The sequence below is a fragment of the Serratia sp. CY29653 genome (genome assembly GCF_052169255.1).
GTDB classification, from domain to species: Bacteria; Pseudomonadota; Gammaproteobacteria; order Enterobacterales; family Enterobacteriaceae; genus Serratia; species Serratia sarumanii.
In genome coordinates this window covers 1-113974 of the sequence record NZ_JBJNLC010000006.1, presented here as the reverse complement: position 1 = coordinate 113974, position 113974 = coordinate 1, and the positions used below count along the sequence as shown (strand labels likewise).

Below are 113974 nucleotides of genomic sequence, written 5' to 3'. Positions count from 1 at the left end.
AACATCGCATTGCGTTTATGCGTGCTGACGGTGCGAATATCACGGCACATCGTTAACGCCACGCTGGTCACGCTTTTACCGGAAAACAACTGGGTCAGCACATCCAGTTCCTTCGCCGTCAAAGGCTTGTCGGCTGTCGCCTCATGCAATTGACGCTGACGCACCCGATGGCTGAAACTGCTGCAGCCCGCCAAGACCTGTTGGACGCAATGAGTCAACGCAATGGCCGGCTCTTGCTTCAACATCAGGCCGCGGATGCCGGATGCGATCAGTTGCCGCAGCAGCCTGGGCTCATCCAATGCCGTACAAATAATTATCGCGGTGTCCGGCGAGCTTTCACGCACATCGGCAATCAGCCTGAAGCCGTCCAATACCAATTCTGATTTGCCGCACAAATCCATCACCAGTAAACGATGCGTGTGCTGAGTGAATAAGGCTCTCAGCGCCACCAGGTTCGTCACCTGTCGAACGTTGTCGGGCTGTAGACCGCAGGACTCAATCAATCGGTTTCTCATCCCCAACGCCGTGAGGGGGCAAGGCTCCATGATAGCCACGGCCCCCGTCGCCGCATTGCCGGCCGCCAAGGTTGTTCCATAGGGATAATTAATATTCATATCATCACCTTAAATCTGTCGTTAACCTTCCATCTAGGGCAGCCCTTTGTCTACTGATAGACGAAAGTGACCTGCAGAGCCCCTTCTATCGAACCGGGCGTTGAACCGCCATTGACGCTGAATGCCCGCGCCCGCAAATTGAATTTGGCTTCATTCGTCGCCCGATTAACTAACTGGGCCATACTCTTGCCATTGCCCAGGTTTGCCCCCTGGCTATTTTGCAATTCAATTTGCACTCGGCGAGAACTGCCGGTGCTTTTGTACAAGCTGGCACCTTCATCCGCAGCCGTTCCGCTGAAGGTCGCGACGACCGACGTGGTGGTGCTTGGGCAGTTTTTTAGCGTCAAAGGGAACTCCACCCACGGGCTAAAGGCACCGGAGGTCGCCAGTACGGCGGCAGAAATATCGTCCCCCAGATTGACCGAAACCGTGCCGTTCGCGCCGTCGATTTCACAGGGTGCCGCTTTGATGTTGCCGGTAATCACTATTTTTGATACGGCATGCGCCGACGGCATCGCCAGGAGAAACAGGCCCGCCAGCGCCAATTTACAGCCAATACCGCTAAAAACCTTCCCCATAATCTGCTCCTTCTCGTTTAACGCCGGGCCCCCGGCGTGCTACCGTTGAAAAATCCGTTATTGAATTTCTGCCTGAATGGTCGCCGTTGCATTGAACTGCCCCACGGCAGGAGGTCGGCCGGTGGTGTTGATCGGATATACGCTGATCCGTGAGCTGCCACTCTGGTTGGGATATTGGAAGTTATCGATCGGCAAGCGCCCGCTCTGAGGCCGAATAACATTGCCCTGCATATCCTTAATCATCACGCCAATGTCGCGATTGCTGGTCTTCAGAGCCTCGGGCATGCTGCCGTCCGCCTCACCGCGAAATGACAGGCTGACCTTGACGCCGGCGGAAATATTGCGGCAAGCCAGCGTCAGCGTTCTCTCTTCTGGCGTGACGCCGGACGCCATCGCCCCCTTGGTTTGAATATTCGACGTCAAGATATCGCCAAAATCGATCGTGACCGTTTGCGGACTGATTTCACAGCTCTGCGGCACGGTGACGGTGCCGCTCATGGAGATAGTGGAGACCGGCACATCGCTTTTCACCCCGCTCACCACAGAGACGTAGGTGTCTACCAGGCGGGTGCTGGGGATTGTGGTCACGCCAACGAAAGGGCGGCGGAAATACAGGTGAATTCGCCCGCGAGCACCGCTGTTGTAGGGCGTGCTGGCACAGGATTCGTCATCACCATCCATATCGGTCTTAAAGTTAGACTCATTGGTGAACGGTGCGGCAATAAACGCGTTGCGATACCCCGCAACGAAAACTTCGCTGGCCACGCCCAGGTATTCATTCAACGCGTAATACGTTAATCCCCCGCTGCTGAATACCGGCTCGCTCAGCAGCATTTTGGCGGTGACATAAGACGCCGTACGCGTCTGACATTCGCACTTCACCCGATAAGAACCGGGCAAATTCCAGTTGCCGCCGTCAGCATTCTTAATAATCCGCCCCACCACGTTTTGCGACGGGTCGGTTAAAACCGGGGAAAAAAGGAATGAAAACCCATGGGTCCCCGAAATAGGAACACACTGCCCGAAAGCCGCCTGCACCTGTGGTGCGCCCAACGTTGCGCACGCCAATAGCCCACCGACGATGATCCCTCGTTGAATCGATATTCCTGTCGCCATCATATGCACCTTATAAACACTGCCCGTTAACGAGGCGAATCCCACCGCTCTCGGGCTGATTAGCCAATTGATAGTTGGCCTGACATTGCTGAGCCGCGTCATTGCCCCACTTAACCCGCAACCGCCCGCTATCCGGCAGGCCAGCCAGATAAACCTGGCCGCCATCACCGACGATGGCTGCATTGTCAGAGGGGCTGTTGAGAGTGCTGACGGTGGCGCCGAACGGCACCGGAGCGCCGCTGCGCGTCAGCAAGGTCAGCAACACGCGGGCACCGACGTCCGGATTAAAGCGGGCGCGCACCACGGCGCCGCGAGTTGGGATCACCGTTTGGCTACTCAGCGTCATGTCGACGTCCTCTGCGAAAGATTCACCGTCCAATCCGACGATATTGCGCCGGTAAGGCGTCAGGTAAGGCACAACCGCATAGCCGCGCCAGTCGGTGCTGACTCCGGTCTGGTTCAGGACATTCACCCCTGAAGCACCAGGCGCCTGCACCAACGCCACCGTATCGCCCAGCGGTTGGGAAAGCGTGATGCCGTTTTGGTGCACCAGAACGCCGCCCTGCACGCCGTAGTTCACCTGCCGGCGATGGCGATCGTAGCCGTACCCCAGGTTCAACTCGGCGAGAGAGCCTTTATAATCCGCCTGAATATTGCCGTTCGCCCCCACATCCCTGCCGGTATAGCCCTGGCTGATGCTGTAGTTCAGGTTGTTTCCCGGCAACGCCGTACCGCTCAACCCAAGGTTGTTGCTGGTGGCACCATTGCGACTGGCGTTCATACTGTAGGTGGCGTAGCTGCCCGGTAGCCATTTGCTGAGCGGTACGCTGACGTTGAAAGCCACGATATGGTCACGAATACTGCTGCGATTGCCGTTACTGTCATAACCGTTCTGGTTGAACGTGTAATTCAGCCCGTAACTGACCGCTTCCCAGCTGTTGTTGTAGCTGAGGCTGACAGACTGCGAACGGCGATTGTTATCCCAGTAGTCTTCGTTAAACAGGCTGAGCGACAGCGTTCCTCCCCGCTCCCACAGGCTTTGGCTCATCGTCAGCTCGGCGCGGCTCTTCTTGTGATCGCTATAGACGGCGCTGTTGCCGCCATAGCTCTCCAGCGCCTCCTGCAGGCTATAAAAGCCGCGCGTAGAGTAGCGGTAACTGGCCAAACTAAAGTTGGTGCCGGTTTCAATGAAGTTTTTACCGTAACGCAGACGCCATGATTGCCCCTGTTCCTTCGGCCGGGTTTCCTGCTTGGTCCAGGCTTGGGTGACATCGGCAGACAGCGCGCCTACCGCCCCCATGTTCTGCCCCCATCCCAGCGCCAAAGACTGATATTTACTGGCCGCCTGCACGCCGCCATACAACGTGGCCCCCCAAGGCAAACCGTAGATCCCGGTTGCCTGGCTGAACGGGCGTTCATCAACGCCGCCGCTGTATGACCGGTATTTCCCGCTGGTCAGGCTGTATTTAAACCGCCCTTCGCGCTGCAATACCGGCACCACGGCGTACGGCACCACAAAATGCTGCTCCTGGCCGTCTGCCTCACGCACGTTTACATTCAGGTCGCCGCTGCCACCCGTGGGATACAGATCGGAAATTTCAAACGCCCCCGGCGGCACATAGCTTTGATAAATCACGTAGCCGTTTTGCCGGATTATGATTTGCGCATTCGTGCGTGCGATCCCGCGCACTACCGGCGAGTACCCTTTCATGCTGTCCGGCAGGATATCGTCCTCAGAGGCCAACTGCCCGCCGCGGAACTGCACGCTATCGAACACATCGCTGGATGTTGTGCTGTCACCCAGGGTCAGGCGGCTTTGCAACGCAACGATATCGCGCTGCAGGTAGGTATTGATTGAGCGCCAGGAAGAAGAGCCACCGGAGTAATGATTCCAGATCGAATAGTTACGCAGGCGCCAGGCGCCCCAGTTGATGCCCGAGCGCAGATTGAGGTAATAGTTATTGTTGTTTTGCCGTTCGCTGGCGCGCATCTGACTATTGGCGCCGCTGAAATTGTAATTGACCAACAGCGCCGGTATGCCGGAATCCCATTTATCCGGGGAAACGTAGTCGCGCGCATTCAAGCGCAGCGCCGCCTGCGGGATGCTCAAATTCAGCCTCAACTGATTGAACAGGAATGTCGAAGAGGCTTGTGGAATGGCCAGCGCCAAATTGACGCAACTCTCCCCAGGCACCATCGCCGGAAACATGGCAACCCTCACGCCCAATTCAGCCAATTTCTCAGTACTGAAACAAGGTTGCAGCGTTTGTTTACCGCCGGCCCCTGGCATAAGCCGGAACTCGACGTCAAGGCTGTCTATCTGTTCGCCGTTTAGGTAAAGATCGACCCGATAGTTCCCGGGCGCCTGGCTGCTGTTCTCCTCAAATACGGAGAGATCGGCGCCGCGCAGAGCCGGATTATCGATTTCCAGCAACGCCGGGTTGAAATAATCGCGCGCATAAGCCGTGCCGATCGGGCTCAGCAGCGCCACCTGGCAAGATATCAGGCCGGCAAGAACCGATCGCGCCCCTGGTAAACCAATGCAATTCGGGTTATTCATCCTTTTAACTCCCTGTCCCGATTGGCTCGGCCCGACGAAAAGCCAGGTAAGCCGAACACCTGCTCCAGCGTTATTCCGGAGCAAAAAAACACGTACCGCAGCCCGGTTATAATGTGCTGGTGAAGGTCTGGCCGGTGCCGCCATAGTCATTGATGATTTGCCAGCTCAGACCGCCTCCTGCGCCATTCGCCGTCGGCAACGGGAAACTGGCGCTTGCCTGCGGCGCTACCATGGTGTTGCCGGTAATGGCGCGGCCATTCAGCTTCAAATTGAAAAAGGTGAGGTAGTAGGGTGAAGGGTTGGTCACCTGCAGACGATCGCCACTGCGCCGCCACGTCACTTTACCGGCCGCCTCCTCCAGATTGCCGGTGAGCCCCTGCGGGCGATAAATCAACTTGATACGGGTCTTGATGGCGATTTGCAGGGTATTTTCTTTCTTTTCCACCGAGGGGATCGCCTTCACATTCAGCCAATACAGCGACTCTCTGTCCGTCGGTAAATTGCCGCCCGCACGTACCACGCGCAGCAGGTTATTTTGGCCGCCATCCAAACGAAATAGCGGCGGTGTAATGATAAAAGGCGCTTTCGCGCTATCGCCTTCTTGCGCATCGACCCAGGATTGGATCAGATAAGGCATCGCATCCGGATTACTGATATTCAGAGCAGACTCTTTTTTGCCGCCGTCGTAGATCAGGCGCGTTCCCCCCACTACTACACCGGCCCGTACCGGAGTCCAAAGCGTCATCAGCAACGCCGCCGTCAGCACAAAGTATCCCGCTTTCATTCTCTTTCTTCCCGTTTCCATCACCGATGAATAAGAGCCAGAGAACACGCTCTCTGGCTCATTTTTCTAACTGTTCCGCCGCCGTAACGGCATGGCCTTACTGATAAACGATGGTGAAGTTGGCCGTAGCGTTGGCGCTACCGACGGAAACGTTGTCATAAGCGAAATAGCGCGCAACAAAGCCCAGAACGTTGTCTTTGTTCTCTGCCAGGGTATAGACGCGGGAATCGTTGCCGATATTTAACACGTTGCTGCCGTCGTCCAGCAGTTGCACGCCAATGCCGCCCGCGACCCCGGCGGTGCCGGCGCCGGTCAGTTGCAGCAGCCCGGACTGCCCCTGCACCTGAGTGCCGTCAAAACGCACGGTGGCGCCGGTGACGGTGGCCGGGCAATTTTTCAGCACCAGATTGAACGCCTTGGCGCCGGCGGTTTTGGACAGGGTGAACGCATCTTTGGCGATCTTGCCCAGAGCGACCTGCTTGTTTTTGGAATCCGCATCGACGGTGCAAGACTGATCGGTGATGGTGCCAGTAATATTCAGCGCGCCGTCGGCGGCAAATGCAGAAGTGGTAAATGCGGACGCGGTCAATATAGCTACAGCCAACAGATTCTTTTTCATCCTACTTTCCTTAAAATTATGCAAAATGTGCATGGGTTTATTTCCGACATATCCTTAATGTCATTCCTTTTATTTAGTTCCATGAATGGGAAACGTCTTAAGCCAAGTTGATTGATGGATTCTGGCTTATTCACCCAAACGATTCATTTTGAACTAAAGTGACTCCTTTGGATTTTTAAACCAATAAACAGACATTTGTCAGAATTTAAAACCAACCAATTGATGAATAACTGATAAATCAGACTAAAAAACCGAGGTGATAACGCAGTGATTTAAACTCGTGGGGTTTTGAGTAGGATTTTACTTAGATTTTCAGGGATGACACAGCATGCACAAAAAACACAACACATTGTTTTTAAATGATATTTATCTTTATCCTGGAAAGAAGGCATGGGAATATTGACATTGTTTTTACGCGTCCTTACAGTATGTTTCAGTTTAGTTCAAAGTGACTCCTTAACGTTATTAACTTAAATCACACTTACCAAATTTCCTTGAAGCGCTGCGCATTGCTGGCGGTATAAATCACCGTATTCTGGATATTTCGGTGCCCGAGGTAATCCTGAATTAAACGGGTGTCGACACCGCGATCCGCCAATGCAAATCCGCAGCCATGCCGCAGCATGTGCGGGTGCGCATTGACCTCCAATTTAGCCACCTTGCTGTAATGGCGAATCAACCCGTAAATACGTTGACGCGACAGGCGGCCGCCGCGATTGGAAAGAAACAGCCACTCCTGATCGGCCCAGCGGTGCCGCTGACGTTTATCCAACCAGCGCCGCAAACATTGTCTTTCGCGCAGATAAAGCGGATGCACGGTGGAAAAACCATTTTTCAACCGATGCACATAGATATTACCGCCTTCCAGATCGATATCCGACAAACGCCATCCCCCTATTTCACTGGCGCGGCACCCATGAATAAAACACATATAAATCAAACAATAATCGCGTTCTGGATTCTTTCCATGCAGCGTGACCTCAAGCAGTCTCTCCACTTCAGAAGGCGTCAGATGTTTACGATTAGACATACAACCTCATTACTTTGATAGGAAAAATGTGGCTGTCATTTTCCTTTTACATCACCACAATGGACACTCAGGGCAGCCCCTGACATATGGATAGGTTCCTGCATCCAGCGCGGAGTATAGCGGATTTGCCGAATGCGAACAGCGCGACAACCGTTATTCTCGCGGCCATCAATCGCCCCTGAGAATCGCTATCGTGAATAATCTGTGCAGCATTCCGGCCGTATCATAAATAATGAGGCCGCACTGCCCCTATTTTCTTTAGCTTGCATTATCACTTACAAGCGCGATGTAGAGTGAGATTGATAAATTAACCGGCAAAACAAAGAATATTCCTAAAAAATATCGCCACATAATTAACACTCATCATTCATAACGCCGCCAAGGGTTGAATAAAAAAACGCCATCACTGGCTCATATTAACCTGACGGATAAGCATTAATATTTATGGATATCGATAACTGAGTGAAGCAGGATGCGAAAAGGATGAAATGGACGTTACAACAGACGAAAAACCCAGGCCAGACCCTAGCAAGCGATCGCCTGGGGGGATGAAATTATTGACGGGTTATCAGGTGGCACAATTCGCCGAGGGTCAATTCAGGATGCTCGATAAGCATTTCCGCAGTGAGCGTAATGCCGAATTCTCGCCGAACCAACAACATCAGCTCCATATAATCCAGGCTGTCCAGCCCAAGCTGCTGTAGCGGCATATCCGCCGACAGCAGCGTTCTCTCCAGCCCTCGGGCTTCATGCAACATGCCGCAAATCGTCTCATATAACCTATGATATTTTTCCATGCGTTCTACCGTTATTCATAGTGATTGCCAAATACCAGCGCCGCATTGGCGCCGCCGAAACCGAAACTGAGGCTCATGACATTACGCAGACGACCATGCCGATGTCCTTCGCGAATATAATCGAGATCGCATGCGGGATCGGTTTCGTGCAAATGGCAGGTTGCCGGCATCATTTGCTGCTGTAACGCTTGCAGACAGACGATCGCCTCAAAGCTGCCGGATGCACCAAGCAGGTGCCCGGTATAAGATTTCGTGCTGGAAATCGGTGTGCGATAGGCATCGCGCCCCAGCGCCGCCTTGATCACCTCGGTTTCGTTCACGTCGTTTTGCAACGTAGACGTGCCATGCGCATTGATATAGTCGATTTCATGGCTGCCGAGCCCCGCCTGCTCCAAAGCCCGTCGTAGGGTTTTCACCTTGGCCTGAGGATCCTTCGACGGCGCGGTAAGATCAAAAGCGTCTGAAAAGTTGCCGTATCCTTTGATTTCGCCCAAAATCGTCGCACCGCGCGCTAAAGCCGCTTCCCGTTCCTCAAGGCATAATACGGCGGCCCCTTCCGCCAGGACGAAACCGTTGCGTTCCCGGCTAAACGGGCAACTGGCTTTGGTGATATCCTTTTGCTCCCGGCTCAACAAACGCAACGCATCCATATTCCAGATCGCGCCGTTGCCGCGCAGCGACTCCGAGGCACCGGCCAGCATCATTGAAGCGCGGCCGCAGCGTATCACCTCAAACGCATCGCCAATCGCGATGCCGCCGGTCGCGCAGGCCGCCGCCGGCGAGCCTTGATAGCCCCGTAGCAACCAATGCTGGCCGCATATGGCGGTCGCGATATTCGGCATCGCATGAAAACAGCCAAACAGCTGCCCCAGCCCGGATTGCAGATAGTCCGCATTGTTTTGCATGATCTCATCCTGGCCGCCCCAGCCGCTGCCGATAATCGCTCCGCACTCCAACGACGAATAAAAGTGCGCGGGCCCAACAAAACTGGATGAAAACGCCATTTCGATCGCCTCCGCGGCGGCGGCAAGCGCCAGTCTGGCGAATCTGGGCAAGCGGCGGCTTACCCGCGCGGCAACGCCCTCCAACGGCGGTTCGGCCTCCAGCAAAGCAAAAAAGCGCGCGTGGATCCCCGCCGCCGATTTATCGTGATAACGATAGGCCAGACGGCTGGCCATGATAGCCTGCCAGCTTTGCTGCGCGTTGCCCCCCAGCGCGGTGACGGCACCGTAACCGGTAACCACTACGCGTCTTGTTTTCTCCATGCTTATTCTCCTTGCCCGGATGCGAAAGCCTCGTTGCCGCCCAGCGCCAGCCAGAGTTGCATCGTGGCGTTCAGATAGCGGAATTGCAGTGCCGACAGCGAATTCTCGCTGGCCAACACCGCCTCTTGCGCATCCAGCAGCGTTTGCAGCGCAACGGAACCAGCCTGATATTGATGTCGCGCCAACGCCACGGCTTGTCGACTCATCGCCAGATGCCACCGCTGATTGCCGATTTGCCGCTGTGCTTCCAGGCGTTGTCGCATGGCGTTGTCCACATCGGCCAGCGCACGGTAGACCGCATCGCGAAATTGAATCTCCGCCCGCTGCGCCTGCAACGCCGCTTTGTCGCTGGAAAAGCGCATATTGCGCCATTCGATAAACGGCAGCGTCAACGTGGCGCCCAGCGAGCGCGAAGGTTCACTGAACCACTGGCGGAAAAGTCCGCTGCCGGCATCCAACCCGGCCTCCAGGCTCAGCGCCGGATAAAAACTCAATCTTGCCGCCTCGGCACCGGCCAGCGCCGCTCTCAGACGGCGTTCTGCCGCCTGCACATCCGGCCGGCGCGCAATCACCCACGCCGGCTGACGCTGCGCGACAGCCACCTCTTCAAGCGGCAACGAACGCCGTTCGCTATAGCGCAGCAGCGGCGATCGCCCGAACAACAGTGCCAACGAGTTACGCGCATCTTCCCGCTGCCGCTCCAGCTCATGCAGCTGATTCTCTCGCGCCAACAAGCTTTGCTCCGCCTGCAACAGCTCGAATCGGCCAACGTCGCCAGCGGTGTGACGTGCCGCCACCAGCCGCAAAGTTTCACGCGCGATCGCCAGCGCCTGTTGCTGATGGAGGACTTGCTGATTCAAGTCGGCAATCTGCCAGTACCCGCGCGCGGTAGCACCGATCAAGGTCAACGCGGTATTGCGCCGATCCAACTCCGAGGCGACGGCCAGCCATTCGGCCTGTTCGCGAATGCGCGCCAGCTTGCCCCATAAATCCAGTTCATAGCTCAGAGAAAGCCCTGCACGGTAGCTTTCCTGCGGCGTAGACGCGCCCCGCAACGCTCGGGTATTGCGGCCGCTCAGGCTGGCGGTGAAATCCGGCGTCAAGTTGCCCTCCGTTAATCCGGCCTCCAACATGGCCTCGCGCCACTGCAATCCGGCCAGCGCCAAATCCTGATTCGCGATCAGCACGCCATCGATCAGCGAGGAGAGTTGCGGATCATTGAAGTTTTCCCACCAGGCGACGCCCGCCCGCAGCGAACCGGAACGCTCATCGACCACGCGCCACTGCTGCGGCAGCGACGGTGGCGCCGTGGCGTCGATCGGCCGCCCTCCGCAGGCGCTCAGCGACAGCATCACCAGCCCGTAAACCCAAAGTCGGCTCATTCTCGCGCCAGCGCCTCCACCGGCTGCAGGCGCGCGGCGGTGCGAGCCGGAAAGAACCCGAACCCGACACCGATCAACGCTGAAAATCCACAGGCCAGGAGCAACGGCGGCCAGGTAAAGATCATCGTCACCTGCGGCGCCAATCCGCTCAGAACCCCTTTGACCAGCGCGGCGCAGGCGATCCCCAACACGCCTCCCAAGCTGCAGATCACCACCGCCTCAATCAAAAACTGCCGCATAATGTCCTTCTCGGCGGCGCCCACCGCCATTCGAATACCGATCTCATGGGTCCGTTCCGTCACCGAGACCAGCATGATGTTCATCACCCCCACACCGCCCACCAGCAGCGAGATGGCGGCAATCGCGGTAATCAACAGTTGCATGGAGCCTGAGGCGCGCTGAATGGATTGCGTCAGCTGATCGTCGGTCAACGTGAAGAAATCACGCCGCCCGTGTTCTACGATCAAACGCCGGGTCGCATCCCGTCCTGCCTCTTCCAGCGTCAGTTTTTCATTCACTCGCATCACAATGGATTCCAGCGGCATATCGCCGGCGATGCGGCCGGTCAGGGAGGTATAGGGCAGCCAGGCAAGCGGTTGAGAGCCGGCGTATTGAGCGCCGCGGCGCTGCGCGACGCCGATCACCCGATAAGGCACGCCCGCGATCAGCACTACCGCGCCCAACGGATCTTGCCGGGAAGCAAACAGCGCCTGTTTCAGCAAGGGATCAATCACCGCTACCGGTGCGCGCTCACTCAGATCCTGCGCGGTAAACAGGCCGCCGGAAAGCAGGCGAATGCCCTGCGTGCGGAAATACCCTTCGCCGACGCCCATCACGGCAAGCGGCACCTGTTTGCCTTCGCGAACGGCCAGCAGTTGGGTGCCGATCACCGGCGAAACGCTGTCGACGTAAGGCAGCGCAGCCAATAATGCGGCATCCCGCTCGCTCAGCGAGCGCGCAAGGTCGGGCCGCGGTTTCTCCCACCCGAGGCCTGGGCGAATCTCCAGCGTGCTGGTGCCAAGCTGGCTGATTTCCTTGAGAATATTACGCCGCGTGCCTTCTCCGATGGCGATGGCGGAGACCACCGCCGCAATGCCAATAATGATGCCGAGCATCGATAGCAGTGCCCGGACCCGGTGCCCCAGCAATGCCCGCCAGGCCATGCCGACGGCCTCTTTCAACGCCGCTGGCGGCGCCATGCGTTTCAGCGGCGCCGCCAGCGGTCGCTCGAACGTAGAAAGATGTCGGGAGGCTTCATGGCGACGATCCGCCACGATCTCGCCGTCGCCGATCTCAATGATCCGCCGCGCCTGTTCGGCGATCCGCCGATCGTGTGTCACGATGACGACGGTATGCCCGATAGCGTTCAGTTCGTGCAAAATGGTCATTAACGCCTGACCGCTGGCGCTATCCAGCGCACCTGTCGGTTCGTCGGCCAAAATAATTTCCGCGCCGTTCATCAGGGCGCGAGCAATACTGACCCGCTGCTGTTGCCCACCGGAAAGCTGCGCCGGACGATGACCGCCGCGCTGCGCCAACCCGAGCCGGGCCAGCAAATGCGCTGCCCGCAGGCGGCGTTCGGCGGCCGGCATGGCGGTATACAACGCCGGGATCGCCACATTCTCACCGGCGGTCAGATAGGGCATCAGGTGATAGCGCTGGAAGATAAAGCCGATATGCCGGCTGCGAAGCTGCGCCAGGCGATCGGCGTCGGCTTGCCCAATAGCCACTCCGTTGATGTGCACGTCGCCCTGAGAAGGTTTGTCCAGACAGCCGATGATGTTCATCAACGTCGATTTTCCGGAACCGGAAGCGCCGACGATAGCGACCATTTCCCCCCGTTGAATGCTCAGGGAAATGCGCTTGAGGACCGCAATTTTCTGCTCCCCCGCCTGAAACTCGCGCGAGACGTTATCCAACGCAATGATGGGAGCGGTGTTAACTGACATCAGCGCCCTCCTCCACATCAGGCTGTTGCTCCAGCAGCACCTGCTCTCCTGCGTTCAGCCCTTCCAACACTTCGGCATAGCGGCGATCGCGGGTACCGATACGCACGCGGCGCACCACCGTTTGCCCGCCTTCCAGCACCTTGACCTGATAGCTTCCTTCATCCAATGCCGCGCCCAGCGCAGCCATCGGTACCCGCACCACCCCCTGTGCGCGTTCGGTCATGATGAATACCTGCGCCGTCATCGAGGTGCGCAATCGACGCTCGCCGTTGGCAACGGCAAACACGCCGTTGTAATACACCGCCGCCGTTTGCTGGCTTGAATTCCTGCCCAGCGGGTCGGTTTCCAGCGCCTCCGCCGGCGCCTGCTGTATCGCGCCCATCGCTCCCTCATAGCGGCGGCTGGGATCGGCGGCGACGTAAAACCACAGCGGCTGCCCCGTCTTCACCTGCAAGATGTCATTTTCCGATATGCGGGTATGCACCATCATCGTATCCACGTCTGCCATCACCAAAATGGTCGGCGCGCTTTGCGACGAGACGATGGTTTGCCCTTCCTGGGTGACAATGCCCAGCACCTCGCCGTCGATAGGGGCGGTAATACGGGTAAAAGCCAGATTGGCCCTGGCGGTTTCCTGCGCCACTTCGGCCTGGACGATCTGCGACTCGTTCACTTTCAACTGCGCCAGTTGCGCGTCGTGCTGCGCCTGCGCTTTTTCCAAATCGCTGGCCACGCCGGCGCGGTCTCGCGCCAGCGCTCTTTGCCGCTTCAGCTCCAGCTGGTACTGCTTCAGCTGTGCCTGGCTCGCCAGTTTCTGCGCCTGCGCGCTGCGTAATTCAGCCTGTGACTTGCGCAGTTCGTTAAGCTGCAGCGTCGGATCGATCTCGGCCAACAGCTGCCCCTGGATCACCCTGTCACCCTGTTTGACATACAGTTTTTTCAACTGCCCGTTGACCTGCGCGCCCACGTTCACCTGCCGAAGCGGTTTCAGAATCCCGGTCGCCAACACGCTTTTTTCGATGTCCCCGCGCTCGACGCGCGCCGTTTGCGGTGGTTGCGTGTCAGGGGGCCGATTCAGCAACGACAGCCCGCCAAGCAACGCTGCCAAAACGACCATCGCCAACGCCACTCGCCGCCAGCGTCTCTTTCCGGGCACCTCACTCCACCTCTGCACAATCATTCATCCTGGCGTCGTCGGTGGATTCAGGCACCAGCCGCCCCTGCGACATGCGCAAGACCCGATCGAATAACGGCAACAGCCGCGGATTATGGGTGACCGTCACCAGGGTTTTACGGTTTTCACGGCAATGCGCCACCAGAGCCGACATCACCGCCGCCGCAGTCTTTTCATCCAGATTCGCCGTCGGTTCGTCCAGCACCAACACCGGGCAACGGCTGTACATGGCGCGCGCCAGCAACAGACGCTGCCGCTGCCCCAGCGACAGCCCGGCATGGCTCTCCCGCACCAGGGCGTTCACGCCCCCCGGCAGCTGCGCCACCGCGTCCGCCAGCCCCAAACTGCGCAACGCCTGTTCCACCTGCCGTTGCTGGCCCGGCGCCGACGGCGCGAACAGCGTGATGTTCTGCAACACCGAGGCGTTGAACAGAATGTCCTCCTGGCTTTGCAGGAAGAACAGCCGCTGCGCGGCGGCACTTGCCAGTACGCGCCCATCCAGCGTCAGCTCCCCCTGCTGCGGCGTCAGCAGGCAGGCGAGCACCTTCAGCAACGTGCTCTTGCCCGCGCCGGAACCGCCGCAAATGGCGATGCACTCGCCACGCTCCAGCGTCAGCGACAAATCGCACAACACCGGTTGACCAGCGTCGTAAGCGAAGGCCACCCCCCGATACGCCAACCGCGCGTCAAAATGGCTCACGCTTTCGTCCGCAGACTGGGCCCGAGCAGATACCGCAGGAAACAGATCCCGCGCGCGTTCATCGATGACGTGCAGCTGGTTTTTCTGCAAAACGGCAAAAAAGATCTTGCTGCTGTACGAAGTAAAGATTTCGCGCAAAAAGCTGTAGGCGAAGAATGCCCCCAGACTGAGCTCGCCCTCCTTGAGCAGCGGCAACGCCAGCAGCATGAACAACACCATCTCCAGACTGCCGATCAGCTGGTAAATGCTGCCTTTTATCTGTTCATAGATCTTTTGCTGCTGCAGGCAATTGAACAGCGAGCGGGCATGTTCGGCGAACCCTTCCTGCCGCTGGCCGGCCAGGCCGGCTGATTTGATGGTCGAAAACCCCTGGATGGTTTCCAGGATGAAGTCATTTTGCACCGCGCCTCGCACCTGCAGCTGCTGGGTGTAATGCCGATCGCGGTAGATGGCCCATACGCTGACCGCCCCCATCAGCAGTACGCCGACAACCGGCACCAGCGCCAGCATCGGGCTCAGGTAGCACATCACCGCCAACGCGATGGCGCCGATGATCCAGTCGGTGCGCAGGCCGTTGTCCAGTTCGATTTTCTGGCCGGCGGCCATCTGCCAGTTGGTGAAGCGGCTGAAGATCTCGCCGGGGGCGCGCTTGCTGAAGAAATTGAGTGAGTTTTCCAGCAGGCGAGAAAAACCGGCGGCGCCGTGCAACAACACGAAATTTTTGATGAAGCGTTCGGTGAGGGTGCGCGCAATCAGCGCCAACGCCGTGGACGCCACAAACGCCAGCAGATAATAGGCGTAGGGGAACGCGACCTCGCCGGCCATGGCGAACACCTGATTGATCGCGCTGGCGACCATCATCGGCATGATGAACAGCGTCAGTGAGATAAAAAACGTCATCGCCGCCAGGCGATAGATGCCGGCGATGCCGGCGGTATCCTTCAGGCTTAAGCTGGCGAAAGCGCTGCGGCGGTGGCTGCGCCGGGCCGGGACGGTGGCTGGCAAATCATCGCGATCCAGCACCAACGCATAACCGCTGATTTCCGCTTTCAGGGCGGCATACGGCAGCAGCTGCTGCCCCAACGCCGGGTTCATTACGCACACGTACCCCCCCTGGCGATACGCCAATAACACATAGTGGCCCGCGCCGTAATGCAAAATGGCCGGTAACGGCAGCGCCGCCAGATCCCGGTGCTCGAACGCCACCGGATAAGCCGGTAGCGCCAGCTCTCCCAAAATGGCGCACAGCGTCGCCAGCGAAGTGCCGTGCTGCGAAGCGGGATAACGCTCCCGCAGCTCCGTCAACGGTGCGCGAATGCCCTGAGTTTCCGCCAGCATGGCGATGCAGGCCAGCCCGCACTCATTGATTTCGCTCTGCAAGACCGGCGTAGGAAGGGTATTTTCCATACGTTGTGATATCCCTGACTTATTCGTTAATAAAAAATAAAGAGTGCGAATGCCATAGCAGCCAATCATCCGCATGCCGCCGGAGGGTTCGCTCGACGATCGCCGGCATGGCGCGGCCGACCCGATCTGCGGCGACCGGCTCTTCAATGTGAATGCGGATGCCGCGATCGAAATAAAGCGAATAGAACACCACCTGAGCCCGCAACGCCCGGGACAGCCGAACGATGCCGCTGTGCAAATGCGCCGGCCGGCCGAACAGATGGCAGGCCAGTTTGGCCGCCACATCCTGATTGCTGTGCAGGGTGTAATCCGGCGTGATGTCGGGGAAGAGGATGATGTTGCGCCGATGTTCCGCCGCTTCCAGCATCGCCTGCGACAGGGTGCCGGCGATGTGCCGCGGATCGTCGTGAATCGAGCAATAGTCGAGCCGCTGCCGCCATTCGTCTTCCAGCGATCGCCGCGCAAACGCCTGCACATCGCCGGAAACGATCACCGTGGCCCGCCCGGGATAAACGCCCGCGCCGACCAGCGTCGCCAACACGTCGGAGACCGTATGCATCGGCGCCAGCAGCACCGGCACGCCCGCGCGATGCAGCGGTTCCACGACCTGATCAAGCTGCGCGGAACAGTGCGCCAAATGGCTCATCAACGCCGCATTGCGGGCAGAGACCGCCGCCATGTCCAGCCACTGCCGCCGCTGCATCAGCCAGGCGAAGTCCAGCTTGCCTTCACCCAACAGGCTTTGGCGGTTCGCCAGCGCTACCGCATGCCGGTGGCGAAAGCGGCGCTGCGGCCTGCTTCCCCTCAACCGCCGGCGCACCGCCAGCCACAGGCGATAGTCCACGCGCCGCAGCAGGGCACACGTCAGGCGGTTGCCCATCCCGGCACCGGCAGCCGATAAGCGGGCCATCGCGTCCAGGCCGTTGCGCCAGGCCAAATACCCTCGAACCGCGAGCAGGCGCATCAGGGGGCCAGCGGTTTATCGTGCTGCAACAGCGACAGCAGCTGCCGGCTGAAAGCGGAAAACTCGCGATCTTGCAGCGCCAGCCATTTGCGATTGACGATAAAACTGGGGGTCGCGTTGATCTGGTAATAGCGGCTTACCGCCGTCATATGCGCCAACAACGCCTTGACCCGCTCTGACTCTCTGGCCTGCCGATAGGCAGCCTCATCGATACCGTTGGCCGTCAGCCAGGCGCTAAGCTGCTTGTCGTCCACCAGGTTGAGGTTTTCTTTGATAATGGCGCGATAAGCGGCGGGGCGATGCTGTGCTTCGATCCCCATGATCGTCAGCGTGGCGAACAGGGGCGCAAAGGCCGCCATGCCGGCTTGACTGTCATCGCTGAGGTGCAAGCGCACCAATTTGGCGCCCGCCGGCAAACGTTTTTCCAGCTCTGCCACGCCGCTTTCGTTGACTTCACAATAGTGGCAGGCGTAAGAGAAGACTTCGACAATGGTATTATCGTCTTGCAACGGGCTTTGTTCGATTTTTTCCGGGGAGATAAAACTGAGGCTTTCCGCCTCCGCCGGTTGCATGACGTAATGTTGAAAATAAAATGCGGTCAAAAAAGAAGAGGCAAAAATAATAACGAGCGTGTAGCCGATAAAAAGCAAGGGACGTTTATACATAACGGACGCATCCTGCGCATATATTAATATTCACCCGGCAGAGTGAATACATGAAAAAGAGTTAATGCCGTAAATAATGAGAACGTAAGACGACTTTTTCGCCGGTATCAGGCGGGACAGCGCGAACGCTGCCCGCCTGCCCACCGCTAATCTAAATGCAGGGGGTCAACCCGCATCAGCTTGGCGTGGTTGGGTTAGACGGGCAGCTTGCTACCGGCGCCGGGTAATAAGACTTCTGTACGCCACCGAATTTGTTCGCACAGGTTTTCACCAGCTGACAGGTGCGGTTGTTGCCGCTGCCCACCCAGGTAAATTCCTTGGTACAAACAAAAGTACCGCCGACGATGTTTTCCGCTTCTGACAGATTGATTTTTTTCATTACAATATCCTTATTTATATTAAAACATAAACACACTACCCATTACCCTGTCGGCAGACAGAGCAATCCTTCAATACGTTTCAAAACTATTTAACCAATAACAATGAGAGCGCTTCGGGAAAAAGCATAGCCATCCCAAACGAGCAGATCAATACAATTATTTACACTGCAAGTTAAAGTTAATCGAATAAGTAACGCTCGATTACAGGACTATTCCAATTTAAATTGGACTAAAAACAAGAAAAGTAGACTAAACCCGGTTACAGAAAGAAAAATAAAAAAGGATAATTCTCAGTAAAATGAAAAAACAAATAAGAAAAATTCAGATCTGACCAGTTGGTGACGACGTGCGACACGCTGAAAAGATTGCTTCCTGCCGCGCCGGATTTACACTGGGACAAAAGGACTCTCACTCTACAGGATGCCCATGCTCGCCACCCACGAATACGCCAACGACCTGATTCTGTTCGCCCTGATCGTCGACTGCGGCTCGTTCAGCAAGGCCGCGGAGAGCGCCGGCATCACCAGCTCGGTGGTCAGTAAACGCATCGGGCGGCTGGAAAAATCGCTGGGCGCCCGTCTGCTGTACCGCACCACGCGCAGCCTGACGCTGACCGAAAGCGGCCAGGCGCTCTACCAGCAGGCCAAAGAGATTGGCGCCAAAGTGCAGGAAGCACTGTACGCCGTCAGCGAAAAGAGCGAAGAGTTGACCGGCACCATTCGCATGTCGGTGCCGACCATTTCGGGCGAGCTGCTGCTGAGCGAGAGCGTGGCGGAATTTTGCGCTCTGCATCCCAGCCTGAAAGTCGAGATGCGGCTGGAAAACCGCTTTGCCGATCTGGTGGAAGAAGGCATCGATCTGGCGATCCGCACCGGCACCATGCCGGATTCAAGCCTGATTGCCCGGCCGATCTTCGATTCCCGCTGGGTGATCGTCTGCTCGCCGGGGTATTTGGAAAGCCACCCGGAACCGCGCTGCGCCGAAGACCTGCTCGGCCACAACTGTCTGACCTACACCTATCAGGAGAGCGGCACCGCCAACTGGCTGATGAAACGGCCGGGGCGCAACGACATCTACGAGCTGCAGGTTAACGGCAACCTGTCGGCCAACAATGCGCGGGCGATCCGCAAAGCGGTGATCGGCGGCCACGGCATCGCCATGGTGCCACGCTGCATGGTGTATGAAGATTTGCAGGACGGCAAACTGACGGAGATCCTGGCCGGCCACTGCGGCAAGGTATTGGGCATTTACGCCGTCTATCCTTACACCCGCAATCTGCCGTTAAAAACCCGTCTGCTGATCGAGCATATCATCGGTTCCTACCAAAATATCAGCCACTATTTTTGAATTTTCCTCGCTGATTATTTCCCCGCGGCCGCAAAAGGCCGCGGAGATTACGGCATTTTTGGACATAATCTATTGAACATTACCGCTTAATTAATGTGAGCCCACGCATTCATCACACAATAATACTTTCTATCAATCTGATTTTTAAGCAGTTAATTCACCCCCTTCTACCGGCCAATTTTCCACCGCCGGCGCCGTTCGCCGATGTTAAAAAAATACCGCATGGCATCGTCGTCGACGTTGTGATTAGAATGAAAATGTTGCGCTAATTAACCTTTCAGCTACATATCTCTGCCCATAAAAATAATAACCCTGAGGATCTTATGCCCCTGTTTTTCAGTATTGCGCCCATCGTCCTGCTGATTTGGATGATGACCAAAAGGAATGGCGTGCCCTCTTATCTCGCCCTGCCGCTGACGGCCGCCGTGGTCTACGCCGTACAGCTCCTGTGGTTCGATGCCTCGCTGCGGCTGCTGCATGCCAATATCATCACCGCGCTGGTATCGACGCTGACGCCGATCACCATCATCGCCGGCGCCATCCTGCTCAACAAACTGATGCAGGTAAGCGGCGCGGAAAACGTAGTGCGCCGCTGGCTGGAAACCATCAGCCCCAATCCCGTGGCCCAGCTGATGATTATCGGCTGGGCGTTCGCCTTTATGATTGAGGGCGCCAGCGGCTTCGGCACCCCGGCCGCCATCGCCGCACCGATTCTGGTCGGGCTGGGCTTCAACCCGCTGCGCGTCGCCCTGCTGACGCTGGTGATGAACTCGGTGCCGGTCTCCTTCGGCGCCGTGGGCACCCCCACCTGGTTCGGCTTTGCCAACCTCGGCCTGTCGGACGCCAGCCTGCTGGAGATCGGCCGGCAGACCGCGCTGATCCATTTTGTCGCCGGCTTCGTCATTCCTCTGCTGGCGCTGCGCTTTATCGTTTCCTGGCAGGATATCCGCCGCAACCTGCCGTTTATCCTGCTCAGCGTGCTGAGCTGCACCCTGCCCTATCTGCTGCTGGCCCAGGTGAACTATGAATTCCCGGCGCTGGTCGGCGGTGCCATCGGCCTGGCGCTGTCGGTGCTGCTGGCGCGCGGCGGCATCGGCCTCGCCCGCAGCGGCAAACCGCAGAGCGCCGGGCAGGCGGTGCCGTTCATGCAGGTGGTCAAGGCCATGACCCCAACCCTGCTGCTGATTGCTATCCTGATAGTGACGCGCGTCCACCAGCTGGGCCTTAAAGCCTTGCTCAACAACACCGCGCTGCTGTGGCAGGAAAACCTCGGCTGGCTCGGGGAGCTGCGCATCAGCCGGGCGCTGATCGTCGAACTGCAGCAGGTGCTGGGCACCTCCGCCGCCGCCGGCTACAAAACGCTGTATGTCCCGGCGCTGATCCCGTTCCTGCTGGTGGTGCTGCTGTGCATTCCGCTGTTCCGTCTGAATGGCGGCCAGGTGCGGCAAATGTTCAGCGAAACCGGCGGGCGTATCACGCGGCCCTTTATCGCCCTGTTCGGCGCGCTGGTGATGGTCAATCTAATGATGCAGGGCGGCGACAACGCGCCGGTGATCCTGATCGGTAAAGCGCTGGCGGCGCTGACCGGCGAGAGCTGGCTGCTGTTCTCTTCGTTCCTCGGCGCGCTGGGATCGTTCTTCTCCGGTTCCAATACCGTTTCGAACCTGACGTTCGGCGGCATTCAGCAATCGATCGCCCAGAGCAGCGGCCTTGACGTCAACCTGACGCTGGCCTTGCAGTCCGTCGGCGGCGCCATGGGCAACATGGTGTGCCTGAACAACATTATCGCCGTCTGTTCGATCCTCGGGATCGGCAACGCCGAAGGCAAAATCATCAGAAAGACCGTACTACCGATGCTGGCGTACGGCGGGATTGCGGCCGGTATGGCGGCGATCCTCACGCTCTGACTGACCACTCGTTATCGCAAGCAAGACAAGAAGGTAAACACTATGATCATCTCCGCGTCAACCGACTACCGGGCCGCCGCCCAGGCCAAACTGCCGCCGTTTCTGTTTCACTACATCGACGGCGGGGCCTACGCGGAGCATACGCTGAAGCGCAATACCGCGGATCTGGCCGATATTGCCCTGCGCCAGCGCGTGCTGCGCAATATGTCCGAACTCAGCCTGCAGACCACGCTGTTCGGCGAGCAGCTGGCGATGCCGGTGGCGCTGGGGCCGGTGGGGCTGACCGGCATGTACGCCCGCCGCGGCGAAGTACAGGCCGCGCGCGCCGCGGCTAAAAAAGGGATTCCGTTCACGCTGTCCACCGTGTCGGTCTGCCCGATCGAAGAGGTGGCGCCGGCGATCCATCGGCCGATGTGGTTCCAGCTCTACGTGCTGAAAGATCGCGGCTTTATGCGCAATGCGCTGGAGCGCGCCAAGGCCGCCGGCGTGAAAACGCTGGTGTTCACCGTCGACATGCCGGTGCCCGGCGCCCGTTATCGCGATGCCCACTCGGGGATGAGCGGCCCTAATGCCGCCCTGCGCCGCGTGCTGCAGGCGTTTGCGTATCCGCAGTGGGCCTGGGATGTCGGCCTGCTCGGCAAGCCGCACGATCTGGGCAACGTCTCGGCCTACCGCGGTAAACCGACCAGCCTGGAAGACTACATCGGCTGGCTGGGCGCCAACTTCGATCCGTCGATTTCCTGGAAAGATCTGGAGTGGATCCGTGAATTCTGGGACGGCCCGATGATCATCAAAGGCATTCTCGATCCGGAAGACGCCAAAGACGCGGTGCGCTTCGGCGCCGACGGCATCATCGTCTCCAACCACGGCGGCCGCCAGCTGGACGGCGTGCTGTCGACCGCGCGCGCCATGCCGGCGATCGCCGACGCGGTGAAAGGCGACATTACCCTGCTGGCCGACTCCGGCATCCGCAGCGGCCTGGACGTGGTGCGCATGATCGCGCTGGGCGCCGACAGCGTGCTGCTGGGGCGCGCCTTCGTCTATGCGCTGGCGGCGGCCGGTGAAGCCGGGGTGGCTAACTTGCTGGATCTGATCGACAAGGAAATGCGCGTCGCCATGACGCTCACCGGCGCGAAAACCATTGCGGAAATCAACGCCGGATCGCTGGTCAGAAACGCCTGAATCAAAGCGGCTGCACGCCTTCCGGGTAGGCGTTATAGCTCATCTTGCTGATGAAGGCCCCGGCCGGTGACACCAACACCCGGCCGGCGGCGTCCAGCCCGAGGAAGGTGCCGGTGCAGCGCCCGGAAATAAAGTCGAAGAAGAACACCGAGCACACCGGGATGATCTTTTCCCGGAAGGTGAACAGGAACATCTCGTCCTCAAACTTGTAGTAGGTGGCGTAGTCCATGTCGCCGTGACCGAATTGTTCGCCGCGCAGGTTTTGCCAGGCGTAGCGCTCGGTGTTGACATAGAAATGTTCGTAATAGTGGTTGGGGCTGTAGACGTTCAGCGTGCGATAGCCGATAAGCTCGCGGGTCAGATGCGGCGCGACGCCACCCGGCGTGGCGCCGACAATCCGGCCGACGTGGAAGCTTTGCTTGAGGCGGGACCCCTTTTCCACCGCCTGTTCCGGCAACAGCGTGCTGCGCACCAGCAGCGCCCGGCCGCTGTCACGATTGAGTACCAGCGTCAGGCACTCGTTGCCCGGCGACTGCAGCGGAATATTGAAGAAATAGCGCGCAGCGGAGGTTTGCACCTCTTCGTAAGCGTCCTCGCCGCTCTCCCCGCCCCAGGCCCACAGCACCCGCTGCCGATCGGCGCTGAAGCGCAGCGTGATTTCCCCGCTGCTTTCAAAAGCGATCTGCAGCGTTTTGCCGCGCCAATCCTGAGTGCCCGGCAGCCGGTTAGTGTCGATACCGCGCGCAAAATCGTCGTAATTCTTCCAGTCCGGTTCGGCATTCTGATTCAGTACGGATTGTTCTGCTGACATCTTCGCTCTCCTTGATTGAATGGGATGAAAACCGCCTCAAACGTCGGCGACGCCCGCCGGTTTCACCGCTCTGCGGCTCACCACCGCAGGTGCAGTTTCATCGAGAAAACAACTCAGTACGCCGGCGCACACGGCGCCGGTAGCCGCCAGCCACATCACGCTGACCAGCCCATAGCGATCGGCGATCAGCCCGGCGATAAACGGCGCCAGACAGCCGCCAATCACCTCGCCAATCCCCATCACCAGCCCCAACGCGGTCGCGATGCGGGCCGGCGACACCGTTTCAGACGGGATGGTGGCCATAAACAGCGTGAAGCAGCCAAGGCCGGTATAAGACAGGAACACCAGCACGCCCAGCAGCCACGGGTTATCGACGTAGCTGAGGAACAGCGGGCAGCACACCGCCAGCAGCGAAAAGAAGATCAGCGTCGGCTTGCGGCCAAGGCGATCGGAAATCGCCGGCACCGCCACGCCCCAAAACACCCAGGCGGCGCCGATGGCGCTCATGATGCCGCCCATCGTGCCCTCGCTGAAGCCACGGTCGGTCACCAAAAAGTTGGGGGTGAAGGTAATGATGATCATGAACCAGGTGACGAACACGCAGGAGATCAGAATGCACAGCGCTACGTTCTTGATTTTAAACAGCTCGCCGTAAGCGCCTTTGTTCGCCGCCTTGTCGGCCGCCGGCGCGGCGCTGAAAGCGGGATCCTTCTTGCCGTTCACATAACGATAGATCAGCCACGCCAGAATGATGCCCGGCACGGCGGTCAGGTGAAACGCCATGCTCCAACCCCACTTCTGCGCCAGATAGATGATCAGCGGCGGCGCGATAATACCGCCCAACAATCCCGGCGCCGCCCCCTGGATCAGCCCCATATTGAAGCCGCGGCGCTGCGGCTGCGATTTTTCCACCATCAGCGATTGCACGATCGGCAGCACCGGCCCTTCGGCGATCCCCATCAGCGCGCGGAAGATCAATAACATGGCAAAGCCGCTGACCAGCCCCGACAGCGCGGAGAACAGCGAAAACACCAGGATCGACAGGATCAGCATCGGTTTGCGGATATTAAAGCGATCGGCAATCGCCCCCAGCCCCGCGCCAGATAGCGCCCAAGTCAATGCCAGCACCGCCGACAGCGTGCCAAGATGCACGTTGCTCAGCTTCAAATCGGCGGCAATCATCGGAAACAGAAAAGAGATAGTCAGACGATCGACGAACACGCAGCCGAAAACGAAAAACAAAATGATCAGCAATCGGTTCTCTTCGCTCAATCGCGAGCGCTGTCCTGGCGAATTATTCATAGCGTCATTGGTCCATAAGTTAACTTATAAATGGCGAGCGGCCATGGCATAAGTCGGTTGAGCGCTCGGCCAAAAGAGATATTGGCCATCGGTCACGATAACAACTCATTAACATGTTAATGATATAAACTTATCTCAAGCTACGGGCATGTCAAACAGCCGTTGAAAACGGCGACGGAGAGGCAATTCAGGTATTTTTCACAGAACGCGAATGACATGAAAATAAATCAACATCATGTTTTTAATGATTTAAATAAAATTAAGCGGCACTTTTTACTTTTATCGAAAAAACCAAAACGCGCTGATTTATAAACAGGTTAATAAATAAGACTTAACTCCTGCTTATAAATGGACGGTATTTCCCTTTTCATCAGCCGCATTACCCCGCCCTCTTTATTATTTGAATCCGTTTGCTTTATAGCGGCTATAACGAGAACTATTAACTCCATTGTGTTAATCAATAATCACGCAATGACATTATCAATGCTGAATGATAATAAAAGCGCAGGCCGTGACAGGAATCACAAACAGACCGCCCCTTAACGCCCTGGTAGCGGGTTATTACCGGCGCGGCTAGCTTATGCCAACTCGATCCAACCCCGGATGGGAAAACAACGGCATGATAAGCGGCAGGCAACCAGCAAGGAGATGAATATGACGACAGCACTGACAAAAGCCGGTTTCTGGCGCAAAACCGCCGACTCTTCATCGCTGCGTGAGCCGCGCGTGCTGATTCGGGTCTACGTTGGCGAAGGCGAAATCGACCGCGCCATCGCCTTTTACGAACAGCTGCACGGCGTAACGGCGGACATGCGCTTCGATTTTCCCGAGCATCGGCTGGTATTGGCGGCGGTGGGGCCGTTTCTGATCCTGGAAGGGGCGGAAGAGCAGTTGCGCCCTTTCCGCAGCACCGTCGGCACGCTGCTGGTCGATGACATTTATCCCTACCACCAGCGGCTGCTGGCCGCCGGCGCCGAGATTTTCTTCGGCCCGGTGGAGGTGCCCACCGGCGCCTGTTTCAATGCGCGCCTGCCGGACGGCACGATTGTCGAGTACGTGCATCACCGGCCGCGCGCGGGCGAATAAACCGCCTCAGGGCAGCGCCGGCTTCATGGCGTAACGGCGCAGATCCTTGCGCAGGCTGATCATGTACAGCACGATCACCGCCGAGAACGGCAGGCCGCACAGCACCACCGCGGTCTGCATCGCGCTGAAACTGCCGGCGTACAGCAAGCCGGCGCATACCAACGTGGTGACCGCTGCCCAGAACACGCGCAGCCAGGCCGGCGCGTCATCATGGGCGGAGCCGCCCTGGCAGGAGAGGTTGGCTATCATCAGCGTGCCGGAATCGACCGGTGTCAGGAACAGCACGAAGCTGATCACCACCACAAAGCCGGCGGTCAGTTGGGTATAGGGCAAGTATTCGAACAGCTTGAACACCGCCATCGGCGGATCGCTTTGCGCCACCTGCCCCAAGATCGCCTGCCCGCCTTCCAGCACCAGACTGATGGCGGTATTGCCGAAGATCGACAGCCACGCCAGCGTGAAGCCCAGCGGGATCAGCAGCACGCCGAAAATCAGTTCGCGAATGGTGCGCCCTTTGGAGATGCGCGCGATGAATAGCCCGACGAACGGCGCCCACGCCACCCACCAGGCCCAGTAGAACAGCGTCCAGGCACCCTGCCACTGGCGCGCCTTGCCGTACAGATACATATCGAAGCTGCGGCTGACCAGCGAGGTAAGATAATCGCCGAGGTTCTGCAACATGCCGTTCAGCAGGTTCAGCGTCGGCCCGGCCAAAAACACGAACAGCAGCAGCAGGCACAGGAAGCCGACGTTGATGTTCGACAGCATGGCGATGCCCTTCTCGACGCCGGTGACCGCCGCCAGCGTGGCCACCACCATCATCACCACGATCAGCGCCAGCAGCACGCCGGTGCTTTGCGGGATGTCGAACAGATAAAACAGCCCGGAGTTCACCAGCAGCGCGCCGATCCCCAGGTTGGTCACCATCGAAATCACCGTCACCAGAATGCCGAAGCTGTCCACCAGATGACCGACACAACCGTGGGTGCGCTCGCCGAAGATCGGGTATAGCGCAGAACGCAGCGCCAGCGGCAGGCCGCGGCAATAGGCGAAATAGGCCAGCGCGGTGGCGATCAGCGCATACAGCGCCCAGCCGTGCAGCCCCCAGTGCAAAAAGGTCAGCGCCATCGCCTGTCGCGCCGCCTGCACGGTGCCGCCGCTGCCTTCCGGTGGCGACAGGAAGTGATCCAGCGGCTCATAGGCGCCGTAGTACACCAGCGCAATGCCGATGCCCGACGAGAACAGCATCGCCACCCACGAGGGATAGCTGAACTGCGGCGGCTCGTCATCCTGGCTGAGGCGAATATGGCCGAAGCGCGATAGCGCCAGCCAGAACACGAATGCCATGCAGGCGACCATCAATAACATGTAGTACCAGCCGAATACGTCGGCGACCCAGCTTTGCGCGGCGTTCAGCCACAGTTTGCTGGCGGAGGGGAACAGAACGACCAGCGTTCCCAGCAGCAGGATCACCGCCGCCGAGCCGAAAAATACCGGAACATTCAATCTGACAGGTTCTTCGTCAAGCGATGGGGGAGTTTTTGTTGTCATTGGCAGGCTTCCATGATGCGAAAGACAGACGATTTCAATGCAACTTTTAGTTAACATATTATCGCCATTTATTTGACATTTTCGCAGCATATAGAGTATTGATTGACCGTTCAATCAATCAAATCCAAAGTGTGATTGGCCTATCAGTTGAGGAAAATATGTACCGAAGAGACATTCCGGAACAGCGTAAGGAGCAGTTGATTAACGCCGCCTTCGAGACCATTAACGTCGTCGGGCTGGCCGGCGTCACCCTGTCTCAGGTGGCGAAAGAAGCCGGGCTGTCGACCGGCATCGTCAGCCACTATTTTGGCGATAAAGAGGGGCTGCTGAGCGCCACCATGCGCAAAATCCTGCGCGACCTGCGCGATGCGGTGGCCGAGTGCCGCGCGCAGGCGGCAAGCGACAGCCAGTCACAGCTGTTCGCCATTATCCAGGGCAACTTCCACCCCAGCCAAACCAATGCCGTGTCCATGCGCGCCTGGCTCGACTTCTGGGCCGCCAGCATGCATCAGCCGGTGCTGCGCCGCCTGCAGCGCGCCAACGATCGGCGGCTCTATTCCAATATTTGCAGCCAGTTCCGCCGCGAGCTGCCGCTGCCGCAGGCGCGCGACGCGGCGCGCGGGCTGGCGGCGATGATCGATGGGCTCTGGCTGCGCGGCAGCCTGGCCGGCGACGAGACTGACCTGAAGCAGGACTGCCGCATCGCCTGCGACTACGTGATACAACGGCTCAAGGCCGCGGCCGCGCCATCGGCGGCGTGACCGCCTCCGTCAGTGTGGCTCCTGCTCTTCGCTATACTGGGTTTGCCACATCGCGGCGTAGCGGCCGTTAGCCGCCAGCAGCGCCTCGTGCCCCCCGCGCTCGACGATCTCCCCCGCCTCCAGCACGATGATTTCATCGGCGTCCACCACGGTGGAGAGCCGGTGGGCGATCACCAGCGTGGTGTGGTTGCGGCTTACCTCGCGCAGGTGCCCCTGGATTTCGCGCTCGGTCTGGGTATCCAGCGCGCTGGTCGCCTCGTCGAACACCAGGATGGCCGGATTTTTCAGAATGGTGCGCGCGATCGCCACCCGCTGCTTTTCACCGCCCGACAGCTTCAGCCCGCGCTCGCCCACCCGGGTGTCGTAACCGTCGGGCAAACCGACGATAAAATCATGGATATGCGCCAGCCGCGCCGCCCGCTCGATTTCTTCATCGCTGGAGCCGGTTTTGCCGTAGCCGATGTTGTAGCGCAGCGTATCGTTGAACAGCACCGTATCCTGCGGCACGATGCCGATCGCCTGCCGCAGGCTGGCCTGGGTCAGTTGGCGAATGTCCTGGCCGTCGAGGGTAATAGCGCCGCCCTGCACGTCGTAGAAACGGAACAGCAGGCGCGACAGCGTGGACTTGCCCGCGCCGGAGGCACCGACCACCGCCACCGTGTGGCCCGCCGGAATGGTAAAACTCACCTGCTTGAGGATCGGCCGCCGCGTGTCGTAACCGAAGCTGACCGCGTCGAACCGCACTTCGCCGCGATCGAGACGCAGCGGCTGCGCATCCGGGCTATCGACGATCTCACGCTTTTCCTGCAGCAGATCGAACATGTTCTCCATGTCGATCAGCGCCTGGCGCACCTCGGAATAAATAAAGCCGAAGAAGTTCAGCGGCTGATACAGCTGCAGCAGATAGGCGTTGACCAGCACGAAGTCGCCGACCGTCATCGTTCCCTGGGTAATGCCCTGCGCCGCCATGGCCATCATCACGATCAGCCCGATCGAAATAATGGCGGTTTGCCCCAGGTTGATCGCCGTAAAACTGAATTGGTTCTTGATGGCGGCGTATTCGTACAGCCGGCGCGACAGGTCGAAACGCTCGGCCTCGAACTCTTCATTGCCGAAGTACTTCACGGTCTCATAGTTCAGCAGGCTGTCGATGGATTTGCTGTTGGCGTCGGCGTTGGCCTTGTTGAGCTCGCGGCGAAAGCGGGTGCGCCAGCTGACCGCCAGCACGGTAAACAGGATGTAGCAGCCGACCGTCGTCAGGATCGCCAGCGCGAACCAGCCGTTCAGCATGTGCCACATGATCGCCGTGACCAGCGAGAGCTCGAACAGGATCGGCACGATGGAGAACAGCAGCCGCGACAGCACCGTGGACACCGCCTGGGTGCCGCGCTCGATGGACAACGACAGCCCGCCGGTCTGGCGCTCCAGATGGAAGCGCAGGCTCAGCGCATGCAGCTGGCGAAACACCCGCACGCCCAGCAGGCGCGTGGCGTTCTGGCTGACGTGAATGAACATCACGTTGCGCAGCTCCTCAAACAGCGCGCCGCCCACCCGCGCCACGCCGTAGGCGACGATCAGCCCCAGCGGCACCGCCAGCATTTTCGCCGTCTCGCCGCTCAGCCCATCGACCATCGCTTTGTAGGCCAGCGGCACCAGCGTGGTGCTGACCTTGGCCGCCACCATGAACACGAAGGCCACCACCAGATACCCGCGCAGCCGCGGGTTGTCTTTCGGCCACAGGTAGGGCAGCAGGAATTTCAGCAAACGGGAACGATCCATCATGTAATATTCATCTTCTCGGTCGGGATCGCGGCGCACGGCCGCGCGGGGGTTATGAGTTTGGCCTGGCCGGCGGCGAACGCCGCAGCCATCCCGTTTTCCTGCGGCGGCAACTCAGCATCATCCGTCAGGAGAAGCAGCGGCGGCTCGGGCAAAGTTCAGGCATGGAGGAGACAATCACATGACCCAGACGTATGCAAAGCGCTTTGCGCAGGTCTTTGACTATATCGACCGCCACCTGGACGAGGCGCTCACCGTCGAAAAACTGAGCGAAGTGGCCCACTTTTCGCGCTTTCACTTTCAACGCCAGTTTAGCGCGTATTGCGGCATCTCGGTGTGGCGTTATATCCAGTGGATGAGGCTCAAACGCGCCTCGTACCGCCTGGCGTATAACCCGCTGGAGCCGGTGATTGACATCGCGCTGGACGCCGGTTTTCAAAACCCGGAGTCCTTCAGTCGCGCCTTCAAACAGGCGTTCAGCCAAACGCCAAGCCAGTTTCGCAAACGGCCGGCCTGGATCGATTGGCAGCAGCGCTTTCCCGAGCCGAAACACACAAGGAAACAACCCATGAAGGTAGACATTGTCGACTTCCCGGCCACGCCGGTGGCGATGATCGAACATCGCGGCCCGTCCGCGCTGGTCAACGAAACCGCCGCACGCTTTATCGAGTGGCGCAAAACCAGCGGCCTGTCGCCGGTCAGAAGCAGCCGCACTTACGGCATCGCACCGCACGATCCGGCCACCACCGAAGCGCAGGACTTCCGCTTCTTCATTTGCGGCGAGGTCACTGCGCCGATCCCCGAAGACAACGCCTTCGGCGTGGTGAACAGCACGCTGCCGGCCGGACGCTGCGCGGTGCTGCGCCATCACGGCTCGCTGGATGGGCTGTCTGAAAGCGCTCGCCATCTCTACAGCGAGTGGTTGCCGAACAGCGGCGAGGAACCGCGCGATTTTCCGCTCTATTTCCACTACCACAACTTTGTACACGAGGTGGCGGAATATGAACTGGTGACCGATCTTTACCTGCCGCTGAAGTAACAAAAGTCAGGCTCCTCACGGAGCCTGACTGACGTCAACAAGACGGCGACGAACCCTGCGGCGGCAGATAACGCTGCGGATCGAGCGCAGTGGCGCGGTAGCGGATCTGGAAGTGCAGGAATACCGAATCGGTGCCGGTGCTGCCCATGGTGCCGATCTTCTGCCCCGCTTTCACATCCTGACCGTTGCGCACCAGCGTGGTGTCGTTGTGCGCATAGGCGGTAATGAAGTCCTCACCGTGCTTAATCATGATCAGATTGCCGTAGCCGCGCAGCTGATTGCCGACGTACACCACTTTGCCCTTGGCGGAAGCGTAGATCGGCTGGCCGCGCTTGCCGGCGATATCGATGCCCTTGTTGCCGCCGTCGGAATTGGAGTACGCCTGCACGATCCGACCGCTGGTCGGCCAGCGCCAGCAGCGGGAAGCGCCCGGCGGCGGCGTTTGTTTGACGATTGCGGCGGAAGACGACTTTTTACGGCGCGTAGCGGCGGTTTTGGCCGGCGCGCTGCCGCTCAGCCGCAGTTTCTGCCCCACCTCGAGGCTATAAGGCGGACGAATTTTGTTGATTCTGGCCAGCTCGCTGACTTCACTGTCGGTGATCCAGGCGATGTAATACAGCGTATCGCCCCGTTTGACGGTATAGGTTTTGCCGGAATAACTGCCCTTCGGCAGTTTGTCATAGTCGCGGTTATAGGTGTTTTTGCCCGAACACCCGGCCAACAGCAGCCCCAATGCCAAACACACCGCCACGCGGCGCCACCCTGCCAGTTTGCTTCCTGTGCTCAAATCCTGTCCCCAGTCGTCGTTTCGGTTCTGATACGCGTCAGCCGCACAGTGTAACATTTGCGCCGGGTCAGTCAAAAAAGGGGGATAAAGGGGGGCGATAAACAACACGAAAATGGCGCCCTCAGGCGCCAAGCGAAAAACGAGCAGGCAAAGGACGTTTCAACGCTGCGAGTCCAGGATCTCGTTTTTCTTAATCACATCCTGCGCTTTGTTGTAGCTTTCAATCAGCAAGCGATAGTTCGGGAAGATTAAGGTGTAAACGTCTGCCCATTCAGCCGCATCCGCGCGATTCCAGGTTTGCTGAATTTCCGACGCGACGGCGGCGGTATCCATCGGCACCGCCCCGGCTTGCACCACGCGAGCCAAGGTGATTTCCTGAGCCATCTTGGAATAGGTGCCGGAGGCATCAACCACGGCAAACACCTGATAACCGGCGTCAATTGCGCTGATCGCCGGGAAAGCCATACAAACGCTGGTGATCGTACCTGCGATGATCAACTGTTTTTTGCCCGTGGCTTTCACCGCCGCAACGAAATCCGGGTTATCCCAGGCGTTTATCTGTCCGGTGCGAGCGACATACTGCGCATGGGGCGCACTTTCGTGGATTTCCGGAATCAATGGCCCATTTGGCCCCTGCGGCACGGAAGCGGTAGTAATGACAGGCATTTTCGCCAGAGTGGCGATTTTGGCGAGCGCTGTCGCATAACGGCGCAGATCAGGCATCGGCATATCACCGATCGTTTGAAACAAACCGCTTTGATGGTCGATAAGCAGCATTGCCGCATCGGCAGGGTTAATCACCGGGCGTTGATTATTAAAGTTGGCTGGAGAGCTCATATATCCTCACTTATTCATCCTGAAACCTTGTGGCGATTATTTAAGCGCCGGTCGGCGGCTAACTCGTCGTAACGACCAGAGATATTTCAACGCGCCCGGCGCCATATCATCAAATTCTGATGGTTTGAAGCATTTCAAATATTTACCATGCAATGAAATCTTCACTTTTCAAACTAGCAATGAATCGACAGGATAAACAGTAAGAAAATTGGGAATGAGTATTTCACCAATGGGAAGGTCAGATTTGTATGATAGATTTCAATGAAATGTTTATGTTTGCCAAAGTGGTTGAATGTGGTGGTTTTCTTGCCGCCAGCAAGAAATTCGGCATATCAAAACCCATGCTGTCCAGAAAGATATCCAATCTTGAAAAGAGGCTTAACGTCAGGTTAATTCAACGTTCAACCCGAAAAATAATGATTACCGATATCGGAAAGGAATATTATCGCTACTGTATAAAAATGCTCACCGCCGCTGAAGAGGCGGATAATTTCATTATTAATAAAATCGAAAAACCCACGGGGAAAATAAGGATGACATGTTCAAACATGCTTATTGATCTTGGCTTGCCAGCTATTTTAACCAAGTTCATGTTGCAGTACCCCGAGGTCAGTCTGCATGTAAAGATATTCAACAGAGATGTTGATATCATTGCCGAAGGGTTTGATATCTCATTAAAAATTGTCACCGACGTGCCCAAAAACAGCAATCTGGTTATGCGGACCATTTGCACCATACCTTCTGCATTTATGGTGAGCGCATCAGCATTCGACAAATATGCTTTAAGCAAACCTGCGGATTTATCGAAAGTGCCCACGCTTGGCTGGCTGTCTTCACACGTCCAGGCTACCTGGACATTTCGTCAAGCCAAGCGCGAGATCAAAATCAACAGCGATCCATGCCTGGTGTGCGACGATATTCGCCTGATAAAAGATGCCTTGGTGGGCGGCGTCGGCGTTGGTTTTTTGCCGCTGGCGCTGGCGGAGCAAGAGTTGATGGCAGGAAGCCTGAAAACCGTTTTCGACGATTGGTCTGTGGAGGCGCATAAAATTGTCGCCATTTACCCCACCCGACAAGGCCTGCCTCCCGCTGTCAGAGTATTAATTGATTTCATTGTTGATGAATTCAATGGATAGCAGGCGATTTTTCAACCCATTACTGCCGCGGCACATTCTCTTATATCCCCAATGGCGACTATGCTAGTAATCGACAGTCGTAGATTTCAGGATCGTAATACGCAAAATGGAGAACTATCATGTTGAACCTCGACCGCAATAATCTGCCCCTCCTGAGCGAAGAACTGCTCAAAAAGCAACGCACTACCCTGCTGATCATCGCCTTCCTGCTGCTGGCGGGCGGCATACTGTGCCTGGTCAATCCTTTCGCCTCCGGCGCGGCGCTGAGCATCGTGGTCGGCATCCTGCTGCTGCTGAGCGGCGCCGGGCTGATTATCGCCATGATCGCCAACCGGGCGCAGAATACCTGGCCGATGATCGGCGGCATTCTGCTGGGCGTGGCCTACCTGATTATCGGCTATGTGTTCATCGCCAGCCCGCTGGCGGGCATTCTGGCGCTGGCGGTGTACCTCGCCGTGCTGTTCGCGCTCGGCGGTATCGCGCGCCTGGCGGCGGGCTACATGCGCCGCGGGCTGCCGGGCAACTGGCTGCAGTTCGTTATCGGCGTGCTCGATTTGATCATCGCCTGGATGCTGATCGGCTCAGGCCCGGCGGCATCGGTCACGCTGGTGACGGCGATCGTCGGCATCGAGATGCTGGTCAGCTCCTTTGCGCTGTTCCAGGCGGCGAATCTGTTTAAACGCGCCTGACGTTACCGGCCCGCCGCCGCGGGCCTCATCGCTTTGGTTGTTTGCAGATAAAACAAGGCGATACCCCCTCTGCTTGTCCGTGGTTATCTTCATCGGTAAGTGCCAATATAGGCGCAGACAAGGGAGCTGAAACCGATGACAACCCATTCCAACCCGTTGAACTCGCGGGAAGTCTGCCTGCAATTACGCCACTTCAATCAGGTAATCGGGCAACAATGCCGCAATATGGCGCGCCAAAAAACCACCTGTCCATGCTGCCTGACGGACATCGCCACCGGCTGCGACGCCGGTATCAAACTGTGTGGTCAACAGTTGGCCAGACCCAACCCGCAAACCCCGTTATTCCGGCAGATTCGCAACTTGCTGCTCGACCTGCGCGCAGAAGCGATAGGGGTTCACAGAATAGACGTCCTGAACCGCACCAATAACGAAATATCCTGGCTGCTGCGCGAGCTGTATTTCGAGACGTTCTAAACATAAGGGCCGCGCGCTCATCGCTTCATACCTGTCGGTGCGGGCAAGCTGCCGCGCCGTTTCATCGTAGAGCCAGCCGACTTTTCGCTACTTTATCTCTCCGCGTTCACCCCACTTTACGACCGCCGTCACACCTCGCCACCGCCAAATTGCGTTGGTTATAGAGTCGTCTACAATTCAATCTAATTACCCCCTACAACATCAGAAATTATTATTATTAGAGGTGATTATGTTACAGAAACACGAAAACGTAATAAGTATGACTGTACTAAGCCCGCAAGCCACCCAACAACTGATGCCTTCGTTTTCCTCCTTGCCCCACACGCAACACGCCGACGGCAAATATCGCCTGCGCCGTTATTCGGTCGTTAAATACCTCAACCCCAACGTCGCCGAAGTGGGGCCACGCACCTTCATGCAGTCCGATCAGATCAACCACTTCCAGGGCAACGTGGTGCGCCGCTTCGAGCCTATCGACAGCGCCGTACTGCAGAGCGCCGGCATGGCGGAGATGTGCAACCTGTTTGCAGAAAGCAACGAGCTGCCGGAAGGCGCCGAGATTGAGATCCATCAGATGCGCGTGGTCGCCATCGAGAAAGACACCCAGGTGGCGCCGGAAGGCATTCACCAGGACGGTTTCGACCATATCGCGATGATCGCCATTCACCGGCACAACATCGTCGGCGGTGAAATCATGCTGTACGACGACAGCCACCACGATCCCTTCTTTAAAAAAGCGCTGGCGGACGGTGAGGCCGTGCTGCTGGCGGACAGCAAACTGTGGCACAACGCCACGCCGATCAACGCCGTGAACCCAACTGAGGAAGGCCATTTGGATCTCTTCGTCCTCACCGCGCGGGGAGAGAAAGCATGACCTTTACGCCCGAGCTCGCCCGACGCCAGTTCAGCGCCCTGTCTCAGCAAATCGACGGCAAACCGGCGATCTTTTTCGACGGCCCCGGCGGAGCGCAGGTTTCACGGGGCGTGCTGGAAAAAATGACGGACTACCTGGGGAAATACAACGCCAACCTGGGCGGCCACTACTTCTCCAGCCGGGTCACCGGTGAGGTGATGGGCCAGGCGCGAGAATCGGTGCGCGCCTTGTTAAATGCGCCGTCGCCCGACAACATTGTCTTCGGCATGAACATGACCACGCTGACTTTCCATCTCAGCCGCATAATCAGCCGCGACTGGCAGGCCGGCGATGAGGTCATCGTCACCGCGCTCGATCACTACGCCAACGTCTCCAGCTGGCAGCAGGCCGCCGCCGACAAAGGAGCCGTGGTGCATCAGATACCGCTGGAGAGCGCAGACTGTTCTCTCGACGCCGCAAAGGTGTGTGAACGCATCAACGCCAACACTCGCCTGGTGGCGGTCAGCTACGCCTCCAACGTCACCGGCAGCATCGTCGATATCAAAACCATCGTCGAAGCCGCGCATCGGGTCGGCGCGCAGGTGTATGTCGACGCCGTGCACTATGCGCCGCATAACCTGATTGACGTGCAGGCGCTGGGCTGTGATTTCCTGGTGTGCTCCGCCTACAAGTTCTTTGGCCCGCACGTCGGCATGGCCTACCTTGCGCCGCAGTGGTTGCAACGCCTGCGGCCATATAAAGTCGAGCCGGCCACCGACGTCGGCCCCGGCCGTTTCGAGACCGGCACGCAAAGCTTCGAGGCGCTGGCCGGCGTCGCGGCGGCGATCGACTATCTGGCGCAGTGGGGCACGCCCGGCGCGCCGTTAAGGCAGCGCTTGCAGGAGAGTTTCGCCGCCTACCACCAGCATGAAGAGGCGCTGTGCCGCCACTTTTTGCAACGGCTGCAGCAACTCGACGGCGTGCGGCTCTACGGCCATTCACAGGCGGACAGCGCGCGCCGCACGCCAACCTTCGCCCTGACCTTCAGCGGCCAGACGCCTGACGCAATCGCCCGTCATCTCGGGCAGCACAACATCTGCGCCGGCAGCGGGCATTTCTATGCGCTGGGCCTGATCCAGCAGTTGGGGTTACAGGACGGCGGCGTGCTGCGCATCGGCATGATGCACTACAACACCCAGAGTGAAATAGACACGCTGTTTAAAGTGATCGCCGAAGATATCCTCAGTTAACTCGCCACATCGGCCCGCTCACCTTATTGAGCGGGCCATCGCGCAACGCCGGGGGTAGAATACAGAGGATTTTATTTTAGAAATGGATTTTTACTTTGCGAAAATATGCAGTTATCGCCGCCGCGTTGATGATGTCTTCCTGCGCCACGCCGGAGAAATGGGAAGCGCAAACGGCAACCCCGACGCCCCTGGAAGCGGCCAGAGCCAGCTGCCGGCAAGCAGCTGAACAGCGCTATCCCGTCAGCCTGTCTTTGCACGCCAGCTCACCGGCCTTCTCCTCCATGACTATCAACGGCACGGAAATCCCCAACGCCGGTGGCGGCGCCTTTCCCTCGGACAGCAATGCAATGCGCAGAACAGAACACGTTAATGCCTGCATGAAATTGGAAGGATGGGAAAATAAAAATAAGGTGACGGGGTTATTGGCATTTTTATTTAACTAACGGCAACACGGAATAACTCGGAATTACCGCACTCAGGCAGCGGTAATTCCGCCCTATTGACCGACACCGACAGCCTGACTATTTTGCTACGATATAACAGGTTACACCTCTCCTCCATTCAGGGCGATAATCAAACAAATGGAATAAATCAATTTATGAGTGAGAAAGACACCCCCCTAAAAAATCCGCAAAGCCACATCAACAAAGCGGTATTCTTCACCTCTGCAGTCCTCATTTTTCTTCTGGTCGCGTTCGCCGCCTTTTTCCCCGACGTCGCTGACAAGAACTTCAAACTTCTGCAGCAACAAATCTTCACCAACGCCAGTTGGTTTTATATTTTGGCCGTGGCGCTGATTTTGCTCAGCGTGACGTTTCTGGGGCTTTCCCGCTACGGCGACATCAAACTCGGCCCCGATCATGCGCAACCCGATTTTCGCTACCACTCATGGTTTGCCATGCTGTTTTCAGCGGGGATGGGCATCGGCCTGATGTTCTTCGGCGTGGCAGAACCGGTTATGCACTATCTTTCGCCGCCGGTCGGCACGCCCGAGAGCGTCGAGGCGGCCAAACAGGCCATGCGCCTGACCTTTTTCCACTGGGGGCTGCACGCCTGGGCAATCTACGCCATCGTGGCGTTGATTCTGGCCTTCTTCAGCTATCGGCATGGCCTGCCGTTGACCCTGCGCTCTGCGCTTTATCCGATCATCGGCGACCGCATTTATGGCCCTATCGGCCACGCCGTCGATATCTTCGCGGTCATCGGCACCGTATTCGGGGTCGCGACCTCGCTGGGTTATGGCGTGTTGCAGGTCAACGCCGGGCTTAACCACCTGTTTGGCGTGCCGATCAACGAAACCGTTCAGGTGATATTGATCGTGGTGATTACCGGGCTGGCCACCATTTCCGTGGTTTCAGGGCTGGAGAAAGGCATACGCTTTCTGTCGGAGCTGAATCTTGGCCTGGCGCTGTTGCTCCTGGCCTTGGTCTTGCTGTTGGGGCCAACCGTTCTGCTGTTGAAATCCTTTGTGGAAAATACCGGCGGCTATCTGTCCGAGCTGGTCAGCAAGACGTTCAACCTGTATGCCTATGAGCCGAAATCCAGCAACTGGTTAGGCGGATGGACGCTGCTCTATTGGGGGTGGTGGCTCTCCTGGTCGCCTTTCGTCGGTATGTTCATCGCACGAGTTTCCCGCGGCCGAACCATCCGCGAATTTGTCACGGGCGTGCTGTTCGTCCCGGCCGGCTTCACCCTCATGTGGATGACGGTGTTCGGCAACAGCGCCATTTACCTCATCATGGAAAAGGGCGCGACAGACCTCGCCGCTACGGTACAGCAAGACGTGGCGCTGGCGTTGTTTAACTTCCTGGAGCATTTCCCGTTCTCCAGCGTGCTTTCGTTTATCGCCATGGCGATGGTTATCGTCTTTTTCGTCACCTCCGCCGATTCCGGCGCCATGGTCGTGGATACGCTGGCTTCGGGCGGCTCCAGCAACACACCGGTCTGGCAACGCATTTTCTGGGCGTCGCTGATGGGCATCGTCGCCATCGCCTTGCTGATCGCCGGGGGGCTCAGCGCGCTGCAAACCGTCACCATCGCCAGCGCATTGCCTTTCTCGGCCATCTTGCTGGTCTCCATCTACGGCTTGCTTAAGGCACTGCGTCGCGATCTGACCAAGCGCGACAGCCAAAATATGGCCACCATCGCCCCCACCGCCGCCCGCAACCCCATTCCCTGGCAGCGCAGGCTGCGCAATATCGCCTATCTGCCAAAACGCTCGCTGGTTAAGCGCTTTATGGATGAGGTCATCCAGCCTGCCATGACGCTGGTGCAGGAAGAGCTGAGTAAACAAAACACGCTCAGCAGCATCAACACCACTGCGGAAGACCGCATTCGTTTCGAGGTCGATTTGGGCGATGAGCTTAACTTTATCTATGAAGTCAGACTGCGCGGCTACAGTTCGCCGACGTTCGCTCTGGCCGGGCTGGATAACGATGAACAGCAAGCCGAGCAGCACAAGTATTATCGCGCGGAGATTTACCTGAAAGAAGGCGGCCAGAACTACGATGTCATGGGCTGGAATCAGGAGCAGTTGATCAACGATATTCTTGACCAGTACGAGAAACACCTGCATTTCTTGCATCTGGTTCGCTGAATGCCGACATGCCGTCCCCAGGGGCGGCATTTTTTTGCCCCGCTTTCTTCACCACAGTGCTGATGATGCGGTTGGAATGGCGGACAAACAGAAACAGCGCTTTATGAGCAAAGGATTGGTTCGGGATAACGTTTCGAAGAATCAGGATGTTTTCAAGAGGGAGTGCTGGAGCGGGTGAAGGGAATCGAACCCTCGTATGCAGCTTGGGAAGCTGCCGTTCTACCATTGAACTACACCCGCATCGGTGTGCGACAGGCATTATAACCGGTTATCGGCGGCGGGCAAGCGGAGATGGCGCGTAACTGCCGATGTTTTAAGCGGTTAAGTCCGGTGGGCGAAAAAAACCGGCGCAGTTGCCTGCACCGGTGGTTGCACGCTAAACGGAATTATTTCTGTGGGCGCATCGCCGGGAACAGAATTACGTCGCGGATGGTGTGGCTGTTGGTGAACAGCATCACCATACGGTCGATACCGATGCCCAGACCGGCGGTCGGCGGCAGGCCGTGCTCCAGCGCGGTGACGTAGTCTTCGTCGTAGAACATCGCTTCGTCGTCGCCGGCGTCTTTGGCGTTCACCTGATCGGCAAAGCGCTGCGCCTGGTCTTCGGCGTCGTTCAGCTCGGAGAAGCCGTTGCCGATTTCACGGCCGCCGATGAAGAACTCGAAGCGGTCGGTGATTTCCGGGTTAACGTCGTTGCGGCGCGCCAGCGGCGACACTTCAGCCGGGTACTCGGTGATGAAGGTCGGCTGAATCAGATGGCTTTCTGCCACTTCTTCGAAGATCTCGGTCACGACGCGGCCCAGACCCCAGCTCTTCTCAACCTTGATGCCGATGGATTCGGCGATGGCTACCGCTTTGCCCATGTCGGCCAGGTCAGCCAGATCGGTTTCCGGACGGTATTTCTTGATCGCCTCGGTCATGGTCAGCTTCTCGAACGGCTTGCCGAAGTCGAACACTTCGTCGCCGTACTGCACCTGAGAGGTGCCCAGCACTTTCTCGGTCAGGGTGCGGAACAGCGTCTCGGTCAGCTCGATCAGGTCTTTGTAATCCGCGTAAGCCATGTAGAGTTCCATCATGGTGAACTCTGGGTTGTGACGCGGAGAAACGCCTTCGTTACGGAAGTTACGGTTGATTTCGAACACGCGCTCAAAGCCACCAACCACCAGACGCTTCAGATATAGTTCCGGCGCGATGCGCAGGTACATGTCGATATCCAGCGCATTGTGGTGCGTGATGAACGGACGCGCGGACGCACCGCCCGGGATCACCTGCATCATCGGGGTTTCGACTTCCATGAAGCCGCGTTCCACCATGAAGTTGCGGATAGCCGACATCACCTGCGAACGCACCTTGAAGGTGTTGCGCGATTCTTCGTTGGCGATCAGGTCCAGGTAACGCTGGCGGTAACGGGTTTCCTGATCCGCCAGGCCGTGGAATTTGTCCGGCAGCGGGCGCAGCGCTTTGGTCAGCAGACGCAGCTCGGTGCAGTGGATCGACAGTTCGCCGGTCTTGGTTTTGAACAGCTTGCCGCGTGCGCCGAGAATATCGCCCAGGTCCCACTTCTTGAACTGGTCGTTGTACACGCCTTCAGCCAGATCGTCGCGCGCGACGTACAGCTGAATGCGGCCGCCCACGTCCTGCAGCGTGACGAAGGATGCCTTGCCCATAATACGGCGGGTCATCATACGGCCGGCGACGGTCACTTCTACGCCCAGCGCTTCCAGCTCTTCGTTGTCTTTATCGCCGTACGCGGCATGCAGTTTGTCGGAGGTGGAGTCACGACGGAAGTCGTTCGGGAACGCAATGCCGTTCTCGCGCAGGCCGGCCAGTTTCTCGCGGCGGGACTGCAGTTCGTTATTGAGATCCAGCGCCTGATCGGCGCCCTGTACTTGTTGTTCAGACATTTCTATTCCTCATAACCCGGCTTTCAAACTTGCCTCAATGAATTTATCCAGGTCGCCATCCAGTACGGCCTGCGTGTTACGCGTTTCGACGTTGGTGCGCAAATCCTTGATGCGGGAGTCATCCAGCACGTAAGAACGGATTTGGCTGCCCCAGCCGATGTCGGACTTGTTGTCTTCCATCGTCTGCTTATCAGCATTTTTCTTTTGCATCTCAAACTCGTACAGCTTGGCTCGCAGCTGTTTAAACGCTTGATCCTTGTTCTTATGCTGAGAACGATCGTTCTGGCACTGCACCACGATGTTGGTTGGCAGGTGAGTAATACGTACGGCGGATTCGGTTTTGTTGACGTGCTGACCGCCCGCACCGGAGGCGCGGTACACGTCGATACGCAGATCCGCCGGGTTGATTTCGATATCGATATCGTCGTCGACTTCCGGGTAGATGAACACCGAGCTGAACGAGGTGTGGCGACGGCCGCCGGAGTCGAACGGGCTCTTGCGCACCAGGCGGTGAACGCCGGTTTCAGTGCGCAACCAGCCGAACGCGTAATCGCCGATGATCTTGATGGTGGCAGATTTCAGGCCCGCGACGTCGCCGTCGGACTCTTCGATCACTTCGGTCTTGAAGCCCTTGGCTTCGGCCCAGCGCAGGTACATGCGCAGCAGCATGCTGGCCCAGTCCTGCGCTTCGGTGCCGCCGGAGCCGGCCTGGATATCCAGATAGCAGTCGGCGCTGTCGTATTCGCCGGAGAACATGCGGCGGAATTCCAACTGATCCAGCTTGCTCATCAGCTGATCCAGCTCGGCGACCGCTTCGTTGAAGGTCTCTTCATCGTCGGCTTCCACCGCCAGTTCCAGCAGCCCGCCGACGTCTTCGCCGCCCTGCTCCAGCTGATCGATGGTTTCAACGATGGCTTCCAGCGCGGCGCGCTCTTTGCCGAGCGCCTGTGCGCGCTCCGGCTCGTTCCACACGTCCGGCTGTTCCAGCTCGGCGTTGACTTCTTCTAGGCGTTCCTTCTTGGCATCATAGTCAAAGATACCCCCTAAGAACCGCAGTCCGCTCGGACAGGTCCTGAATTCGGTTTTTTACCGGGTTAATTTCAAACATGGTTTCGTTCTTTTACGTTGATGTCGTCGATGGCGGAATGCCATTGGAACCGCTAATTCTAACGGATCCGGGCGGCAGTTTATAGCGAGTTGGTCAGTTTTTGTGGCGATCGGAAAGGATGCAGGGGATTGGAGAGCCCAATCCCCGAATTGTGTTCAATTTCGCCTCAGCGCGGCCAAAGATGCTGGATCAGCAGCTGCACGTTACGATTGCCGCGGAACTCGTTGACGTCGAGCTTGTAGGCCAGTTCGACCTCGCGCACGCTGCTGTCCGGCCACAGCGTGGTGTCCACGTTGAATGCGATGCCGTCGAGCAGCGGGCCGCCGCCGAGCGGCTCCACCATCAGCTTCAGGTGTTTCTCGCCCACCAGCCGCTGCTGCAGGATGCGGAACTTACCGTCGAAGGTCGGTTCCGGGAACGCCTGGCCCCACGGGCCGCCCTCGCGCAGCAGCTCCGCCGTCGTCAGCGACAGCTCCTGCATCGCCAGCTCGCCGTCAGACCAGATAACCCCTTCCAGCATCGCCGGATCGAGCCATTCCCCCACCAGCTCGCCGAAGCGCTGGCGGAACTCGTCGAACCTGGCCTCTTCCAGCGACAGCCCGGCCGCCATCGCGTGGCCGCCGAACTTCATCATCAGCCCGGGGTTCAGCATATCCAGCCGCTCCAGCGCGTCGCGCATGTGCAGGCCAGGCACCGAACGGCCGGAACCTTTCAGGATGCCGTCGCCCGCCGGCGCGAACGCGATCACCGGGCGGTGGAAACGCTCTTTGATACGTGAGGCGAGGATGCCCACCACGCCCTGGTGCCATTCCGGGTGATACATCGCCAGCCCGTAAGGCAGCTCGGTACTGGTGCGCTCCAACTGGTCGCACAGCTGCAGGGCTTCCACCTGCATGCCCTGCTCTATCTCGCGTCGCGTCTGGTTCAGCGCGTCGAGATCGTTGGCCAGCATACGCGCCTGCGCGATGTCATCGCTCAGCAGCAGCGCCACGCCGATCGACATGTCGTCCAGCCTGCCGGCGGCGTTAAGACGCGGGCCGAGAGCGAAACCGAGATCGTTGGCCGCCAGCTGGCGGGCATCGCGGTTGGCCACCTCAAGCAGCGCGCGGATGCCCGGACGGCATTTGCCGGCACGGATGCGGTTTAACCCCTGATACACCAGAATGCGGTTGTTGGCGTCCAGCGGCACCACGTCGGCCACGGTGCCGAGTGCCACCAGATCCAGCAGTTCCGCCAGATTGGGCATCGCCAGCGCGCGCTGCTCGAACCAGCCGCTGTCCCGCAGCCGGGCGCGCAGCGCCAGCATCAGGTAGAACGCGACGCCCACCCCGGCCAGCGATTTGGACGGGAAGGCGCAGCCGCGCAGGTTGGGATTGACGATCGCTTCGGCCGCTGGCAGGGTCTCGCCCGGCAGGTGGTGATCGGTCACCAACACCTGCATGCCCTTGGCGTGCGCCACGTCGACGCCGGCGTGGGAGGAGATGCCGTTATCGACGGTGACGATCAGCTCCGCGCCGCGCGCCGCCGCCTGCTCCACCACTTCGGGGCTCAGGCCGTAGCCGTCTTCGAAGCGGTTCGGCACCAGGTAGTCGACGGCTGCGCCGCCCATGCTGCGCAGCGCCAGCACCGTCAGTGCGGTGCTGGTGGCGCCGTCGGCGTCGAAATCGCCCACCACCATGATGCGGCGGCCGTCGGCCAGCGCCTGTTGCAGCAGGCTGACGGCGGCGTCGATGCCGTCCAGCTGTTGCCAGGGCAGCATGCCCTTGACGCCGCGTTCCAGCTCCTGCTCAGCCTGCACGCCGCGCAGGGCGTAAAGCCGGCGCAGCAGCGGCGGCAAACTGGCGGGCAGATGCGTGTCGTCCGCCGCCGGGCGGCGACGTAGTTGCGTTTTGATACTCACCGGCGATTAACCACCGGCTTTGGTGGCGGCCTGGTGCGCATCCAGCATGGCGGCCATCTCTTTCGGCCCCTGATAGCCCGGGATCATCATGCCGTTTTCCAGGATGATCGCCGGCGTGCCCTGAATGCCGAACTGCACGCCCAGCTCGTAATGCTTGCTGATGTCGGTTTTGCAGGTCGCCGGGGAGATGGCGTCGCCCTTCATGGCGGCGTCGAACGCCTTGGCCTTGTCGGCGGTGCACCAGATCGACTGCATGTCTTTCTCAGCCTGGGAGGCCAGCCCCTGGCGCGGGAACGCCAGGTAGCGCACGGTGATGCCCAGATCGTTGTACTCTTTCATCTGCTGGTGCAGCTTGTGGCAGTAACCGCAGGTGATGTCGGTGAACACGGTGATCACGTGTTTCTCTTTCGGCGCCTTGTAGACGATCATCTGATCTTTCAGCGCGTCCATCTTGCTGCCCAGCAGTTGGTTGGTCACGTTGACCGGCTCTTTGCCGCTGACGTCGAACAGCGGGCCCTGCAGGATATGCTTGCCGTCTTCGGAGGCGTACAGCACGCCGCTGTCGGTCAGCACGGTTTTCAGTCCATTGACCGGTGAAGGCTGCACGTCCGCCTGTTGGATGCCCAGGCTGGCGAGCGCTTTTTTGATCGCCGCGTCATCGGCATGGGCGGCGCTGGTCACCGAAGCCACCAGCAGTGAGAGCAGCATTAAACCTTTTTTCATTGTTCCAATCCTTTCGAACCCGCCGCTCAGGCGCGCGGGTGATGCTGTTGATGTAGCTGTTTCAGTCGTTCGGTCGCTACATGAGTATAAATTTGCGTGGTCGAGAGATCGCTGTGCCCTAACAACATCTGTACGACACGGAGATCGGCCCCATGGTTCAGCAAATGGGTGGCGAACGCGTGCCGCAACACGTGCGGCGACAGACGCTCGCTGTCGATGCCCGCAAGGATGGCATAGTGTTTGATGCGATGCCAGAACGTCTGTCGGGTCATTTGCTGGCAGCGGGTGCTAGGGAACAGCACATCCAGCGTCTGGCCGTTGACCAGCCACGGGCGGCCGTGCTCCAGATAATTTTCGATCCAGTAGACCGCCTCTTCGCCCAGCGGCACCAGCCGCTCCTTGTTGCCCTTGCCGATCACCCGCACCACGCCCTGGCGCAGGCTGACGTCGCTGATGCTCAGCCCCACCAGTTCGGAAACTCGCAGCCCGGTGGCGTACAACACTTCGAGCATCGCCTTGTCGCGCAGTTCCAGCGGCTGATCGACGCAGGGCGCCTGCAGCAGCGCATCGACCTGCGCCTCGCTCAGATCCTTCGGCAAACGCTGCGGCAGCTTGGGAGACGCCAGCTGCGCGGTGGGATCGTCGGCGCGCAGCTTTTCGCGGTACAGGTACTGAAACAGGCGGCGCATGGCGCTCAGCAAACGCGCGGAGCTGGTGGCCTTGTAGCCGCCGTCCACCCGCTCGGCGAGAAACGCCTGCAGATCCAACGCCTGCGCTTGCAGCAAGGCGGTGTTTTGCTGGCCAAGCCAGGTGCCCAGCGCCTGCAAATCCAGCCGGTAGGAGGCCAGCGTATTTTCCGCCAGATTGCGCTCAAGCCACAGCGCATCCAGGAATTGTTCAATCAGCGCATGGTCTTGCTGTTGCACGCGGTCCTCTCTTTGTTGCATTTCCACCCGCGCCATTATGCCTTAAGCCGACGCAAATCAGGTATACTCGCTGCAATTCTCTAAACGGCAACGTAACGGTTTACACATGAAGATTGGTCTGTTTTACGGCTCCAGCACCTGCTACACCGAGATGGCGGCAGAAAAAATCCGTGAGATTCTGGGTGAAGACCTGGTCGACCTGCACAACCTGAAAGACGTCTCTCCCAAGCTGATGGAGGACTATTCCATACTGATCCTCGGCATCCCGACCTGGGATTTCGGCGAACTGCAGGAAGACTGGGAAGCGATCTGGCCGCAGCTGCCGGCGCTGGATCTGAAAGGCAAAATCGTCGCCATGTACGGCATGGGCGATCAGCTCGGTTACGGTGAATGGTTCCTCGACGCGCTGGGCATGCTGCACGATCACATCGCGCCGCTGGGCGTGCAGTTCATCGGCTTCTGGCCAACCGAGGGCTTCGAGTTCACCAGCCCCAAACCGCTGAGCGCCGACGGCAAACACTTCGTCGGCCTGGCGCTCGATGAGGTCAATCAATACGATCTGAGCGAAGAGCGCCTGCAGCAATGGTGCGAACAGATCCTGCTGGAAATGGAGCCGCTGCTGTAGCCGCTATCGGGCGCTCAACGCGCCCGATTTCCCCCGCTTATTTCCACAGACGGAAGCGTGGCTCGTCTTCGCCGGCCGGCGTCTCCTTTGCCAGACGCGCCGGATCGGCCACCTGATACCAGTCCAACTTGCGCGTCAACAGCATAATGCCCGCCAGAATGGCGAACAGCAGCCCCGCCCCCAGCACCAACGCATTGTCCTCCGACTGCAGCAGCAAATAGAGCACGCCGTACAACAGCAATAGGCTCGCGGCGAACAGCGCACCGCGCAGCTTGCCGCGCAGTACGGCGCTCAGATAGAAGCCGATCAGACCGCTGCAGGCGATGCTGGCCGCCAGGTAAGCGAGAGCGAATCCCAGGTGTTCGGAGAAGGCCAGCAGAATCAGGTAGAACAACACCAGCGCCGCGCCGACCAGCAGGTATTGAATCGGGTGCACCCGCAGCCCGGTCAGGGTTTCGAACAGGAAAAACGCCATAAATGTCAGCCCGATAAACAGCAGCGCGTATTTGACCGCGCGCTCGGTCAACTGATAGTGATCGACCGGTTCGACCAGGCTGGCGCTGAAGGCCGGCAGCTTGTCCTCGTCGATAATGCCATCGTCGTAATGGAACGCACTGTTGATGTTGTTGGCGAACCAGGTGCTGCGCCAGCGAGCGCTAAACCCTTGCTCCGTCACCTTGCGTTCGTCCGGCAGGAAGTTGCCGAGGAAATTCGGGTGCGGCCAGTTGCTTTGCAGCTGCAGCTCGCTGCTGCGCCCCAGCGGCACCAGCGACAGGCTGCTGGTGCCCGCCAGCGTCAGGGTGAAGTCGGCGCTCAGCCCCGCTTTTTGTTGCAGCGCCGCCAGCGTCAGCGGTGCGTGGATCCCCTGGCGCAACGATCCCACGCCGGTGCCCGGCTCAAACGCCACCGGCTGCGGCGTTGCCAGCGGGGAAATGCTCTTGATGCCGCGAGAATCGCTCAGCGCCACCAGCAGGAACGGCTGGCCGACGGTCACGTTGGCGCGTTGCAAATCCGCCAGCTCCGGCTGGCCGAAACGCACCTTGAAGTTCAGCGGCCCCTGGTAAACCTGTGTCTGATAAATGCCCAACTTGCGCACTTCCACATTCGGTGCCCCCTGCACCTGAAGCGACTCCGGCAGCAAATAGCGGTGATGCTGCACCCGCTGCACCACCGTTTGTCCTTTCTCGTCTTTTTTCTCTTCTCGTTCGACATAAGGAATGACAATCAACGGGCCGAGCACGCGCTGCGCCCCGCTGGTGCTTTCGCTCACCTGCCCGACCACGCTTTGCCGATAGCCGCTGCGTTCGTCGATCACGCTCATCAGTTGGGCGATGGGGATCAACATCACCACCATCAATCCCAGCAGCGTGGTTATTTTCCAGAAAAGTACCGATTTCATCATGCTCGCTCCTCGTAGGTAATGAGGCCACGATAAAACCCGCAGGTGAAATCAGAATGTGGTTATGTGAAGGGAAGGTGAAGTCACAGCGATAACATGAACGTCGCTTCCACCCCGTGCGGCCGGCGGTTGCGCAGGTGAATGCCGCCATGATGCAGACGGGCGACCTCCTGCACGAAGTTCAGCCCCAGCCCGCTGCTTTTTGGCCGTTCGGCGCGCGGCAACGAATAAAAGCGCTCGAACACCTTATCGAACGCATAGTCAGGAATGCCGCTGCCGTCGTCGCAAACGCTGATGCAGTAATGCTGTTCCCGCCGTTCGCCTCGCACGCTGACGCAACCGCCCGGCGGGGTAAAATCGATCGCGTTGTCCAGCAGGTTGGTCAGCGCCTGGCTGATCAGCAACGCATCGCCGTTCAGCGTCACCTCCGCCAGCGCCTCCAGCCGCAACCTGACGCCGCGCTGCGTCGCCTGCGCCTCTTTGCCCGCCACCGTCTGGTCGATCAACGCCGCGATCGCGATGGGCGCCGTCTCCATTTCTGGCCGGCTCTCCAGCCGCGCCTGCACCAGCAGTTTATCCACCAGTTGTTGGATGCGCGCGCTTTGCTGCTCAATGTTGGTGAGAAAACGCCGGGCGGTTTCCGGCGGCGGCAGCTCCTGCAACAGCTCCGCCGCGCCCCTGATCGCCGCCAGCGGGCTTTTCAGCTCATGCGTCAGGGCATGCGCATATTGTTCGATATAGGCTTTGCCTTCCAGCTTCAGGCGCATGCTCTCCAGCGCCTGCGCCAGCTGGGTCAGTTCCCGGCCGCCCACTTTGGGCAATGGCGCATTTTCGCCCTGCGCCACCCCGTCGGCATAACGCACCAGCCGGCCTATCGACCGGTTGATCCACCAGACGAACACCGCCCCGATCAGCAGAGCGATCCCCAGCAGCAACGCGCCGGCCCACAGAATGCGCCGTTCGCTGCGCTTGATCACCGGCGCCATGGTGCTGTTGGGTTTACCCACGGTGAGCACGCCGATAATGCGCCCTTGTTCTATCACCGGCGCGGCCACATACATCACCGAACTGTTTTCATCCTGCGAGTCGCTGCGGGTGCTGCGGGCGCCGTACTGGCCGCGCAGCGTTCGATAAACGTCATTCCAGCGCGAATAATCCTGCCCCTGCGCGCGGCCGGCGGAATCGAAGATGACCCGACCCTGGGCATCGGTAAGATAGACGTGGTATTCACTGCGATCCTTGCGGATGCCGGAAATGTTGGCGCCGATCGGCCGCTGATTCAGTTGCGTAAACGCCTGCGCCAGTTGGCCATGCGCCGCATCGCCGCGCTGCATGTCCTGACGGGCGATCTGCGCCAGCAGGTTGGCGGTGTCCACCAGCGTGCCTTCGGTAGCGCGCCGCACGCCGGGCTTCACTTCCTGGACGAAAATGCTCAGCACGAAGTACCCGGCCACCGCTACGATCAGAAAGTACCCCAGCAGCAGGCGCAGGCCAATTTTCATGGCTGGCGGCTCACGCTGTAGCCCAATCCGCGGTGGGTGTGGATCGGCGGTTCACCGGGTTCAACCGCACGCAGCTTGGCGCGCAGCGTTTTGATGTGGGTATCGACGGTGCGATCCAGGCTTTCTTCCGCCTGCGCCCAAACGCTTTCCATCAGTTGCTGCCGCGAGAACACCCGTCCAGGCGCCAACAGCAGCGTCTTCAGCAGCAGGTATTCGTAACGGGTCAGCGACAGCGGCCGCTCATGGTAGGAAATGGTGGCCGCGTCTTCGTCGAGCGCGAAAGCGCCGAAATGGTAGGGCGCGCTCTGCTGCAGGCGCTGCTGCTTGTGCAGGCGACGCAAAATGGTGCGCACCCGCGCGCTGACCTCGCGAGGGGAGAACGGCTTGGCGACATAGTCGTCAGCGCCGATCTCCAGCCCGATCAGGCGATCCACTTCATCACTGCGGGCGGTGAGAAACAGAATCGGCAGGTCGGCCGCCTGAGCCAGCAGGCGGCGACACAATTCAAAGCCGTTGATATCCGGCAAACCGACATCGAGGATAGCGAGCGCGGGCGCGCCTTGCGCCAGCGCCTGCAACGCCGGTTCCGCGCGTTCGAACCAGCGCACCTCGAAGCCTTCGCTCTCCAGCGTGTAAACCAGCGTATCGGCAATGCTGGGTTCATCCTCCACCAACCAGAGTACGGGTTTCATCAGGGATCCTCGCCGTCACCCGCCGGCGGATACAGCAACAGCTGCCGCAGGTGGCGCCACTCCTCTTTGCTCATGCAGTCGGAAGCCAGCCACAGCCGGCGGCGCTTTTTGCCCTCCATCGGCAGCAGCGTCAGCAGCATGCCGTAACCCGGCATCCACGGTTTTTTCGCCAGCCGCCACTCGCGGCCGTGCCAGCTGAAGCGCCGGTCCGCCAGCAGCCGCAGCTCGCCCTGCGCCGCGGCGATGCGCTTCTGGCTGCGAATGCACTGAAACACCACCAGCGTCAGCAGCACCAGCCAGAGCGGGCCAAAACCTTCCGGCCAGGGCGAAATCAGGATCAGCAGGATCAACACGCCGTGGGTCAACAGTGAAAACAGCTGGGTGCGCCAGGAAATGCGGATATCACATCGCCACTGGGCCACGGTCTTTATTTCGCGTTTGGATCAGGGTCACCATTCTCTGCAGCTCGCCGTCCTGCGGCGCGCCATGATTCATCAGCCAGTTGAACAAATCGGGATCGTCGCACTCCAGCAGGCGGATAAACAGCGCCTTGTCCGCGTCATTCAGGCTGTCGTATTCGTACTCGAAGAACGGCATGATGGAGATGTCCAGCTCGCGCATACCACGGCGGCAAGCCCAGTGAATACGTGCTTTGTTGTTAATATCCATGTTGTTATGACTCACCTCTTTTCAGCGCGGCAGCGCCAGCGCAGGGTTCAAATGACACACTGTATGGCAACGCCGTCGCAATATAATTCCATCAGCCGGGGATCTGTCTGCAAGGGTGCCCTGGCCGCAAGCCTATAGAGTAACAATTTGACATACACGCCGGGAAGGCGCTTTGCTGCGGAAAGCGTAATAAAGCGCAAAATGCCAAAAAAAGCGCACCCCGGCGCCGCGGCGCGAATAACAGTTTGCAAAGCCCGCCGCCTCTTTTACCATGGGTTCAATACCCTTCAGGTAAGCTAAACGTTGAGCAGGAACTTACTATGGCGCATAACATTCCATTCCCACCCCGTCAGCCCTCCGCTTCCACCCATCTGCCCCTCACGCTGATCTCGCTGGAAGATTGGGCGCTGGTGACGTTGAACGGGCCGGACACGGTGAAATATCTCCAGGGCCAGGTGACGGCGGACATCGACGCGCTGGCGGCCGATCAACACGTGCTGTGCGCCCACTGTGACGCCAAGGGCAAAATGTGGAGCAACCTGCGTCTGTTCCACCGTGGCGAAGGCTTCGCCTATCTGGAACGCCGCAGCGTGCTGGACAGCCAGCTAGCGGAAATCAAAAAATACGCGGTGTTCTCCAAAGTCACCATCGCCGCCGATAACGACGCGGTGTTGCTGGGCGTCGCCGGTTTCCAGGCGCGCGCCGCGCTGGCGGATCTGTTCGCCACGCTGCCGAGCGCCGAGCACCCGGTGGTGCAGGACGGCGAGACCACGATCCTGCACTTCAACGCGCCGGCGGAACGTTTTCTGCTGGTGACCCGCCCCACCGTGGCCGAACAGCTGATCGGCAAACTGCATGACCAGGCGGAGCTGAATGACAGCGGCCAGTGGCTGGCGCTGGAGATCGAGGCCGGTTATCCGGTTATCGACACCGCCAACAGCGCGCAGCTGATCCCGCAGGCCACCAACCTGCAGGCGCTGGAAGGCATCAGCTTCAGCAAAGGCTGCTATACCGGTCAGGAGATGGTGGCGCGCGCCAAATTCCGCGGCGCCAACAAGCGTGCGCTCTACTGGCTGGAAGGTAAGGCGGCCCGCGCCCCGCAGGCGGCGGAAGACCTGGAGCTGCAGCTGGGTGAAAACTGGCGCCGCACCGGCACCGTGCTGGCGTCGAGCCAACTGGCCGACGGCAGGCTGTGGGTGCAGGTGGTGATGAACAACGATTTGGACGCCGACAGCAAGCTGCGGGTGCGCGAGGATGCCGCCAGCCAGCTGGCGATCAAACCGCTGCCGTATTCGCTGGCCGAAGAGAAATAATCCGTCGGCCGCAGGCGCCCTGCCTGCGGCCGTCTTCGTTACTCGTCCAACTCCCCGTCGCGCTGCACCAGATAAATCAGCACCAGAATGATGGTGACGAAGAAGCGAAACGCATCGGGCACGCCGTTCCACTGTTTCGACATCCACATGCCAAACCACTCGCCCCCAATCGACATAAAGCCGACCTGCCAGGTGAGGAAGCCCAGCGTCAGCCCCACAACCGCCAGCTTTTTCCGGCCGTTGAAAGCTTTAGCGGGCAGTTTCAGGCCGCACAGCAGGCGCAGGCCGCCGATCCAGCACAGCAGCGCGGTCAGGCTCTCCAGCGCAATGATGAAGATATAGCCGGCGTGATGCAGCCACGGCGTTTGTATCGAACGGTAGCCGATGGTGGCGTCGGGGAAAATGGTGTCCATCATAAAGACGTGGCGCACGAAGGCGAAGTTGGAGCCGTAATCGGTGATATTGCCGAAGGCCACCAGCGAAGCGAACAAAGCGATAGCGCAGACCAGCAGCGCTTTGGATAAGCGAACGATCATCGTGATGAGTCCTGAACAAAGTTTAGAGAAAGAGTATGCGGGCTCAGAAATGAAAGAACGGGCTTGCTGGATACCCGAAAGAAGCAAGCGCCTCTTTTTTAAAACAAAAGAGGCGCCCGTTCAATACGCATTCAGACGTAGCGATAACGTTTAGACGTAGAGGTAGATCGCCATGAAATGGCAGGCGCTGCCGCCGAGCACGAAGGCGTGCCAGATGGCGTGGCCAAAGCGAATGCGCTTGGAGGCGTAGAAAATCACGCCGAGGGTATAGACCACCCCGCCAATCGCCAGCAGCGTGACGCCGCCGGCCTCCAGCCGCGTAACCAGCTGATAAATCACGATCAGCGACAGCCAGCCCATCGTCAGGTAGGTTATCAGCGACAGGGCTTCAAAACGGTGGGCGAAGGCCAGCTTGAACAGCACGCCCAGCAGCGCCAATCCCCAGATTACCGCCATCAGGCCCTTCGCCAACGGCGAATCCAGCCCCACCAGCAGAAACGGGGTGTAAGTCCCGGCAATCAGGAGATAAATGGCGCAGTGGTCAAATTTTTTCAGCCAATGCTTGGCCTTCTGATGCGGGATCGCATGGTACAGCGTGGAAGCGAGAAACAGCAGGATCATGCTGCCGCCGTACAGGCTGTAACTGGTGATGGCCGTCGCATCGGCGCCGGTATTCACCGCCTGCACCAGTAGCAACACCAGGCCGACGATACCGAACACCAGCCCGATGCCGTGGCTGATGCTGTTGGCGATCTCTTCCGCCCACGGATAAGCCGCGGCGACAATCTTATTGTTCCCGGCTTTCACTACGTCCGTTTTCCCCATAACGCGCAACCCCTCAAAATGCCCTGCTTTGTGCGAAATTAACGCAAAGCAGCTTAACTGAGAATAATTCCAGTGTACACGTGTACGCTAAAATAAAAATGTGAACGCGTGTAACCATCGAAATCGCCCGCCCGGTGGTCTACAATCGTCAGGCTTCAACCCACCCACCTTGAGGTTTACACCATGTCATCCGCTGTACCCGCGTTAGATTTCGGCTCAATGACCCAGGTCATCCAGTTCCTGATGGAAATCGATAAGTTGAAAGGCGTGCAACGCCGCACCAAAGTGCTGGGCACCCAGCGCCAGGAAAACTCCGCCGAACACAGTTGGCACTTCGCCATCGCCGCCATGAGCCTGGCGCCCTACGCCGGTGATGACGTAGACATTCAGCGCGTGATCCAGATGGCGCTGCTGCATGACATTGTGGAAATCGACGCCGGCGACGTGCTGGTCTACGATCTGGCGGCCCGCGCGGCGATCCACGATCAGGAAGTGGCAGCGGCGCGCCGCCTGTTCGGCATGTTGCCGGAGGCTCAGCGCGAGTATTTCACCGCTTTATGGCAGGAATATGAAGATGGCGAAAGCGCCGATGCACGCTTCGCCTTGCTGCTGGATCGCACCATGCCGATGCTGATGAACCTGCACAATGAAGGCCAGAGCTGGGTGGAAAACGACATCAGCCTGGAGCAGGTGCTGGCGCGCAATGCATCGATCGCCGACGTGCACCCCGAGCTGTGGCACCACATGGAGCAACACCTGCGGGATGCGCAGCGCAAAGGCTGGTTGAAGTAAGTAAACCAGGCCGCCGCCCGTTATCGTCACGCGAACGCCCGTTGGCGTTCCAACGCCTCCTCATAGCTCGGCATCGATCCCGCCGCCCCGGCGCGCTCCACGCAGACCGCCGCGTAGGCGGCGGCGAAGCGCACCGCATCGGCTAACGGCACCTGATTCGCCAGCTGCGCCGCCAGGGCGCCGTTAAACGCATCGCCCGCGCCGGTGGTGTCTTTCGGCTGCGCCGGAAACGCCGGGATCAGTTCGCTGTTTTCCCCGTCCGAGAACAACGCCCCCTGCGTGCCCAAGGTCACGATCAGCAAGCGAATGCCCTTGGCGTGCAGCACCTGCGCCGCCTGGCGCGCCGAAGCCGCATCCCGCACCGGCACGCCGGTCAGCAACGTACACTCGGTGGCGTTGGGCGTCAGCATATCAACCTGCGCCAGCAGGCTGTCCGGCACCGGCTGAAACGGCGCCGGGTTGAGAATGATGAATGTCTGCGCCTCGCGGGCGATGGCGATCACCTGCTCAATCGCCGGCAGATTGTTCTCCAACTGGGTCAACAGAATGTCCGCCGCGGCGATCGCCGGCCGGCACTGGCGCACCTCATCTTCGCTGACCGTCAGGTTGGCGCCGGGATCGACGGCGATCATGTTCTCCGCCTCCTCGCCGGCAACATAGATAAGCGCATTGCCGGTCGGGCAATCGCCGGTCGAGAACAGCGTCACCGCATCGAAACCGGCGGCGGCGAGATGGCGCCGGGCAAAGGTGCCGAAGTCGTCGCGCCCCACCTTGCCGATATAATGCACCCGCGCCCCGGCGCGCAGCGCGGCGGTGGCCTGGTTGGCCCCCTTACCGCCCGCCCCCATCATGCTGTTGCGGGCGATCAGCGATTCGCCGGGCTGCGGAAAGCGCGCCATGCCGGCGACGATATCCAGGTTGAACGAACCGAACACGCAGACTTTGCCTTTCATTGCGGGTACTCCCTGCTCAATTGGAAATGGCGCCAGGCGGCCAGGCAGGCGCCTTTACTGCCGGTTTCATCGGTCAGGCGGCTGACGGAGATCGCCAGCCCCTGCGCCGGCTGCGGCCCGCGCAGATGGCGGCGGATCTCGTGCTCCAGCTGCGCCAACGGGAAACCGCTCATGGCGATCACGCCGCCGCCCAGCATCAGTCGCTCTGGATCGAGCACGTTCATTTCGATGGCGATGGTCTGCGCCAATCGTTCGACGAAGCGCCGCAGATCCGGATGATCGCCGTGGCGTTCGAACAGCCGTTCGAACGGCGTTTGCGCCGCGTTGGCGCGCGCCCAGCCGGTCAGCCAGTGGCCGGAGGTCAGGCTCTCGACGCAGCCCCGTTTACCGCACGGGCACTCGCCCTGATGGCCCGGCCAGGGAATGTGCCCCAGCTCGCCGGCGGCGCCGTGCGCCCCGTGGTAAAAATCGCCGTTCAGCCACAGGCTATTGCCCATGCCGGTGCCCAAATACAGCCCCACCGCCACCTGCGGCAGCGCCGGCAGCTGCTGCAAGTCCCACCACAGCAGGTGATTGACGTCTTTATCCATCCGCACCGGCAGCGCCAGCAAATCGGCCAACAGCGCCGCCACCGGCTGGGCATCCAGCGCCGGAATGAACGGCAGCGACAGCACCCGCGAGCGATCGCGGCTGAGGATCCCCGGCAGCCCGAGCATCACCTGCGCCACCTGACGATCCTGGCAATGCCCGGCGATCAGGCGGCCCAACGCCACCAGCGGATCGGCCTGCCGTGCCCAATCGGCGGTCGCTATCTTGCGGTACCCGCTAAACTCGCCGTCATCATCCATCAACAGCAGGCGGGTGTTGGTGCCGCCGACGTCAACGCCAAGAAAATGCCGCATCATGTCCCCCGCCTCAGGCCGCCTGCCGCATCTGATCCAGCATTTTTTCCCATGCCGTCTCCAGATCCGGATCGAGGTTGAACAGCCCGGAGCTGCCGACGATCAACACTTCCGCGCCGGCGCCCATCAGATCGCGGTAGGTGCGCTGATTGCAGGATCCGTCGATCTCGATCAGATAGCTCAGGTTTTGTTGGCGTTTCAGATCGCGCAACTGGCGGATCTTTTCCAGCATTTCGGGAATGAACGGCTGCCCGGCATAGCCCGGATCGACGGTCATCACGGTGATCTTATCCAGCAGATGAAGGTAGTGGCGGATAAACTCCACTGGCGTAGCCGGGTTCAGCACCACACCCACTTTTTTGCCCAGCGCGCGGATCTGGTTGATCACCCGGAACGCGTCGCGGTTGATGGTTTCAGCGTGCGGGCAGATAAAGTCCGCGCCGGCGCGGGCGATCGGGTCGATAAAATCGGTCGGGTTCTCCACCATCAGATGCACGTCCAGCAGCAACGAGGTGTGCGGGCGGATCTGTTCGATAAAGAACGGCGACAGCGTGATGTTTTTAACGTAGTGCCCATCCATGATGTCGATATGCAGCATATCGGCGCGGCGGTTCAGCACCGCCAATTGCTGCCGGATATCCATCAGGTTCATGCACATCAGTGAAGGTGAAATCTGGTATTTCATTAGCGTTATCCTGCGCAAAAGGGAAAAAGGATCAGTGGCCCGCCGCGGCTCTGGCCTGGGCCGCGCTGCGGCGCATCGCCCGCCGCTGCCGATAGCGATGGCGGAAAAACTTCAGCGCCAGCACCGCAATCAGTACCGCGCCCCACATCGCCAGACTGAAGTGCGGGCTGACGTTCATCAGGTTCAAACCGGTGGCGATCACCTGCAGCACGATCAGCGCCAGCACCACGCCGCTGACCCGGCCAAAACCGCCGAACGGATCGGTGCCGCCCAGAATGATCGCCAGCACCGTCAGCAGCAGGTAAGAGTCGCCGTAGCCCATGCGCGCCGAGTTGAAGCGCGCCATCATCACCAGCCCGGCAATGACGCACAGCAAGCTGGAGAGGGTGTAAATGGCGATCAGCACCCGATGGGTATTCACGCCGCTGAAGTGGGTGGCGTTGATGTTGCTGCCGCTCATGTAGATGCATTTGCCGAGCCGGGTTTTCTGCAAGAACAGCGCCAGCAGCACGGCAACCGCCAGGAAGATCCACAGCGGTACCGGTACGCCCAGCACGCGCTCGGCGCCGATAAACCGCACGATCTCCGGCATGCCGCTCAGGGCCGCGCCGCGCGTCAGGTAGATGCCGATGCCGTTGACCGTAGTCATGGTCGCCAGCGTCACCAGAATCGGATGGGCGCCGACGTAGGCCACCAACGCGCCGGTCGCCGCGCCGATCGTCACGGCCAGCAGCATCGCCGCCGCCAGCGCCAACACCAGCCACAGCGCCTGCAATCCCAATCCGGCGTCCGGTGGCAGATAGTTGATGAACAGCCAGGCCATCAGCAGGCTGGTCAGGTTGGCGCTGGCGATAATGCACAGGTTCAGGCCGCCGCTGAGGATCGGGATGAACATCGCCAGCGTCAGCAGGCCCAGCTCCGGCAGCTGGAACGCCACGCTGGTGAAGGTGGCGCCGCTGAAGAAGCGCCCCGGCATCAGCAGGCTGAAGGCTAGCACCACCGCCACCAGCAGCGCCAACAGGCCGACGGCGGTGCCGTCCGGACGAAATTTCAGGTAGTTGCCCATCAGGCGCTCCTCAGGCGAAACCGACGTCGGTTTCTTTGCGTTTCTTGTAGTGAGTGACGGTGATCGCCGCAACGATAACCAGGCCGATCACCACGTTCATGAAGTAGCTGGACACGCCGATCAGGTTGAGGCCGTTTTTCAGCACGCCGATCAGGAATACGCCCATCAGCGTGCCGATCACGCTGCCCTTGCCGCCGTTCAGGCTGGCGCCGCCCAGCACCGCCGCCGCCAGTACGTCGAGCTCACCGCCCACCAGCGCGTTGGGCACCACTTCGCCCATGCGGTACACCTGCACCAGGCCGCCGATCGCCGCCATCACGCCCAGATAGCCATAGGCGAACAGGTGCAGCAGGCCGACGCGAATGCCGATGCGCCGCGCCGACTCCGCATCGCCGCCGACGGCAAACAGCTGGCGCCCGAGGTGCGTCTTGTTCAGCAGCAGCCAGGTCAGCAGCGCCACCGCCAGCATCACCAGCGTCGGCAAACCGAGCTGATAGCTCTGTTCACCCAACTGGAACGGCAGCACGCTGCGCGGCAGCGTCCACCAGTCCGGCAGCGCGTACAGACTGCGGCCGTTGGTCAGCCACATCAGCATGCCGAACAACAACGCCTGCATGCTGATGGTGACGATGATCGAGACGATGCGCAGGCAGTAGATCAGCAGCGCGTTGACCATGCCCAGCGCGGCGCCGATCGCCAACGCCAGCAGAATGCTGCCCATCGGGCTGGCCAGGCCGTAATGGGTCGCCAGCGTGGCGATCAGGTACTGCACCACCGAGGCCACCGCCGCGAAGGAGATATCGATGCCGCCGGTCACCAGCACCACGAACAGGCCGAGGGCGAAGATGCCACTCACCGCATAGCTTTCGCAGAGATCGAGCAGGTTTTGCACCGTTAAAAACTGCTCGCTGAGCAGCGAAAAGACGATGACCGTCAGCAGCAGCACCCAGGCAAGGTAGCCTTCGTTGCCGCGCGGTTTCAGGCTGAATCTACGCATTGACCGCCTCCGCCAGCTGTTGCTGGCTCACCTGCCCCGGCAGGTACTCGCCGATCACGCTGCCGCCGCTGAAGTGCAGCACCCGATCGCAGTTGTAATACACCTCCGGCACTTCGTCGGAGATCAGCAAAATGGCGATCCCCTCCTGCGCCAGCAGATGGATCAGTTGGTAGATGCTGGCCTTGGCGCCGACGTCGACGCCGACGGTCGGCGAGTCGAGGATCAGGATCCGCGGCTGGGTCAGCACCCACTTGGCCAACACGATCTTTTGCTGATTGCCGCCGGACAGCGTCGAAACCGCCTGCTCCGGATCCGCCACCCGCACGCCGAGTTTGGCGATCCACTCCGCGACGATGCGATTCTTGCGGTAGTCGTCAATCAGGCGAAAACGCCCGCGCAGCTTATCGAGAATGGTCAGCACCGCGTTGTCCGCCACCGACTGTTGCTGCACCAGGCCGAGCGTCAGGCGATCCTCCGAGACGTAGCCGATGCCGGCCTTGATCGCGTCCTCATGGCCGCGAAAGCGCACCGGTTTGCTGTCGAGGTAGAGCTTGCCGCTGTCCGGCCGGGTCATGCCGAACAGGCTCAGCGCCAGCTCGGTGCGCCCGGAGCCGAGCAGCCCGCATAGACCGAGCACCTCGCCCTGATGCAGCCGGAAGCTCACGTCCTGATACTGCCCGGCACGGCTGAGGCGATCCGCCTCCAGCAGCACCCGATCCTTATTCATGCTGGGTGACTTCAGGCGATAGTCCAGCTTCAGACCGGTCATCAGTTCGGTCAGACGATCGCCGGTGATCTCCGCCGCCGGCCAGGTGCCGATCTTGTTGCCGTCGCGGATCACCGTGACGCGATCCGAAATCTCCAGCACCTCGTCCAGCCGGTGGCTGACGAACACCACGCAGATGCCTTTCGCTTTCAGGTAATCCACCGTGCGCAGCAGCTGATTGACCTCGGTGCGGGTCAGCGAGGCGGTCGGTTCATCCATGATCACCAGCCGCGCCTCCGCCACCAGCGCGCGGCAGATCGCCACCTGCTGGCGCTGGGCGATCGGCAGCTCCGCCACCCGTTTATCGAGATCCAGATGGAAACTCAGCTCCTGCAGTAGGCGCTCGGCGGTGCGCCGCAGCCGCGCCGGGCGGTACCATCCCAGCAACCCATGCAGGTTGTGCTCGAAGGCGATGTTTTCCGCCACCGTCAGGTTGGGAAACAGCGACAGATCCTGGTAGATCACCTGAATGCCGAAGGCGCGCGCCTGATCCGGCGACAGCCGACCGAAGGTGTGCCCGTCGATGGTGATGCGGCTGCCGTCGTCCGGTTGATACACGCCGGCGATCGCCTTGATCAACGTACTCTTGCCGCAGCCGTTGGTGCCGGCCAGGCAGTGCACTTCCCCCGGCATCAGCGCCAGCGAGATAGCGTTCAGCGCACGCTGCCCGCCAAAGGTCATCGACAGCTGTTGCAGCGCGATCAGCGGCGCGCCCTGGGTTGCCGTATTGCCGGAAATCGCCATGATTACAGCCCCATCTTCACCAGCTTCGGCAGGTTTTGCTTATCCAGGCTTTCGGTGGCGTTGCCGAGAATGGTGTGCTGCTGCGCATCCACCTGCACCTTGCCCATGCCTTCGATGGTCATGCCGTCGGTGATCTTTTCTCCCTTGTGCATCATGTCGGCGATGCGCACGAACACTTCGCCCGCCACCATCGGGTTCCAGATGTAACCGCCCTTGATGGCGCCGCGATTGACCAGCGAAGCGCCCTGGCCCGGGCTGAACGGCCCGATGACGCAGATATCGTTGCTTTTGCCGCGGTTGAGCACCGCGCGCCCGGCGCCGATCGGCCCCTGCGATCCGAACGCCAGCACGCCTTTCAGATCGGGATATTTGGCCATCAGATCGTTGGTGGTGCGCACGCTGTCATCCAGCGATTCCCCCACGCCGAACTTGTCGCCCACCAGCTGCATGTTCGGGTAGTGCTGCTTCTGGTAGTTGATGGCCGAGTCCGACCAGGTGATATGCAGCGGCACCGTCAGGCTGCCGACGTACACCGCGTACTTGCCCTGCTCTTTCATGCAGGCGGCCAGCGCTTTCATGTGGTTGACCCCGTGCTGCGAGGCGTCCACCAGCTCAAAGTCCCAGTCGGCGTACTTCTGGCCGGGGGATTCGTGCACGATCACCTTGATGCCCGCCTCCTGCGCGCGCTTGAGCACCGGCTCCAGCACCCGGGCGTCGTTCGGCACCACGCCGATGATGTCCACCTTCTGCGCGATCAGATCTTCGATGGCGCGCACCTGCAGCGCCGGATCCGCCGCCGTCGGCCCGACCATCCAGGCGTCGATGCCGCGTTTGGCACCTTCGCTTTTGATGCCGGCCTCCATGGCGTTGAACCACGGAATGCCGCCGATCTTCACCACCACGCCCATTTTCAGCTTGTCCGCCGCCTGCGCGGATAGCGACAGCAGCAGCGAGGCAAACAGACCGACCAGTACGGATTTTTTCATTGTTCTCTCTCCACAAGTGTTGGCTGTAAATAAGGGGGTTTCGTTGTTGTTATCGCGCCGCCCTTTTCGCGGCGGGTGAAACTTCAATCACGTCGACGTTGTTCCAGGCCAGTTCCTGACGAAATTCGTCGTCGCTGAGCCGATCGGTGATTAAGGTATCTATCTCCCGGTAGTGGCAGATGCGCGCGAACGAGCGGCGGCCGAACTTGTTGCTGTCCACCAGCAGGAACTTGCGTTCCGACGCCAGCAGCATCTGCTGCTTCAGCCGCGCATGGTGCTCGTTGCTTTCGCGGATGCCGCCGTCCTGGCAGATGCCGTGACAGGAGAAAAACAGCTTGTTGATCACGAACTCTTTCAGCATCTGCTCCGCCAGCACGCCGATAAAATCCTCATACTTGGCGGAATACTCGCCCCCCAGTCCGATGGTGCGCACGTTGGCCTTGCAGGCCAGCGTCTGGATGATGTGCAGCGAGTTGGTCAACACCACCAGCGAGATATCCGGCAGTTGGCGCGCCAAAAACCAACTGGTGGAGCTGCTGTCCAGCAGCAGGCAATCCCCCGGCGCGATAAATTCCAGCGCACGTTTGGCGATGCGCGTCTTCTGCTCCGGCGCCTCGTTGCTGCGCTGGCGGAAAGATTCCCCCTGGTCTATCTCGGCGGGCACATAGGTTTTCTCCACCGCCGGCGGCTCGACGAACACCGCGCCGCCGTGGCTGCGCAGCAGCAGGCCGCGCCGTTCCAGCAAGGCCAGATCACGCCGCGCCGTCTCGATAGAGATGTGGCACAGCTGCGCCACCTCCTGCACCATCACGCGGCCGCGCTGGCTCAAGACTTCGGTGATAAAACGATGACGTTCTACAGGCAGCATGTTTCTTTTCTCCTCCACGACGTTGATTACGATATCGATTTGCCGCGCCGCGTTTTGCGCGCAGACGCAAAGCGCATCGCCCCGCGATCGGTCAACGATGGCGGTGTGATAGTTGTCAAAAAAATCGGGAGGAAAATGAAATGAATAATTATGAAAGTGTGGAGTAACAGGCAGTTATGATGCGCGTGCGTCTTAGGCAGACAGGAGAGAAACGGTAAACGGTCACAATTCCACGTTCCGCAACATGACCGTTAATGACCGTTTTTGTGGTTTTGACCGAACGCCGGGCCTAAAGTAGCCCGGCATTCTATTTACAGCGGCTTATGCGCCGTTTCCCGCGCCGCCCATACCGCCCAAAGCGTGATAAGCAGAGCCAACGCGACATAGGCGGAAATCGCCAGCGTGCTGTCGTAAGATTTAAACAACGAAGTGATGATCAGCGGGGCAAAGCCGCCACCGATAATCCCCGCCAAGGTATAGGCTAACGACGATCCGGCATAACGCACCCGCGTCGGGAACTGTTCCGTGATGAAGGCCGCCTGTGGCCCATACATCGCCGCATGGATCAACAGCCCGATCACCACTGCCGTGCAGATCAACACCGGTTGACTGCTGTCGAGCAGGACGAAGAACGCAAACGCCCACGCTATCGCCGCCAATGCACCGCCGATATACACCGGACGACGGCCGAAGCGATCCGACAAGGCGCCAAACAGCGGTACCGCGACGGCGTTGCCTATCGCCCCCAGCATGGTGGCGCCCAGCGCCAGCGGGCGCGGCAGATTCAGCACGGTGGTGACGTAGGTCAACGTGAACACGACCACCAACGCATAGAGCACGTCAGAGCCGATACGCGATCCGCCGGCGATCAGCAGTGGGCGCATGTGCTGCGTGAAGACTTCGCGGATCGGCGACTGCGTAACATCTTTCGACGCCTCCAGTTGCAAAAATGCCGGCGTCTCACCCACCCCCCGACGCAGCCACAAACCGAAGATGACCAGCACCAGGCTCAGCAGGAACGGGATCCGCCAGCCCCATTGCTGGAAATCGTCCGCCGACATCGCCAACGTCACCAGCGTAATCAGGCCGGTGCCGATCAGCGAACCGCAGGACGGCCCTACCTGAGCAAAGGACGCGTTGCGCCCGCGCTGATGCGGCTTACCGTGTTCCATCGACAACAGCACCGCCCCCGCCCATTCTCCGCCCAGCGCAATGCCCTGAATAAAGCGCAGCGTCACCAGCAGCAGCGGGCTCCAAATCCCCCAGCTGGCATAGCCGGGCAGCAACCCCATCAGCGCCGTGGTCACGCCCATGATCACCAGCGTGGTGACCAGTACAAAGCGCCGCCCCAACACATCGCCAAGGTGGCCGAACACGATGCCACCGATCGGCCGGGAAACATAACCCACCGCGTAAGTGGAGAACGCCAGAATCGTGCCCACCAGCGGATCGAACGATGGGAAGAATACATGGTTGAAAATCAACGCGGCCATGATGTTGTAGACGGTGAAATCGTACCATTCCAACGCCGTGCCAATCGAGCTGGCCGCCGCCAGCTTGCCGGTATTGGGCGGTGCAGCGGCACTTTCTGCGGCCGGCGCGGCAGCCTGTGCCGTTTCAGTGGTGTATGCGTTCATGATGTCAGCTCCTGTGCGGTCAGTTGCCAGCCAAGGGCATAGTGCCAGGCATCGGCGGCGGGCATGTTCAGCGCTTCAGCGGCCTGCTCGCTTAAACGCAGGCCGGCTTCGGCGTCGCTGCTTTCGATCAATAGCATCGGCAGCATTCGGCGGTTTTCTCGCGATTCTTTCGGCAGCGGGGAACTGAGTTCGGCATCCGGCGTCAACAGGCTGCTGCGCACAAAGCCAGGCTGTTCAGCCAGCCGTGCGCCCAGTTGCAAGATGCGGGCATGCAGCGCTTCCGATGCCGCCGACGGCAGCACGAAGATACAGAGATGACTGCCGCACCCTTGGCCGGTGACTGCCTCCACCGCACACACCCGGCGCATTGGATCACGCATTTTCTCCAGACTGGCCACCGACCAAGGCGTTTGGTGTTGAAACGCGGCGCGATAGGCTTCGGAGGTAAAACTGGCCAACGATTCGGTTTTATACAGCCCCAAATATTGACGCCCGCCCTGCAATGCCCGATAGCGTGTGCCGGATAAAAAGCCGGGCACCCGCACCCGCTCCTCCACGTGTTCGCGGTCATACCAGCGATTGAAATCCGCATCATCCTGCGTGGCGACATCCGTCGCGACAAACAGCATTCCGTTCGGGGAATCGTTCATGGATATTCTCCTGGTCATCTCAAAAGGCAGGCCTGCGCCCACCGGAAAATCACGCCTCGGCAAGACGGCGTTCGATCGCCAGCGCCCATCCCAGCAGCGCCTCATCACACATCGGCAAGCCCGCCAGCATCAGGCCGATCGGCGCGGCGCCCCGCCGCTGGCAGGGCAAGGACAGCGCACAGCCGTCGAGGAAATTGACGATCGCGGGATTGCGCAGCATCAGTCCGTTGCAACGGAAGTAGGCATCATCCGCCGCCAGCTCGCCGATAGTTGGCGCAATCATCGGCACGGTCGGCATCAGCAGAGCGTCAAACCTCTGCAGCTCCGCCGTAACCCGCCGCTGCCAGTCGGCGCGTTGCCGCTGCAACAGCTGCAGATCGGCGTCGCCCAAGGATGCACCGCGGCGAATGCGCGACAGCACCCGCGGGTCATAGCCCTCGGCCCGTTCAGCGATCAACGCTTGATGCCAGCGCCAGGACTCCAGCGCGGTGAAACCACCGTTGGCATTGATCGCCGCCAGCTCGGCAAACGCCGTAGCAGGAATGAATTCAATCTGCGCTCCCGCCTGAGACAGGCATTGCAGGCTGCGCTGGAATGCCTCGGCAACCGCCGGCTGCAGTTCATCCAGCACCACCGTTTGCGGCACGGCAAAATGCGCCTGCGCCAAGCTTTTTTGCGGCACCCGCAGCGGGCTGTCGGCAATCAGTGCGTCCAGCGCAATACAGCTGGCGACGTCATGAGCAATCACGCCGATCGAATCCAGCGAAGGCGACAGCGGCAATAAGCCAGCGTCATTGATGCGCCGTGCAGTGGGTTTATAACCGGTCAATCCGCACAGCGCAGCGGGTATGCGTACCGACCCGCCGGTATCGCTGCCAATCGCGCCCAGGCACATGCCGTCGGCCACCGCCACCGCCGCACCGGAAGAGGAGCCACCGGGAATGCGTGCCGCCTGGCGCTCCCAGGGGTTGGCCGGCGTCCCGTAATGCGGGTTGATGCCCAGCCCGGAATAGGCGAATTCCGTCATCGTCGTTTTGCCCACCACCACCGCGCCGGCTTGCAACAGCCGTTCTACTACCGCAGCGTGCTTTTCTGCGGGCGGCGCGTCGGCCAACACGCGCGAGCCCGCCGTGGTCACCTCACCGGCCACGTCAAACAGATCCTTGATTGAGACAGGCACGCCATCCAGCGCCGACAGCGGCGAGCCGGCGGCACGCCGCCGATCGGAGGCCTGCGCTTGCCGTTGTGCCCACTCGGCGTAGGTTCGCGTAAACGCGCGCGCGCCCTCCCCCCGCTCATCGGCGATCTGCGCCAAAGCGGCGGCGGCCAGCTGCGCTGCGGTGAACTCACCGCTAGCCAGGCCGGCGCTGGCCTGCATCAACGTCAGCTTTTTCATCACGCCACCACCGGCAGTTCAATGCTGCGATAACCGTGACTGATGGTGCGCCCAAGCACATCGTCCACCAGTTCCATGCGAAACTCGCCGGCCGGTCGAATGCCGCCGATCGCCGCCACCGTGCCGCAAGTCATCGCCAACCCGTCGGGCGTCTGCGGTTGCGCCAGCCCGCACTCCGGCGGCTGCATACCGGTGAAGTAACGCTCCAGCAAATCACCGGGCGTACGCAGCGCGGCAAGGCTGCCCTGTTGATACAATCGCCATTCGCCCTCTTCCTTGATCCACGAACGCAAGATCAAACTGTCCCAATGTTCCAGCACCTCCTGCAGCGGCCAGGCGGCTCGCGCCACCGGTTTAACGCAAATCTGTTTCGACAGCGCCACGCTGTGCGCTTCGAGTTGACGATCGGTGTGATCGGACGCCAATGACACGAACAGTTCGCCGCGATGGGCAAAAATCAGCGGCTCCGCTTCGCCGGACGTCGCGTTGCCAATGACTTCAATGGTCTCTTGCTGGCTCAACTGATTGGCGGCAACGCGGTAAAACAGGGGGATTGCACTGGGCTGGGGCACGCCCAGCTCGGCCAATTCACGAATATGGTGCAAGATCGCTTCGCGATCGCGCCCGGTCCAACCGGCGATCACCAGATGATCAATCTCAACATTCAACGTCGCCGCGCCGCGGGATTCAGGTAAAGTGAAGGTCAGTCTCATGGCAGTTTCGCCCCTCTTGTTAAAACACTGTGAAATTTCACTATATCTTTAGTTACCAAATAAGCGATTTTCATGCCATGTTTTTGTGTACTATGTCTAAAAACTTTCTTCTTGCAGGAGCAAAACGTGAAGACTGTTGACGCAGAAAGCCCGCAGCGCCCGATGACGGAAGAAGCCGGCGTCTCACTGAACGAGCTGGCCTACAGGCGCTTCAAACAGGCGCTGGTCACACTCAGCTACAAGCCGGGCGAATATCTCAATACCGCGCAGGTGATGAACGATCTGGATATGGGCAGAACGCCGATCAATCAGGCAATCCACCGCTTGGCCAACGAGGGGTTACTGCAGGTCATCCCGCGCAAAGGCGTGATGGTTTCACCGTTGTCGATGGACGATGCGTTGGAATTGATCGAAGTAAGGCTGGCTAACGAGATGCTGTGCATGCAGCTGGCGAGCCAGAGGATTACCGAGAGGCAAATCGCGACGCTGACCGAACTCAATCGGCAAATCGAAGCCGCGAGCCAGGAGCGAGATAGAGTGCGAATGATGACACTCGATCATGAGTTTCACCAGGAGCTGGCGCAGATCGCCGGCAATAACATGCTGGCGGATATCCTGAGTGTGCTGCACGCCAGGGCGCAGCGTTTTTGGGCCAGCACCCTGTCGCGGGAAGGGCATATGCGCGAGGTGATCGACGAACACCGGGCAATTATCGCCGCGCTGGCCGCACAAGACAGCGCCGCCGCCGCCGAGGCCGCGCAGGCGCATATCTTGTCATTCCGCAGCGCGCTGCTGCACGACGGGTAACCCCGCGGCGCAGGATATTACCGGGAATAGTTATGATGACCCTGTTCTGCCGATGAGCAGGAGATAAACGGTAAACGGTCACATTTCACGCTCCGCGGAATGACCGTTTTTATAGTTTTGACCGAGCTCCGTCGAGAGGTGGCCGACGTTGGTAGGCGTTGCCTTAAAAAACAGCAAAAAAAATCCGGTGAGAATCTCACCGGACCGTTAGCCACCTGACACAAATTATTCCTCGTGCTCATGCTCTTTCAACATCGCCTCACGCAGCACAGCGTTCAGGCGTTTCTGATAGCCCTTGCCTGGCCGCTGAAGCCAGGCCAACACATCCGCATCGATTCGGATGGTTTTCGATACTTTCATCGGTTTATAAAAACGCCCCTGAACCGCAGCCTGCCACTTCTCCTCACCCAGGGCCGGGGCATCGGTATAATCGATATCCTCATCCGGCAGCGCGCTCAGTGAAGCAATTTGCGCTTTCTGCTCCTCCGTCAACGGAGGGAGTATGCTATGCGCCAGATTTTTGGCTGAATTTTTGCGCTTCATATCTTCCCCTCTCTTTGGCATCGGCCTTGCGTGCTGAAATGATGCGCACGATCTCTACTGTATCGCCTTCGACATCCGTTTCGGTCGTCGTATGTGCCACCAGCAGCAACAAACAGGAGCCGACCATACCGATCGTTTGCCAGCTTTCTTCTCCATCCTCAATCCTTTCCAGCACGGCCAAATGGTTGGGAGCCAGAAAAACCCGTTGCGCAATCTCAAAACTGACACGGTGTTTACGCTGGTTACTGTGATTTTTATCCTGATTCCATTCAAAATAAACATACATTTTTGTAACTACATTTTGATTGTTATTTAATCAAAATACACTCCGCACGGCGGGATGTCAAAACCCCTCATGCATTCAACGCCCGCCTGCGGCCTCGATAAAAGTGCCGGTCACGTAAGACGCGGCGTCAGACAGCAGCCAGGCGATCGCCTCCGCCACTTCCTGCGGTTGGCCGCCGCGCCGCATCGGCAAACTGTCCTTCACGCGATCCACCCGGCCGGGCTCGCCGCCGCTGGCATGCATCTCGGTATAGATGAATCCGGGCCGCACGCCGTTGACGCGGATGCCCTGCGCCGCCACCTCGCGCGCTAGCCCGATGGTCAGGGTATCGACGGCGCCTTTCGAGGCGGCGTAATCGACGTATTCCCCGGCAGCCCCCAACCGGGACGCCGCGGAAGAAACGTTGACGATGGCGCCGCCCTGGCCGCCATGGCGCAGCGCCATGCGCTTCACCGACTCGCGGCAACACAGGAAGTAGCCAGTAACGTTGGTGCCGAGCACCTGATTGATGCGCTCGGCGGTCAACTGCTCAATGTTCGCCTGCTGGAACAGAATGCCGGCATTGTTGACCAACGCACTGAGCGTGCCCAGCCGGGCGTCCAGCGCGGCGAACATCGCCATCACCTGCGCTTCGTCGGCCACATCGGCCTGCAGCGCCAGCGCCTTGCCGCCCTGCGCCTCGATTTCCGCCACCACCTGCCGCGCCGCGCTTTCGTCGCGCAGGTAATTCACGCCCACCGCATAACCCTGCCGGGCCAGCAATAACGCGGCCGCACGGCCAATTCCCCGGCTCGCGCCGGTCACCAATGCCACTTTCGTCATACTGTTTTTTTTCCTGATCGACAATGTCAAAATAACGTCCTGTGTACAGGCAATCTTATTGCCCCTCAGAGTATAGGTGTCGGCGGTGCCCTGAAAAGCGAACGCCGAAACAACGGCCTGCCTCCAGAGTTGAACCGTGCGATGCGGCAAACCGACAGCAGACTGGGAGCCGCTGGCCGACAAGATCGGCGCGCAGTTGCGCGTCACCGAAGGCCTCGACGATCGCGGCATCGGTTTTATTATCGATTTGCCGGAAAGTTACCGGCCACAGACTGAGAGTGAACAACGATCATGAGCGCCCCTGTCCTGCTGCAACGGCAGCAACTCGACCGACTATGGGATATTGACCGCAGCGAAATTATCGACACCCTGTATCGCCTGCAGGACGGTAAACTGCAAGCCTACCCGGACTACTACGACGTGCGCGGTTGGGATCCGCACGACCGGGAAACCTATACGCCGATCCACGAAGCCTGCTTCGATCGCGGCGGCGCGTTTTTCGCGCGCTTCGAAGGCGAGGAGATCGTGGCGGCGGCGGCGCTGGATACCGAGCCGCGCGGCCCGCAGCGGGATCTGCGCCAGCTGCTGTTCTTTTACGTCAGCGCGCACCAACGCGGCCAGGGGTTAGGCAAGCAGCTGTTCCAGCTCTGCCTGCGTCAGGCGGCGCAAGAAGGCGCCGCCGGGCTGTACGTCTCCTCCATCCCCAACAAAAGCACCGTAGACTTCTATCTGGCGCAAGGGTGCCGGCTCATCGAGCGCCCGGATGCCGAGCTGTTCGCCCGCGAGCCGGAGGATATTCACCTGGTCTGCCCTTGCCGCTAGCGGCAGGAACTTAGCGGGCGATGCGTATCACCGAACGCACGTCGCTTTTCTTGTTCAGATCCCATACCTCGGCGATCTCCGCCAGCGCGTGCTCCTGCGTCTCGATAGTGAGCGCGCCCGTCGCCGCCAGCGCCAGAATTTCGGTCGCATAGCGCTGCATCTCCGGGATCGGCGGGAAGTTGCCGGTGCCGCTGCCGAGGATCTGCAGCTGATTGCTGCGCAATACCGCCGCCGGCAGCCGGATGTCCGGCGCGGCCATCGAGCCGACGTTGACCAGGCGAATGCCGCGCCCGCCGGCGTAAGACGAGAGATCGTGATTATTGAGCGTCGCGAGCAGCGCTTCGGTCGCCGGGCCCCAGATATAATCGACGATCACCTGATAACCGCCCGGCCCCGCCGCCGCCGCGAAGGCCTGCGTCAGCGCCTCGCCCTGCAGGCTCAGATCCACCGTGGCATCCACGCCCAACGCTTCCAGCACGCTCAGCCGACGGCCGGCGGCAACGATGCGCCCGGCTCCCGCCTGACGCGCCGCGGCGACCGCCAGTTTTCCCGAAGTGCCGGTAGCGCCGATGATCAGCACCGTTTCACCGGGCTGCAGATCCGCTCGCCAGCGCAGCGGCAGCCAGGCGGCGAAGGCGGGATTGATCAGCGCCGCCGCCGTGGCGTCGTCCACCGCCTCCGGCACCGGCACCGTCCATGACGCGACGCTGCGCTCAGCCATCGCGCCGTAAGGGCGGCGGAAGGAGGCGAAATACACCCGTTGCCCGTCGGCCGTCCGGCCCACGCCGTCGGTGCCGGGTACGATCGGCAACTGCTTGGGGCTGGAGTAATGGGTGCCGGCGACGGTGGCGCGATCCAGCTGTTTGATGCCGGCCGCCAGAACGTCGATCGGCACTTCATTCGCCTGCGCCTGAGGCTCCTCAAAGGTGCCGAAAACCGGGGCTTGCCCCAGCGCTGTTACGATTGCCGCTTGCATGGTGACTCCTCAAATCGTGGGAACGTACGGGAAAGAATAGGCCGCAATAAAATAAAAAGGGACACCGCATGATGCGGTGTCCCCCGAACACAAACTTTGCCGAACGTGTTATTCGTAGTCGCTCATCGGCACGCAAGAGCAGAACAGGTTACGGTCGCCGTACACGTCATCCAGACGCTTAACGCTCGGCCAGTACTTGTTCTCGCGCACGCCGGCCACCGGGAACACCGCCAGCTCACGGCTGTACGGATGCTGCCAGTCGTTAACCAGCTCAGCCTGCACGTGCGGCGCATTCACCAGCGGGTTGTCTTCCAGCGGCCATTCGCCTTTGGCGACGCGGTCGATCTCGCTGCGGATCGCCAGCATCGCATCGATAAAGCGATCCAGCTCCACTTTGCTTTCCGACTCGGTCGGCTCGACCATCAGCGTGCCCGCCACCGGGAACGACATGGTCGGCGCGTGGAAGCCGAAGTCGATCAGGCGCTTGGCGATGTCCATTTCGCTGATGCCGGTCTCTTCCTTCAGCGGACGAATATCGAGGATACATTCGTGCGCCACGCGGTGATCGCGGCCGGTATACAGAATCGGATAGGCGTCTTTCAGGCGGGTAGCGATGTAGTTGGCGTTCAGGATCGCCATCTGGCTGGCCTGCTTCAGGCCTTCCGCGCCCATCATGCGGATGTACATCCAGCTGATAGGCAGGATGGAGGCGCTGCCGAACGGCGCCGCGGAGACCGCGCCCTGCTGGGTGGTTACGCCGTCGATCTGCACGACGCTGTGGCCCGGCACAAACGGCGCCAGGTGCGCTTTCACGCCGATCGGGCCCATGCCCGGGCCGCCGCCGCCGTGCGGGATGCAGAAGGTTTTATGCAGGTTGAGGTGCGAAACGTCCGCGCCGATATAGCCTGGCGTGGTGATGCCCACCTGGGCGTTCATGTTGGCGCCGTCCAGATACACCTGGCCGCCGAACTGATGCACGATCTGGCACACTTCGCGGATGGTTTCTTCATACACGCCGTGGGTCGACGGGTAGGTCACCATGATGCAAGAGAGCTCTTCGCCCGCCTGCTCCGCCTTGACGCGCAGATCGTGCAGATCGATGTTGCCGTTCTTGTCGCAGGCGACCACCACCACGCTCATGCCCGCCATCTGGGCGGATGCCGGGTTGGTGCCGTGCGCGGAGCTCGGGATGAGGCAGACGTGGCGGCCCGCTTCGTTGCGGCTTTCGTGGTAGCGGCGGATCGCCAGCAGGCCGGCGTATTCGCCCTGCGCGCCGGAGTTCGGCTGCATGCACACCGCGTCATAGCCGGTCAGCTGCACCAGCCACTGAGACAGTTGGCCGATCATCTGCTGGTAGCCGGCAGCCTGCTCCGGCGGGCAGAACGGGTGCAGCTCGGAGAATTCAGGCCAGGTGATCGGGATCATTTCCGCCGCGGCGTTCAATTTCATGGTGCAAGAGCCCAGCGGGATCATCGCCTGGTTCAGCGCCAGATCCTTGCGCTCCAGGCGATGCATGTAACGCATCATCTCGGTTTCGCTGTGATAGCGGTTGAATACCGGGTGGGTCAGGATCGGATCCTGGCGCAACATGGCGGCCGGGATCGACTGACTGCTCTTGCTCACCGCCGCGTCCAGCGCGTCGATGTCCAGGCCGTGGTTGTCGCCGGCCAGCAGTGCGAACAGCGTCTGCACGTCTTCGCGCGAGGTGGCTTCGTCCAGCGTGATGCCTACGGCGCCGTGGATATCGGTACGCAGGTTGATGCCGAAGCTCAGCGCGCGTTCCAGCACCGCCGCTTTGTCTTTCACTTCAACGGTCAGGGTGTCGAACCAGGTGTTGTGGCGCAGCGTCAGGCCGGCCTTCTGCAGCCCGGCGGCCAGAATGTCGGTCAGGCGATGGATACGCCCGGCGATGCGCTGCAGCCCCTGTGGGCCATGGTACACCGCGTACAGGCTGGCGATGTTGGCCAGCAGCACCTGCGAGGTACAGATATTCGAGTTGGCCTTTTCGCGGCGGATATGCTGCTCGCGGGTCTGCATCGCCATGCGCAGCGCGGTGTTGCCGGCAGCATCGCGGGAAACGCCGATGATGCGGCCCGGCATCGAGCGCTTGAACTCGTCGCGGCAGGCGAAGAAGGCGGCGTGCGGGCCGCCGTAGCCCATCGGCACGCCGAAGCGCTGCGCTGAGCCGAACACCACGTCGGCGCCCTGCTTGCCCGGCGCGGTCAGCAGCACCAGGGCCATAATGTCGGCGGCCACGCTGGTGATGATTTTGCGCGATTTCAGTTCGGCCAGCAGCGCGCTGTAGTCGTGCAGCTCGCCGGTGGTGCCCACCTGTTGCAGCAGCACGCCGAACACGCCGTCCAGCTCCAGCACTTTTTCCGCTTTATCGACGATGACGTCGAAGCCGAAGGTTTCGGCGCGGGTACGCACCACGTCCAGCGTCTGCGGATGCACGTCGTCAGCCACGAAGAAGCGGTTGGCGTCTTTCAGCTTGCTGGCGCGTTTGGCCAAGGCCATCGCTTCGGCGGCGGCGGTAGCTTCATCCAGCAGCGAAGCGGAAGCCAGATCCAGGCCGGTCAGATCGAGGGTCACGGTCTGGAAGTTCAGCAGCGCTTCCAGACGGCCCTGCGACACTTCCGGCTGATAAGGGGTGTAAGCGGTGTACCAGCCCGGATTTTCCAGCATGTTGCGCAGGATCACCGGCGGCGTCAGCACGGCGCTGTAGCCCATGCCGATATAGGATTTGTAGCGCTGATTCTGCGAGGCGATCGCCTTCAGCTCAGCCAGCGCCTGGTGTTCGGTCGCCGCGTCGCCGACCGGCGGCGGCCCCGGCAGCTGAATGTCCGCCGGCACGATCTGTTGGATCAGCGCGCTGAGCGAGCGAGCGCCCACCGCTGCCAGCAACTCCTGGCGTTGTTCCGCAGAAGAGCCGATGTGGCGTTCGATGAACGCTTCGCTGTGTTCGAGTTGGCTGAGTGTCTGGGTCATTGCTACAAATTCCTGAATGCTTGCGTGATACGGGATATAGCTTGAGCGGTAACTAAAACGCCCCGGCCAAAAGGCCTGGGACGTGGTCACTATTACTCGTCGATCGAGGCCTGATAAGCCGCGGCGTCCAGCAGGTTCGCCAGCTCACCTTCGTCGGCGGCTTTAATCTGGAACAGGAAGCCGTCACCGTAAGGTTCGCTGTTGACCAGCTCCGGGGAGCTTTCCAGCTCGCCGTTCACCGCCACGATTTCGCCGCTGATTGGCGCGTAAATGTCCGACGCCGCCTTGACGGACTCCGCCACGGCGCAATCTTCACCGGCGGCGACGCGGCGGCCCACTTCCGGCAGATCGACAAACACCATATCGCCCAGCAGTTCCTGCGCGTGTTCGGTGATGCCTACGGTGTAAACGCTGTTACCTTCTGAACGAACCCACTCGTGGGAGGATGCGTATTTCAATTCTGTTGGCACATTGCTCATAGCCGGTTACTCCTTCGAAGAAATAATTTCCCGTCGTCTTTCACACTGCTGCGTTGTTGGCTGCGTACGTTCACCTCGGTCACTTACCGCAGTAAGCTCCCGAGGACTCGCGCACTTGCCGCCTAGCCGCAGCGCGAAATCCCTAGGGAAGAATCAATAAAAATCAATTTGTCAGCGGCTTGCCGGCGCGAACGAAACCGGGCTTGGTCACTTTGACCGGCATTTCACGGTTGCGGATCTGCACGATGGCCTGCTCGCCGATGCCCGCCGGCACGCGCGCCAGCGCGATGCTGAAGCCCAGCGTCGGAGAGAACGAACCGCTGGTGATCACGCCTTCGTGGGTTTGCCCCGCCGCGTCGGTGAAACGCACCGGCAGCTCATTACGTAATACGCCTTTTTCCGTCATGATCAAGCCGACCAGTTGCTCGGTGCCCTGCTCGCGCTGTTGTTCCAGCGCTTCACGGCCGATGAAACGGCGATCTTCCGGCTGCCAGGCGATGGTCCAGCCCATGTTGGCGGCCAGCGGCGAAACGCCTTCGTCCATCTCTTGCCCGTAGAGGTTCATGCCCGCTTCCAGACGCAGCGTGTCGCGCGCGCCCAGACCGGCCGGCTTGACGCCCGCGGCCAGCAATTTTTGCCAGAAATCCGCCGCCTGCGCTTTCGGCAGCGCGATCTCATAGCCGGCCTCGCCGGTGTAACCGGTGGTGGCGATGAACAGCTCGCCGGCCTGTACGCCGAAGAATGGCTTCATGCCTTCAACCGCGCTTTTTTGTTCCGGGGTGAACAGCGTGCCGGCGCGCTCTTTGGCTTGCGGGCCCTGCACCGCGATCAGCGCCAGATCGTCGCGCACCGTCAGCGCAACGCCATACGGCGCGGCGTGCTCTTCAATCCAGGCCAGGTCTTTGTCGCGGGTGGCGGAGTTCACCACCAGGCGGAAATAGTCTTCAGTGAGGAAATAAACGATCAGGTCGTCAATCACGCCGCCGGAGGCATTCAGCATGCCGGTGTACAGCGCTTTGCCGGGTTGGGTCAGTTTGGCGACGTCGTTCGCCAGCAGGTAGCGCAGGAACTCGCGGGTGCGGGCGCCGTGCAGATCCACAATGGTCATGTGAGACACGTCGAACATGCCGGCATCCTGACGCACCGCGTGGTGCTCATCAAGCTGCGAGCCGTAGTGCAGCGGCATCATCCAGCCGTGAAAGTCTACCATGCGCGCACCGCACGCCACGTGCTGGTCGTACAGTGGGGTTTGCTTTGCCATCTTTTCCCTCTTTCCACTCGTCGCTAGAAGTTAGGGTGCTGCCACGCAATGCGGCGGAGCCTGGCTCGCGGCCCGATCGCCATGGCGCACTGACTGCTCAACACAAATGCTGCGCCGGGACGGGCGGAAACTGCGTGCAACCGCCGTGACGCAAACGATACCTTTCCCTCGAACTTATCACCGAACGACCACATTAACCATAAGTTAAAATAGGCTCATCGCCGTTCCGGGGCGGTAAAATGCCGGGCTAGTGTGCAGAGTTTTTCACTGGAAAAATGCGCTTTAAGGCACAAAATTAACAATTAAAGCGGCAAAACTCCGAAGTTATATAACAAACCGACGGCCGCACATGAGATTCCGACTTTTGATAACCGAACATGGAATTAGAAAAAGTAATGATAAAAAGCGGCTGAAATTAGATTATTTCAAATGAAGGGTTATATAAGGAAAGACGATGGCATAAGGCAAGAAGCGCGAGCCCGCGGAGGGCTCGCAGAAGGCAGGATGTCAGGCAAGCCACTCGGGCAGATCGTTCAGGCCCATCGCCTGACGCACCAGCTTCGGCTTGACGCCCGGCAGGCTGTCCGCCAGCCGTAGGCCCACGTCGCGCAGCAGCTTTTTGGCCGGGTGGTTGCCGTCGAACAATTCGCGGAATCCCTGCATGCTGGCCAGCATTACCGCCGCGCCATGTTTGCGGCGGCGCTCATAGCGGCGCAGATAGAGGTGCTGGCCGATATCCTTGCCCTGCCGCTGCAGGCGGCGCAGTTCGGAAATCAGCTCGGCGGCGTCCATAAAGCCCAGGTTCACACCCTGCCCGGCCAACGGATGCACGGTATGCGCCGCATCGCCCACCAGCGCCAGGCGGTGCGCGGCGAAACTGCGCGCATAGCGGCCGGTCAGCGGGAACGCCAGCCGTTCGCTTTCCAGGCTGCAAGCCCCCAGGCGCATGTCGAAGGCCATCGCCAGTTCGCGGTTGAACTGCGCCGGTTCCAGCTGCTTGAGCCGCTCGGCGTCTTCCGGCGTCACCGACCAGACGATGGAGCTCAAATGCGGATCGCTGAACGGCAGGAACGCCAGAATGCCGTCGCCGTGGAAAATTTGCCGCGCCGTCGCCTGATGCGGCTCTTCGGTGCGAATGGTGGCGACCAGCGCATGGTGGCGGTAATCCCAGAAGGTAAGCGGAATGTCGGCGTGCTGGCGCAGCCACGACTGGGCGCCGTCGGCGCCGATCATTAGGCGGGCGGTCAGCATGCGGCCGTCCTCCAGCGTGACGAAAGCGTCGTTCTCGCCCCACGCCACCTGTTTGAGCGCGGCCGGGGTAATCAGCGTGATGTCCGACAGGCTTTCGGCGCGTTTCCACAGCGCCTGCTGGATCACCGAGTTTTCGATGATGTGGCCAAGATGGCTGAAGCCGCACTCGTCGCCGCGGAAGGCGATTTTGCCAAAGCTGTCGCGATCCCACACTTCCATCGCGTTGTAGGCGCTGGCGCGCAGCTGGAGAATGTCGTCCCACACGCCGATGTGCTGCAGCAAACGCTCGCTGGCGGCATTGATGGCGGAGACCCGCAGCGCAGGCTGCTCCGACGGCGGCGCCATGTCCGGCTGGCGCTGCTCCAGCACCGCCACGCGCAGCCCGCTGCCCTGCAGGCCGCAGGCCAACGCCAGCCCCACCATACCGCCACCGGCGATAATCACGTCAAATGATTGCATGCTGCTCGATTTCCTTAAATAACGCGCGACGCCTTGCCGCGCCGCGTTTTGGGCGCGCCACAGGGCGCCCGATTCTGTGTCTAACGTTCCACCCAGCCCAGCGTGCGCTTGGCGAAGGCGTCGCGCACCGCCGGCAAACGCTCCATCGCCATCAGCCCCAGGTTGCGGCCGACCACCAGCGGGGCATAACGGTTGGCGAACAGGCGGATCAATCCGTCGGTCACGCCGATCGTCGCCTGCTGATCGTTTTGCCGCCGCTGCTGATAGCGGCTCAGCAGCGCATAACCACCGGCGTCTTCGCCGCTGTTCATCGCTTCTGCCAGCGTTTCCGCCAGCGACATCACGTCGCGCAGACCGAGGTTGAACCCCTGCCCGGCGATCGGATGCAGCGTCTGCGCCGCGTTGCCCACCAGCGCCAGACGATGGCTGACATGCCGATCGGCGGTCAGCAGGCTGAGCGGATAGCTGTGCCGTTTACCGGCCTTGAGGATGCGCCCCAGCCGCCAGCCGAAGGCCTGTTGCAGCTCGGCGATAAAACGCTCGTCGTCCCAGGCATCCACCCGGGCGCGATCTTCGCGCGCATGGCACCACACCAGCGAACTGCGCCCCTGCGACATCGGCAGCAGCGCCAGCGGCCCGTAGCGGGTAAAGCGCTCGAAGGCGCGCCCCTGCGGATCTTCCGCCGTGGTGACGTTGGCGATGGTGGCGAACTGCGGATAGTCCTCCTGCCGCCACTGCACGTTGCAGGCCTGCGCCAGCGCCGAACGCGAACCGTCGGCCGCCACCAGCAGTTGCCCGCACAGGCGCAGACCGGTATCCAGTTGTACTTCCGCCCGCTCTGCGGTGCGAATCACGTCTACCACCCGCGCGGGGCAGTGCAGCGTAACGCCCGGCGCCTTCGCCAGCAGCGCGAACAGCCGCTGCCCGGCGTCATGCAGTTCGATCACCTGGCCGAGCGCATCGACCTGATAATCCTGCGCCTGCAGATTCACGAAACCGGCGTGGCCGCGATCGCTGACGTGCACCTGAGCGATCGGCGTAGCGCAGTCGCGCAGCGCCGGCCAAACGCCGATGCGCGCCAGCTGTTGGCAAGTGCCCTGCGCCAGTGCGATGGCGCGGGCGTCAAAGCCCGGATGGCTGCGGTCATCCGGCCGAGTCGCCTCGACCAGATCCACCGCCATTCTTCCCTGAGTAAGCGACGAGATAGCCAGCGCCAGCGTCGCGCCCGCCATACCGCCACCAACGATAATTACGCTCATTTTATGACCTTGTCGCCGCCATCAACGCTTCGATGGCATCGGCGTCTTTCACCACGGTAGCGGTCAGGTTTTCATTGCCGTCGGCGGTGATCACGATGTCGTCCTCGATGCGGATGCCGATGCCGCGGTATTCCGCCGGCACGTCCGCATCCGGCGCAATGTACAGCCCCGGTTCCACGGTCAGTACCATGCCCGGCTCCAGCAGCCGATCGCGGCTCGGCGTGCCGTAGTGGCCGACGTCGTGCACGTCGAGGCCCAGCCAGTGGCTCAGCCCGTGCATGAAGAACTGCCGGTGCGCCTGCTCGGCGATCAACTGATCGACTTCACCTTTCAATACGCCCAGTTCCACCAGCCCGACCACCATGATGCGCACCACTTCGTCGTTGACTTCGCGGATGCTGGTGCCGGGTTTAAACAGTTCCAAAGCGCGCAGCAGCGACGCCAGCACGATGTCGTACACCGCGCGCTGCGGCTTGCTGAACTTGCCGTTGACCGGGAAGGTGCGGGTGATGTCGCCGGCATACCCCTGGTACTCACAACCGGCGTCGATCAGCACCAGATCGCCGTCGCGCATCTGGCTCTCGTTCTCGGTGTAGTGCAGGATACAGCCGTTTTCGCCGCTGCCGACGATGGTGTTGTAAGACGGGTAGCGGGCGCCGAGGCGGGTGAATTCATGGTGAATTTCCGCTTCCAGCTGGTATTCGAACATGCCCGGGCGGCATTTTTCCATCGCGCGGGTGTGCGCCAGCGCGCTGATCTCACCGGCGCGACGCATCACCGCCAGCTCTTCCGGCGATTTGAACAGGCGCATGTCATGCAGCCACGGCCGCCAGTCGGTAACGGTGGTCGGCGCCTGCAGATTCTGGCGGAACCCCTTGCGCAGCTTGTCCAGCGCGCCGAACAGGATCTGATCGGCGTAGGCGTATTCACCCTGCGCGTGGTAAACCACGTCCAGGCCGTTGAGCAGCAGGTGCAGCTGGTCATTGATTTCATCGAACGGCAGCGCGCGATCCACGCCCAGCTTCGCCGGCGCGGCGTCTTGCCCCAGGCGGCGGCCAAACCAGATTTCCGCCGTCAGATCGCGCACCCGGTTGAACAGCACGCTGTGGTTGTGCGTGTCGTCGCTTTTGATCAGCACCAGCACCGCTTCCGGCTCATTGAAGCCGGTCAGGTACCAAAAGTCGCTGTTCTGCCGATAGGGATAGTCTGAATCTGCACTGCGCGTCGTTTCCGGCGCAGAGAAAATAACCGCCGCGCTGGCCGGCGCCATTTTCGCCAACAGCGCCTGACGGCGGTTGTTGAATTCCTGCTGAGTCATTACCTTCTCCTGAAATCATGCCATCCGCATCGCCGGCGGAGGGCCGATAGGACGTTTAGTGCAACGTCGGTTTGATGTTTTCCGGCGCCGTTGGCTTGTGACGGGTGAATTCGCCGTAGCACATGATGGCGGCAACCCGCACATACTCCGCCACTTCTTCCAGCGACTGCTCCAATTCTTCCTGATCTTCGTCTTCGTCGTAGCCCAGCTGCGCGATGTTGCGCAGATCGTCGATCGCTTCACCGACTTCGTCTTTCACCTGGGCCAGCTTGGGCTGCATCATGCCCAGCCCGAGCAGGAAGTGGTTGACCCAACCGGCCAGCGCGTCGGCGCGATCGAACACGCTGACGGCTTCCCCTTCCGGCAACATCAGTTGGAACAGGAATTCGTCGTCTTCCAGCGTTTCGCGCGTCACTTCATACAGCTGTTGCAGCGGTTGGCTGAGCGCCTGCGGGAAGGCGACGCCTTCGTTGGTCAGATCGTGCACCAGCGCCTGCCAGCCGGCATCACGGCTGCCGCCGCACAGCAGGCCGCTGATCAGGCCGTGCATTTCTGCCGCGGTCAGCGCCACCGACTGCTGGTTGAGGGCCACGGTCAAAGATTGGTAACTTGGAAATGTATTCTGTATAGACATGCGCATTCGTCATCGTTGGCAGGATAAGTTCGTGTTATGCTACCACCAAGGTCCGTCGCTATACCAGATAAGCGCGACACCTCAGTGGCTAGTTATAATCGCGATGTGGCAGGTTTCACACTGCGCCGGCGGGTGACGAAAGTGCGGTAAATACGCATTTTGAAACCCTTTTTTGACTGGCAATGTGCGCCACAGTAGATTACAACCAGGTACTGAAAAAGGGGTTGTATCTTGGTACCGAGGTATATATAGTGGCGCCCGCTTTGACGGCCCGGCCAGGGCGGACAAGGCTGGCGCGAAATTTAGGCAGGAAGGTGGCATGTCTGCACAACCGGTAGATATTCAAATTTTTGGCCGCTCGTTAAGAGTCAATTGCCCGCCAGAACAACAAGATGCGTTGAATATGGCGGCGGACGATCTTAACCAACGGTTGCAAGATCTTAAAGTTCGCACTAGAGTCTCCAATACTGAGCAACTGGTTTTCATCGCGGCATTGAACGTCTGTCACGAACTTGCTCAAGAACGGTTGAAAACCCGTGACTATGCGTCCAATATGGAACAACGCATACGGATGCTGCAGCAGACCATTGAACAAGCGTTGCTTGAACAAGGTCGCATCTCTGAACGTCAGGATGCACAATTCGAATAACTTAAGTTGTTGAAATCACAGTTTCGGCAACGAGTACAAAATTTCTCTGAGATGTTCGCCAGCGGGCCAGTCCCCTGAGCCGATATTTAGTACAAACAGAATGTGTTGCTCCGCGATCGGTGAGCACGCTCGGTGCGCCGAGAAGCCTTAAGATTGCGACGGCACGTTCACCTTGAACCATGGGTTCAAGGGTTACAGCCTGCGACGGCATCTCGGAGATTCCCCTTCTCAGCGGTTTATGTGTGCCGAACGCCACACTGAGCAAGCCTGATACGATGCCTTTTCAACCCCAATTCGCGCAGCAGCGCCAAGCCATTCGTCAACTCATACGCCAACGTCGGCGCGAGCTTACGCCGGGCCAGCAACGCTTTGCCGCAGACAAGATAGCCGAGCGCCTCGTCGCGCATACGCACATTAAGGCGGCGCACAGCATCGCGGTATTCCTGTCGTTTGACGGTGAACTCGACACCGGGCCGCTGATCGAGCAACTGTGGACGCTCGGCAAACGGGTTTACCTGCCGGTGCTGCACCCGTTCAGCCCTGGCCACCTGCTGTTCCTGCGTTATGCGCCGGAAACGCCGCTGGTGCGCAATCGCTTCAATATTCTCGAACCGCGCCTCGATGTGCGCCAGGTGCTGCCGCTGGGCGAGCTGGACGTCGTGCTGACGCCGCTGGTGGCGTTCGATCATACCGGGCAGCGTCTGGGCATGGGCGGCGGCTTTTACGATCGCACCCTGCAAAACTGGCGCAGCGGCGGCCCCTATCCTATCGGCCTGGCCCATGATTGCCAGCAGGTGGAGCGCCTGCCGATCGAGCACTGGGATATCCCGCTGCCGGAAATTCTCACCCCGCTCTGCAGCTGGGCGTGGCACGAGCCCAAATAGCAAAAGGCCGGATCGCTCCGGCCTTTTTCGTTGCGGCGAGCCGCCGAATCAGAACAGCAGACGGGCGCGAATGGTGCCGTCGATGGCCTTCATGCGCTGCAGCGCGGCGTCGGCACGCGCGGTTTCCGCTTCAATGTCGATCACCACGTAGCCAATTTCCGGCCCGGTTTGCAGATACTGTGCGGCGATGTTAACCCCCTCTTCGGCGAAGATCTGGTTAATCTGCGTCAGCACGCCCGGGCGGTTTTCGTGGATGTGCAGCAGGCGGCTGGCGTTCGGGCCATGCGCCGGCAGCGACACTTCCGGGAAGTTGACGGCGGACAGGGTCGACCCGTTGTCGGAGTATTTCGCCAGCTTGCCGGCCACTTCGTCGCCGATATTCTCCTGCGCTTCCTGGGTGGAGCCGCCGATGTGCGGCGTCAGCAGCACGTTGTCGAACTCACACAGCGGCGAGTTGAACGGATCGCTGTTGGTCGCCGGTTCTTCCGGGAAGACGTCGATCGCCGCGCCCGCCAGGTGATTGCTGGCCAGCGCGTCGCACAGCGCGGGAATATCCACCACGGTGCCGCGCGAGGCGTTGATCAGAATGGCGCCCGGTTTCATCAGCGCCAGCTCTTCCGCCCCCATCATGTTCTTGGTGGCCAGCGTTTCCGGCACGTGCAGCGTCACCACGTCGCTCATATTGAGCAGATCGGACAGATGACGCACCTGCTGCGCGTTACCTAACGGCAGCTTGTTCTCGATGTCGTAGAAGAACACCTTCATGCCCAGCCCTTCGGCCAGAATGCCCAGCTGGGTGCCGATGTGGCCGTAGCCGATGATGCCCAGCTTTTTGCCGCGCGCCTCGTAGGAGCCCACGGCCAGTTTGTGCCACACGCCGCGGTGCGCCTTGGCGTTGGCGGCCGGAATGCCGCGCAGCATCAACAGCAGCTCGCCCAGCACCATTTCGGCCACGGATCGGGTATTGGAGAACGGGGCGTTAAAGACCGGAATACCGCGCTTGGTCGCCGCTTTCAGATCAACCTGGTTGGTGCCGATGCAGAAGCAGCCCACAGCCACCAGTTTTTCTGCGGCGGCGAACACCTCTTCGGTCAGATGCGTACGCGATCGGATGCCGACGAAGTGCGCATCGCGGATGGATGCCTTCAGCGATTCGGTGTCTAACGCACCCTTATGGTATTCGATGTTGGTATAACCGGCGGCACGTAAATTATCGACCGTGCTCTGATGAACCCCTTCCACCAACAGGAATTTAATCCTGTCTTTCTCCAATGATACTTTTGCCATTTACCCGACCCTATGTTCAGACTTCAGAAGCGGCTGTGACGACACAGCTCCCATCCAACATAACAAAAATAACGCGGGCGGCAATACAAACGATTGCCTGCCCGGCAGGACAAGGCGCAGCGTTGATGGCGGTTTACGGCAGAAAATGCCATAGGGAAAGTTTTCGGCAGAAGCTTTGGGGAGTCAGTTTTCACAATGTGACATAAGTCACCAAATTTGCCGTTTTTCAGAAAAGATATTTTAACCGAAGAATTATGCGGCCCGGCACTACCGGGCCACAAACGGCGGAGGTTTATTTGACCACTTTCACGCCTTCCGGGGTGCCGACCAGCGCCACGTCCGCGCCGCGGTTGGCGAACAGCCCCACGGTCACCACGCCGGCGATGCCGTTGATCTTGTTCTCCAGCGCGATGGCGTCGGTGATGCTCAGGTTATGCACATCGAGGATCACGTTGCCGTTGTCGGTCACCACGTTTTGGCGATACTCCGGCAGGCCGCCGAGTTTCACCAGCTCACGCGCCACGTAAGAGCGAGCCATCGGGATCACTTCCACCGGCAGCGGGAACTTGCCCAGCACGTCCACTTGCTTGCTGGCGTCGACGATGCAGATAAATTTCTTGGCGATGGCGGCGATGATCTTCTCGCGCGTCAGCGCCGCGCCGCCGCCTTTGATCATCTGCATATGGCCGTTGATTTCGTCCGCGCCGTCCACATAAATATCGAGCGAGTCCACTTCATTGCTGTCGAACACATGGATGCCGAGGCTTTTCAGCTTGGCGGTGGAGGCGTCGGAGCTCGATACCGCGCCTTCGATCTGGTGCTTGATGGAGCCCAGCGCGTCAATAAAGTGGGCGGCGGTAGAACCGGTGCCGACCCCGACGATGGTGCCCGGCGTCACGTATTCCAGCGCTGCCCAGCCCACCGCTTTTTTCAGTTCATCCTGCGTCATAATATGTCCCTTGCCTCTGTACGAAAACGTGTGCGTATTATAGGGTAAAACGCTGTTTTTCACGCCGGCAGGATCACACTTATTTGCCGCAGCCCGCATTTTTAGCCGCTTAGCGGCGAGACGGGGGCATGATTTTTCCACCTGCGCCGCGCGCAAAATGTGGCATAGTGCCGGTATCATTCTAATTTAAGGGATATCTTTCCGATGAAACGCCCAGACTATCGTACGCTGCAAGCGCTGGACGCGGTGATCCGTGAGCGCGGCTTCGAGCGCGCCGCTCAAAAACTCTGCATCACGCAATCGGCGGTATCCCAACGCATCAAACAGCTGGAAAACCTGTTCGGCCAACCGCTGCTGGTCCGTACCGTGCCGCCGCGCCCGACCGAACAAGGGCAAAAGCTGCTGGCGCTGTTGCATCAGGTGGAATTGCTGGAAGAAGAGTGGCTGGGCAACGACACCGGTGTCGATACGCCGCTGCTGCTGTCGCTGGCGGTCAACGCCGACAGTCTGGCAACCTGGCTGCTGCCGGCGCTGAAGCCGGTGCTGGCGGATTCCCCCATTCGCCTGAATCTGCAGGTGGAAGATGAAACCCGCACCCAGGAGCGGCTGCGCCGCGGTGAGGTGGTGGGCGCGGTGAGTATTCAGCCGCAGCCGCTGCCGAGCTGCATGGTGGATCGGCTGGGAGCGCTGGATTACCTGTTCGTGGCCTCCAGCGCCTTCGCCGAGCGCTATTTCCCGAGCGGCGTCACCCGCTCCGCGCTGCTGAAAGCGCCGGCGGTGGCCTTCGACCATCTCGACGACATGCATCAGGCATTCCTGCAGCAGAACTTCGATCTGTCGCCGGGCAGCGTGCCCTGCCATATCGTGAACTCGTCGGAAGCCTTCGTGCAGCTGGCGCGTCAGGGCACCACCTGCTGTATGATCCCGCATCTGCAGATAGAAAAGGAGCTGGCTTCCGGTGAGCTGATCGATCTGACGCCGGGGCTGTATCAGCGCCGCATGCTGTACTGGCACCGCTTCGCGCCGGAAAGCCGCATGATGCGCAAAGTGACCGACGCGCTGCTGGAACACGGCCACCAGGTGCTGCGCCAGGATTAAAACGAAAAAAGGTTCGCCGCGGCGAACCTTTCTTCAATACGAACACCTTACTGCGCGGCGTTGCGCTGCAGCTCGAACACCACATCCACCTGATCGTCGAAGTGAATGCTTTGCTGCTCATAGGTTTGCGCCGCGTCGCTTTCCGCCGCCGCACCGGCCGCCTTATACATCCGCGCCACCGGCATCGGCTGGTAGTTGGCGACCCGGTAGCGAATGCTGTACACCGGCCCCAGCTTGGCGTGGAAACCTTTGGCCAGGGATTCGGCCTGCTGAGTCGCGTTCTCGATCGCTTTTTGCCGCGCCTGCTCGCGATACACGTCCGGCTTGGCGACGCCCAGCTCCACCGCGCGGATCTCGTTCAGGCCGGATTTCAGCGCGCCGTCCAGCAGCTCGTTCAGCTTGTCCAACTGACGCAGGGTCACCTGCACCTGACGCACCGCCCGGTAGCCCTTCAGCACCGACTCGCCGGTTTTCAGGTAGTCGTACTCCGGCTGGGTGCGCAGGTTGGCGGCGCTGATGTCTTTCTTCTCGATGTTATTTTTCTGCAGGAAATCAAAGTACTGCGCTACGCGCTCGTCCACCTGCTTCTTCGCCTGGGCGGCGTCTTTGGAGGAAACACTCACTTCGATCGCCAGGGTGGCGATATCCGGCGTGGCGTCCACGCTGGCGGTGCCGGAGGTGACGACGTGCGGCCCTTCAGGCACTTCAGCCGCCTGCAGCGCCATCGGTAACGTCCCTAATCCGACCATTGCGGCCATAGCCAATGCTTTTAGCTTCACAGTGTCTCCTTAATGACAGGCTGTCTCTGATCGCCGGCTTTTCCCTGTGAGAACCGCCGGATTCCTGGCATCAAACGTAGCATATCGCGCGGCGTTTTGAATTCGGATTAGTGGCAAATTCTTATAAATTTGCCCCCTGCCAGGCCAGCTGCAGCGCGATGCCCCACATCACCAGCCCGACCAGCGCGTTGATGATGCGCTGCGCCCGCTGGGTGTTCAGCCACGGCGCCAGCCAGGAGGCCAGCAGCGCCAGCCCGAAGAACCACACCGCCGACGCGCTGACCGCGCCGAGCGCGAACCAGGAGCGCACGTCCGCCGTCAGCTGCCCGCCCAGGCTGCCGAGCACCACAAAGGTATCCAGATAAACGTGCGGGTTCAGCCAGGTAACCGCCAGCATGGTGACCACGAGGCGCCAGCGGCTCTGCGCCAGCTCCTGCGCCGCGGCCTGCGCCGGTTGCGGGCTGAAGGCGGAACGGAACGCGCCCCAGCCGTACCACAGCAGAAACGCCACCCCGCCCCAGGTGACCAGCGCCAGCAGCAGCGGCGAGCGGGTCAGCAACGCGCTGCCGCCGAAAATACCGGCGCAGATCAGCACGATATCGCTCAACGCGCACAGCGAGGCGATCATCAAATGATACTGGCGGCGAATGCCCTGATTCATCACGAATACGTTCTGCGGGCCCAGCGGCAGGATCATGGCGGCGCTCAGGGCAAAACCCTGCAGGAAGACGGCTAACATGGGAGATTCCTCGAATGATAAAAGGCGCCGGACGAGGGCGCGTATCGGTCAACACGCGCATCATACGAGGAAGCGATCATTAGGTGAAATTGATGTTTCTAATCCAGTATCAGAGATGCTAATGCTTAAATGAGCGCGCCGCCAGATTCGCCCATCGGCGAAAAATTCGCTATCATCCGCACCCACCTTCCAGCCGGCCGCCCAATGTCTACTGTCACCGATACCTTTATCGCCCCGCCATGCCATGACCAAATAGAGATCCTCTATCAGGACGATCATCTGGCGCTGATCAATAAGCCGGCCGGGCTGCTCAGCCTGTCGGGCAAGAATCCGCAGAATCTCGATTCGGTACACCATCGGCTGGTACAGATCTTCCCCGGCTGCACCCTGGTGCACCGCCTGGATTTCGGCACGTCCGGCTTGATGGTGGTGGCCCGCAACAAGGCCGCCAACGCCGCACTCTGCCGGCAGTTCAGCGAGCGCACCGTCGGCAAAGTGTACAGCGCGCTGCTGTGCGGCCATCTGGCGGATAACGAAGGGGTAATAGACGCGGCGATCGCCAAAGATCCGGCGCTGTTCCCGCTGATGTCGATTTGCGCCCTCCACGGCAAGCCCGCCCGCTCCCGCTATCGGGTCGTCGAGCGCTTTTATCGTGAAGCGGAGGGCGGGATCTCGCTGCCGCTGACGCGGGTGCAGCTCATCCCGGAGACCGGGCGCACCCACCAGCTGCGTATTCACAGCCGGCAGTTGGGCCACCCTATTTTAGGCTGCGATCTGTATGGCGGGCGACTGCTGCCGGGTACCGAACAGACGCCGCGGCTGATGCTGCACGCCAGCGAGCTGGACTTTGTGCACCCCATTAGCGGGGAGCGGATCGCCGCTCGTCACGCCGCGCCGTTCTGAACGCGGCTTACCACATCAAATCGTCGGGCACTTTAAAGTCGGCGTACGGATCGTCTTCATCCTGTTCTTCCTGACTCAGCGCGCTGTGCAGCACAATGCTGGCCGCATCGCGCTGCGCGATTTTATCGGCGACGCTCGCGGGGATAATCGCGTATTCACACTCTTCCCGGTTCTCGACCACCAGGCGTGCAATGGCGAGGCGGCCATTGATCAGCTGGGTTTGCGTCGCCTTATCCACCAGGATTTTCTTGATCAGGTTACCGTCGGTGAAGTTGAAACCGATATCGCCTTTCGCCAGAACGATGCGGTTCATCTCGATCAGCTGCTTCACCTGCGCCTTGTACTCTTTGGACAGCGCGGCCTGCTTTTGCTGCTCGTTCAGCTGCTTATCGCGCTCAAGCTGCGCCTTTTTATTCTCTTCCACCGCCTCTCTGGCCTCGCGGGCCTGAACGCGTGATTTTTTAGCCGTTCTTTGGACTTTGGCCATTTTCTTGCTGGTTACCAAGCCCGCTTTGAGCATCTGCTCTTGTAAGGTGAGTTTTGTCATATTCGTGTCTGAAGCCGTGGGATCATGGGGGGATTATACCCGTAATTTTTCAGGCTGCACCAGGTTGCCGGCCCGGTACGTTAGCGGTTTGCGCCGCAGGGCGACGGCGGCCAACCGGTCCGAACGCCAGATCATGAATAGCGCTCATGTGGTAATGAAATTAAGTCTCTTTCACTCCCACCGGGACTCTGGCAAAAATAGACCTCATTAACGACAGACAATATGAAATCGGCTGAATAAAAAAAGAGAAAAACAACCCATTGAAAGAAATGGATAAATCCAGCCTTCATATCATATAACAGGATGCTATAAGACGATGAATAGAGACTTTGCCTTTACGATTAAGAGCAGTTCTTTCGATGAAGATTATAACCCTTCTGAAAGTACGCGTATCACCACCAACTTCGCCAATTTGGCCAGAGGGGAAAACCGCCGGGAGAACCTGCGCAACACGCTGGTGATGATTAACAATCGCTTCAATTCGTTGGCGCATTGGGATAACCCCAAGGCCGACCGCTATTCGGTTGAGCTTGACATCATTTCGGTGGAGATGCGCGTTGAAGATCAGGGCGCCAGCTTCCCGGTGATCGAAATCCTGAAAACCAACATCATCGATAAAAAAACGCAAAAGCGAATTGAGGGCATCGTCGGGAACAATTTCTCGTCTTACGTGCGCGATTATGACTTTAGCGTCTTGCTGCCGGCGCACAATAAAAACACGGCGGAATTCACTATCCCGAATGATTTCGGCGATTTGCACGGCAATATCTTTAAGCACTTCGTCAATTCAAACGAATACCATGAGAATTTCAGCAAACCGCCGGTGATCTGCCTCAGCGTGTCCAGCAAAGACACCTATCATCGGACGGGCAATCAACATCCGGTGTTGGGCGACGAGTATCGGCAAGACGGCGCTTCGCTGACCGACCGGTATTTTAAAAAAATGGGCCTGCAGGTGCGCTATTTCATGCCGAAAAATAGCGTCGCGCCCCTGGCGTTTTATTTCCCCGGGGATTTGCTGAGCGATTACACCGATCTGGAGCTGATCGGCACCATCAGCACGATGGAGACCTTCCAAAAAATCTATCGGCCTGAAATTTACAATGCCAACTCGGCGGCGGGGCAATGCTATCAGCCAAGCCTGAATAACCAGGACTATTCATTAACCAAGATTGTTTACGATCGCGAAGAGCGTAGCCAGTTAGCGATTGAGCAGGGGAAATTTACGGAAGAGCAATTTATCAAACCCTACAAGCCCATTCTTGAGCAATGGTCTGCTCACTACGCGCTTTGATTCACTTAAATACAGGTCATCTATTATGAAAATATTGCTCCCTACCTCGACCGCCGGCAGCTTGCCCAAACCTTCCTGGCTGGCCCAACCGGAAACCCTGTGGTCGCCCTGGAAATTGCAAAATGAAGAATTAATCGAAGGGAAACAGGATGCCCTGCGTTTGTCGCTGGCTGAACAACAACAGGCCGGCATCGATATCGTCAGCGATGGCGAGCAAACGCGCCAGCATTTCGTCACGACGTTCATCGAGCACCTCAGCGGCGTCGATTTCGAGAAACGCGAAGTGGTTAAAATCCGCAATCGCTATGAGGCGAGCGTGCCGAGCGTCGTGGGTGCGGTGGCGCGCCAAAAGCCCGTTTTCGTTGAAGACGCCAAATTTTTACGCCAGCTGACCAAGCAGCCGATTAAATGGGCCCTGCCGGGGCCGATGACCATGATCGACACGCTTTATGACAACCACTATAAAAGCCGCGAGAAATTGGCCTGGGAGTTCGCCAAGATCCTCAATCAGGAAGCCAAAGAGCTCGAGGCCGCCGGCGTCGACATTATTCAGTTTGATGAGCCCGCATTTAACGTGTTCTTTGACGAGGTGAATGACTGGGGCATCGCCGCCCTGGAAAGGGCCGTTGAAGGGCTTAAGTGTGAAACGGCGGTGCATATCTGCTATGGATACGGCATTAAGGCCAATACCGACTGGAAAAAGACGCTGGGCTCAGAGTGGCGGCAATATGAAGAGGCGTTTCCCAAGCTGCAAACGTCTACCATCGATATTATCTCGCTGGAGTGCCATAACTCGCACGTCCCGATGGATCTGCTGGAACTGATTCGCGGCAAAAAAGTGATGGTTGGCGCCATTGATGTGGCGAATCATACCGTTGAGACGCCGGAGGAAGTGGCCGCTACGCTGCGCAAAGCGCTGCAGTTTGTCGATGCCGACAAGCTCTATCCGTCGACCAACTGCGGCATGGCTCCCCTGCCTCGTCAGGTCGCCAGCGGCAAGCTGAATGCCTTGAGTGCCGGCGCCGAGATCGTGCGCCGAGAACTGCTGGCCAAATAATCGCGCCATCGCCCGCCGCAGTACCCTCCTGCGGCGGGCGATGATCATCGACTCCCCCTCCCCGCAACGCCCCCGCTCTGGTGTATACTCGGATTTCTACGCGATGCCAGCCACAGCGGCCTGAACGGCCCCTCAGCCAGCCCACACCAGCTTAATAACAGTGGAACCCTCATGAGCCCAGATACCGCTCGCATCAGCGAAATTATCGATCGCGCCAGGATCTCGCCTTATCAAATCCTCATCCTCACCCTGTGTTTCCTGATCGCCCTGCTGGACGGGTTCGATACCGCCATCATCGGCTATATCGCCCCGGCACTGCGCGAAGAGTGGGGCCTGCAGCCCTCGCAGCTCTCCCCCGCCTTCGGCGCGGGGTTGTTCGGCCTGCTGATCGGCAGCCTGCTGTTCGGGCCGATCGCCGACGCCATCGGCCGCAAACGCGTGCTGCTCGTCGCGGTGCTGGTGTTTGGCGGCTGCACCCTGGCTTCGGCCTATACGCATTCGATCGAATCCCTGACCCTGTTGCGCTTCATCACCGGCATTGGCCTCGGGGGTGCGATACCGACCTGCATCACCCTCAGCTCGGAGTACTCACCGGCGCGCCGCCGCATGCTGATGGTCACCCTGAGCTGGAGCGGCTTTACCGCCGGGCTGGCCCTGGGCGGCCTGCTGGCCGGGCAGATCATCCCGGCGTTCGGCTGGCGCGGCGTGCTGCTGGTCGGCGGCATCGCGCCATTGGCGCTGCTGCCGCTGCTGGCCTGGCAGATGCCCGAATCGGTGCGCTTTATGGCCGCCAGCGCCAGGCATGCCGATCGGCTGCGCCGGGTGGTCGAGCGTATCACCGGCCAACGTTGGACGGGGATAACCATTGTCGATGACGAGCGCCCGGCGCAGGCCAAGTCGCCAATCTCGCACCTGTTTATCGAAGGACGCGCCGTGCGCACCCTGCTGCTGTGGGCGGCGTTCTTCTGCTCGCTGTTCGTGTTCTACCTGCTCACCAGTTGGCTGCCGACGATACTTAAAGACGCCGGTTACGATATCGTCCACGCCTCGCGCATCGGGGCGATGGTGCCGCTCGGCGGCACCCTGGGCGCCATCCTGATGGCGCTGCTGATGGACCGGATCGGGCCCTACCGCGTGCTGGCCGTCTCCTACCTGGGCGCCGCGCTGGTGATCGGCGCGACCGGGTATCTGATGGGCGACGTCTACACGCTGGCCGCCGTCGTGTTCCTGATAGGCTTCGGCGTGGCCGGCGCGCAGAACGGCCTGAATCTGGTTTCCGCCACCCTTTATCCGACCGCGGCCCGCGTCACCGGCGTCAGCTGGGCCATGGCCAATGGCCGCTTCGGCTCGATCGTCGGCTCGATGCTCGGCGCCTGGATGATGACCGCCGCCGGCTCGGCGGAAGTGTTCTTCCTCTGGCTGGCGCTGCCGGCGCTGCTGGGCGCGGGCGCCATCTTCCTGCTCTATCGCCTCAGCCTGCGCCGCCGCGCGCCGCTCGCCAAGCCGGTCGCCGGCGCCTGAACTCGCGGAAAAGAAAAGGCCGAGACGCCCTTGGAGACGTCTCGGCCTGTAATCAAAAAGGGGGCCAAGGCCCCCTTCTCTGTTATTCCGCCTTGGCGGAAGCGTCTTCGGTGCGATACAGGTGCACGTCCATCTGCGGGAACGGAATGCCGATGTTGTGGGCATCCAGCGCGCGCTTGAAGTTTTCCATCAGATCGAAGTACACGTTCCAGTATTCCGCGTTGGTGGTCCAGGAACGGGTGACAAAGTTCAGGGAAGACGGCGCCATCTCGTTCAGACGCACGGTCACGCCTTTGGCGTGCATGATGCGCTTGTCGGCGGCGATCACATCGCCCAGCACCTTCTTCACCACGTCGATATCGGCGTTGTAGGCCACGCCTACCACGATATCCACGCGGCGGTTCGGCTCGCGAGAATAGTTGATGATGTTGCCGGCGATGATTTTACCGTTCGGCACCACGATGGTTTTGTTGTCTGCGGTACGCAGGGTGGTGGAGAAAATCTGCACCTGATCGACGGTACCGGCCACGCCGCCCAGATCGACATATTCCCCCACGCGCAGCGGACGGAAGATCACCAGCAGCACGCCGGCGGCGAAGTTGGACAGCGAGCCTTGCAGCGCCAGGCCGACGGCCAAACCGGCGGCGCCCAGCACGGCGATCACCGAGGTGGTCTGCACGCCGACACGCCCCAGCACGGCGATGAAGGTGAACGCCAGCACGCCGTAGCGCACGATCGCCGCCAGGAAGTCTGCCACCGTGGCGTCGATGCCGCGCAGCTTCATCACGCGGTTCAGCGCATTACCGACCACGCGGGCCACGATCGAACCGATGATCAGGATAACGATGGCGGCGACGATATTCACCGCGTACTGGATCAACAGATCCTGGTTCTTCACCAACCAGTTACCGGCACCGTTGATGCCGTCTACTACATTCAAATCTTTCATTCGTGTCGTCCTAACTCAGTCCCTAACGGGAGAAACTCGCAAAAATACACTGGCCTCGGCAGCCAGTCGGAAACCACCGCCTAAGGGTAACCAACATTAAAGGCTCATGCCAACCGTCAGCGTTAAAAATAGCCGAAACCGCTCGCCGCTTCTTCTATGCTGAAAACAGCGCTTTGGCCATTTCACGACAAGGGATCCGTTCTTCATGCACATTCGCTCTTCGCTCAAACATTATTGGCAAGTGCGGCCCAGGCTGCTGTTTTCCGTCGGCGCCGGGCTGTTGTGCTTTCTGCTGCTGCCCGCCCAGCTCTCGTTGCTGCAGCGCTTGATGATCGGCTGGAATACGCTGGCCTGGCTCTACCTGCTGTTTCTCTGGCGACTGATGCTGGTCAGCACGCCGCAGCACATTCGCCAGATCGCCCGGCGGCAGGATGAAAGCGCCAGCACGGTGTTGGCGCTGGTCAGTTTCGGTTGTCTGGTGAGCATTCTGGCGATCCTGTTCGAATTGAGCAGCGCCAAACAGGCCAGCGACTCGCTGAAAACCCTGCATCTGGCGTTAACCGGCGGAACGTTGGCGGTCTCCTGGCTGCTGCTGCCGACCGCCTTCACCATGCACTACGCCCATCAATTTTATCGCCAGGGTGCGCAGCTGGAGCCTTTGCCGCTGCTGTTTCCCGGCAATCTCACCGAGCCGACCTATCTGGACTTCGCCTACTTCTCTTTCACCATCGCGGTCGCGTCGCAAACCGCCGACGTGGCGGTCGGCGCCGCGGAGGTGCGTAAAATCGCGCTCGTACAGTCGGTTATTTCGTTCGTGTTCAACATGCTGATCCTGGGCCTGTCTATCAACGTCGGCGCCGGCCTGCTGGGCTGAAAACGAAAAAGGCTCCCCGCAGGGAGCCTTTTGCATCGTGCAACAGGTGCCGAAGATTACAGAACGTCTACCGCGTTCAGATCTTTGAAGGCCTGCTCCAGACGCGTCACCATGCTGGTCTGCGCTGCGCGCAGCCATACGCGTGGATCGTAGTATTTCTTGTTCGGCTGATCGGCGCCTTTCGGGTTGCCCAGCTGGCCCTGCAGGTAAGCTTCGTTCGCTTTGTAGTACTGCAGGATGCCGTCCCAGGTCGCCCATTGGGTGTCGGTGTCGATGTTCATCTTGATCACGCCGTAACCCACAGACTCTTTGATCTCTGCGTCGGTAGAACCGGAACCGCCGTGGAACACGAAGTTCAGGCTGTTGTGCGGCAGGTTGAATTTCTTGGACACGTAGTCCTGAGAATCACGCAGGATGGTCGGGGTCAGCTTGACGTTGCCTGGCTTGTACACGCCGTGCACGTTACCGAAGGAGGCAGCGATGGTGAAGCGCGGGCTGATGGCGTTCAGTTTTTCGTACGCGTAAGCCACGTCTTCCGGCTGGGTGTACAGTGCGGAAGCGTCCATATGGCTGTTGTCCACGCCATCTTCTTCACCGCCGGTGCAGCCCAGTTCGATTTCCAGCGTCATGCCGATTTTGGCCATGCGCTTCAGGTAGGCGCTGCAGATCTCGATGTTTTCTTCCAGAGACTCTTCAGACAGATCGATCATGTGAGAAGAGAACAGCGGTTTGCCGGTAGCGGCGAAGTGCTTCTCGCCGGCGTCCAGCAGGCCGTCCAGCCATGGCAGCAGTTTCTTCGCGCAGTGGTCGGTGTGCAGGATCACCGGCACGCCGTAGTGTTCAGCCATCTGGTGAACGTGGTGTGCGCCGGAGATGGCGCCCAGAATCGCTGCGCCCTGAGGCACATCGGTCTTCACGCCTTTGCCGGCGATGAACGCGGCGCCGCCGTTGGAGAACTGAACGATGACCGGCGCGCGCACTTTAGCCGCGGCTTCCAGCACTGCGTTAATGGAGTCGGTACCCACGCAGTTTACCGCTGGCAGCGCAAAGTTGTTCTCTTTAGCAACTGCGAAGACTTTCTGAACGTCATCACCCGTGATGACACCCGGTTTTACGAAATCAAAAATTTTAGACATGTTACTTTGTCCTGTTTCGTCGGCCGTAGATGGATGTAAATCGATGTTTTCACGCCGCGCAGCGTGAGCCGCGCGGTATAAAACAAACGGGCGGCTTTCGCCTCCCGTTGTCTGAATTACTGCTTAGCGCGCTCTTCCAGCATCACGACTGCAGGCAGCGGTTTCCCTTCAACGAATTCCAGGAATGCGCCACCGCCGGTGGAGATGTAGGAAATTTTGTCAGCGATACCGAACAGATCGATGGCTGCCAGAGTGTCGCCGCCGCCAGCGATAGAGAAAGCGTCGCTATCGGCGATCGCGCGGGCGACAATTTCGGTGCCCTTACGGAAGTTAGGGAACTCGAATACGCCAACCGGGCCATTCCACAGAATGGTCTTGGCGTTCTTCAGGATAACGGCCAGACGCTCGGCAGAGACGTCGCCCATATCCAGAATTTGCTCGTTGTCCTGGATCTCGTTGGCCTGCTTCACGGTCGCGGTCGCGGTTTCGGAGAACTCGGTCGCGACGCGCACGTCGGTCGGAACCGGGATGTCGCAGGTTTCCAGCAGTTTCTGCGCGTTCGGGATCAGGTCAGGTTCGTACAGGGACTGGCCCACGTTGTTGCCCTGCGCCGCCACGAAGGTGTTGGCGATGCCGCCGCCGACGATCAGCTGATCGGCGATTTTGGACAGGGAATCCAGCACGGTCAGTTTGGTGGAGACTTTAGAACCGCCCACGATGGCGACCATCGGACGGGCCGGGTTGCCCAGGGCCTTGCCCAGCGCTTCCAGCTCGGCGGACAGCAGCGGGCCGGCACAGGCGACAGGCGCGAACTTGCCCACGCCGTGGGTGGAAGCCTGCGCGCGGTGCGCGGTACCGAACGCGTCCATCACGTACACGTCGCACAGCGCCGCGTATTTCTTGGACAGGGTTTCGTCGTCTTTCTTCTCGCCCTTGTTGAAACGGACGTTTTCCAGCACCACCAGTTCGCCTTCGGCGACGTCGACGCCATCCAGATAATCCTTCGCCAGACGCACTGGGGATTTCAGGTGATCTTTCAGGTAGTTGACCACAGGCAGCAGGGAGAATTCTTCGTTGTACTCGCCTTCGGTAGGACGACCCAGGTGGGAGGTTACCATCACGCGGGCGCCTTGCTTCAGCGCAGCTTCGATAGTCGGCAGGGAAGCGCGGATACGCGCGTCGGAAGTCACTTTACCGTCTTTTACCGGCACGTTCAGATCGGAGCGGATCAGTACGCGTTTACCCGCCAGATCCAGATCGGTCATCTTAATTACAGACATGGTGAACCCTCTTTATTGAATCTCTATAAAATTGCCTGAGCAGCGCGCCAATCACGCCGGCGCCGCCGTACTAGAAACCGCTGGCGGCCATTGCCCGTGTTGTATCCAACATCCGATTGGCAAAGCCCCATTCATTGTCGCACCAGACCAAGGTCTTTATCAGGTGCTGCCCGCTGACCCGGGTCTGCGTACCGTCGACGATAGCGCTGTGCGGGTCATGGTTAAAATCGATCGAGACCAATGGTAATTCCGTGTAGTCAACTATACCACGAAATGATTCCCGTGCGGCCTTTTGCAACAGCTGGTTGACCTCCGCCACCTTCACCGCGGCGCTCACGCTGACGCTGAGATCGATAGCCGTCACGTTGATGGTCGGCACGCGCACCGAGATCGCCTCGAAGCGATCGCAAAACTGCGGGAAGATACGGGTGATGCCCGCGGCCAGCTTGGTGTCGACCGGAATGATCGACTGGCTCGCCGCGCGGGTGCGCCGCAAATCCGCGTGATACGCGTCGATCACCGGCTGATCGTTCATCGCCGAGTGAATGGTGGTCACTGTGCCGGATTCGATGCTGTAGGCGTCGTCCAGCAGCTTGATCACCGGAATAATGCAGTTGGTGGTGCACGAGGCGTTGGACACGATGCGATGTTCCGCCAGCAGCGTCTGATGGTTGACGCCGAACACGATGGTGGCGTCCAGATCGTTGCCGCCCGGATGGGCGAACAGCACTTTCTTCGCCCCCGCCGCCAGATGGGCTTCGCCATCCGCCCGGCTGCCGTACACGCCGCTGCAGTCCAGCACCACGTCGACGCCCAGCTCGCCCCAGGGCAACTGCTCCACCGCCGGCTGATGCAACAGGCGAATCGCGTCGTCCCCGACGCTCAGCGTGTCGCACTCTTGCCGCACATCCCAGGCGAAGCGGCCGTGGCTGGAATCGTACTTCAGCAGATGAGCCATGCCCTCGGCGTTCGCCAACTCGTTGATCGCCACCACGGAGATTTCCGCCCGTCGTCCCGATTCGTACAGTGCGCGCAATACGCTGCGGCCGATGCGGCCAAAGCCGTTTATCGCTATGCGGATGGTCATGCTGCTCCTGAAAAAGGGCCGTCCCGCCGGGCTGACTCACCGGCGCCGGGCCGGCGCTGACTGGTTGTCTCACTAACCCGCATAGAGTAGTGGATCGCACCGCCCGCTGTGAATCGCCGCGTTTGCATTATTCCCGCGCTTCAGCGGCTTTTCGCCGCCGTCACATCGGCATTTCTGTCGAAGAGTGCTTCAACTGAAACGCTTCAGCTGAGCATAAACCAAAGTTTTGGCAAAAGGAACAGGTGCAACAGTTCCACAAGTAACGGAGAGGAGTTTTACGAGCATAAGATGATCTGGCGCACATTTTTGGCCTCAAGGCCGCGGCGGATTTTCACTCGCCGGCCCCGTTTCGCCGTAGTGCTCGCGGAAATAGTCGCGCAAAAATTCGACCGTCACCCGCACTTTCGCCGACGTTGCCAGCCGGGAAACGTACACCGCCCAGATGTTGGCCGGCTGATAATACTCCGGCAGGATGTGCACCAACCGGCCGCTGTCGATGTTCTCTTTCACGTCCCAGGCGGAACGCAGCGCGACGCCCTGCCCGTCCAGGCACCACTGATGCACGATTTCGCCGTGGTTCGACGCCAGCGCCCCCGTCACCTTCACCGTCTCTTCGCCGCCCGGCCCCTGCAGCCGCCACAGCCCGAACGGGTGATCGCGCTCCTTGATCACCAGGCAGGTGCGGCCCGCCAGCTCCGCCACGCTTTTCGGCACGCCGTGGCGCTGCAGATACGCCGGCGAAGCGCACAGGATGCGCTGGTTGTCCGCCAGCTTGCGCGCGATCAAATTGGGGGCGATATCGTCGCCGATGCGGATATCCAGATCGAACCCTTCGCTGACCAGATCCACCAACCGATCGGACACGTCGAGCCGCAACTCCAGCTGCGGATACTCCCGCGCCAGCGCCGACAGCGCCGGGGCCACGAAGCGTCGGCCGAAGCCGAAGCTGCTGACCACGCGCAGCATGCCCTGCGGCGCCTGACGTACCTCAGACAGCTCGTCCATCATCTGATCGACATCATTGAGAATGCGCTGCGCCCATTCGTAGATGCGCTCGCCGTCCTCGGTGATCGCCACCCGCCGTGTGGTGCGGTGCAGCAGCGACACGTCCAGCGCCTTCTCCAGCAACGCGATGCGTTTGCTGATAAAGGCCGGCGACACGCCCAGCTCTTCGGCGGCGGCGGCAAACCCGGCGCGGCGTGCCACTAGCACGAACACCCGCAGGTCACTCAGGATCGGCATATTGTTCATGATTCGTGTTTTATGTTTCACCGTTTTCGAGATTGATTAACAGTTAGTCAATTATAGGATAAGAGTGTTGTCAATCTCCCCTACCTACAAATGAGACCTCTGTATGAGCAAAACTTACAAGATTGCCGCTATCCCCGGGGACGGTATCGGGCGGGAAGTGTTGCCGGAAGGCATACGGGTATTGCAGGCGGCGGCGGCGCGCTGGGATCTGTCGCTGGAGTTCGCCACCTTCGAGTGGGCCAGCTGCGACTACTACCAGCACCACGGCCAGATGATGCCGGACGATTGGTTTGAGCAGCTCAAGGGCTTCGACGCCATCTATTTCGGCGCCGTCGGCTGGCCGGATACGGTGCCCGATCACATTTCGCTGTGGGGTTCGCTGCTGAAATTCCGCCGCGACTTCGAGCAGTACGTCAACCTGCGCCCGGTGCGGCTGTTTCCCGGCGTGCCCTGCCCGCTGGCAAACAAGCAGCCGGGCGACATCGATTTCTACGTGGTGCGCGAAAATACCGAAGGGGAATACTCCTCGCTCGGCGGGCGGATGTTCGAAGGCACCGAGCGCGAAATGGTGATCCAGGAATCAGTCTTCACCCGCCAGGGCGTGGACCGCATCCTGAAGTACGCCTTTGAGCTGGCGCAGCAGCGCCCGCGCAAACGCCTGACCGCCGCCACCAAGTCCAACGGCATGGCCATCAGCATGCCGTACTGGGACGAGCGCGTGGCGGAAATGGCGCGCCAGTACCCCGACATCGCCTGGGACAAACAGCACATCGATATTCTGTGCGCGCGCTTCGTGCTGAACCCCGAACGCTTCGACGTGGTGGTGGCCTCCAACCTGTTCGGCGATATTTTGTCGGATCTCGGCCCGGCCTGCACCGGCACCATCGGCATTGCGCCGTCGGCCAACCTGAATCCGGAGCGCAACTTCCCGTCGCTGTTCGAACCGGTGCACGGCTCGGCGCCGGACATTTTCGGCAAGAACATCGCCAACCCGATCGCCATGATCTGGAGCGGCGCGATGATGCTGGACTTCCTCGGCGACGGCGATGCCCGTTACCGCCAGGCGCACGACGGCATCCTGCAGGCGATCGAGCGCATCATCGCCGACGGGCCGCGCACGCCGGACATGCGTGGCGATGCCTCCACCCAGCAAGTTGGCCAGGCGATCGCCGCCCTGCTGCAACGCTAAGCATCGCCGGTTTTCCTGCGCAGGGCGCCCTTTCGCGCCCTGCTTTGCCACGTCCGTTTTTCCGCTTCGATCGCCGCCGCAAATCCGCTGAAAACCACCGCAGAAAGCACGCCAATACCCCGGCCAAGATCACAACAAATTGTTTACATACTGTGTTTTATCCTTTTACAGATGCCCCAATTGTGGCCCTCCTGTAATTTGTGCACACTCGAAAATGTTAATGAAGAGTAAATATTCTCGGCGGCGTTCTGCCGGGGCGTTTACTCCTCGCGGTGTAACAAAACAAAGGGTTCAAACCAATAAGGCCCGGGCGCACCCTACGCTTCGCGCACCGGCCCACCACCGATAACAGGAGTTCACTCCCATGCAGAGCAACCCTAAAAAGGATGTCACGCTCATCGCCATCAGCCTGTGCAGCATTGCGCTGATCGCCATTTGCCTGATGCTCTTTCCGGCTCAATCCGCGCTTATCGCCAACACCATTTTCAACGGCGTCACCCGGCTGTTCGGTTCAACCATTCAAATCCTGGTGCTGATCGCCCTGCTGGTGGTGCTGTATCTGGCGTTGAGCAAATACGGCAACATCCGCCTCGGCGAAGGCAAACCGCAATACTCCACGCTGGCCTGGCTGTTCATGTTCATCTGCGCCGGCCTGGGCTCGTCCACCCTGTATTGGGGGGTGATGGAATGGGCGTATTACTACCAGACGCCGGGGCTGAACATCGCGCCGCGCACCCCGAAGGCGCTGGAATACAGCATCAGTTACTCCTTCTTCCACTGGGGCCTGAGCGCCTGGGCGACCTACGCCCTCGCCTCGCTGATCATGGCCTACCACTTCCACGTGCGTAAGAACAAAGGGCTCAGCCTGTCGGGGATCATTTCCGCCATCACCGGCGTGCGCGCCAACGGCCCGATCGGGCGGATGGTGGATCTGATTTTCCTGGTCGCCACCGTCGGCGCCCTCACCATTTCGCTGGTGCTGACCGCCTCCACCTTTACCCGCGGGCTGACGGCGCTGACCGGCATCCCCGACAATTTCGCGGTGCAGGCGACGGTGATCCTGCTGGCGGCGGTGATCTTCTGCCTCAGCTCCTACATCGGCATCGACGGCGGCATGCAGCGCCTGAGCAAAATGGTCGGCTGGGGCGCATTCGCCTTCGCCGGGCTGGTGCTGCTGGTCGGCCCCACCGAGTTCACCATCAACAACACCATCAACGCCATCGGCCTGACGGCGCAAAACTTCCTGCAGATGAGCCTGTTCACCGATCCGATGGGCGACGGCAGCTTCAGCCGCAGCTGGACGGTGTTCTACTGGCTGTGGTGGATCTCTTACACCCCGGGCGTGGCGATGTTCGTCACCCGCGTCTCGCGCGGCCGCAAGATTAAAGAGGTGATCTGGGCGCTGCTGCTCGGCAGCACCCTCGGTTGCTGGTTCTTCTTCGGTTCGCTGGAAAGCTACGCCATGCACCAGTTCATCAGCGGGCAGCTCAACGTGCCGGAGATCCTCAGCACCCAGGGCGGCGAAACCGCCGTGCAAATGCTGCTGACGGCGCTGCCGCTCGGCAAGCTGTTCCTGGCCGCCTATCTGTTCATCATGATCATTTTCCTGGCCTCGCACATGGACGCGGTGGCCTACACCATGGCCGCCACCAGCACCCGCAACCTGCAGGAGGGGCAAGATCCCAGCCCGATGCTGCGCCTGTTCTGGTGCGTGGTGATCACCCTGATCCCGCTATCGATCCTGTTCACCGGCGCCTCGCTGGACACCATGAAAACCACGGTGATCCTGACCGCGCTGCCGTTCCTGCTGGTGCTGCTGGTGAAAACCTACGGCTTCACCCGCTGGCTGAAACAGGACTACGCGGCCATCCCGGCGCACCTGATCGAAAGCAGCGCGCCGGCGCTGCCCGAAGCGCCGCCGGCCGCCGAACTCTCCGCTCCATCGTCGTATCAACCGCGCCCTATGGCGAAATGACAATAAGAAAAGAGGAAGGTTAACTTATGAGCACTCTGATCCCTGAATTTACCTTACCGAAAGATTTCTGCGCCGACGCCCGCGAGGCTTACACCATTCCGGCCCGGTTCTATACCCACCAGGCGGCGTTCGAGCACGAAAAAGAGCAGGTGTTCGCCACCAGCTGGATCTGCGTGGCGCACCGCAGCGAGCTCGCCGAACCGAACGACTACATCACCCGCGAGATCATCGGTGAAAACATTCTGGTGGTGCGCGGCCGCGACAACGTGCTGCGCGCCTTTTACAACGTCTGCCCGCACCGCGGCCACCAGCTGCTGGCGGGCGACGGCCGGGCGAAAAACGTCATCACCTGCCCTTATCACGCCTGGGCGTTCAAGCTGGACGGCGAACTGGCGCACGCGCGCAACTGCGAAAACGTGCAGAACTTCGATAAGGAAAACTCGCACCTGATGCCGGTGCGGGTCGAAGAGTACGCCGGGTTTATTTACGTCAATCTGGACTCGCAGGCCGGCACGGTGGAAGACCAGCTGCCGGGCCTCGGCGCCAAAGTGCGCGAAGCCTGCCCGCAGGTCGACGATCTCAAGCTGGCGGCGCGTTTCGTCACCCGCACTCCGGCCAACTGGAAGAACATCGTCGACAACTACCTCGAGTGCTACCACTGCGGCCCGGCGCACCCCGGCTTCGCCGACTCGGTGCAGGTCGACCGCTACTGGCACACCCTGCACGGCAACTGGACGCTGCAGTTCGGCTACGCCCGCCCTTCCGAGCAGTCGTTCAAGTTTGAAGAGGGTAAAGAAGCCAGCTTCCACGGCATCTGGCTGTGGCCGTGTACCATGTTCAACATGCCGCCGCTGGAAGGCATGATGACGGTGATCTATGAGTTCCCGGTCGATGCGGAAACCACCCTGCAGCACTACGACATTTACTTCACCAACGCCGATTTGAGCGACGAACAGCTCAAACTGATCGACTGGTACCGCGACGTGTTCCGCCCGGAAGATCTGCGGCTGGTGGAGAGCGTGCAAAAAGGCCTCAAATCGCGCGGCTATCGCGGCCAGGGGCGCATCATGGCCGACGGCGCCGGCAGCGGCGTCAGCGAGCACGGCATCGCCCACTTCCACAACCTGCTGGCGCAGGTTTATCAACCCTGATGCGACGGGGCCCACGGGCCCCCTCCCCCTGACTTGTGAGGTTCTTTGTGAATATTTCCGATCGGGCGCTATTCCGCCAACAGGCCTACATCAACGGGCAATGGCGCGATGCCGACAACCAGGAAACCCTGCCGGTGAGCGATCCCGCCACCGGCCAACTCATCGGCAGCGTGCCCAACATGGCGACGGCCGAAACCCAACGGGCGATCGACGCCGCCCAGCAGGCGCTGGAAGGCTGGCGCGCGCTGCCGGCACAACAGCGCGCGCAGCTGCTGCGCCGCTGGTTCGAACTGATGCTGGAACACCAGCAGGATCTGGCCAGCCTGATGACGCTGGAGCAAGGTAAGCCGCTGGCGGAGTCGCTGGGCGAGATCCGCTACGCCGCCTCCTTTATCGAATGGTTCGCCGAACAGGCCAAGCGCACCAATGGCGACATCATTCCCTCGCCGAGCGGCGATAAACGCCTGATGGTGCTGAAGCAGGGCATTGGCGTGTGCGCGGCGATCACCCCCTGGAACTTCCCGGCGGCGATGATCACCCGCAAGGCTGCGCCGGCGCTGGCGGCCGGCTGCACGCTGGTGGTCAAACCCGCTAACGAAACCCCTTACTCGGCGCTGGCGATGGCCGAGCTGGCCGAACGCGCCGGCATTCCCGCCGGGGTGTTCAACGTGGTGACCGGCAACTCGCAGGCAATCGGCGCCGAGCTGACCCGCCACCCGCAGGTACGCAAGCTGAGCTTTACCGGCTCCACGCCGGTGGGCAGGCTGCTGATGCGCCAGAGCGCGGACACCATCAAGAAAGTGTCGCTGGAGCTCGGCGGCAACGCGCCGTTCATCGTGTTTGACGACGCGGACATCGATGCCGCGGTGGAAGGCGCGCTGATCGCCAAATACCGCAACGCCGGGCAGACCTGCGTTTGCGTCAATCGGTTCTACGTGCAGCGCGGCGTTTACCCACAGTTCGCCGAGAAGTTTGTCGCCCGGGTGGCGGCACTGCAGGTCGGCAACGGCTTCGAACCCGGCGTACAGATCGGCCCGCTGATCAACCGCAAGGCGCGCGACAAGGTGCTGGAGCTGCTCGATGATGCGCTGAGCAAAGGCGCTCGGGTGCTGACCGGCGCCACGCCGCACGCGCTGGGCGGCAATTTCTTCACGCCGACGGTGCTGGGCGACGTGCAGCCCGGCTCGCTGCTGCTGGAAGAAGAGATCTTCGGCCCGGTCGCGCCGCTGGTGGTGTTCGATGACGAAGCCGAGGCGATCCGCCAGGCCAACGACACCATCTACGGCTTGGCCGCCTACTTCTACACCCGCGATGCGGCGCGCATCTGGCGCGTTTCGGAGCGGCTGGAGTACGGCATGGTCGGCATCAATACCGGCCTTATCTCCAACGAGGTAGCCCCGTTCGGCGGGGTGAAGCAGTCGGGCCTGGGGCGTGAAGGCTCCGAATACGGCATCGAAGACTATCTGGAGCTCAAATACCTGTGCCAGGCGGTATAACTTTTTCATGCGCGGGGACGCCCGCGCTTTGGAGCCAATAAATGACCAGCTATCAGATGCTTGATGTTCGCGTCGTCGACATCGAACCCGTCACCGCGCAGGTCAAGCGCTTTACCCTGGCGGATCCGCAGGGCCGGCCGCTGCCCGCCTTCAGCGGCGGCAGCCACATCATCGTGCAAATGCAGGACGGCGAGCAGCGTTACAGCAATGCCTATTCGCTGCTGAGCTCACCGTTCGAGCTCGACCGTTACCAGATCGCCGTGCGCCGTGAGTCCCCTTCCAAAGGCGGTTCCGACTTCATGCACGATCGGCTGGCGATCGGCGATACGCTGACCATCAGCACCCCCAATAACCTGTTCGCGCTGGCGCCCGAGGTGCAGCATCACGTGCTGATCGCCGGCGGCATCGGCATCACGCCGTTTATGGCCCATCTGCACGAGCTGCAGCGCAGCGGGCAACGCTATCATCTGCACTACTGCTTCCACAGCGAGGAACACAACGCCTTCCAGCAGCAGCTGACGCAAGCGCCGTTCACCGACAACGTCAGTTGCCATGTCTCCAGTCTTAACGGCCGGTTGGATCTAGCGCGCACGCTGGCCGACGTGGAGCCCGGTGCCCATATCTACGTCTGCGGCCCGGCGGCGCTGAACGAAGCGGTTTACCGGACCGCCGCCGAACTGGGCATCGACGCCGCTCGCTTGCACAGCGAAGCCTTCGCCGCCGAAGACACGGCGGGCGGCGCCTTTACGCTGGTGCTGGCCCGCTCGGGCATTGAGCTTGAAGTGGCGGAAGACATGACCATCCTGCAGGCGCTGGAAAACAGCAAGGCGGCCAGGGTCGAGTGCCTGTGCCGCGAAGGCATTTGCGGCACCTGCGAAACCCGCATCGTCGAGGGGGAAGCCGATCACCGCGATCAGTATCTCAGCGACGAAGAGCGTGCGGCGCAGCAAACCCTGTTGATCTGCTGCTCGCGCGCCAAAGGCAGCAGGCTGGTGCTGGATCTGTAAACGGAGCGCCCGCGCCTGCGGGCGTCCTGATTAGGCTTTCGGGAATATCCACAGATGCTCGGCCGGCAGGGAGAGCCGGCACAGCGCCCGATCGCGCGCTTCGTGGCCATAGGCGCGCACCACGAAATCCTCGGCCACGGTGCGGAACAGGTATTCCCAGCGATCGCCGAGATACATGCTGGTCAGCAGCGGCAGCTCAAGCTGGTTGCCCTGCGGATCTTCGCCCAACCGCACGCGCTCCACACGGATCACCGCCGAGCCCTCCTGGCCAACCTGCACGCCTTCGCCCGCTTTGCCCCACAGCGCCCAATCCTTGCCTTCGATGCGCGCCCGGTCGCCTTCCAGCGCGACGATCTTGCCCGGCAAGCGGTTGTTGCTGCCCATGAACTCGGCGGTGAACAGCGTGGTGGGCGACCCGTACATCTCCTGCGGCGTGCCCTGCTGCTCGATTTTGCCGTTATTGAGCAGCAGGATGCGATCGGAGATGGCCATCGCCTCGTTCTGATCGTGAGTCACCATCAGCGCCGACAGGCCAAGCTTGATGATCAATTCGCGCAGGAATACCCGCGCCTCTTCGCGCAGCTTGGCGTCAAGGTTGGACAGCGGCTCGTCCAGCAGGATCACCGGCGGGTTGTAGACCAGCGCCCGTCCGATCGCCACGCGCTGCTGCTGGCCGCCGGAAAGCTGGTGCGGATGGCGCTTGGCCAGATGCCCCAACCCGAGCTGTTCCAGCACCGCCTGCACCCGCTGGGTGATTTCCGCCGAGGCGATCTTACGCAGCTTCAGCGGGTAAGCGACGTTCTCAAACACCGTTTTATGCGGCCACAGCGCGTAGGACTGAAACACCAGCCCCAGATTGCGCTCTTCGGCGGGAATTTCGCTGCGTGCGCTGCCGTTGTACACCGCGTTATTGCCGATGACGATCCGCCCTTGGCTCGGTTTCTCCAGCCCGGCCACCGCCCGCAGCAGCGTGGTTTTGCCGCTGCCCGACGGGCCCAGCAGCGAGACCACTTCGCCCCGTTTCAGGTCCATCGACACCCCTTTCAGCACCGGGTTGTCGCCATAGGTCAAATGCAGATTCTCTACCGAAAGTTCAATCATGTAATTTCACTCCAAAGCGCAAGGCGATCCCTAACCCCAGCACCACCAGCAGGATATTGATGAACGACAGCGCGGCGACGATATCGATAGCGCCCGCGGCCCACAGGGAAACCAGCATCGAGCCGATGGTTTCCGTGCCAGGAGACAGCAGATACACCCCGGTGGAGTATTCGCGCTCAAAAATCAGGAACATCAGCAGCCAGGAGCCGATCAGGCCGTAGCGCGACAGCGGAATGGTGACGTGGCGGGTGATCTGACCGCGGCTGGCGCCGGCGCTGCGCGCCGCCTCCTCCAACTCCGGCCCCACCTGCAGCAGCGTCGAGGAGATCAGCCGCAGGCCGTAAGCCATCCACACCACGGTGTACGCCAGCCAGACGCTGAAGATGGTGCTGCGCAGCGAACGCAGCCAGACGATCCAGTTAGCACGCAGCCACTCGGCCATCGGCAGCGCCGACAGCCAGCCCTCCTTGAGCGATTTGTCCAGCCACATCGGCAGGAACAGAAACACCCACAGGAATGCCAGACCGGCCAGCAGCCCCGGCACCGCGCGCGGCACCAGCACGCTGTAATCGAGGAAGCGCGTGGCGCCATCCGGCTTGCGGTGCATGGCAATGCCGATGAACAGGTAGCACGCCACCGCCAGCGCCCCGCCAATCACCCCAATCGCCATTGAGTTGACGATGGCGCGCAGCAGGTTGGGCTGCGCCCAGATGGTGCGGAAGGTGTTGATCGACAGCTCGTCCCAAACAGACACGCCCACGCCCCAGTTGGAGATAAAGGCGCGCAGCACCACGCCTATCAGCGGCACGCCGATGGTCACGGTCAGCCAGAACACCACCACCGCGCCGGCCACCCAGCGCCATTTGCCCAGCGGCAGCGCGCGAGCCTGCGAGGCTTTGCCCTTGACGGTAACGAAGCGGTTGGCGGTGCGCATCAGCCGGCGCTGCAGCATCACCAGCGGAATGGTGATGCAGATCAGCACCACCGCCACCGCCGCCATCAGGTGGTAAGACGGCGTGCCCAGCTTGTTGGTCAACTGGTACAGGTAGGTCGCCAGCACCAGGTTGCCCTCCGGATCCCCCAGCACCAGCATCAGGCCGAACACTTCCAGCCCGAGGAAGAACAGCAGCACCCCGGCGTACAGGATAGACGGCCGCACCATCGGCAGGCTGACGGCGGTCATCACCTGCAGCGGCGTGGCGCCGGCGGTGCGCGCCGCTTCTTCAACGTCGGAGCCCACGCTGCGCAGCGCCGAGGAGATGTACAGATACGCGTGGGGCACGTGCGTCAATCCGGCTATCACCACGATGCTGGCCATCGAATAGATATTCCACGGCACGAAGCCCAGCAGCGCCTGCGCCCACAGCGAGAAGAAGCCCACCGGCCCCGCCGCCACCACGTAGCCGAAGCCCAGCACCATCGGCGACACGAAGATCGGCACCAGAATCAGCGGCTCGATGATCCGCCGCCCCGGCAGATCGGTGCGCACCATCAGGAAAGCCAAAATGCCGCCGAGGGGGATGGCGATGATCACCAGGCCGAATGCCAGAATAAAGCCGCTCTTCAGCGCCTTGTAGAAATCAGGATCGGTAAAGATGAACTCGAAGGCCTCCAGGCTGAAGACCTTGGAGGGAGAGAAAAACGGTGCCGAGAGGAAGCTTTGAATGATGATAAACGACAGGGGGACATAGATAACCAGCGCGGTTATCAACACCACCAGGCCGCGCGGCAGGCTCTGCCACTTTCTGCGCCATGCTTGCATAAATGCTCCCTATGGTTGTAAACGACGACCAAAGGGCGCGCGCCTCTAAGGCAGGCGCACGTCCGAATGCAGTCCCTGTTATTTCGCCGCGGCGGCGCGCCACTGTTTGATGTAGTCGAGGCGTTTGGCCGGCTGCAGATATTCCAGCAGGCTGTCGTCGACCGGGATCGGCTTGAGCGCGTTACCCAACAGCTTGGTCATGCCGTCGATGTCGTTCTTGCCTTCGATGTCGTTGCGGATCGAGGGGATATCCGCCTGATTGGCGAGAATACTTTGCCCTTTCTCCGACAGCACGTAGTCGAACCACAGCTTGGCGGCGTTAGGGTTGCCGGCCTCTTTGCTGATGAAGCTCACGCGCGACAGCACCAGGGTATAGTCTTTCGGATAGACGATGCCGAGCGACGGGTCGCTTTTGGCGCGGGCCTCGGCGTACGAACCGAGGATATTGAAGCCGATCAGGTTTTCACCGGAGGAGACGCGTTCCATCATGGTGCCGGTGGAGGATTGCACCGCCAGCCCGCCCTTGGCCACGTCGGCCAGCGTTTTGAAGTAGTTGGGATCGGCCTTGAAGTCCTGTACCGACAGCATGAAGCCGACGCCGGATTTTTCGATGTCGTACGTGGTGACTTTCTTCTTGAATTTGTCCGTCTGGCCGGCGATCAGCTTGGCCAGCGCCGCGTGCGAATCCGGCACATCGCCTTGCGGGATCAGGCGTTTGTTATAGATAAACACCACCGGCTCATAGGTGGTGCCATACACTTTATCTTGCCATACCGCCCATTTCGGCAGTTGGGCCTGTTCAGGGGAGGCATACTCCTGCGCGTAATCGCCCGCCAGTTTCAAAATGGTGTCCATCGACGAGCTCCACACCACGTCGCCGCTGGTGCCGCCGGCCGCCTGCTCGCTGATGAAGCGGTTATAGAGTTCGGTGCTGTTCATGTCGTTGTATTCCACCTTGATGCCCGGGTACAACGCCTCGAACCCCTGGATCAGCGGCGCCGCCGCCTTGGTGTCGGTGGTCGAGTAAATCACCACCTTGCCTTCTTTCTTCGCGCCGTCGACCCATTTCTGATAGTCGACGGGGTAGCCCGCCGGGAAGGCCGCATAGGCGGAAACGGAGCCCAGTAAGGTGATTGCAGCTACGGTCGCGCTGATTTTTTTCATCATCATCCATCCCCTTATCACATTTAATAAACCAAAAATTAACATATAGTTAATAACTGCAACGAGGCAACGGCGTTGCTTTGTTATCTTTCGGTTTTGTGAGGCTGGGCGTTTTTTAGCCAACAAAAAAGCCCGGCAGCGCGGGCTTTACGGCACTTTCTGTTGCAGACTATTCGGCCAGGCGAGAGCGCCGCAGCAGGCGAATTCGCTGTACGATGGCGACCCCCAGCAGGGTCAGGGCAAACCCCGCCAACTGCACCAGCGACAGCGCCTCGCCAAACAGCGCGTAAGCCTGCAGCGCCGCCGCCGGCGGCACCAGCAGCATCAGCGCGGTAATGCGGGTCAAATCGCCGTGGCGCACCATCCAAATGAACAGCGCGGTGCCGCCCAGCGACAACACGCCGGCCGACCACAGCAGCGAGAACCACAGCGTCGGCGAATTGTCCCAGGCGCCGGAGCCCATCACGGCCGCCAACACGCCGGTCACGATCGCGGCGCCGAGGTGCTGAATGGCGCCCGCCGCCCGCAGATCGGCCGCCGCCAGCGAAGACTTCTGCACCATGATGCCGATCGTCAGCGCAACGATGCTGCCAAACCCCATCAGGATCGGCAACAGCGCCATATTGCCGACGTCGATGCCGGTCAGCCGGGGAGAGAGCACCAGCGCAACGCCGATAAAACCGACCGCCAGCCCGGCCCAGGAGCGCAACCCTATCGATTTGCGCAGCACCAGCGCGAAAATCAGCGCGGTGAACAGCGGCTGCAATCCGCCGATCAGCGACATCACCCCGGCCGCCAGGCCGTTCGCCACCGCCCACCAGCTTGCAGCGAGATAAACGCCATTCATCAGCATGCCGGTCAGCAGGTGCATCACGAACTGCCGCCCCTTGGGCCAGGCGCAATGCAATGCCAGCAGGGCGAATACCGCAGCGGCGATCAAAAAGCGAAAGGTCAGGAAAAGGTTGGGATCGGCATGATCCGCCACCGCCCGCGCGGCAATAAAACCGGTCGACCAAATTAATATCAGGAAAAACGGCGCGATAAATGCCTTTCGCCGATCGCGTTTTTCGCGCTGGGTTATTTCCATATCACTACCTGAAAAAATGCGGTTGATGAATTAATGCGGAGCATACTAACCAATTTAACACCGGCTTAACAGCACCGACGCCGGCAGCAAAACAGCGTGCTGAACACTATGGCGGGAAATAATAACTTTTCAACCTTATATAATTCACCAAGCTTATAATTAATCCCCTTGCGTTACGAAATTGTAAATTAATTGCTACATCCGGTATAACCATTCCCCTCCTGGCGACATTGTCGGAATAATTCCCCTTTGCTAGCCTTCCTGAAGCCACTTAATTAACTGGACTGACTCATGGCCGAAATCACTGATTTTATGAAACTGGATATGCGTATTGGCGAAATTATTTCCGTGGAATATAACGACAAGGCGTTAAAGCCCGCCTATAAGCTGCGCATTGATTTCGGCGAAGACATTGGCATTAAAAACAGCTCGGCGCAATTATGCGAAAACTATCAGGAAGATGATCTGCTCGGCAGAAAAGTCATCTCCGTCGTTAATTTCCCCGCCAGGCGGATTGCCGGATTTAAATCCGAAGTGCTGGTACTTGCCGCGGTCACCCGGGATCAAGGCACCGTCTTGCTGAAACCCGATTTCGACGTGGAGATCGGCAGCAAGATTTTATAATCGCCATATCATTCGTGAGGCCACCGAGAAATGCGACAGTTATCCCTGCTTGATGAAGTTAAGAAGGCGTACCAGCAACACCGTTCAGCCTTTATCCCCGGCGCCACCATGCAAGCGATCCTGCTGGCGCTGGGCGCGCGGCCGGAAGATTTCGCCAAGCTGCAGCAGGTCAGCGACAATTTGGCGGACGATCCCACGCTGCCTTTCCGCAAGTCCAGAAACGGCCGCTTCTGTTTCGACTTCGATCGCGCCCGGATTGAGCGGCTGGAGTTCCAGCCTTTCGTGCTCTCGGTCGAGGAAGACTTCGTCCGCTACGATTCGGGGAAGGTGCGCCACTTCCGTGGCATCAACGACGATCTGCAGTTGAATACGGCATTTCAGGCGCTGATGAAATTCAAAGCCTACGTGATCGATGGCGTGAGCGTGACGCCGCGCCCCCGGCTTAATCAGGAGATCAACAAGTTCGTCTGCACGGTGTTCAACCTGCGCACCGTCACCACGCCGCAGATGCTGGGCGAACCGGCGCTGGAAGGCGTGCACAGCGACGGTGTCGACCACACCATGACGACCTTCCTTGGCTGCGACAACATGACCGACGACAGCGCCAAGACCTTTATTCACGATATGCGCGAAACCAGCGGGATCAAATTCGATCGGGCCCGGCCGGAATGGATTTTGGGCGAAATACAGCATCGGCATTTCCTCGATACCCTGCTGATTGTCGATCATGAACGCAAACACAGCCTCTCACCGGTGGAAGCGCAGGACAAACGCCGGCATTCGACCCGCGATATGCTGATCTTTTTCACCCGCAAACCGGTCGAAGACGGCCATGTCTCTTTCGCCTATGACTCTTTCAAACCGCATATCGAAATCCCGCTGTCGATAGACATGGTGGCGCACGCAAGCTAAAGCCCTGCCGGGCCGGCCGCCATGATCCCTCTGTGCGGCCGGTTCACGCCAGGATAAACAGCGCTGGATTAATCAGGTTTTTGTCGCCGAATTATTATATCCTGCCGGACGAAAATTTTGCGGGCGCTCGCGGCCCCCTGCGCCTGCCCTTCTGCGGTTCTCCATCCGCAGCCAGGCCGTTTATTTCATGAATACAGGCAGTGCCATACCGTTATGACCAAGAATTTATCCCCGAAAGACATTATCGCCCTGGGCTTTATGACCTTCGCCCTGTTTGTCGGCGCCGGCAACATCATTTTCCCGCCACTGGTGGGGCTGCAGTCCGGCGAACATCTGTGGCCGGCCGCCCTCGGGTTTATGGTGACCGCCGTCGCCCTGCCGGTGATCGCCGTGATCGCGCTGGCGCGCGTCGGCGGCAGCATCAGCCTGCTGACCGGCCCCATCGGCCGCACCGCCGGCCTGCTGTTGGCGACCGTCTGCTATCTGGCGCTCGGCCCGCTGTTCGCCACGCCGCGAACCGCCAATGTCTCTTTCGCCCTCGGCATCGCGCCCTTCACCGGCGACGGCGCCCTGCCGCAGTTCATCTACAGCCTGCTGTTCTTTACCCTGGCGATGATCGTGTCGCTGTATCCCGGCCGCTTGCTCGATAACGTCGGCCATATTCTGGCGCCGCTAAAAATTCTGGCGCTGGCCGCGCTCGGCATCGCCGCCCTGGTTTGGCCCGCCGGTGAACCGGTCTCCGCCGTCGGCAGCTATCAGGCAGCGGCGTTTTCCACCGGCTTCGTGCAGGGGTATCAAACCATGGACACGCTGTCGGCGCTGATGTTCGGCTCGATTATCGTTACCGCCGCCCGCTCGCGCGGCGTCAGCGACAGCGGCCTGCTGCTGCGCTACACCCTGTGGGCCAGCCTGATCGCCGGCGTCGGCCTGACGCTGGTCTATATCTGCATGTTCAAGCTCGGCGCCGGCAGCGGCGGCCTGGTCGAGAGTGGCGCTCAGGATGGCGCGGCGATCCTGCACGCCTATGTGCAGCACACCTTCGGCGATCTGGGCAGCATCTTTATGGCGGTGCTGATGTTCATCGCCTGCCTGGTGACGGCGGTCGGCATGACCTGCGCCTGCGCGGACTTCTTCTCCCGCTACCTGCCGCTCTCTTACCGCGCGCTGGTGGTTATCCTCGCCCTCTTCGCCATGCTGGTCTCCAACATGGGGCTGGCCAATCTGATCCGCGTCTCGCTGCCGGTGCTGACGGCGATCTACCCGCCCTGCATCGCGCTGGTGTTGCTCAGCTTCAGCCAGAACCGCTGGCGCAGCGCCAAGCGCGTTTTCGCGCCGGTGATCGCCACCAGCCTGGTGTTCGGCCTCGCCGACGGCCTGAAGGCCTCCAGCTTCAGCGGCCTGCTGCCCGCCTGGTTCGATAAGCTGCCGCTGGCCGAACAGGGTCTGGTCTGGCTGCAGCCTACGCTGCTGGTGCTGTTGCTGGCGGCGGCTTACGACCGGTTGCGCAGCGTCGAAAGCGCCAACGCCGCGTCGTAACCGCGGGTCACGCCCATAAAAAAAGCCGGTCACGATGACCGGCTTTCTTATTGGCTGGCGCCAGGCCGCTTACTTCAGCAGCGCCTGCGCCTTGGCCACCACGTTGTCCACGGTGAAGCCGAACTCGGCGAAC

Annotated in this window: 106 protein-coding genes, 1 tRNA gene, 1 other RNA gene and 1 pseudogene (1 of these 109 cut by a window edge); 36 read left to right on the top strand and 73 right to left on the bottom strand. The window is 60.1% G+C overall.

Annotation, left to right across the window (positions count from 1 at the left end; all coding sequences use genetic code 11):
• From ACJ8HN_RS21635 to ACJ8HN_RS21560, 16 genes are all read right to left on the bottom strand, one after another.
• Window positions 1–614: the 5' portion of a response regulator transcription factor gene (locus tag ACJ8HN_RS21635; RefSeq protein ID WP_033649483.1), read on the bottom strand. It extends 82 nt beyond the left edge of the window; the window shows 614 of its 696 coding nt (coding positions 1–614); the start codon lies at window positions 612–614; its stop codon lies beyond the left edge, outside the window.
• Between the two features lie 50 nt (window positions 615–664).
• Window positions 665–1192 (bottom strand): fimbrial protein, encoded by a 528-nt coding sequence (locus ACJ8HN_RS21630; RefSeq protein ID WP_033649482.1) that lies wholly within the window; start codon window positions 1190–1192, stop codon window positions 665–667.
• Window positions 1193–1249: 57 nt separating this feature from the next.
• Window positions 1250–2311: a fimbrial protein gene (locus ACJ8HN_RS21625; RefSeq protein WP_077791399.1), complete on the bottom strand. Its 1062-nt coding sequence runs from the start codon at window positions 2309–2311 to the stop codon at window positions 1250–1252.
• A 7-nt stretch (window positions 2312–2318) separates the two neighbouring features.
• Complete coding sequence (locus tag ACJ8HN_RS21620) at window positions 2319–4868, bottom strand: fimbria/pilus outer membrane usher protein (RefSeq protein ID WP_101427305.1); 2550 nt, start codon at window positions 4866–4868, stop codon at window positions 2319–2321.
• 106 nt (window positions 4869–4974) lie between these two features.
• On the bottom strand, window positions 4975–5652 hold the full coding sequence (locus tag ACJ8HN_RS21615) for a fimbrial biogenesis chaperone (protein ID WP_033635793.1): 678 nt from the start codon (window positions 5650–5652) through the stop codon (window positions 4975–4977).
• Window positions 5653–5749: 97 nt separating this feature from the next.
• On the bottom strand, window positions 5750–6271 hold the full coding sequence (locus ACJ8HN_RS21610) for a fimbrial protein (RefSeq protein WP_033635794.1): 522 nt from the start codon (window positions 6269–6271) through the stop codon (window positions 5750–5752).
• A gap of 481 nt (window positions 6272–6752) precedes the next feature.
• Window positions 6753–7301, bottom strand: a complete 549-nt coding sequence (locus ACJ8HN_RS21605) for a tyrosine-type DNA invertase (protein ID WP_033635795.1) — start codon at window positions 7299–7301, stop codon at window positions 6753–6755.
• A gap of 554 nt (window positions 7302–7855) precedes the next feature.
• On the bottom strand, window positions 7856–8059 hold the full coding sequence (locus ACJ8HN_RS21600; RefSeq protein ID WP_369950890.1) for an acyl carrier protein: 204 nt from the start codon (window positions 8057–8059) through the stop codon (window positions 7856–7858).
• Between the two features lie 50 nt (window positions 8060–8109).
• Window positions 8110–9363 (bottom strand): beta-ketoacyl-[acyl-carrier-protein] synthase family protein, encoded by a 1254-nt coding sequence (locus ACJ8HN_RS21595; RefSeq protein ID WP_319877568.1) that lies wholly within the window; start codon window positions 9361–9363, stop codon window positions 8110–8112.
• A gap of 2 nt (window positions 9364–9365) precedes the next feature.
• Window positions 9366–10745 carry an efflux transporter outer membrane subunit gene (locus ACJ8HN_RS21590; protein ID WP_442523930.1) on the bottom strand — a complete coding sequence of 460 codons (1380 nt, stop codon included), beginning with the start codon at window positions 10743–10745 and terminating at the stop codon, window positions 9366–9368.
• Window positions 10742–12694 carry an ABC transporter permease gene (locus tag ACJ8HN_RS21585; RefSeq protein ID WP_442523929.1) on the bottom strand — a complete coding sequence of 651 codons (1953 nt, stop codon included), beginning with the start codon at window positions 12692–12694 and terminating at the stop codon, window positions 10742–10744. Before ACJ8HN_RS21585 ends, ACJ8HN_RS21590 begins: the two co-directional genes overlap by 4 nt.
• Window positions 12684–13811 (bottom strand): efflux RND transporter periplasmic adaptor subunit, encoded by a 1128-nt coding sequence (locus ACJ8HN_RS21580; protein ID WP_202926486.1) that lies wholly within the window; start codon window positions 13809–13811, stop codon window positions 12684–12686. The genes ACJ8HN_RS21585 and ACJ8HN_RS21580 overlap by 11 nt, the downstream gene beginning before the upstream one ends.
• A 40-nt stretch (window positions 13812–13851) precedes the next feature.
• A complete protein-coding gene (locus tag ACJ8HN_RS21575; RefSeq protein WP_442523927.1) occupies window positions 13852–15975 on the bottom strand; it encodes a peptidase domain-containing ABC transporter in 2124 nt (707 codons plus the stop codon).
• A 19-nt stretch (window positions 15976–15994) separates the two neighbouring features.
• A complete protein-coding gene (locus ACJ8HN_RS21570) occupies window positions 15995–16939 on the bottom strand; it encodes an ABC transporter (protein ID WP_442523926.1) in 945 nt (314 codons plus the stop codon).
• On the bottom strand, window positions 16939–17604 hold the full coding sequence (locus ACJ8HN_RS21565) for a DsbA family protein (RefSeq protein WP_442523925.1): 666 nt from the start codon (window positions 17602–17604) through the stop codon (window positions 16939–16941). The genes ACJ8HN_RS21570 and ACJ8HN_RS21565 overlap by 1 nt, the downstream gene beginning before the upstream one ends.
• Window positions 17605–17779: 175 nt before the next feature.
• On the bottom strand, window positions 17780–17983 hold the full coding sequence (locus ACJ8HN_RS21560) for a DUF4762 family protein (RefSeq protein WP_442523923.1): 204 nt from the start codon (window positions 17981–17983) through the stop codon (window positions 17780–17782).
• 427 nt (window positions 17984–18410) lie between these two features.
• Between ACJ8HN_RS21560 and ACJ8HN_RS21555 the strand changes: the two genes are divergently transcribed.
• From ACJ8HN_RS21555 to lldD, 3 genes are all read left to right on the top strand, one after another.
• Window positions 18411–19331 carry a LysR family transcriptional regulator gene (locus tag ACJ8HN_RS21555; protein ID WP_033654085.1) on the top strand — a complete coding sequence of 307 codons (921 nt, stop codon included), beginning with the start codon at window positions 18411–18413 and terminating at the stop codon, window positions 19329–19331.
• Between the two features lie 323 nt (window positions 19332–19654).
• Complete coding sequence (locus tag ACJ8HN_RS21550; protein WP_060388384.1) at window positions 19655–21238, top strand: L-lactate permease; 1584 nt, start codon at window positions 19655–19657, stop codon at window positions 21236–21238.
• Between the two features lie 42 nt (window positions 21239–21280).
• A complete protein-coding gene (lldD, locus tag ACJ8HN_RS21545; protein ID WP_442523921.1) occupies window positions 21281–22420 on the top strand; it encodes an FMN-dependent L-lactate dehydrogenase LldD in 1140 nt (379 codons plus the stop codon).
• Between the two features lies 1 nt (window position 22421).
• On the opposite strand, the gene ACJ8HN_RS21540 is transcribed toward lldD, so the two are convergent.
• Together ACJ8HN_RS21540 and ACJ8HN_RS21535 are read right to left on the bottom strand one after the other, a co-directional pair.
• A complete protein-coding gene (locus tag ACJ8HN_RS21540) occupies window positions 22422–23231 on the bottom strand; it encodes a MoaF C-terminal domain-containing protein (protein WP_033649468.1) in 810 nt (269 codons plus the stop codon).
• Window positions 23232–23267: 36 nt separating this feature from the next.
• Window positions 23268–24485 carry an MFS transporter gene (locus ACJ8HN_RS21535; RefSeq protein WP_442523920.1) on the bottom strand — a complete coding sequence of 406 codons (1218 nt, stop codon included), beginning with the start codon at window positions 24483–24485 and terminating at the stop codon, window positions 23268–23270.
• 702 nt (window positions 24486–25187) lie between these two features.
• On the opposite strand from ACJ8HN_RS21535, the gene ACJ8HN_RS21530 reads away from it, so the two are divergent.
• The gene (locus tag ACJ8HN_RS21530; protein ID WP_033649466.1) at window positions 25188–25619 is read left to right on the top strand and encodes a VOC family protein; all 432 of its coding nucleotides are present in this window, start codon (window positions 25188–25190) and stop codon (window positions 25617–25619) included.
• 6 nt (window positions 25620–25625) lie between these two features.
• On the opposite strand, the gene ACJ8HN_RS21525 is transcribed toward ACJ8HN_RS21530, so the two are convergent.
• Complete coding sequence (locus ACJ8HN_RS21525) at window positions 25626–27170, bottom strand: BCCT family transporter (protein WP_033654079.1); 1545 nt, start codon at window positions 27168–27170, stop codon at window positions 25626–25628.
• A gap of 158 nt (window positions 27171–27328) precedes the next feature.
• On the opposite strand from ACJ8HN_RS21525, the gene betI reads away from it, so the two are divergent.
• Window positions 27329–27931 carry a transcriptional regulator BetI gene (gene betI, locus ACJ8HN_RS21520; protein WP_060388380.1) on the top strand — a complete coding sequence of 201 codons (603 nt, stop codon included), beginning with the start codon at window positions 27329–27331 and terminating at the stop codon, window positions 27929–27931.
• Between the two features lie 9 nt (window positions 27932–27940).
• Here betI and ACJ8HN_RS21515 read toward each other — a convergent pair whose 3' ends face one another.
• Window positions 27941–29710 (bottom strand): ABCB family ABC transporter ATP-binding protein/permease, encoded by a 1770-nt coding sequence (locus tag ACJ8HN_RS21515; RefSeq protein WP_033654131.1) that lies wholly within the window; start codon window positions 29708–29710, stop codon window positions 27941–27943.
• A gap of 181 nt (window positions 29711–29891) precedes the next feature.
• Here ACJ8HN_RS21515 and ACJ8HN_RS21510 point away from each other — a divergent pair, with 181 nt between their 5' ends.
• On the top strand, window positions 29892–30749 hold the full coding sequence (locus tag ACJ8HN_RS21510) for an AraC family transcriptional regulator (protein ID WP_060424033.1): 858 nt from the start codon (window positions 29892–29894) through the stop codon (window positions 30747–30749).
• Window positions 30750–30783: 34 nt separating this feature from the next.
• Here the strand turns inward: ACJ8HN_RS21510 and actS are convergent, their stop codons facing one another.
• Together actS and ACJ8HN_RS21500 are read right to left on the bottom strand one after the other, a co-directional pair.
• Complete coding sequence (gene actS / locus ACJ8HN_RS21505) at window positions 30784–31536, bottom strand: amidase activator ActS (protein WP_033635813.1); 753 nt, start codon at window positions 31534–31536, stop codon at window positions 30784–30786.
• Window positions 31537–31695: 159 nt separating this feature from the next.
• Window positions 31696–32373 (bottom strand): hydrolase, encoded by a 678-nt coding sequence (locus ACJ8HN_RS21500; RefSeq protein ID WP_033635814.1) that lies wholly within the window; start codon window positions 32371–32373, stop codon window positions 31696–31698.
• 272 nt (window positions 32374–32645) lie between these two features.
• On the opposite strand from ACJ8HN_RS21500, the gene ACJ8HN_RS21495 reads away from it, so the two are divergent.
• The 7 genes from ACJ8HN_RS21495 to ACJ8HN_RS21465 all read left to right on the top strand — a co-directional run bounded on the left by ACJ8HN_RS21495 (window position 32646) and on the right by ACJ8HN_RS21465 (window position 39371).
• Window positions 32646–33509: a LysR substrate-binding domain-containing protein gene (locus ACJ8HN_RS21495; protein ID WP_442523918.1), complete on the top strand. Its 864-nt coding sequence runs from the start codon at window positions 32646–32648 to the stop codon at window positions 33507–33509.
• 119 nt (window positions 33510–33628) lie between these two features.
• The gene (locus ACJ8HN_RS21490; RefSeq protein WP_033654076.1) at window positions 33629–34198 is read left to right on the top strand and encodes an HdeD family acid-resistance protein; all 570 of its coding nucleotides are present in this window, start codon (window positions 33629–33631) and stop codon (window positions 34196–34198) included.
• A gap of 135 nt (window positions 34199–34333) precedes the next feature.
• Window positions 34334–34672 (top strand): hypothetical protein, encoded by a 339-nt coding sequence (locus ACJ8HN_RS21485; RefSeq protein WP_033654075.1) that lies wholly within the window; start codon window positions 34334–34336, stop codon window positions 34670–34672.
• Window positions 34673–34931: 259 nt separating this feature from the next.
• The gene (locus tag ACJ8HN_RS21480) at window positions 34932–35546 is read left to right on the top strand and encodes a 2OG-Fe dioxygenase family protein (protein ID WP_223182037.1); all 615 of its coding nucleotides are present in this window, start codon (window positions 34932–34934) and stop codon (window positions 35544–35546) included.
• Window positions 35543–36775 carry a cysteine desulfurase-like protein gene (locus ACJ8HN_RS21475; protein WP_033635820.1) on the top strand — a complete coding sequence of 411 codons (1233 nt, stop codon included), beginning with the start codon at window positions 35543–35545 and terminating at the stop codon, window positions 36773–36775. The genes ACJ8HN_RS21480 and ACJ8HN_RS21475 overlap by 4 nt, the downstream gene beginning before the upstream one ends.
• A gap of 95 nt (window positions 36776–36870) precedes the next feature.
• A complete protein-coding gene (locus ACJ8HN_RS21470) occupies window positions 36871–37218 on the top strand; it encodes a hypothetical protein (RefSeq protein ID WP_049194800.1) in 348 nt (115 codons plus the stop codon).
• Window positions 37219–37373: 155 nt separating this feature from the next.
• Window positions 37374–39371 carry a BCCT family transporter gene (locus ACJ8HN_RS21465; protein WP_041036550.1) on the top strand — a complete coding sequence of 666 codons (1998 nt, stop codon included), beginning with the start codon at window positions 37374–37376 and terminating at the stop codon, window positions 39369–39371.
• Between the two features lie 166 nt (window positions 39372–39537).
• On the opposite strand, the gene ACJ8HN_RS21460 is transcribed toward ACJ8HN_RS21465, so the two are convergent.
• The 6 genes from ACJ8HN_RS21460 to xerD all read right to left on the bottom strand — a co-directional run bounded on the left by ACJ8HN_RS21460 (window position 39538) and on the right by xerD (window position 45932).
• A tRNA-Gly gene (locus ACJ8HN_RS21460) sits at window positions 39538–39611 on the bottom strand.
• A gap of 146 nt (window positions 39612–39757) precedes the next feature.
• Window positions 39758–41275 carry a lysine--tRNA ligase gene (gene lysS / locus ACJ8HN_RS21455; protein WP_033649459.1) on the bottom strand — a complete coding sequence of 506 codons (1518 nt, stop codon included), beginning with the start codon at window positions 41273–41275 and terminating at the stop codon, window positions 39758–39760.
• A gap of 9 nt (window positions 41276–41284) precedes the next feature.
• A protein-coding gene (gene prfB, locus ACJ8HN_RS21450) for a peptide chain release factor 2 (protein WP_096242572.1) occupies window positions 41285–42383 on the bottom strand; the annotation gives its coding sequence in 2 pieces (ribosomal slippage) (window positions 41285–42307 and window positions 42309–42383; 1098 coding nt in all).
• A gap of 166 nt (window positions 42384–42549) precedes the next feature.
• Entirely contained in the window at window positions 42550–44283 is a 1734-nt protein-coding gene (gene recJ, locus ACJ8HN_RS21445) for a single-stranded-DNA-specific exonuclease RecJ (protein WP_103773083.1), read from the bottom strand.
• Between the two features lie 6 nt (window positions 44284–44289).
• Window positions 44290–45006 (bottom strand): bifunctional protein-disulfide isomerase/oxidoreductase DsbC, encoded by a 717-nt coding sequence (gene dsbC, locus ACJ8HN_RS21440; protein ID WP_041036552.1) that lies wholly within the window; start codon window positions 45004–45006, stop codon window positions 44290–44292.
• Between the two features lie 26 nt (window positions 45007–45032).
• Entirely contained in the window at window positions 45033–45932 is a 900-nt protein-coding gene (gene xerD / locus ACJ8HN_RS21435; protein ID WP_033638574.1) for a site-specific tyrosine recombinase XerD, read from the bottom strand.
• Between the two features lie 106 nt (window positions 45933–46038).
• Between xerD and fldB the strand changes: the two genes are divergently transcribed.
• Complete coding sequence (fldB, locus tag ACJ8HN_RS21430; RefSeq protein WP_033635825.1) at window positions 46039–46557, top strand: flavodoxin FldB; 519 nt, start codon at window positions 46039–46041, stop codon at window positions 46555–46557.
• Between the two features lie 37 nt (window positions 46558–46594).
• Here the strand turns inward: fldB and creD are convergent, their stop codons facing one another.
• The 5 genes from creD to sdhE all read right to left on the bottom strand — a co-directional run bounded on the left by creD (window position 46595) and on the right by sdhE (window position 50819).
• Window positions 46595–47959 carry a cell envelope integrity protein CreD gene (gene creD, locus ACJ8HN_RS21425; protein WP_041036554.1) on the bottom strand — a complete coding sequence of 455 codons (1365 nt, stop codon included), beginning with the start codon at window positions 47957–47959 and terminating at the stop codon, window positions 46595–46597.
• 80 nt (window positions 47960–48039) lie between these two features.
• Complete coding sequence (gene creC, locus ACJ8HN_RS21420; RefSeq protein ID WP_442523917.1) at window positions 48040–49458, bottom strand: two-component system sensor histidine kinase CreC; 1419 nt, start codon at window positions 49456–49458, stop codon at window positions 48040–48042.
• Window positions 49455–50150, bottom strand: coding sequence for a two-component system response regulator CreB (gene creB, locus ACJ8HN_RS21415; protein WP_041036556.1), 696 nt, complete (start codon window positions 50148–50150; stop codon window positions 49455–49457). Before creB ends, creC begins: the two co-directional genes overlap by 4 nt.
• The gene (locus ACJ8HN_RS21410; RefSeq protein WP_033649453.1) at window positions 50150–50572 is read right to left on the bottom strand and encodes a protein YgfX; all 423 of its coding nucleotides are present in this window, start codon (window positions 50570–50572) and stop codon (window positions 50150–50152) included. Before ACJ8HN_RS21410 ends, creB begins: the two co-directional genes overlap by 1 nt.
• Window positions 50553–50819 carry an FAD assembly factor SdhE gene (gene sdhE, locus ACJ8HN_RS21405; RefSeq protein WP_004931679.1) on the bottom strand — a complete coding sequence of 89 codons (267 nt, stop codon included), beginning with the start codon at window positions 50817–50819 and terminating at the stop codon, window positions 50553–50555. Before sdhE ends, ACJ8HN_RS21410 begins: the two co-directional genes overlap by 20 nt.
• 320 nt (window positions 50820–51139) lie before the next feature.
• On the opposite strand from sdhE, the gene ygfZ reads away from it, so the two are divergent.
• Complete coding sequence (ygfZ, locus tag ACJ8HN_RS21400) at window positions 51140–52132, top strand: tRNA-modifying protein YgfZ (RefSeq protein ID WP_442523916.1); 993 nt, start codon at window positions 51140–51142, stop codon at window positions 52130–52132.
• Between the two features lie 38 nt (window positions 52133–52170).
• Here ygfZ and ACJ8HN_RS21395 read toward each other — a convergent pair whose 3' ends face one another.
• Window positions 52171–52668 carry a DUF2165 family protein gene (locus ACJ8HN_RS21395; RefSeq protein ID WP_033649451.1) on the bottom strand — a complete coding sequence of 166 codons (498 nt, stop codon included), beginning with the start codon at window positions 52666–52668 and terminating at the stop codon, window positions 52171–52173.
• A 150-nt stretch (window positions 52669–52818) separates the two neighbouring features.
• Complete coding sequence (trhA, locus tag ACJ8HN_RS21390; RefSeq protein WP_033654067.1) at window positions 52819–53493, bottom strand: PAQR family membrane homeostasis protein TrhA; 675 nt, start codon at window positions 53491–53493, stop codon at window positions 52819–52821.
• A gap of 183 nt (window positions 53494–53676) precedes the next feature.
• On the opposite strand from trhA, the gene ACJ8HN_RS21385 reads away from it, so the two are divergent.
• A complete protein-coding gene (locus ACJ8HN_RS21385; RefSeq protein WP_442523915.1) occupies window positions 53677–54285 on the top strand; it encodes an HD domain-containing protein in 609 nt (202 codons plus the stop codon).
• A 26-nt stretch (window positions 54286–54311) separates the two neighbouring features.
• On the opposite strand, the gene rbsK is transcribed toward ACJ8HN_RS21385, so the two are convergent.
• The 12 genes from rbsK to ACJ8HN_RS21325 all read right to left on the bottom strand — a co-directional run bounded on the left by rbsK (window position 54312) and on the right by ACJ8HN_RS21325 (window position 66648).
• Window positions 54312–55238, bottom strand: coding sequence for a ribokinase (rbsK, locus tag ACJ8HN_RS21380; protein ID WP_033635835.1), 927 nt, complete (start codon window positions 55236–55238; stop codon window positions 54312–54314).
• On the bottom strand, window positions 55235–56143 hold the full coding sequence (alsK, locus tag ACJ8HN_RS21375; protein WP_060431436.1) for an allose kinase: 909 nt from the start codon (window positions 56141–56143) through the stop codon (window positions 55235–55237). Before alsK ends, rbsK begins: the two co-directional genes overlap by 4 nt.
• Before the next feature lie 10 nt (window positions 56144–56153).
• Window positions 56154–56825, bottom strand: a complete 672-nt coding sequence (gene alsE, locus ACJ8HN_RS21370) for a D-allulose 6-phosphate 3-epimerase (RefSeq protein WP_033635837.1) — start codon at window positions 56823–56825, stop codon at window positions 56154–56156.
• Between the two features lie 31 nt (window positions 56826–56856).
• Complete coding sequence (locus ACJ8HN_RS21365; RefSeq protein ID WP_442523914.1) at window positions 56857–57891, bottom strand: ABC transporter permease; 1035 nt, start codon at window positions 57889–57891, stop codon at window positions 56857–56859.
• Window positions 57892–57901: 10 nt separating this feature from the next.
• Window positions 57902–58888 carry an ABC transporter permease gene (locus ACJ8HN_RS21360; RefSeq protein WP_047570643.1) on the bottom strand — a complete coding sequence of 329 codons (987 nt, stop codon included), beginning with the start codon at window positions 58886–58888 and terminating at the stop codon, window positions 57902–57904.
• Window positions 58881–60398: a sugar ABC transporter ATP-binding protein gene (locus tag ACJ8HN_RS21355; RefSeq protein ID WP_049212591.1), complete on the bottom strand. Its 1518-nt coding sequence runs from the start codon at window positions 60396–60398 to the stop codon at window positions 58881–58883. The genes ACJ8HN_RS21360 and ACJ8HN_RS21355 overlap by 8 nt, the downstream gene beginning before the upstream one ends.
• A gap of 2 nt (window positions 60399–60400) precedes the next feature.
• Window positions 60401–61384 (bottom strand): substrate-binding domain-containing protein, encoded by a 984-nt coding sequence (locus ACJ8HN_RS21350; RefSeq protein ID WP_033635841.1) that lies wholly within the window; start codon window positions 61382–61384, stop codon window positions 60401–60403.
• A 49-nt stretch (window positions 61385–61433) separates the two neighbouring features.
• Window positions 61434–62252: a DeoR/GlpR family DNA-binding transcription regulator gene (locus ACJ8HN_RS21345; RefSeq protein WP_004931653.1), complete on the bottom strand. Its 819-nt coding sequence runs from the start codon at window positions 62250–62252 to the stop codon at window positions 61434–61436.
• Between the two features lie 311 nt (window positions 62253–62563).
• Window positions 62564–63889: an MFS transporter gene (locus ACJ8HN_RS21340; protein WP_033635842.1), complete on the bottom strand. Its 1326-nt coding sequence runs from the start codon at window positions 63887–63889 to the stop codon at window positions 62564–62566.
• Window positions 63886–64539: a DUF4286 family protein gene (locus ACJ8HN_RS21335; protein ID WP_033654061.1), complete on the bottom strand. Its 654-nt coding sequence runs from the start codon at window positions 64537–64539 to the stop codon at window positions 63886–63888. The genes ACJ8HN_RS21340 and ACJ8HN_RS21335 overlap by 4 nt, the downstream gene beginning before the upstream one ends.
• Window positions 64540–64588: 49 nt before the next feature.
• The gene (locus tag ACJ8HN_RS21330; protein ID WP_442523913.1) at window positions 64589–65935 is read right to left on the bottom strand and encodes an amidase; all 1347 of its coding nucleotides are present in this window, start codon (window positions 65933–65935) and stop codon (window positions 64589–64591) included.
• A complete protein-coding gene (locus ACJ8HN_RS21325) occupies window positions 65935–66648 on the bottom strand; it encodes a DUF2848 domain-containing protein (protein WP_033635845.1) in 714 nt (237 codons plus the stop codon). Before ACJ8HN_RS21325 ends, ACJ8HN_RS21330 begins: the two co-directional genes overlap by 1 nt.
• Before the next feature lie 162 nt (window positions 66649–66810).
• Here ACJ8HN_RS21325 and ACJ8HN_RS21320 point away from each other — a divergent pair, with 162 nt between their 5' ends.
• A complete protein-coding gene (locus ACJ8HN_RS21320) occupies window positions 66811–67455 on the top strand; it encodes a GntR family transcriptional regulator (protein ID WP_170929847.1) in 645 nt (214 codons plus the stop codon).
• 225 nt (window positions 67456–67680) lie between these two features.
• Here the strand turns inward: ACJ8HN_RS21320 and ACJ8HN_RS21315 are convergent, their stop codons facing one another.
• The 3 genes from ACJ8HN_RS21315 to ACJ8HN_RS21305 all read right to left on the bottom strand — a co-directional run bounded on the left by ACJ8HN_RS21315 (window position 67681) and on the right by ACJ8HN_RS21305 (window position 69106).
• A complete protein-coding gene (locus ACJ8HN_RS21315) occupies window positions 67681–67998 on the bottom strand; it encodes a BrnA antitoxin family protein (protein WP_442523912.1) in 318 nt (105 codons plus the stop codon).
• A complete protein-coding gene (locus tag ACJ8HN_RS21310) occupies window positions 67961–68284 on the bottom strand; it encodes a BrnT family toxin (protein WP_442523911.1) in 324 nt (107 codons plus the stop codon). Before ACJ8HN_RS21310 ends, ACJ8HN_RS21315 begins: the two co-directional genes overlap by 38 nt.
• A gap of 75 nt (window positions 68285–68359) precedes the next feature.
• Window positions 68360–69106 carry an SDR family oxidoreductase gene (locus ACJ8HN_RS21305; protein WP_041036574.1) on the bottom strand — a complete coding sequence of 249 codons (747 nt, stop codon included), beginning with the start codon at window positions 69104–69106 and terminating at the stop codon, window positions 68360–68362.
• A 136-nt stretch (window positions 69107–69242) separates the two neighbouring features.
• Here ACJ8HN_RS21305 and ACJ8HN_RS21300 point away from each other — a divergent pair, with 136 nt between their 5' ends.
• Window positions 69243–69401, top strand: a complete 159-nt coding sequence (locus ACJ8HN_RS21300; protein ID WP_154231761.1) for a hypothetical protein — start codon at window positions 69243–69245, stop codon at window positions 69399–69401.
• Window positions 69398–69928: a GNAT family N-acetyltransferase gene (locus ACJ8HN_RS21295; RefSeq protein ID WP_033649436.1), complete on the top strand. Its 531-nt coding sequence runs from the start codon at window positions 69398–69400 to the stop codon at window positions 69926–69928. Before ACJ8HN_RS21300 ends, ACJ8HN_RS21295 begins: the two co-directional genes overlap by 4 nt.
• Window positions 69929–69938: 10 nt before the next feature.
• Here ACJ8HN_RS21295 and ACJ8HN_RS21290 read toward each other — a convergent pair whose 3' ends face one another.
• The 8 genes from ACJ8HN_RS21290 to ACJ8HN_RS21255 form a co-directional block, all read right to left on the bottom strand.
• Window positions 69939–70904, bottom strand: a complete 966-nt coding sequence (locus tag ACJ8HN_RS21290; RefSeq protein WP_047570626.1) for a quinone oxidoreductase family protein — start codon at window positions 70902–70904, stop codon at window positions 69939–69941.
• 108 nt (window positions 70905–71012) lie between these two features.
• Window positions 71013–73892, bottom strand: a complete 2880-nt coding sequence (gcvP, locus tag ACJ8HN_RS21285; protein ID WP_033635855.1) for an aminomethyl-transferring glycine dehydrogenase — start codon at window positions 73890–73892, stop codon at window positions 71013–71015.
• Window positions 73893–73984: 92 nt separating this feature from the next.
• Window positions 73985–74371, bottom strand: a complete 387-nt coding sequence (gene gcvH, locus ACJ8HN_RS21280; protein WP_442523910.1) for a glycine cleavage system protein GcvH — start codon at window positions 74369–74371, stop codon at window positions 73985–73987.
• 163 nt (window positions 74372–74534) lie between these two features.
• Window positions 74535–75632: a glycine cleavage system aminomethyltransferase GcvT gene (gene gcvT / locus ACJ8HN_RS21275; RefSeq protein WP_049232314.1), complete on the bottom strand. Its 1098-nt coding sequence runs from the start codon at window positions 75630–75632 to the stop codon at window positions 74535–74537.
• A 507-nt stretch (window positions 75633–76139) separates the two neighbouring features.
• On the bottom strand, window positions 76140–77342 hold the full coding sequence (gene ubiI, locus ACJ8HN_RS21270) for an FAD-dependent 2-octaprenylphenol hydroxylase (protein ID WP_060422110.1): 1203 nt from the start codon (window positions 77340–77342) through the stop codon (window positions 76140–76142).
• A gap of 80 nt (window positions 77343–77422) precedes the next feature.
• Window positions 77423–78601, bottom strand: a complete 1179-nt coding sequence (ubiH, locus tag ACJ8HN_RS21265; RefSeq protein WP_309252868.1) for a 2-octaprenyl-6-methoxyphenyl hydroxylase — start codon at window positions 78599–78601, stop codon at window positions 77423–77425.
• A 1-nt stretch (window position 78602) separates the two neighbouring features.
• Window positions 78603–79919, bottom strand: coding sequence for a Xaa-Pro aminopeptidase (gene pepP / locus ACJ8HN_RS21260; protein ID WP_442523909.1), 1317 nt, complete (start codon window positions 79917–79919; stop codon window positions 78603–78605).
• A 55-nt stretch (window positions 79920–79974) separates the two neighbouring features.
• The gene (locus tag ACJ8HN_RS21255; protein ID WP_033635861.1) at window positions 79975–80553 is read right to left on the bottom strand and encodes a YecA/YgfB family protein; all 579 of its coding nucleotides are present in this window, start codon (window positions 80551–80553) and stop codon (window positions 79975–79977) included.
• A gap of 319 nt (window positions 80554–80872) precedes the next feature.
• Here ACJ8HN_RS21255 and zapA point away from each other — a divergent pair, with 319 nt between their 5' ends.
• The 3 genes from zapA to ACJ8HN_RS21240 all read left to right on the top strand — a co-directional run bounded on the left by zapA (window position 80873) and on the right by ACJ8HN_RS21240 (window position 82086).
• Complete coding sequence (gene zapA, locus ACJ8HN_RS21250; RefSeq protein WP_004931621.1) at window positions 80873–81202, top strand: cell division protein ZapA; 330 nt, start codon at window positions 80873–80875, stop codon at window positions 81200–81202.
• Window positions 81203–81242: 40 nt separating this feature from the next.
• A non-coding RNA gene (gene ssrS, locus ACJ8HN_RS21245) (6S RNA) lies at window positions 81243–81425 on the top strand.
• Between the two features lie 52 nt (window positions 81426–81477).
• Entirely contained in the window at window positions 81478–82086 is a 609-nt protein-coding gene (locus ACJ8HN_RS21240; protein ID WP_033638575.1) for a 5-formyltetrahydrofolate cyclo-ligase, read from the top strand.
• 48 nt (window positions 82087–82134) lie between these two features.
• On the opposite strand, the gene serA is transcribed toward ACJ8HN_RS21240, so the two are convergent.
• Window positions 82135–83373 (bottom strand): phosphoglycerate dehydrogenase, encoded by a 1239-nt coding sequence (gene serA, locus ACJ8HN_RS21235; RefSeq protein ID WP_025304156.1) that lies wholly within the window; start codon window positions 83371–83373, stop codon window positions 82135–82137.
• A 292-nt stretch (window positions 83374–83665) separates the two neighbouring features.
• Window positions 83666–84322, bottom strand: coding sequence for a ribose-5-phosphate isomerase RpiA (gene rpiA / locus ACJ8HN_RS21230; protein ID WP_025304157.1), 657 nt, complete (start codon window positions 84320–84322; stop codon window positions 83666–83668).
• Between the two features lie 204 nt (window positions 84323–84526).
• Between rpiA and ACJ8HN_RS21225 the strand changes: the two genes are divergently transcribed.
• Window positions 84527–85420, top strand: coding sequence for a LysR family transcriptional regulator ArgP (locus tag ACJ8HN_RS21225; protein WP_342170435.1), 894 nt, complete (start codon window positions 84527–84529; stop codon window positions 85418–85420).
• Window positions 85421–85467: 47 nt separating this feature from the next.
• Here ACJ8HN_RS21225 and ACJ8HN_RS21220 read toward each other — a convergent pair whose 3' ends face one another.
• Together ACJ8HN_RS21220 and argO are read right to left on the bottom strand one after the other, a co-directional pair.
• Window positions 85468–86199, bottom strand: a complete 732-nt coding sequence (locus ACJ8HN_RS21220) for an oxidative stress defense protein (RefSeq protein ID WP_025160209.1) — start codon at window positions 86197–86199, stop codon at window positions 85468–85470.
• Window positions 86200–86320: 121 nt separating this feature from the next.
• Window positions 86321–86938: an arginine exporter ArgO gene (argO, locus tag ACJ8HN_RS21215; RefSeq protein ID WP_025304159.1), complete on the bottom strand. Its 618-nt coding sequence runs from the start codon at window positions 86936–86938 to the stop codon at window positions 86321–86323.
• Window positions 86939–87142: 204 nt separating this feature from the next.
• Here argO and ACJ8HN_RS21210 point away from each other — a divergent pair, with 204 nt between their 5' ends.
• Window positions 87143–87841, top strand: coding sequence for an RluA family pseudouridine synthase (locus ACJ8HN_RS21210; RefSeq protein ID WP_060388356.1), 699 nt, complete (start codon window positions 87143–87145; stop codon window positions 87839–87841).
• A 7-nt stretch (window positions 87842–87848) separates the two neighbouring features.
• Here ACJ8HN_RS21210 and ACJ8HN_RS21205 read toward each other — a convergent pair whose 3' ends face one another.
• Window positions 87849–88388 carry a DUF2058 domain-containing protein gene (locus ACJ8HN_RS21205; protein WP_033635867.1) on the bottom strand — a complete coding sequence of 180 codons (540 nt, stop codon included), beginning with the start codon at window positions 88386–88388 and terminating at the stop codon, window positions 87849–87851.
• Between the two features lie 316 nt (window positions 88389–88704).
• On the opposite strand from ACJ8HN_RS21205, the gene ACJ8HN_RS21200 reads away from it, so the two are divergent.
• From ACJ8HN_RS21200 to ACJ8HN_RS21190, 3 genes are all read left to right on the top strand, one after another.
• Complete coding sequence (locus ACJ8HN_RS21200; RefSeq protein ID WP_033635868.1) at window positions 88705–89682, top strand: DUF1852 domain-containing protein; 978 nt, start codon at window positions 88705–88707, stop codon at window positions 89680–89682.
• Window positions 89683–89707: 25 nt separating this feature from the next.
• Window positions 89708–90739 carry a methionine synthase gene (locus ACJ8HN_RS21195; RefSeq protein ID WP_033649411.1) on the top strand — a complete coding sequence of 344 codons (1032 nt, stop codon included), beginning with the start codon at window positions 89708–89710 and terminating at the stop codon, window positions 90737–90739.
• Window positions 90740–90910: 171 nt separating this feature from the next.
• On the top strand, window positions 90911–92260 hold the full coding sequence (locus ACJ8HN_RS21190; protein ID WP_060452492.1) for an MFS transporter: 1350 nt from the start codon (window positions 90911–90913) through the stop codon (window positions 92258–92260).
• 82 nt (window positions 92261–92342) lie between these two features.
• Here the strand turns inward: ACJ8HN_RS21190 and mscS are convergent, their stop codons facing one another.
• Window positions 92343–93209 carry a small-conductance mechanosensitive channel MscS gene (gene mscS, locus ACJ8HN_RS21185; RefSeq protein WP_033635871.1) on the bottom strand — a complete coding sequence of 289 codons (867 nt, stop codon included), beginning with the start codon at window positions 93207–93209 and terminating at the stop codon, window positions 92343–92345.
• Window positions 93210–93414: 205 nt separating this feature from the next.
• On the opposite strand from mscS, the gene ACJ8HN_RS21180 reads away from it, so the two are divergent.
• The gene (locus ACJ8HN_RS21180; protein ID WP_172905337.1) at window positions 93415–94083 is read left to right on the top strand and encodes a DUF1345 domain-containing protein; all 669 of its coding nucleotides are present in this window, start codon (window positions 93415–93417) and stop codon (window positions 94081–94083) included.
• 56 nt (window positions 94084–94139) lie between these two features.
• Here the strand turns inward: ACJ8HN_RS21180 and fbaA are convergent, their stop codons facing one another.
• The 4 genes from fbaA to ACJ8HN_RS21160 form a co-directional block, all read right to left on the bottom strand.
• Window positions 94140–95219 carry a class II fructose-bisphosphate aldolase gene (gene fbaA / locus ACJ8HN_RS21175; protein WP_025304179.1) on the bottom strand — a complete coding sequence of 360 codons (1080 nt, stop codon included), beginning with the start codon at window positions 95217–95219 and terminating at the stop codon, window positions 94140–94142.
• 116 nt (window positions 95220–95335) lie between these two features.
• Window positions 95336–96499, bottom strand: coding sequence for a phosphoglycerate kinase (gene pgk, locus ACJ8HN_RS21170; protein ID WP_025160206.1), 1164 nt, complete (start codon window positions 96497–96499; stop codon window positions 95336–95338).
• A gap of 70 nt (window positions 96500–96569) precedes the next feature.
• A complete protein-coding gene (gene epd / locus ACJ8HN_RS21165) occupies window positions 96570–97586 on the bottom strand; it encodes an erythrose-4-phosphate dehydrogenase (RefSeq protein WP_004931582.1) in 1017 nt (338 codons plus the stop codon).
• Between the two features lie 312 nt (window positions 97587–97898).
• Complete coding sequence (locus tag ACJ8HN_RS21160; protein ID WP_269454184.1) at window positions 97899–98858, bottom strand: LysR family transcriptional regulator; 960 nt, start codon at window positions 98856–98858, stop codon at window positions 97899–97901.
• Between the two features lie 82 nt (window positions 98859–98940).
• On the opposite strand from ACJ8HN_RS21160, the gene ACJ8HN_RS21155 reads away from it, so the two are divergent.
• The 5 genes from ACJ8HN_RS21155 (at window position 98941) to ACJ8HN_RS21135 (ending at window position 105655) form a co-directional block, all read left to right on the top strand.
• On the top strand, window positions 98941–100026 hold the full coding sequence (locus tag ACJ8HN_RS21155; protein ID WP_033652189.1) for a tartrate dehydrogenase: 1086 nt from the start codon (window positions 98941–98943) through the stop codon (window positions 100024–100026).
• Between the two features lie 364 nt (window positions 100027–100390).
• Window positions 100391–102001, top strand: coding sequence for a BCCT family transporter (locus tag ACJ8HN_RS21150; protein ID WP_033654034.1), 1611 nt, complete (start codon window positions 100391–100393; stop codon window positions 101999–102001).
• A gap of 26 nt (window positions 102002–102027) precedes the next feature.
• Window positions 102028–103152, top strand: coding sequence for an aromatic ring-hydroxylating oxygenase subunit alpha (locus ACJ8HN_RS21145; protein WP_033635879.1), 1125 nt, complete (start codon window positions 102028–102030; stop codon window positions 103150–103152).
• 47 nt (window positions 103153–103199) lie between these two features.
• Window positions 103200–104648, top strand: coding sequence for an NAD-dependent succinate-semialdehyde dehydrogenase (locus tag ACJ8HN_RS21140; protein ID WP_103830255.1), 1449 nt, complete (start codon window positions 103200–103202; stop codon window positions 104646–104648).
• Window positions 104649–104689: 41 nt separating this feature from the next.
• Window positions 104690–105655, top strand: a complete 966-nt coding sequence (locus ACJ8HN_RS21135; RefSeq protein WP_060428917.1) for a PDR/VanB family oxidoreductase — start codon at window positions 104690–104692, stop codon at window positions 105653–105655.
• Between the two features lie 30 nt (window positions 105656–105685).
• Here the strand turns inward: ACJ8HN_RS21135 and ACJ8HN_RS21130 are convergent, their stop codons facing one another.
• From ACJ8HN_RS21130 to ACJ8HN_RS21115, 4 genes are all read right to left on the bottom strand, one after another.
• The gene (locus ACJ8HN_RS21130) at window positions 105686–106756 is read right to left on the bottom strand and encodes an ABC transporter ATP-binding protein (protein WP_060428919.1); all 1071 of its coding nucleotides are present in this window, start codon (window positions 106754–106756) and stop codon (window positions 105686–105688) included.
• The gene (locus ACJ8HN_RS21125; RefSeq protein WP_033635883.1) at window positions 106749–108518 is read right to left on the bottom strand and encodes an ABC transporter permease; all 1770 of its coding nucleotides are present in this window, start codon (window positions 108516–108518) and stop codon (window positions 106749–106751) included. The genes ACJ8HN_RS21130 and ACJ8HN_RS21125 overlap by 8 nt, the downstream gene beginning before the upstream one ends.
• Before the next feature lie 78 nt (window positions 108519–108596).
• Window positions 108597–109685: an ABC transporter substrate-binding protein gene (locus ACJ8HN_RS21120; protein WP_342180948.1), complete on the bottom strand. Its 1089-nt coding sequence runs from the start codon at window positions 109683–109685 to the stop codon at window positions 108597–108599.
• A gap of 166 nt (window positions 109686–109851) precedes the next feature.
• Window positions 109852–110769: a DMT family transporter gene (locus ACJ8HN_RS21115; protein ID WP_033635885.1), complete on the bottom strand. Its 918-nt coding sequence runs from the start codon at window positions 110767–110769 to the stop codon at window positions 109852–109854.
• A gap of 291 nt (window positions 110770–111060) precedes the next feature.
• On the opposite strand from ACJ8HN_RS21115, the gene ACJ8HN_RS21110 reads away from it, so the two are divergent.
• The 3 genes from ACJ8HN_RS21110 to brnQ all read left to right on the top strand — a co-directional run bounded on the left by ACJ8HN_RS21110 (window position 111061) and on the right by brnQ (window position 113841).
• Window positions 111061–111393 carry a tRNA-binding protein gene (locus tag ACJ8HN_RS21110; RefSeq protein ID WP_197823633.1) on the top strand — a complete coding sequence of 111 codons (333 nt, stop codon included), beginning with the start codon at window positions 111061–111063 and terminating at the stop codon, window positions 111391–111393.
• A 30-nt stretch (window positions 111394–111423) separates the two neighbouring features.
• Window positions 111424–112305: a 2OG-Fe dioxygenase family protein gene (locus tag ACJ8HN_RS21105; RefSeq protein WP_442523907.1), complete on the top strand. Its 882-nt coding sequence runs from the start codon at window positions 111424–111426 to the stop codon at window positions 112303–112305.
• 213 nt (window positions 112306–112518) lie between these two features.
• Window positions 112519–113841 carry a branched-chain amino acid transport system II carrier protein gene (gene brnQ, locus ACJ8HN_RS21100; RefSeq protein ID WP_049194828.1) on the top strand — a complete coding sequence of 441 codons (1323 nt, stop codon included), beginning with the start codon at window positions 112519–112521 and terminating at the stop codon, window positions 113839–113841.
• A 69-nt stretch (window positions 113842–113910) separates the two neighbouring features.
• Here the strand turns inward: brnQ and ACJ8HN_RS21095 are convergent.
• Window positions 113911–113974 (bottom strand): annotated as a pseudogene (locus ACJ8HN_RS21095) (transketolase-like TK C-terminal-containing protein); the annotation flags it as partial.

Excerpts from the sequence above, each read along its gene's own strand:
- ACJ8HN_RS21630 (WP_033649482.1), bottom strand. The coding sequence starts at position 1,192 with ATGGGGAAGGTTTTTAGCGGTATTGGCTGTAAATTGGCGCTGGCGGGC.
- ACJ8HN_RS21625 (WP_077791399.1), bottom strand. The coding sequence starts at position 2,311 with ATGATGGCGACAGGAATATCGATTCAACGAGGGATCATCGTCGGTGGG.
- ACJ8HN_RS21620 (WP_101427305.1), bottom strand. The coding sequence starts at position 4,868 with ATGAATAACCCGAATTGCATTGGTTTACCAGGGGCGCGATCGGTTCTT.
- ACJ8HN_RS21615 (WP_033635793.1), bottom strand. The coding sequence starts at position 5,652 with ATGAAAGCGGGATACTTTGTGCTGACGGCGGCGTTGCTGATGACGCTT.
- ACJ8HN_RS21610 (WP_033635794.1), bottom strand. The coding sequence starts at position 6,271 with ATGAAAAAGAATCTGTTGGCTGTAGCTATATTGACCGCGTCCGCATTT.
- ACJ8HN_RS21605 (WP_033635795.1), bottom strand. The coding sequence starts at position 7,301 with ATGTCTAATCGTAAACATCTGACGCCTTCTGAAGTGGAGAGACTGCTT.
- ACJ8HN_RS21600 (WP_369950890.1), bottom strand. The coding sequence starts at position 8,059 with ATGTTGCATGAAGCCCGAGGGCTGGAGAGAACGCTGCTGTCGGCGGAT.
- ACJ8HN_RS21595 (WP_319877568.1), bottom strand. The coding sequence starts at position 9,363 with ATGGAGAAAACAAGACGCGTAGTGGTTACCGGTTACGGTGCCGTCACC.
- ACJ8HN_RS21590 (WP_442523930.1), bottom strand. The coding sequence starts at position 10,745 with ATGAGCCGACTTTGGGTTTACGGGCTGGTGATGCTGTCGCTGAGCGCC.
- ACJ8HN_RS21585 (WP_442523929.1), bottom strand. The coding sequence starts at position 12,694 with ATGTCAGTTAACACCGCTCCCATCATTGCGTTGGATAACGTCTCGCGC.
- ACJ8HN_RS21580 (WP_202926486.1), bottom strand. The coding sequence starts at position 13,811 with ATGGTCGTTTTGGCAGCGTTGCTTGGCGGGCTGTCGTTGCTGAATCGG.
- ACJ8HN_RS21575 (WP_442523927.1), bottom strand. The coding sequence starts at position 15,975 with ATGGAAAATACCCTTCCTACGCCGGTCTTGCAGAGCGAAATCAATGAG.
- ACJ8HN_RS21570 (WP_442523926.1), bottom strand. The coding sequence starts at position 16,939 with ATGCGCCTGCTCGCGGTTCGAGGGTATTTGGCCTGGCGCAACGGCCTG.
- ACJ8HN_RS21565 (WP_442523925.1), bottom strand. The coding sequence starts at position 17,604 with ATGTATAAACGTCCCTTGCTTTTTATCGGCTACACGCTCGTTATTATT.
- ACJ8HN_RS21560 (WP_442523923.1), bottom strand. The coding sequence starts at position 17,983 with ATGAAAAAAATCAATCTGTCAGAAGCGGAAAACATCGTCGGCGGTACT.
- ACJ8HN_RS21555 (WP_033654085.1), top strand. The coding sequence starts at position 18,411 with ATGCTCGCCACCCACGAATACGCCAACGACCTGATTCTGTTCGCCCTG.
- ACJ8HN_RS21550 (WP_060388384.1), top strand. The coding sequence starts at position 19,655 with ATGCCCCTGTTTTTCAGTATTGCGCCCATCGTCCTGCTGATTTGGATG.
- lldD (WP_442523921.1), top strand. The coding sequence starts at position 21,281 with ATGATCATCTCCGCGTCAACCGACTACCGGGCCGCCGCCCAGGCCAAA.
- ACJ8HN_RS21540 (WP_033649468.1), bottom strand. The coding sequence starts at position 23,231 with ATGTCAGCAGAACAATCCGTACTGAATCAGAATGCCGAACCGGACTGG.
- ACJ8HN_RS21530 (WP_033649466.1), top strand. The coding sequence starts at position 25,188 with ATGACGACAGCACTGACAAAAGCCGGTTTCTGGCGCAAAACCGCCGAC.
- ACJ8HN_RS21525 (WP_033654079.1), bottom strand. The coding sequence starts at position 27,170 with ATGACAACAAAAACTCCCCCATCGCTTGACGAAGAACCTGTCAGATTG.
- betI (WP_060388380.1), top strand. The coding sequence starts at position 27,329 with ATGTACCGAAGAGACATTCCGGAACAGCGTAAGGAGCAGTTGATTAAC.
- ACJ8HN_RS21515 (WP_033654131.1), bottom strand. The coding sequence starts at position 29,710 with ATGGATCGTTCCCGTTTGCTGAAATTCCTGCTGCCCTACCTGTGGCCG.
- ACJ8HN_RS21510 (WP_060424033.1), top strand. The coding sequence starts at position 29,892 with ATGACCCAGACGTATGCAAAGCGCTTTGCGCAGGTCTTTGACTATATC.
- ACJ8HN_RS21500 (WP_033635814.1), bottom strand. The coding sequence starts at position 32,373 with ATGAGCTCTCCAGCCAACTTTAATAATCAACGCCCGGTGATTAACCCT.
- ACJ8HN_RS21495 (WP_442523918.1), top strand. The coding sequence starts at position 32,646 with ATGTTTGCCAAAGTGGTTGAATGTGGTGGTTTTCTTGCCGCCAGCAAG.
- ACJ8HN_RS21490 (WP_033654076.1), top strand. The coding sequence starts at position 33,629 with ATGTTGAACCTCGACCGCAATAATCTGCCCCTCCTGAGCGAAGAACTG.
- ACJ8HN_RS21485 (WP_033654075.1), top strand. The coding sequence starts at position 34,334 with ATGACAACCCATTCCAACCCGTTGAACTCGCGGGAAGTCTGCCTGCAA.
- ACJ8HN_RS21480 (WP_223182037.1), top strand. The coding sequence starts at position 34,932 with ATGACTGTACTAAGCCCGCAAGCCACCCAACAACTGATGCCTTCGTTT.
- ACJ8HN_RS21475 (WP_033635820.1), top strand. The coding sequence starts at position 35,543 with ATGACCTTTACGCCCGAGCTCGCCCGACGCCAGTTCAGCGCCCTGTCT.
- ACJ8HN_RS21465 (WP_041036550.1), top strand. The coding sequence starts at position 37,374 with ATGAGTGAGAAAGACACCCCCCTAAAAAATCCGCAAAGCCACATCAAC.
- lysS (WP_033649459.1), bottom strand. The coding sequence starts at position 41,275 with ATGTCTGAACAACAAGTACAGGGCGCCGATCAGGCGCTGGATCTCAAT.
- dsbC (WP_041036552.1), bottom strand. The coding sequence starts at position 45,006 with ATGAAAAAAGGTTTAATGCTGCTCTCACTGCTGGTGGCTTCGGTGACC.
- fldB (WP_033635825.1), top strand. The coding sequence starts at position 46,039 with ATGAAGATTGGTCTGTTTTACGGCTCCAGCACCTGCTACACCGAGATG.
- creD (WP_041036554.1), bottom strand. The coding sequence starts at position 47,959 with ATGATGAAATCGGTACTTTTCTGGAAAATAACCACGCTGCTGGGATTG.
- creC (WP_442523917.1), bottom strand. The coding sequence starts at position 49,458 with ATGAAAATTGGCCTGCGCCTGCTGCTGGGGTACTTTCTGATCGTAGCG.
- creB (WP_041036556.1), bottom strand. The coding sequence starts at position 50,150 with ATGAAACCCGTACTCTGGTTGGTGGAGGATGAACCCAGCATTGCCGAT.
- sdhE (WP_004931679.1), bottom strand. The coding sequence starts at position 50,819 with ATGGATATTAACAACAAAGCACGTATTCACTGGGCTTGCCGCCGTGGT.
- ygfZ (WP_442523916.1), top strand. The coding sequence starts at position 51,140 with ATGGCGCATAACATTCCATTCCCACCCCGTCAGCCCTCCGCTTCCACC.
- ACJ8HN_RS21395 (WP_033649451.1), bottom strand. The coding sequence starts at position 52,668 with ATGATCGTTCGCTTATCCAAAGCGCTGCTGGTCTGCGCTATCGCTTTG.
- trhA (WP_033654067.1), bottom strand. The coding sequence starts at position 53,493 with ATGGGGAAAACGGACGTAGTGAAAGCCGGGAACAATAAGATTGTCGCC.
- ACJ8HN_RS21385 (WP_442523915.1), top strand. The coding sequence starts at position 53,677 with ATGTCATCCGCTGTACCCGCGTTAGATTTCGGCTCAATGACCCAGGTC.
- rbsK (WP_033635835.1), bottom strand. The coding sequence starts at position 55,238 with ATGAAAGGCAAAGTCTGCGTGTTCGGTTCGTTCAACCTGGATATCGTC.
- alsK (WP_060431436.1), bottom strand. The coding sequence starts at position 56,143 with ATGATGCGGCATTTTCTTGGCGTTGACGTCGGCGGCACCAACACCCGC.
- alsE (WP_033635837.1), bottom strand. The coding sequence starts at position 56,825 with ATGAAATACCAGATTTCACCTTCACTGATGTGCATGAACCTGATGGAT.
- ACJ8HN_RS21365 (WP_442523914.1), bottom strand. The coding sequence starts at position 57,891 with ATGGGCAACTACCTGAAATTTCGTCCGGACGGCACCGCCGTCGGCCTG.
- ACJ8HN_RS21360 (WP_047570643.1), bottom strand. The coding sequence starts at position 58,888 with ATGCGTAGATTCAGCCTGAAACCGCGCGGCAACGAAGGCTACCTTGCC.
- ACJ8HN_RS21355 (WP_049212591.1), bottom strand. The coding sequence starts at position 60,398 with ATGGCGATTTCCGGCAATACGGCAACCCAGGGCGCGCCGCTGATCGCG.
- ACJ8HN_RS21350 (WP_033635841.1), bottom strand. The coding sequence starts at position 61,384 with ATGAAAAAATCCGTACTGGTCGGTCTGTTTGCCTCGCTGCTGCTGTCG.
- ACJ8HN_RS21345 (WP_004931653.1), bottom strand. The coding sequence starts at position 62,252 with ATGCTGCCTGTAGAACGTCATCGTTTTATCACCGAAGTCTTGAGCCAG.
- ACJ8HN_RS21340 (WP_033635842.1), bottom strand. The coding sequence starts at position 63,889 with ATGAACGCATACACCACTGAAACGGCACAGGCTGCCGCGCCGGCCGCA.
- ACJ8HN_RS21335 (WP_033654061.1), bottom strand. The coding sequence starts at position 64,539 with ATGAACGATTCCCCGAACGGAATGCTGTTTGTCGCGACGGATGTCGCC.
- ACJ8HN_RS21330 (WP_442523913.1), bottom strand. The coding sequence starts at position 65,935 with ATGAAAAAGCTGACGTTGATGCAGGCCAGCGCCGGCCTGGCTAGCGGT.
- ACJ8HN_RS21325 (WP_033635845.1), bottom strand. The coding sequence starts at position 66,648 with ATGAGACTGACCTTCACTTTACCTGAATCCCGCGGCGCGGCGACGTTG.
- ACJ8HN_RS21320 (WP_170929847.1), top strand. The coding sequence starts at position 66,811 with ATGACGGAAGAAGCCGGCGTCTCACTGAACGAGCTGGCCTACAGGCGC.
- ACJ8HN_RS21315 (WP_442523912.1), bottom strand. The coding sequence starts at position 67,998 with ATGAAGCGCAAAAATTCAGCCAAAAATCTGGCGCATAGCATACTCCCT.
- ACJ8HN_RS21310 (WP_442523911.1), bottom strand. The coding sequence starts at position 68,284 with ATGTATGTTTATTTTGAATGGAATCAGGATAAAAATCACAGTAACCAG.
- ACJ8HN_RS21305 (WP_041036574.1), bottom strand. The coding sequence starts at position 69,106 with ATGACGAAAGTGGCATTGGTGACCGGCGCGAGCCGGGGAATTGGCCGT.
- ACJ8HN_RS21295 (WP_033649436.1), top strand. The coding sequence starts at position 69,398 with ATGAGCGCCCCTGTCCTGCTGCAACGGCAGCAACTCGACCGACTATGG.
- ACJ8HN_RS21290 (WP_047570626.1), bottom strand. The coding sequence starts at position 70,904 with ATGCAAGCGGCAATCGTAACAGCGCTGGGGCAAGCCCCGGTTTTCGGC.
- gcvP (WP_033635855.1), bottom strand. The coding sequence starts at position 73,892 with ATGACCCAGACACTCAGCCAACTCGAACACAGCGAAGCGTTCATCGAA.
- gcvH (WP_442523910.1), bottom strand. The coding sequence starts at position 74,371 with ATGAGCAATGTGCCAACAGAATTGAAATACGCATCCTCCCACGAGTGG.
- gcvT (WP_049232314.1), bottom strand. The coding sequence starts at position 75,632 with ATGGCAAAGCAAACCCCACTGTACGACCAGCACGTGGCGTGCGGTGCG.
- ubiI (WP_060422110.1), bottom strand. The coding sequence starts at position 77,342 with ATGCAATCATTTGACGTGATTATCGCCGGTGGCGGTATGGTGGGGCTG.
- ubiH (WP_309252868.1), bottom strand. The coding sequence starts at position 78,601 with ATGAGCGTAATTATCGTTGGTGGCGGTATGGCGGGCGCGACGCTGGCG.
- pepP (WP_442523909.1), bottom strand. The coding sequence starts at position 79,919 with ATGACTCAGCAGGAATTCAACAACCGCCGTCAGGCGCTGTTGGCGAAA.
- ACJ8HN_RS21255 (WP_033635861.1), bottom strand. The coding sequence starts at position 80,553 with ATGTCTATACAGAATACATTTCCAAGTTACCAATCTTTGACCGTGGCC.
- zapA (WP_004931621.1), top strand. The coding sequence starts at position 80,873 with ATGTCTGCACAACCGGTAGATATTCAAATTTTTGGCCGCTCGTTAAGA.
- ACJ8HN_RS21240 (WP_033638575.1), top strand. The coding sequence starts at position 81,478 with ATGCCTTTTCAACCCCAATTCGCGCAGCAGCGCCAAGCCATTCGTCAA.
- serA (WP_025304156.1), bottom strand. The coding sequence starts at position 83,373 with ATGGCAAAAGTATCATTGGAGAAAGACAGGATTAAATTCCTGTTGGTG.
- rpiA (WP_025304157.1), bottom strand. The coding sequence starts at position 84,322 with ATGACGCAGGATGAACTGAAAAAAGCGGTGGGCTGGGCAGCGCTGGAA.
- ACJ8HN_RS21225 (WP_342170435.1), top strand. The coding sequence starts at position 84,527 with ATGAAACGCCCAGACTATCGTACGCTGCAAGCGCTGGACGCGGTGATC.
- argO (WP_025304159.1), bottom strand. The coding sequence starts at position 86,938 with ATGTTAGCCGTCTTCCTGCAGGGTTTTGCCCTGAGCGCCGCCATGATC.
- ACJ8HN_RS21210 (WP_060388356.1), top strand. The coding sequence starts at position 87,143 with ATGTCTACTGTCACCGATACCTTTATCGCCCCGCCATGCCATGACCAA.
- ACJ8HN_RS21205 (WP_033635867.1), bottom strand. The coding sequence starts at position 88,388 with ATGACAAAACTCACCTTACAAGAGCAGATGCTCAAAGCGGGCTTGGTA.
- ACJ8HN_RS21200 (WP_033635868.1), top strand. The coding sequence starts at position 88,705 with ATGAATAGAGACTTTGCCTTTACGATTAAGAGCAGTTCTTTCGATGAA.
- ACJ8HN_RS21195 (WP_033649411.1), top strand. The coding sequence starts at position 89,708 with ATGAAAATATTGCTCCCTACCTCGACCGCCGGCAGCTTGCCCAAACCT.
- ACJ8HN_RS21190 (WP_060452492.1), top strand. The coding sequence starts at position 90,911 with ATGAGCCCAGATACCGCTCGCATCAGCGAAATTATCGATCGCGCCAGG.
- mscS (WP_033635871.1), bottom strand. The coding sequence starts at position 93,209 with ATGAAAGATTTGAATGTAGTAGACGGCATCAACGGTGCCGGTAACTGG.
- ACJ8HN_RS21180 (WP_172905337.1), top strand. The coding sequence starts at position 93,415 with ATGCACATTCGCTCTTCGCTCAAACATTATTGGCAAGTGCGGCCCAGG.
- fbaA (WP_025304179.1), bottom strand. The coding sequence starts at position 95,219 with ATGTCTAAAATTTTTGATTTCGTAAAACCGGGTGTCATCACGGGTGAT.
- pgk (WP_025160206.1), bottom strand. The coding sequence starts at position 96,499 with ATGTCTGTAATTAAGATGACCGATCTGGATCTGGCGGGTAAACGCGTA.
- epd (WP_004931582.1), bottom strand. The coding sequence starts at position 97,586 with ATGACCATCCGCATAGCGATAAACGGCTTTGGCCGCATCGGCCGCAGC.
- ACJ8HN_RS21155 (WP_033652189.1), top strand. The coding sequence starts at position 98,941 with ATGAGCAAAACTTACAAGATTGCCGCTATCCCCGGGGACGGTATCGGG.
- ACJ8HN_RS21150 (WP_033654034.1), top strand. The coding sequence starts at position 100,391 with ATGCAGAGCAACCCTAAAAAGGATGTCACGCTCATCGCCATCAGCCTG.
- ACJ8HN_RS21145 (WP_033635879.1), top strand. The coding sequence starts at position 102,028 with ATGAGCACTCTGATCCCTGAATTTACCTTACCGAAAGATTTCTGCGCC.
- ACJ8HN_RS21135 (WP_060428917.1), top strand. The coding sequence starts at position 104,690 with ATGACCAGCTATCAGATGCTTGATGTTCGCGTCGTCGACATCGAACCC.
- ACJ8HN_RS21130 (WP_060428919.1), bottom strand. The coding sequence starts at position 106,756 with ATGATTGAACTTTCGGTAGAGAATCTGCATTTGACCTATGGCGACAAC.
- ACJ8HN_RS21125 (WP_033635883.1), bottom strand. The coding sequence starts at position 108,518 with ATGCAAGCATGGCGCAGAAAGTGGCAGAGCCTGCCGCGCGGCCTGGTG.
- ACJ8HN_RS21120 (WP_342180948.1), bottom strand. The coding sequence starts at position 109,685 with ATGATGAAAAAAATCAGCGCGACCGTAGCTGCAATCACCTTACTGGGC.
- ACJ8HN_RS21115 (WP_033635885.1), bottom strand. The coding sequence starts at position 110,769 with ATGGAAATAACCCAGCGCGAAAAACGCGATCGGCGAAAGGCATTTATC.
- ACJ8HN_RS21110 (WP_197823633.1), top strand. The coding sequence starts at position 111,061 with ATGGCCGAAATCACTGATTTTATGAAACTGGATATGCGTATTGGCGAA.
- ACJ8HN_RS21105 (WP_442523907.1), top strand. The coding sequence starts at position 111,424 with ATGCGACAGTTATCCCTGCTTGATGAAGTTAAGAAGGCGTACCAGCAA.
- brnQ (WP_049194828.1), top strand. The coding sequence starts at position 112,519 with ATGACCAAGAATTTATCCCCGAAAGACATTATCGCCCTGGGCTTTATG.